We start from the raw sequence: 115,343 nt of genomic DNA on the forward strand, positions 1-115,343 counted from the left end.
ACCACCTGATCCCATCCCGAACTCAGCAGTGAAACGATGCATCGCCGATGGTAGTGTGGGGTTTCCCCATGTGAGAGTAGGTCATCGTCAAGATTAAATTCCGAAACCCCTATCTGCGCATGCAGGTAGGGGTTTTGTTTTTGTCCTCAGGAAATCCACTGTAGGAGCGAGCTTGCTCGCGAAGGACGTCAACGATGACGCTGGCCTCCTAACACCCCGCGGTGTCCTCTAGTTCTTCGCGAGCAAGCTCGCTCCTACACACATCGCCTTCAATGCTAAAGTCCATTCCTCGATTTTGCTTTCCCCAAGGAAGCCTTTATGCCGGACGCGACGTCCCTCACTGCTGGTTTTATGGTGGTTCACGGCAACCGCCTGGACGAGTTGCGCAGCCTTGTAGTCAGCTGGATGCGGCGCTACCCGCTGGCGCCCCTGGAAAATGAAATCGCCCTGGTACAGAGCAACGGCATTGCCCAATGGCTGAAGCTGGCACTGGCCGAAGACCCGGAAGATGACGACATGGGTGGCTGTGGCATCGCTGCGGCCATCGACGTGCAGTTACCAGGCAGTTTCATGTGGCAGCTTTATCGCATGGTCCTTGGTCGTGACGAGATCCCGGTCAAGTCCCTGCTCGATAAAGCCCCGCTGACCTGGCGCCTGATGCGCCTGCTGCCGCAGTTGATCGACCAACCGCATTTCGAGCCCCTGCAGCGCTTCCTGGCCAATGACAGTGATTTACGCAAGCGCTACCAGCTGGCCGAGCGACTGGCGGATCTGTTCGACCAGTACCAGGTATACCGGGCCGACTGGCTCGAAGACTGGGCCGAAGGCCGCCATCAATTACGCAGCGCCAGAGGCGAAACCAAACCCCTGACCCCGGCCAACTGCTGGCAGGCAGAATTGTGGCGTGCATTGTTGCTGGATGTAGGTGAGCAAGGCATGGCGCAAAGCCGTGCCGGTGTCCATCAGCGGTTCATCGAACGCATCAACAACCTCGAAGTGGCACCCGGCGGATTGCCTTCCCGGGTGATCGTTTTCGGGATTTCCTCGCTGCCGGCTCAAGCCCTGGAAGCCCTGGCCGGACTGTCTCGTTTCAGCCAGGTTTTGCTGTGCGTGCACAACCCCTGTCGTCACCATTGGGCAGACATCGTCGCCGATAAAGACCTGTTGCGGCATCAATACAAGCGGCAGGCTCGCAAGCACGGCATGCCGGTGGTGCTCGATCCGCAAACCCTGCATCAACATGCCCACCCGCTGCTGGCGGCATGGGGCAAGCAGGGGCGGGACTACATCAACCTGCTCGACAGCTACGATGACCCCAACAGCTATCGTTCGGCATTTCGCGACGGGCGCATTGACCTGTTCAGCGACAGCCAACCGCAGAACATGCTCAATCAGCTGCAGGACGACATTCTTGAATTACGTCCCCTGAACGAGACTCGCGAGCGCTGGCCGGCGGTGGACCTGGAGCAGGACGAATCGATCCGTTTTCACATTGCCCACAGCGCTCAGCGCGAAGTGGAAATCCTCCACGATCAATTGCTCGCGCGCTTCAGTGCCGACCCGCAATTGAGACCCCGCGACGTGATCGTGATGGTCCCGGATATCGACAGCTACGCTCCGCATATCCGGGCGGTATTTGGCCAGCTTGAACGTCATGATCCGCGCTTCATTCCTTTTACCCTGGCAGACCAGGGCCAACGTGGCCGTGATCCGCTACTGATCGCTGTCGAACACTTGCTCAAACTGCCTGACAGTCGGTTCCCGGTGAGCGAAATCCTCGACTTGCTGGACGTTCCGGCACTGCGCGCACGCTTCGCGGTGGAGGAGCGTGACCTGCCAACCCTGCACCGCTGGATCGAAGGTGCGGGCATTCGCTGGGGCATGAACGCACAGCAGCGTGCGGGTCTCGGTCTGCCCGCGGAGCTGGAGCAGAACAGTTGGCGCTTCGGCCTGCGTCGGATGCTGCTCGGTTATGCCGTGGGCAGCGCCGGTGCCTGCGAGGGCATCGAGCCCTACGATGAGATCGGTGGCCTGGATGCCGCGCTCATCGGTCCATTGGTCGCGCTGCTGGATGCGCTGGAGATCGCCCACCAGGAACTCTCTCGGCCTGCTCCCCCCCAGCAGTGGGGTACGCGCCTGCAAGCTTTGGTGCAGTTGTTCTTCCTGGCGAGCAACGAGCATGACGACTACGTGCTGTCCCAGCTCGAAGCCTTGCGTGAAACCTGGCTCGAGACCTGTGAATCAGTCGGCTTGCACGACGCTTTACCCCTGACCGTCGTCCGTGAAGCCTGGTTGGCCGGGCTGGATCAAGGGCGCTTGTCCCAGCGGTTCCTGGCCGGTGCTGTCAATTTTTGCACCTTGATGCCCATGCGAGCGATCCCGTTCAAGCTGGTCTGCCTGCTGGGCATGAATGACGGCGATTACCCGCGGGCGCAACCACCGCTGGACTTCGACCTGATGGGCAGTGATTACCGCCCCGGCGATCGCTCCCGGCGTGAAGATGATCGCTACCTGCTGCTGGAGGCCCTGCTGTCGGCGCGTGAGCAACTGTATATCAGCTGGGTCGGCCGCAGCATTCGCGATAACAGCGAGCGACCCGCATCGGTGTTGATTGGCCAGTTGCGTGACCATCTGGGCAGCGGCTGGCGGTTGCACGCAGCGGACGAAGACCTGCTGGAGGCCATGACTCAGGAGCACCCGTTGCAACCCTTCAGCGCCCGTTATTTCCACGAAGGTGATGAGCTGTTCAGCTATGCCAACGAATGGCAGGTGCTGCATCAAGCGAGCGAACCCGAGTCGCAGATCGAAGTCCTCGATGCCTACCTTCAGGAAGAACCACTGAGCCTCGGTCAATTGCAGGATTTCCTTCGCAATCCGGTACGGCATTTCTTTAGCCAGCGCCTGAAGGTGTTCTTCGAAGCGGCAGACATCCCCCTGGCCGATGAAGAGCCCTTTGTACTCGACGCGCTGCAACGCTACAGCCTCAGCGACAGGCTGCTTGAAGCGGCGTTGGGACAGCCCGAACACACTGATCAGGCGCTGGAGGCGCAAGCCAGGCGTCTGCAACACAGCGGGTTGCTGCCCATGGCCGGTTTTGGCGAATGCCTGCAGCGAGAATTGATCGAGCCATTGCCGGATCTGCTGCAGCGCTACCGGCAACTGCTGGCGTTATGGCCGACACCGCTCACCAGCGCGCTGCCGGTGAGCCTGGAGCTGCAAGGCCTGCGACTGGAAGGTTGGCTCAGCGGCCTGCATCAGCGTGCCGACGGAGGTGTGCTGTCGGTCACGACGATCCCCAACAGCATCGGTTCGATCAAGTCGCGCAAATGGCATCGCCTGACGCGGCCATGGGTCAACCATCTGGTGGCCTGCGCCAGTGGCATGGCGTTGACCACGGCGTTGGTGGCCAGCGATGACAGTCTGCTGCTCGCGCCGATGGAGCAGGGCGCGGCCTCGCGGATTCTGGGCAACCTGTTGCTGGCCTGGCAAACCGGGATGCGTCAACCGCTGCCCATCGCGGTGAAGACCGCCTTCGCCTGGCTGGGCCAGACCGATCCGGTCAAGGCTCAGGCCGCTGCGCGCAAGGCCTATGAAGGCGATGGCCTGACCACCGATGGCGAGCGTCGTGAAAGCCCGGCGCTGGGCCGTCAATTCGCCGATTTCGACGTGCTGATGGCCGACGAGACATTTCCCGATTGGTGCGACGCCTTGTATCGGCCACTGTTTGAAGCGCCCTGGCGTTCACTGACCAGCGAGGAAGCGCGCCCATGACCACGAAAACACCGCTGGCCCTGGCCTTCCCGCTGCGTGGCAGTCAACTGATCGAAGCCAGCGCCGGGACTGGCAAGACCTTCACCATTTCCGCCCTTTATCTGCGCCTGGTCCTGGGTCACGGTGGGGAGCCCAGCGGGTTCGGACGCGAGCTGTTACCCCCGCAAATCCTGGTCGTGACCTTCACCGATGCGGCCACCAAAGAGCTGCGCGAACGTATTCGCACACGTCTGGCCGAGGCGGCACGGTATTTCCGCGAGGAAACCCCGGCGCCTGACGCGCTGATTGCCCAGCTGCGTGACCAGTACCTGCCCGAGCAATGGTCCGGCTGCGCAAACCGCCTGGATATCGCCGCCCAGTGGATGGACGAAGCCGCCGTCTCGACCATCCACAGTTGGTGCCAGCGCATGTTGCGCGAACACGCGTTCGACAGCGGCAGCCTGTTCACCCAGACCCTGGAAACCGATCACAGCGATTTGCTCGGAGAGGTCCTGCGCGATTACTGGCGAATGTTCTGCTACCCGATGCAAGGCGATGCGCTGAATTGGGTGCGCAGCAACTGGGGCGGCCCGGCGGCCTTGTTGCCGCGAGTACGTGGGTTGTTTGCCAGCGAGCGTGACAATGTCGCGGGTCAAGCGCCCGCCGAATTGATCGCGCAATGCCTGTTGGAACGCCGGGCTGCCTTGCTCGAGCTCAAGATGCCTTGGCGCCAGTGGGCGGATGAGCTGCTTGCCCTGTGTCATCAGGGCGTTGCGAGCAAGAGCGTCGATGGGCGCAAGATGCAGGCGCGTTACTTCGAGCCCTGGTTCGAAAAAATAAAAACCTGGGCCGAGGACGAATCCCTCGAACAATTGGATATCGGCACCGGCTTTACCCGCCTCACCCCGGATGGCATGGCTGAAGCCTGGAAAGGCGAGTCGCCCCGTCATCCCGGCCTGGATGCGATGCCAGGCTTGAAACTCAGCCTCGATGGATTGCCGACGCCCGATGCGGCAGTGCTGCAACATGCCGCCCAATGGGTGGGTGCACGGTTCGAGGAAGAGAAACGCCGACGCGCGGAAATGGGCTTCGACGACATGCTGCTGCGGCTCGATGCAGCCTTGCAAGCCGAGGGCGGCGAACGTCTGGCCACCTTGATCCGCGAGCAGTTCCCGGTGGCCTTGATCGACGAATTCCAGGACACCGACCCGGTGCAATACCGGATCTTCGAAAGCATCTATCGCATCGAAGACAACAACCCGGAAAGCGGCCTGTTCCTGATCGGCGACCCGAAGCAGGCGATCTATGCCTTCCGCGGCGCCGACATCTATACCTACCTGCGCGCCCGCCAGGCCACCGCTGGCCGCCTGCATACCCTGGGCACCAACTTCCGCTCCAGTCACGGCATGGTCAGTGCGGTCAACCATGTGTTCGAGCGTGCCGAGTCCCGGGAGGCAGGGCGGGGCGCTTTTCTGTTTCGTGAAAAGAACGGCGAGAACCCGGTGCCGTTCCTGCCCGTCGAATCCCAGGGCCGCAAAGAAGTGCTGCACATTGAAGGCCGGGCTGTCCCCGCCCTGAATGTCTGGCACCTGGCTGCCGATCAACCACTCTCCGGCGCGGTCTACCGGCAACAGCTGGCCGCCGCGTGCGCCAGCGAAATCACGGCGTTGCTCAATGGTGGGCAACATGGTCGCGCCGGCTTCATCCAGGAAGGCAGAGATTTTCGCGGCCTGTTGCCGGCGGATATCGCGATCCTGGTGCGCGACGGCAAGGAAGCCCAGGCCGTGCGCGCCGAACTCTCGGTCCGGGGTGTGCGCAGCGTTTACCTGTCGGACAAGGACTCGGTGTTCGCCGCCCAGGAAGCCCACGACGTATTGACCTGGCTCAAGGCGTGCGCCGAGCCGGATGTCGAGCGTCCACTGCGGGCTGCCCTGGCTTGCATCACGCTGAACCTGTCGCTGGCCGAACTGGAACGATTAAATCAGGACGAACTGGCCTGGGAAGCCCGGGTCATGCAGTTCCGCGGTTATCGCGAATTGTGGCGCAAGCAAGGTGTATTGCCCATGCTGCGGCGCTTGCTGCATGACTTCCGCTTGCCCCAGGCATTGATCGCGCGCAGCGATGGCGAGCGCGTGCTGACCAACCTGCTGCACCTGTCCGAGTTACTGCAACAGGCGGCAGCCGAACTCGATGGCGAGCAGGCGCTGATCCGGCATCTGTCCGAGCACCTGGCGTTGTCCGGGCAGGCGGGCGAAGAGCAGATCCTGCGCCTGGAGAGCGATGAACAACTGGTCAAGGTGGTGACCATTCACAAGTCCAAGGGGCTTGAGTACCCCTTGGTGTTCCTGCCGTTCATTTGCTCGGCGAAGCCGGTGGATGGCAGTCGTCTGCCGCTGCATTACCACGATGCCAGCGGCAAGGCCCAAGTGACTTTGAAACCCACGGCCGAGTTGATTGCCCTGGCCGACGATGAGCGTCTGGCCGAGGATCTGCGCTTGCTCTATGTGGCCCTGACCCGGGCCCAGCATGCTTGCTGGCTCGGGGTGACCGATCTCAAGCGCGGCAATAACAACAGCTCGGTGCTGCACCTGTCGGCGTTGGGCTATTTGCTGGGGGGCGGTGCGCCATTGGCTGAGTCGGCCGGGTTGCAGCGTTGGCTGCAAGACCTGCAGCAGGATTGCCCGGCACTGAGCTACGGCGACATGCCTGAAGCGAGCGCCGAGCATTACCATCCGCCCCACAACGAAGCGGCACTGCTCGCTGCGCGGATCCCCCAGCGCAAGGCCAGTGAAAACTGGTGGATCGCCTCTTACAGTGCCTTGCGCATTGGCGAGAGACTGAGCGAGGGCAGTGACGAAGCCCCCGAGAGCCCGCAGGCGCAAAAACTCTTCGACGACGAACGCCTCGATCCGCAAGCACCACGAGAGGTGGTAGCCGGCGGCGCGGACATCCATCGATTCCCCCGTGGCCCGGGTCCCGGTACGTTTCTGCATGGCTTGCTGGAGTGGGCCGGCGACGAAGGTTTTGCCGCCACACCGCAAGCGGTGGAAGACGCCATTGCGCGGCGCTGTAACCGTCGCGGCTGGGAAGGCTGGATTACTGCCCTGAGTGACTGGCTGCAGCATCTGCTCAAATCGCCGCTGCCTGTCGGTGCCGGACAGGCGCCAGTGGTTTTCGGCCAACTGAGCCAATACCGCGTCGAAATGGAATTCTGGTTCGCCAGCCACAAGGTCGATGTGCTCAAGCTCGATGAGCTCGTGCGCCAATACACCCACAACGGCGTGGCGCGGGTGGCCGCCGAACCGGTGATGCTCAACGGCATGTTCAAGGGCTTCATCGACCTGACATTCGAGCATGACGGCCGCTACTACGTCGCCGACTACAAATCCAACTGGCTGGGTGTCGATGACATGGCCTACACCCAGCAGGCCATGGAACAGTCGATCCTCGACAACCGTTACGACCTGCAATACGTGCTCTACCTGCTGGCCCTGCACCGTCAGCTCAAGGCGCGGCTTGCCGATTACGATTACGACCGGCATGTCGGCGGTGCGTTGTACCTGTTCCTGCGGGGAACGCGCGCACCCAGCCAGGGCGTGTACTTCACCCGTCCGCCAAGAGAACTGATCGAGCGCCTGGACCGGATGTTCCAGGGCAAGCCAGAGCCCAAGGCAGAACCGGCCTGGGTACAGGGAGAACTGTTATGAGCCGCACCTTCGCCGATTTGCTGCCCACGCCATTGGCCGCCGACAGCCTGGCGGACCTGGCCCCCTTGATTCGCGCCGATGACTTGTTGCTGTTGCTCACGCGCTGGGTCGAACGCGGTTGGTTGCGGGCGCTGGACAAGGCCTTCGTCGCCTTTCTGCATGAGCTCGCGCCCGATGATGATCCCCTGGTGCTGCTGGCCGCGGCACTGACCAGTCACCAACTGGGCCACGGGCATGTCTGCCTGGATCTGTTCGAGACCCTCAAAGAGCCGGACTTCGCCCTGTCGTTGCCGCCCGAAGGGGATCTGCACAGTGACGCGATGCTGTTGCCGTCGCAATTGCTCCAGGCGCTGGACGGCGCTCACTGGTGCAAGGTGCTGGCCGCCAGCAACCTGGTCGCATTGGCGGTCGATGCTCGGGAAGCCGCGCAGCAGCGGCCATTGGTGCTATCGGGCAAACGCCTGTACTTGCGTCGCTACTGGGCTTACGAACGGCGTATCGATCACTCGCTGCGCCAACGCCTGGCGGAACACGAAACCACCCCGGACGACTTGTCCCAACGCCTGACCGGCCTGTTCGGCCCCGCCCGGCCCGGCGAAGTGATCGACTGGCAGAAACTCGCCTGCGCCCTGGCGACCCGCAGCGCTTTCAGCATCGTCACCGGCGGCCCGGGCACGGGTAAAACCACCACCGTCGTGCGCTTGCTGGCGCTGCTCCAGGCGCCAGCGGTGGAGGCGGGCAAACCCTTGCGCATCCGTCTCGCCGCCCCCACCGGCAAAGCCGCGGCGCGGCTGACCGAGTCCATCAGTGCCCAGGTCCGCACCCTGGAAGTTGACGAAGGGGTACGGGCCAAGATCCCGTCGGACGTCACCACCGTGCACCGCCTGCTCGGCAGCCGTCCCGGTACCCGCCACTTCCGGCATCACGCGGGCAATCGCCTGCCGCTGGATGTGCTGGTGGTGGACGAAGCCTCGATGATCGACCTGGAGATGATGGCCAACCTGCTCGACGCCATGCCGACCCATGCCCGCCTGGTGCTGCTGGGTGACAAGGACCAGTTGGCATCGGTGGAGGCCGGCGCCGTGCTCGGCGATCTGTGTCGCGATGCCGAGGCCGGTTGGTACAGCCCGCAGACCCGGCAGTGGCTGGAGTCGGTCAGTGGTGAAGATCTGGGCGCCAGTGGTTTGCACGAAGACATCGACGGGACTCATCCACTCGCTCAGCAAGTGGTGATGCTGCGCCACTCCCGACGGTTCGGCGAGGGCAGCGGCATTGGGCAACTGGCGCGCTGGGTCAACCAGCAGCACCCTGAGCAAGCGCGCAAGCTCCTGGCGACACGCAGTCACGACGACGTGTTTAGCCTGTCCCTCAAGGGGGAGCAGGATCGGGCGCTGGAACGCCTGCTGCTCGAGGGGCATGGCGACGGGCCGCAAGGTTATCGGCATTACCTGACCTTGTTGCGCAGTCAGCGGCCAGCGATCGACAGCCCCCTGCATGATCAATCCTGGGTCGACTGGGCTCGTGGCGTGTTGCAAGCCTTCGACGCGTTCCAGTTGTTGTGCGCCGTGCGCAAAGGCCCGTGGGGGGTGGAAGGCTTGAATCAGCGGGTCACCGCTGCACTGCTCAAGGCGCGGCTGATCGACAGCGACCACCAATGGTACGAAGGCCGCCCGGTGCTGATGACCCGTAACGACTATGGCCTGGGCCTGATGAACGGCGATATCGGTATCGCGCTCAAGTTGCCGGAACGTGACGGCCCCGAGGCCGGGAAGCGGGTGCTGCGTGTGGCGTTCCCGCGCAATGACGGGCAGGGCGGCGTGCGGTTTGTCCTGCCAAGCCGGCTCAATGATGTCGAAACCGTGTACGCCATGACCGTGCACAAATCCCAGGGTTCGGAATTCGCCCATACGGCGTTGATCCTGCCGGACGCCCTCAACCCGGTCCTCACCAAAGAGCTGATCTATACCGGGATCACCCGGGCCAAGCACTGGTTCACCTTGATCGAACCCCGTGCCGGCGTGTTCGAAGAGGCGGTGCGGCGCAAGGTCAAGCGCTTGAGCGGGCTGATGCTGCACCTGGAAGAGACGCCCTTGGCGGGTGATTGAAAGGGCGCGGGGACACTGTGCGAACGCCGACTAGTCGGCGAACAACATGTCCCGGCTCTCCCCCATCAACAGGCGCTGATTCTGCTCGGTCACCGTGCGGATGTAATCCCACAGCAAGGTGATCCGCTTGAGCTTGCGCAGGTCTTCTCGGCAGTACATCCAGAATTGCCGCGTGATCGTGATCTCTTGCGGCAATACCGCCAGCAAGCGCGAATCCTGGGCGGCCAGGAAGCACGGCAGAATCGCCAGCGACCGTCCTTGCTGGGCCGCGACGAATTGCGCGATCACACTGGTGCTGCGCAAGTTGGCGCTGGCGCCCGGCAGCACGTTGGCCAGGTACAACAGCTCCGAGCTGAACGCCAGATCGTCGACATAACTGATGAATGAATGTTTACCCAGGTCTGCCGGGCTGCGGATCGGTGGGTGCTTGTCCAGATAATCCTGGGTCGCATAAAGCTGCAATCGATAGTCGCAGAGTTTGCAGCAGACGTAGGGACCGTGTTCCGGTCGCTCCAGGGCGATAACGATGTCTGCCTCGCGCTTGGACAGGCTGATGAAGTGCGGCAGCGGCAGGATGTCGACCGAGATCGCCGGGTAGGCGTCGACGAAATGGCTCAGCTGCGGGGTGATGAAAAAGCTGCCGAAACCTTCGGTGCAGCCCATGCGCACATGGCCGGATAACGCCACTCCAGACCCCGAGACCTGCTCGCAGGCCATGTGCAGGGTGCTTTCGATCGACTCGGCGTAACCGAGCAGCCGCTGACCTTCGGCGGTCAGGACGAACCCGCTGGTGCGGGATTTCTCGAACAGCAGGGTACCCAGTGCCGCTTCCAGCGAGCTGATGCGCCGCGACACGGTGGTGTAGTCCACCGCCAGGCGCTTGGCCGCGGTGCTGGCCTTGCGGGTGCGGGCGACTTCGAGGAAAAACTTGAGGTCATCCCAGTTCAGCGAACCTAGGGAGGTGATGTTTTTTTGCATGATGGACCGGCTTTTATGTGCGTTCTTATTAGAAGTTTGCACATCTATACTCCAAAAACAGTCCGACAACCAAATCGCGACACACGTCTCATCGCAAGGCGTAATGATGTTGTAGGAGCGAGCTTGCTCGCGATGGACTCAAGTGCGCCGCGTTTAGCCAATAAACACGCGTTATCGTTAACGACCATCGCGAGCAAGCTCGCTCCCACAGAACGGCTTTTTCGCCTTGGCTTACTAACAGTTCTCTCGATAACAACAACGTCCAGGAGACCAGCATGAACGCATCGCTCACGCCAAACGACACTACCGTTCAAAAGGTCAAGCTGTTGATCGACGGCCAGTGGGTTGAGTCCCAGACCACCGAATGGCACGACATCATCAATCCGGCCACCCAGCAAGTGCTGGCCAAGGTTCCGTTCGCCACCGCGCAGGAAGTGGACGCCGCGATCAGCGCCGCCCACCGCGCCTTCCAGACCTGGAAACTGACGCCGATCGGCGCGCGGATGCGCATCATGCTCAAGCTCCAGGCACTGATTCGCGAGCACTCCAAGCGCATCGCCGTGGTGCTCAGCAATGAACAGGGTAAAACCATCGCCGACGCTGAAGGCGATATCTTCCGCGGCCTGGAAGTGGTGGAGCACGCCTGCTCCATCGGCAGCCTGCAAATGGGCGAATTCGCCGAGAACGTCGCTGGCGGCGTCGATACTTACACCCTGCGCCAGCCGATCGGCGTGTGCGCCGGCATCACCCCGTTCAACTTCCCGGCGATGATTCCGCTGTGGATGTTCCCGATGGCCATCGCCTGCGGCAACACCTTCGTGCTCAAGCCGTCCGAACAGGACCCGATGTCGACCATGCTGCTGGTAGAGCTGGCGATCGAAGCCGGCGTGCCAGCGGGCGTGCTCAACGTCGTTCATGGCGGCAAGGACGTGGTGGATGCGCTCTGCACCCACAAGGACATCAAGGCGGTGTCCTTCGTCGGTTCGACTGCAGTCGGTACGCACGTCTACGACCTGGCCGGCAAACACGGCAAGCGCGTGCAATCAATGATGGGCGCGAAGAACCACGCCGTGGTGCTGCCGGATGCCAACCGCGAACAAGCGCTCAATGCGCTGGTGGGTGCCGGTTTCGGTGCTGCCGGTCAACGTTGCATGGCCACGTCTGTGGTGGTGCTGGTGGGCGCGGCCAGGCAATGGCTGCCCGACCTGAAGGCGCTGGCGCAGAAACTCAAGGTCAATGCCGGCAGCGAACCGGGCACCGATGTCGGCCCGGTGATTTCGAAAAAAGCCAAGGCGCGGATTCTCGACCTGATCGAAAGCGGCATCAAGGAAGGCGCCAAGCTGGAACTGGACGGTCGCGACATCACTGTCCCAGGTTTCGAGAAGGGCAACTTTGTCGGCCCGACCCTGTTCTCCGGCGTGACGCCCGAGATGCAGATCTACACCCAGGAAATCTTCGGCCCGGTGCTGGTGGTGCTGGAAGTCGATACCCTCGATGAGGCCATCGCGCTGGTCAACGCCAACCCGTTCGGCAACGGCACGGGATTGTTCACCCAGAGCGGTGCGGCGGCGCGCAAATTCCAGAGCGAAATCGACGTCGGCCAGGTCGGTATCAACATCCCGATTCCGGTGCCGGTGCCGTTCTTCAGCTTCACCGGTTCGCGCGGTTCCAAACTCGGCGACCTCGGCCCGTATGGCAAGCAAGTGGTGCAGTTCTACACTCAAACCAAGACTGTCACCAGTCGCTGGTTCGATGACAACAGCGTCAACGACGGTGTGAATACCACTATCAACCTGCGTTAAGGAGCCGGACATGAAAATCGCTTTTATCGGTCTCGGCAACATGGGCGCGCCGATGGCGCGCAACCTGATCAAGGCCGGCCATTCGCTGCGTTTGGTCGACCTGAATAAAACCGTGCTGGCGGAGCTGGAGCAACTGGGCGGCAGCATCAGCGCTTCGGCCCGTGAAGCCGCTCAAGACGCCGAAATGGTGATCACCATGCTGCCTGCCGCGGTGCATGTGCGTAGCGTCTGGCTGGGTGAAGACGGCGTGCTGGCGGGTATCGCCAAGGGTGTGCCGGCCGTGGATTGCAGCACCATCGATCCGCAGACCGCCCGTGATGTCGCAGCAGCTGCGGCCAAACAGGGCGTGGTCATGGCCGATGCGCCGGTTTCCGGTGGTACCGGCGGTGCGGCGGCGGGGACCCTGACCTTCATGGTGGGCGCCACGCCCGAGCTGTTCGCCACCCTGCAGCCGGTGTTGGCGCAGATGGGCCGTAACATCGTCCGTTGCGGCGAAGTCGGCACCGGGCAAATCGCCAAGATCTGCAACAACCTGCTGCTGGGGATTTCCATGGTCGGCGTCAGCGAAGCCATGGCGTTGGGTGAGGCCCTGGGGATCGACAGCGCCGTGCTGGCGGGCGTCATCAACAGTTCCACCGGGCGTTGCTGGAGTTCGGAGATGTACAACCCGTGGCCGGGCATCGTCGAAACGGCGCCGGCTTCGCGCGGCTATACCGGCGGTTTCGGTGCCGAACTGATGCTCAAGGATCTGGGACTGGCCACGGAAGCGGCCCGTCAGGCCCACCAACCGGTGGTGCTCGGCGCGGTGGCGCAGCAGTTGTATCAGGCGATGAGTCAGCGTGGGGAGGGTGGCAAGGACTTCTCGGCGATCATCAACAGCTATCGCAAACCCCTGTAGGAGCCGGCTTGCTGGCGAAGCTCTTTAGCTGCTTTTGCGGCGAAGGACTTGCCCTCCTGCCAGGCAGTCAAGTTGAACAACCTGTGGGAGCGAGCCTGCTCGCGAAAGCGGTAGATCAATCACCACTGGTGGTGAATGTGCTGGCCCTTTCGCGAGCAGGCTCGCTCCCACAGGTATTGCATCTATACATCGATATTCACCGGGAGATCACGTCGGGTGACCTCCCGGTTTTTTATATCAGGCAAACACGAAATACTTGCGCACGGTCTCAACCACTTCCCACGTGCCTTTCATGCCCGGCTCGACGACGAAAATATCACCGGCGCGCAGATGGATCGGCTCCTTGCCCTCTGGGGTGATGATGCAGTACCCCTCGCGGAAGTCGCAGTATTCCCACTTCACGTATTCCACATACCACTTGCCCGGCGTGCAGATCCAGGTGCCCATGATCTTGCTGCCGTCTTCGCTGGTGTAGGCGTTGAGGTTGACGGTGTGCGGGTCGCCTTCGAGTTTTTCCCACTTGCAGGCGTCGAGTACCGGCAGCGGGTGAGTGTCGCGAAGAACGGTAATAGGTGCGGTCATGTGGACTCCGGCCTTGAGCTAATAAGAAGTAGCGTTCGAGAACTGAAGACGCACCCTATAGCGTCGGCTCGCCGGTCAGTTGTCTGGGGTCGACATCGAACTGTCCAGAAACGCGCCATGCCCTCAGAGACTGTCCAGCGAACAATCGATCCGGGCTTGCAGGAGACTGCCCTCGAACTCGACCAATTGCTCGTGCTGGTGCGCGAGCGTGGCAATCCGCTCGCTTATTTCGCGCTTCTTGGCCTCGATGGCCTGCTGCGCCAGTGCCCAAGGCATTGCCTGGCCTTGACGACCGGCAAAGATCGTCTGCAACTCCTTGAGCCGGAACCCCAGTTGCTGAGCGCACTTGATGAAGATCAGCAGATCGACGCTTTGCTGATCGTAGAGGCGGTATTTTCCCAGTCTCCGGGCAACCGGCAACAAGCCGATCGACTCGTAATGGCGGATGCTCTTGATCGTGGTTCCGGAGCGTTGCGCGGCTTGGCCGATGTACATGAAAAGTCCCTTTTTACCTTGATACAGCCCGGCGCATTATTGGCACACTCAGCGGCTGGCGATAGCCTGGGCTTGCAACAGCCAGGCTTCACGCTGTCGTTGGCTTGCGCCGAGTATCGGGCCAAACGTCAGTGTGCGTTGTGGCTTGATGCCGCAAAAGGCGAGGGTGGTTTTACGTATCTGGTGCAGCCCGGGCATTCGATAGACCCAGCGGTAGTACCAGGGTGGCGTGTCCATGGTCACCAGCAGATGCGCGCTGCGACCGTGCAGCAACTTCTCGGGAAAGGCGTTGCCTTCGCGATACTTGAAAGCGAAACCGGGCAGGAACACTCGGTCGAAAAAACCTTTGAGCAAGGCCGGCGCTCCGCCCCACCAGATCGGATAAATCAACGTCAGATGTTCGGACCACAGGATGTCGGACTGGGCGCGGCGCAAGTCGGCTTCCAGTGGCTGAACCTGTTGATAGCCTTCACGCAGCACCGGATCAAAGTCCATGCTGCCCAGAAATAATTGACGCACCTCGTGCCCGGCGTGCAACGCAGCTTGTATGTAACGCTCGGCGAGCGCAGCGCAGAAGCTGTTGCTCGACGGATGACCAAGAATCACCAGAATTCGCTTGCCCATCGTTTCTGTCCTTGAAGCGCAAATGCCGAGGGTAAAGCCTGCCCCTCAGGGGAGAGTCAAGGCGAGCAGCAAGGCCCTGGCGTAACCGGGCAATGTCGTGAAGTCCCTGGCGCAGAGCAGGAGCTTGCGCAGGGCCCAGGATTCTTGCAGGGCAAGGGTCTTGAAGGGCGTATCGCCGGGCCAGCGTTCGACCGCCGCCAGGGGCACGATGGCCAACCCCGCGCCACGAGCGACCATGCGCATCACCCCGTCGAAGCCGTCGGCGCGAATGCGGATCAGCAGGCGTGCTCCTGCGTGCAGCGCTTGTTCTTCAAGGTAGACAGCCAAGGCGTTATTGGCATTCAGGCCGACGTAGTCGTGGTGCAATGTGTCGCTGAAGCGCACGGGGCCGGCGTCTGCCAAAGGATGATCGCGGGGCAGGATCAGCACCAGCGGATCGTCACGAAACGGGCGCGTCTGCAAGTTTTCGGTGTCTACGGCGTCGGACACGATTCCGAGGTCTGCCGCACCCTGGTGCAAGGCGTGGGTGATGCGAGTGCTGGGCAGTTCCTGGAGGTCGATGTCGAGGTTGGGGTGGCCGCGCAGGAAATCCGCGAGCAGCTCTGGCAGGTATTCGGTGATCGCCGTGGTGTTGCACAGCAGACGCACCTGGCCTTTGACGCCTTTGGCGTAGTCGGCCAGGTCCTGCTGCATGCGTTCTGCCTGTTGCAATAAAACGCGAGCGTGTTGCGCCAAGGCCTTGCCAACGGGAGTGGGGGTGATGCCACGACGACCTCGCTCCAGGAACGCGATTCCCAACGAAGCTTCCATGGCGCGGATGCGTGCACTCGCCGCTGCCAGGGACAGATGACTGCGGGCGGCGCCGGCGGTGATGTTGCCGCTGTCGAGGATGTTGAGGTAGAGGCGCAGGTCGGTGAAGTCGAAGTGCATGGGTACAGCCTCTGGATGTTTGTCGTCTGGGCGGGCGCCTTCGCGAGCAAGCCCGCTCCCACAGGGATCTTCAGTGGACGCTCGATTGCGGCAAACGGTGAACTCTGTGGGAGCGGGCTTGCTCGCGAAGGCGTCAGCAGCCACGGCGCAATCCTTAAGCCTCTTCCAAATCAAGAGGCACCCTCAGTATATGACAGATTCCCAAGCGCCCAATCCAGGCTCAGGATTACCCCATGAACACACTCGCCGCGTTCTACCAAAACCTCGGACTGGCCCTTTCTTTAATGGTCATCGCCACCTTCCTCCTGGCCGGCATGATCAAGGGTGTCATCGGTCTCGGCCTGCCCACCATCGCCATGGGCCTGCTGGGTCTGGCTATGGCGCCGTCACAGGCTGCCGCATTATTGATCATCCCCGCAACCCTTACCAACGTCTGGCAGCTGGCCTTCGGTGGGCATTTGCTGAAGTTGGTCAAACGGCTGTGGCCGATGTTGCTGGCGATCTTCATCGGCACCGCTGCCGGTACGGTGTGGATCGGCATGGTGGATAGTCACTGGGTCGTGCGCGGACTGGGGGCGGCATTGTTGCTGTACGCGTTGAGCGGTCTGTTGCTGCCGACCTTGCGTATCGGCGCTGGCAGCGAGCACTGGCTCGCTCCGCTTTGCGGCCTGGTCACGGGCGTTATCACCTCGGCCACCGGCGTCTTCGTGATTCCGGCGGTACCGTATCTGCAAGCGCTGGGCTTGAGCAGGGATGAACTGGTGCAGGCCCTGGGCCTGTCATTCACCGTCTCGACCCTGGCCTTGGCCGCCGGCCTGGCATGGCGCGGGGCCCTCGGCGGTGGCGAGTTGAGTGCATCGTTGCTGGCGCTGATCCCGGCGGTGCTCGGCATGTTGCTGGGCCAATGGCTGCGTCAGCGGATTAGCGCCGTGCTGTTCAAGCGCGTGTTCTTCATCGGCCTCGGCGTACTCGGCGGCCACCTGCTGATCAGCGGATAGCGGACGACGGGCTGAGCATGTCGATGTCGCGGATCTCGAAATCCCGTTCCAGATACTCCATGCGTTGGTCGAGAAACTGTTTCATGTGCGGCAGGTTCGAGTGCACGTCCAGGTGGGCCTGGGACTGCCAGATCTCGTAAAAGATAAACAGCGTCGGGTCCTGTTTGTCGCGCAGCATGTGGTATTCGATGCAGCCGGGCTCGGCGCGACTCGCTTGTACATAGCCGCTGAAAAGCGCTTCGAAGGCGGCGGATTTTTCCGGGCGGGTCTTGGCGTGCAGGATGAAGCCTTGAATTTCACTCATCAGAACAATGTCCTCAAGTTAAGAATCGGCCGTAGTTTATGGCAACAATCGCCTGTCGATTCGTGCGTGTAGGTCAAATGATTTTTGTGAATTCAGCGCTTATTCCCCGCGAAGCAGTTCGATACGCTGCCGCCATCGAATTCCAACCTTGCGAGACCCCCCATGAAAAAAGTGCTGTTGCTCAATGGTGGCAAAAAATTTGCCCACTCCGATGGCCGCTACAACGCCACCCTGCATGAGGCTGCGCTGAGCGTGCTGGATCGCGGCGGCGTGGATGTGAAGGCCACCTTCATCGACGCGGGCTACGACGTCGCCGAAGAAGTTGCCAAGTTCCTCTGGGCCGACGTGATCATTTACCAGATGCCCGGCTGGTGGATGGGCGCGCCCTGGACCGTGAAAAAATACATCGACGAAGTCTTCACCGAAGGCCATGGCAGCCTCTACGCCAGCGACGGCCGCACCCGGTCCGATGCCTCGCAAAAGTACGGCAGCGGCGGTCTGCTGCAGGGTAAGCAGTACATGCTGTCGCTGACCTGGAACGCGCCGCAGCAAGCGTTCGATGACCCGACCGACTTTTTCGAAGCCAAGGGTGTGGACGCGGTGTACTTCCCGTTCCACAAGGCCAACGAATTCCTCGGCATGACCGGCTTGCCGACCTTCCTGAGCGTTGACGTGATGAAGCGCCCCAATATCGAAGCCGACGTGGCGCGTTACGAGCAGCATTTGGCTGAGGTGTTTGGCCTGCCGGCTTGAGGTTCCTTTTGCCCCGCATCCAGCTACTATCAAGCCAGTTTTGAATGAGGGGCATTCGTGAAAGCCAGATCCGATGAAATGCAGATTTTCGTCTGCGTGATTGAGTGCGGGTCGATTTCCGCTGCGGCCGAGCAGGTCGGGCAAACGCCTTCGGCGGTCAGTCGGACCTTGTCGCGTCTGGAGGCGAAGCTCGATACCACCCTGATCAACCGCACCACGCGGCGCATGGATCTGACCGAGGAGGGCAAGTACTTCTTCGAGCACGCCAAGCTGATTCTCGATCAGATGGATGAACTTGAAGAGCGCCTGACCTCACGCCAGCAAACCCCGTCCGGGCGGCTGCGGATCAACGCCGCCTCGCCGTTCATGCTGCACGCCATCGTGCCGTACATCGACGAGTTCCGCCGGCTCTATCCAGACATTCAGCTGGAACTCAACAGCAACGACCTGATCATCGATTTGCTCGAGCAAAGCACCGACATCGCCATCCGCATCGGCACGCTGGCCGACTCGACCTTGCACGCCCGCTCCCTCGGATGCAGCCCGCTGCACATCGTCGCCAGCCCGGCCTACCTGGAAAAACACGGCGTGCCGGTTGCAGTGGCGGATTTGTCCGGACACACGATGCTGGGCTTTACCCAGAACGAAGGCCTGAATCAATGGCCGCTGCGCTATGTGCACGGTGATCGCTGGCCGATCCAGGCGTCGATCAGCGCCTCAAGCGGCGAGACGATCCGGCACCTGGCACTGGCAGGCCAGGGCATCGCCAGCCTGTCCCATTTCATGACCATCGATGACATCCGCGCCGGGCGCCTGCAGGTGCTGCTGGCGGAGTTCAACAGCGGCTATCGTCAGCCGATCAACGCGGTGTACTACCGCAACTCGCAACTGGCCCTGCGCATCCAGTGTTTCCTGGACTTCATCCAGGGCAAATTGGCGGATTACGCGATAGCGGACTTCAAGGGCTGATTCGTGATCCCTGCGCAAGAGTGAATTGGGCAGCACCGCCTGTTTCCCCAGGCGTCGCTCCTCGATACTGGTGACATCACTTACCGACGCAGGGAGTTTCTCCATGAACGTATTCATCACCGGCGCCGCCGGCTTTATTGGCGGCTCCATCGCCACCGGCCTGGTTCGGGCTGGTCACAAGGTTACCGGCCTGGTGCGCAGCGCCGAACAAGCCAATGAACTGAGCGCACTGGGCATCGCCCCGATAATCGGCACGCTGGATGACAGCGCGCTCCTGGCCGAACAGGCCCGGGCTGCCGATGCCGTGATCAATGCCGCCAGCAGCGACCATCGCGGCGCAGTGCAAGCTTTGCTCGATGCGCTGCGCGGTTCCAACAAAGTGTTCTTGCATACCAGCGGTTCGAGCATCGTCGGCGATGCGTCGGGCGGCAAATCCAGCGACGTCGTCTATTACGAAGACAACCTGCCGGAGCCGACGGTCGACAAGGCTGCCCGCGTGGCCATCGATAACCTGATCCTCGCCGCCGCCAAAGACGGGGTGAACTCGGCAGTAATCTGCAACACCCTGATCTACGGTCACAGCCTGGGTGTCGATCGCGACAGCGTGCAGTTGCCGCGCTTGCTCAAACAGGCACGCAAAACGGGTGTAGTCCGGCATGTCGGCCCGGGTCGGAACATTTGGTCCAACGTGCACATCGAGGACGTGGTGACCCTGTACCTGCTGGCGCTGACCAAAAACATTCCGGGTACCTTCTACTTCGTCGAAAGCAGTGAGGCGTCGTTCATCGACATGACCACTGCGATTGCCCAAGCGCTGAATCTGGGGGAGCCACAGGACTGGCCGCTGAAAGAGGCCGAAGCCGAATGGGGTTATGAAATGGCCAACTATGGCCTGGGCTCCAACAGCCGGGTCCGCGGCAAGCATGCGCGTGAACTGCTGGGCTGGGCGCCGAAGCGCACTTCGGTGGTTGAGTGGATTCGGGACGAGATGGTGTGAGTTCGCTTTAGACCGCGTCGCTGCCTTCGCGAGCAGGCTCGCTCCCACAGTTTGATCTGCATAGGACACAGATTTTGCGTCCGACATAGATCCCCTGTGGGAGCGAGCCTGTTCGCGAAGGCGTATTCAGCAGCCCGACAACTGGCCGCGCTGCCCCCAATTCCGTAACATCCGCACCCTCTTTGCTGGCCATTCCCTGCGGCCAAAATTTTTGGGTAAACCATGAAACCAAAACGTCTGCGCGCCGATGTCCTGGCCGGGCTCACCACCTCTTTTGCCTTGCTGCCCGAATGCATCGCCTTTGCACTGGTGGCCCACCTCAATCCATTGATGGGCCTGTACGGCGCGTTCATCATTTGCACCCTGACCGCGCTCTTCGGCGGGCGACCGGGCATGGTGTCCGGCGCCGCCGGATCGATGGCCGTAGTGATCGTCGCGCTGGTGGTGCAGCACGGCGTACAGTATCTGCTGGCCACGGTGCTGCTGGGTGGGCTGATCATGCTGGCGTTCGGGCTGCTGAAGCTGGGCAAGCTGGTGCGCATGGTGCCGCACCCGGTGATGCTCGGCTTCGTCAATGGCCTGGCGATCATCATCGCCCTGGCCCAATTGGAGCACTTCAAGCGTGGTGATACCTGGCTGAGCGGGCAGCCGCTGTACCTGATGGCGGGGCTGGTAGCGGTGACCATGGCCATCGTCTATCTGCTGCCGCGCCTGACCCGCGCCGTACCGCCAGCATTGGTGGCGATCCTCAGCGTTGGCCTCGCGGTCCATCTGCTCGGCCTGCCGACCCGCACCTTGGGCGACATGGCGCACATTGCCGGTGGCTTGCCAACCTTGGCGCTGCCGGACATCCCCTGGAATCTGCAAACCCTGCACATCATCGCCCCTTACGCGATTCTGATGGCGCTGGTCGGCCTGCTGGAAACCCTGTTGACCCTGAACCTCACCGACGAGATCACCGAAAGCCGTGGCTACCCGGATCGCGAATGCGTGGCGCTGGGCGCGGCCAACATGGTCTCCGGTGTGTTCGGCGGCATGGGCGGCTGCGCCATGATCGGCCAGACAGTGATCAACCTCAGCTCCGGTGGTCGTGGCCGGCTGTCCGGGATAGTGGCCGGAGTCCTGATTCTGTTGTTCATCCTGTTTTTGTCGCCGCTGATCGAGCGCATCCCGCTGGCGGCACTGGTCGGGGTGATGTTCGTAGTGTCGCAGCAGACGTTTGCCTGGGCTTCGTTGCGAGTGGTGAACAAAGTGCCGCTGAACGACGTGTTGGTGATCATCGCCGTCACGGTGATTACGGTGTTCACCGACCTGGCCACCGCAGTACTGTGCGGGATCATCATTGCCGCGCTGAACTTCGCCTGGCAACAGGCTCGCGAGCTCTACGCCGACGCTCATATCGAAGCCGACGGCAGCAAGCTGTATCACCTGCATGGCACGCTGTTCTTCGCCTCGACCGCACCTTTCCTCAATCAGTTCGACCCTGCCAGCGACCCTGCGCACGTGACCCTGGACTGTCGTCACCTGAGGTTCGTCGACTACTCGGCGATCGCCGCGCTGAAAACCCTGCGTGAGCGATACGCCAAGGCGGGCAAACAGTTGCACGTGTTTCACTTGTCGGAGCGCTGTAAACAAATGCTCAAGCGGGCAGGGGGCGAGCTCGCTTGATTCGGACGGCTACAGGGCGTCTGATGCGTTGCACAATCGGGCCGGTTCCAGCGCCACTGGCGATGGGGTGCCGGTGGTGTCCAGACGTTGCAGCGACATCAGGCATTGGCCGCTTTCGAGCATGATCAACTCATAGTCCTGGCCGGCCTGCGGGGTGAAACGCAAGCTTTGCTGGCAGCTGTAGGAATAGCCGTTGGACACGCTTCCCTGGCTCTGGAAGTTCACCGTGAACCGCTGATTGGCCGGTACCTTGAGTTCCGTGCGCACCAGATCCGCGGCTTGCACCCGGGTCAGGCTGACCGGCATGCCCAGGTTTTGTCCGTTGCGACTGGCGAACCCCGACTGCGCCACTGCCATGATCCCGGCACCGGGACTGTTCCAGTCGATGCAGCCCCGCGCCGGCACTCCGCGCGCCATGCCGTTGGTGATCACTCGCATGCGCGCGGTGTCACCGGACGTCGGCTCCGCGTAAGGCGTGGAATAGGAGCGCACGTTGGCCAGGTTACCGCAGCCGCTCAACGTCAACGCAATGGCCGCAACCAGTAGTGTTCTCATGGAAAGATCCCTTGCTCCAGACGAAAAGCCAATCGCTTCAGCGGCACTGATAAGGGCTCTCGCCGCTCAGTTCCTTGCCTGTCGCGTTGTCACGAATGATCACGGTCGCACCGGGTGACGCCTGGCACAGGGCATTGCGCACGGTGTAGATGCCGCGACCCTGAGTGGTTATTGTGCCCATCTTCAATGGCGCTCCCGAAGCATCCTGGCCACTGACCTGATACTCACCCGACATCGTCACACAGCCGCTTAACGTCAGCAGCAAACCTGCACCGATAGCAAATTTCATGGCATTGTTTTCCTTGTTAGATTGATCACCGCTGGCATCAGGCACAGCGGGAGTTTTGTCACTTCAGTGGGCAGGCGCGCACGCCTTCAGTGTGCGAAAACTAGGCTGGGTACACAGATCCAGATTGTCGCGACGGCTGTAACCTGCGCGTTTCATGCACTGGAAACGCTCGGCCCTTTGTTCTGTCGTGGCCTTGGCGTCAGAGCCAGAGCCATTGATGTAACCGCACGCCAGCATCGACTGAAACGCGTCGTTCTCGCTGGCACCGGCTTTCAGCCACTGGCTCGACTCCGCGGGCGGTGGCTGAAAGGGTCTGGCGTGGCAGGCGCTGATGACCGGGAGCAGGCACACCGCGAATGCAATATTTTTCCAGCGCATATCGAGCATTCCTTATTTTTTTGGAGTGACCGGAACAAACGTCGGTCGAGAACCCGGTGAGTTGGTCCAGTAGCGAGTACAGGATTCTGCAGCACCATCGCCATAGCAGCTATGGACGGTGGTGTCGCCACTGAAGACATTGATAAATTCCTTCAGTTTGCTGCTCTCCGGCGGGATCACCCCACCAGTGCCTGGGTTGTTGCCGACGAATATCGACACGCCGACCGGGTCGTTCTGATGGATCTGGTATTGCAGGACCATCTTGTCGCGTGTTGCCGGATCGCTGACGGCGTCCCGGTTCTGCAATTTGCCCAGCAGTTCATCGGCCTTGTAGACGCTATAGGCCGCACCGAAGAAATTGACGCTGGTGTTGCTCAGGCTGCCTGTGGCGTCCGGCGTGTTCATCATCGATTCCATGGCATTACCCACGGTCATGGTGCCTCGACTATGGCCATCGAAGTGCAAACCTTTATCGCCATAGGCGAGCATGACCTCGCGCGTTGCCTGGGTCGAATTGGTCAGGCCCCAGAAGTCGGTGTCCAGGTACTTCTGGTAACCGGCCACCATCAGCTCGGATGCAAAATTGCCCGCCTCCGGAAACCAGATGAAGTATTGCGGACCTTCGGTGTCGGCGCTGCGATGCTGGTTGGCGTATTTGGCCGCACCATTCTCGTCGTTGAAGATGCCGTTGTCGGCCACATGGACTTTGCCATCGGTGCCAGGCTTGAGGTTGAGCTTTTCTTCGTTGGTCAATTCCCGGCGCAGAGGGATTTTGTTTTCATCTTCAAGCACCTTGCCATTCGCATCGGTCAGCAAGACAAACATGCGCGCCTCTTGCAGGAACATCGTGCGATAGGCCTCGTCGGTAAACATCACCGCCTGATGGAAGGTTTCGTTCTTGATGGCCTGTTCGGCTTCAGCCGTTCGGGCCATTTTCCCCACGTCCTGGAGTTCGGCGCTGGTGTGGGCGCCGGCGGTGTCGCGGTTGAGGGTGGCGACCGTTTGACTGGCATCCTGCCCGGTCAGTTGCTGCTGGCGGTAGGCATCGGTGATCAGGATATTGCCCAGACTCACTGCGCTGCGGGTGTCGCCGTCAGAGGAACCGTCGGCATGCCCGGAGTTCAACGCGTTGCCCACCAAGGCCTTGCCAGCGCCGTACTTGCCCTGCGTGAACATGTCGGTGCCCAGGGAAACGCCGCTGCTGTCAGCACTCGCGCTGGAGCTGTTGTGCAGGTCCGAGGTGGTCAGTGAGCCGGTGCCGAGGCTGTTTTTTCCATCGGCAATCGCTTTGTCGTTGCTGGCAATCAAGCCCCCCACCAGGTCGGTATTGCCCTTGACTCGAATGTCGAAACCACCGTCGCCCGCACGAATGCCGCTTTGCTCGATGACACTGGCGAAATTCGACTCCTGTTTGCTGCCACCAACGCTCACGCTGGCGCTGGACGCGCCATAGCAAAACGGCGGAATGCACAAGCTGACGCCGACGCCGGTGTTGCTTTGTTTGGAGTCGAAAGTGCTGGTGTCCTGAAGGCTCTCGATACTGAGATTGCCGCCGATGTCGGCGGTGACCTGGTTGCCGGAGACCACTGCGCCCTTGAGCCGGGTATCGCCACCAGACTGGATCAACACCTTGTTACCGGCATCGACATGGGTATTGCTCCACACCAGGTCACTGCCATCCGCGTTGCCGCGGCTCATCGACGCGCCGGCGTTGAGGCTGAAGCCGTTCTGCGACCCACCGACGGCAAAGCCGATGCCGATACTGGCGTTGCTGCCCTCGTTGGTGCTGTGCTGTTCGACTGTATTGCGCGCCGCGAGTAACGAAATATCGCCGTCGGCCTTGAGGTTGGCATCATGCCCGGCGGTGATCTGGCTGCCTTGCACAGTCAGGTCACTGTCTTTGCCCGCACCGCTCGCGGTGATGTTGACATCGCCCCCCGCCAGCACCGATGAGCCTGCCGCGATGGTGCCGGTCTGCTCGCTTTTGCTTTCGTTCTTGCTGCCGCCGATGGAAATACTGACGTTGATGCCGCCCGCTTGTGCCGGGTTCTGCTGCACCATGGTTGTTGCATTGCCGGCCTCAAGCAGAACGTTGGCGGCGGCGAGGGTTTTCATCCGCCCATCGTCAGTGCGCTCGGACGCTTTTTTCATCTGCTGAGCGTTCTGCACGGCAGTGACCACCGGGTTAGTGATCGTCACCGTCAGCCCGCCTTGCTTGAACTTGCTTTCCTGGGTCGAATGCTGCTGGTTCTGAGCCTCGAGGATGTCGACGTGCTTCGCCGCAATATCGACATTGCCTTCAGGTGCCGAGACTTTGCTGCCGACCTGGCGATAGGCATTACCGGCTTGAATGCTGACATTACCGTTGGTGGAACCGATGGTGCTGGCGGATGCACTGTCGAGGTCGTTGGTGTTTTTATCATTCTTTTGTTGAATGCCCATGGTCACGGCGACGCCGCCACCGCTGAACAGTCCGCTCTGCTTGACGTCCCTGGAGTGCTGCTCGCTGACGTGATCGGTGGCCGACAGGACGTTGACATCGTTCCCGGCCGCCAGCGTCGTGCCGCTGGTCGAGACCACGTTACTGCCCTGGACCGTCAGGTCGTTACCGGCCTTGAGCCAGGCCGTTTCCCCGCTCAGGGTGCTGGCCAGGGCACGGGTTTCGTGAAGCGTGTCGCGGGTGCTGGTGGTCTTGCTGGAGAACAGGCTGTTACTGCCTTTGACCTTATGCGCCTCGTCGACAAAGTTGTAGCTCTGACCGGTGCTCAAGTTGATGTCGCGGTCGGCGGACACCAGCACACCACCTTGCGCGCTGGTGATGGTGGCGCCGCGCGCGTTCACGTCCTGGCCAGCGATCAGTCGGACTTCGCCTTCGCCTTGAATCGTGCTGCCCGCATCGACGCGACTGGCCTCCTTGCGCGAATTGCTCGAATCCCAGCGCACAGTCTGCTCGCGTTTTTCGGTGATCGTGCCCAGGTTGATGTCGTTGCCGGCACCCAGGGTTGTCCTGCCGTCCTTGCCGGCGCTGACGATCTGCGCTGCTTGAAGGTTGATGTCACGACCGGCTGTTGCCACCAGTTCGCCCTGAGGGCTGGAGACAAATAGCCCGGCAACCCTCGCCACCTGGGTCGCGGTGCCTTGGGCGCTTTGGGTGTCGCGGGTACTGGAGATCAGATTGATATCGCGACCTGCCACCGCATTCAGACGGCTGTTGGCATCGATCAGGCCGCCGAGGTTGTTCAGGTCGGTGCGGGCTTTTATACCCACGTCTGCCCCGGAAAGGCGCCCGCCAAGGTTGTGGATGTTTTCGGCTGAAATCGCCAGCACGCTGCGCCCGGCGATCGTGCCGCTGTTGATCAGGTCACCTTGCAATTTGAGGTCCACGACATTGCCCGCCATCAACGCACCGGAGCCGTCCAGGTCGCCGTTACGTACCCGCACATAAACCTGCGGGACCAGCGCCTGGGTCACGCTGCCATCGGCCAGGGTGATGTCCTTTTTCACCAGCCAGACAATGTCGCTGGTCAGTTGTGCCATTTGATCGGAGGTCAATTCGACACCGGGCACCAGGCTCCATTTGCCGGCGTAGGTCAGTGCGCTGTCGAGCAACGAACGGTATTGAGTCTCGTCGTTGGCGTAGCCGTCGAGGAAGCGCCTGCCGGTGAGTTGGGCGATCTGTTCGCGGATCAGTTTCTGTTCGTAGAAACCATCGCCCAGACGCGTCAGGGTCAACGCCGGATCGAGCTGGAGGCGTTCGAGCATGTAGTTGGACGACAGCCAGCTTCGATAGCTGGTAAACCGCGGGTCGCTCTCTACCAGGTAGCCTGGATTGGCCTGGGTGTTGACGTGGAACAGGCTATTGTCTGGCACCTGCGCGTTGATACCGCCGGTGCGGATCGATTCACCGACACCTGCCGCGTTGGTGCTTTGCAGCGCCGAGACCTCCAGCACCGGGCCCGGCGCGCGACCATTGCCCACGTTGACCTCGGCCCCATGGGCGCCTACGGCTTGCTGGTTGACACTGGACGTCAGCCGATCGCCAACCTGTAACCCGCTGCCGCTGTGGGCGGCGTTCTGTTGATACTGGCTCGGGTGCAGGAAAATATCGGTGACGCTGGCTGCGGGGTTGTAAGCCGCCACGGCGGTGCCTTGACGGTCACGGCCCTTTCTCTGGATACGATAAAAGTTGCTGACGGTGCCGCTGTCGGTGACCGTTTGCTGACCGGAGACTTCGGTGTTTTCCAGATGCCCGATGTTCCCGGTCAGGGTGCCGCCGGCGATGATCCGACTCTTGTCGTTCAGCACGGTATCGGCGTTGAGCAACATCGAACCACCGGACAGAATCTCTCCTGGGTCCGAGGTCAGGATCTGGGTTTGTGTGGTGATACGCGTGTAGTCATAACGGTTGTATTTATCCGACGTGCCGTCGGGGCTCACCAGATGATTGACCTCATCCCGGTAGATCGAGACCTGGTCGGGACGATAGCGGGAGGCGTAGCCGGTGCGCTGGAATTCTTGCAATGCCTGGCGGCTGATCTCCACGACCTGGGTGCTGAAGTGTTCATTGGTGTTGAGCAACACGGCGCTGGCCAGGCTTAAATCGCCGAGGGCCTCGATCGTCGCGCTGGCGTTGTGCACCAGGTCAGCCCGGCCGGTGGCTTGGCCGTTTGCGTCCAGCGCTGCGCCGATTGCCAGGTCGCCGGCACTGAAGAGCATCGCGTGTTCACGGTTCAGGATCGAGCTGGCGCCGATGTCCAGGCGGTTGCGTGCGGCAATGACTGCTGCCTGGCCGTTCTCCACATTGTTGGTCAGGTCCCGGGTGGCAATGGATACTTGATCACCATATATCCTGCCGCTGCCCAGATTGTTCAGCACGCGGGCGTTGATGCGGGTGATCTGCGCGTCGATCAGGCCACGGTTGGTCAGGGTATCGCCCACATTGAGCGTGACCTGTGCAGCGCTGATCTCGCCGTTAACCTGATTTTCGACAACGCCACTCGACACCTGTAACAGCTTGCCGGCTTGCAAGGCGCCCTGATTGTCGAGGCGACCTTGCAGATTCAAATCGAGATTGCCGTTGGCTTGCAGCTTGCCGGTGTTGATCAAGCTTGAACCCAGCGTCAGGTCGATGTCACCCAGGCTCAAAACGTTGCCGTCGCCGCTCAGGCTGGCGCTGGTGATGCCCAGGTTTTCCCCGGCAATCAGGGTGCCTCCGGTGTTGAGCAGATTGAGGCTCTGCCCCGATAGCCCGTCGCTGATCGACAGTCGTTTGCTCGACGAGATCAGCCCCGAACTGTTATCCAGTTGACTCCCGCTGGTAATCGTCAGCGTCTGGTCCGCACGGATCGCGCCGGATCGATTGAGCACTTGCGCCACGTCGAGCGCCAGCGACTGGCCCTCGACGCCCTGATTCAAGCCTTGGGTTTGCTGGTTATCCAGCACTGCGGCGCCAACGGACAGCGTGCCGCCGGCACGTAACAAGCCGCCGATGTTATCGATGCGTCCGCTGCCCAGGTCCAGCCTGGCATCGCCCAATGTTTGAACCTGGCCGCCACCGTTGTACAGGCCAGTGCCGGACAGGTGCAGTGACTTCTCGCTGGTCAGGATCCCGCCCGTCCGGTTGTCGAATTGCCTGGCATCAACAGTGATATCGCCCTTGCCGCCGATGAAGCCGGCGCTGTTGATCAGATCGCCAGTGCTCAGCTTGACCCCGGCTTGTCCGAGAATACCGTTGGTCTTGCCCGAGTCCGTGTTGATCAGCGACTGACCCTGGGTGTCGACCGTCAATGCCGCGGCGGCCTGGATCAAGCCGGCCTGGTTATTCAGCTCGCCGCTGGACACGTTGACCGTGCCGGTGCCGATGATCGCCCCGCGCTGGTTGGACAGCAGCTTCCCGGTGCTGTCCAGGTGCACAGCCGAACCGTTGATGAGGCCGTCGTCGTTCAGCAGCCCCTGACTCGTCAGGTTCAATGCCTGTTGCGCCTGAAAGACACCGCCGCTGTTATCGATGGTGCCTTCGGTCGCGGTGATATCAACCTGTCCCTTGACCGAGCCAAGGGTCCCTTGGCGGTTGCTCACTTGAAATCCGCTAACGGTGATCGCGCCGTTCGCCGCCAGGGTGCCCTGGTCATTGTTCAATTGCCCGCCGGACAGCAGCAGGCTGTCGCCGGACGTGATCTTGCCGTTGGCATTGACCAGCTGTCCTGCACTTAATTGAGTCCCCTTGGCCGATGCGAGGGTCCCGGTGCTGTTGTCCAGTCGCGTCCTGGCGGTGACATTCAACTTGCCATTGGCCGTGGCCTGAACCGTCCCGGCCTGATTGAGCAGTTGATCGCTGGTCAGGACCACATCACCATCACTGGCCACGGTCCCGCCGCTGTTGTCGAGCAATCCGCTGGCGCTGATGCTCAAGGTCTCCCTGCCGCTTTGCAGAATTTGCCCCTGACGATTGGACAGGCTAATGCCATCGATCCGGATCTGCCGCGCAATGGTGCTGGCCCCATCCAGTACAGCGTGGGCGACATCAAGCTGTAGCAGGCCGTTGCTGTGCAGGGAACCGTGGTTGCCACTCAGCGCCTGGCCCTGAATATTCAGACTGCCGGTGCCGGCGTGCTCGACCCTGCCTTTGCGGTTGGACAGGGTCGCGGCAGACAAACGGACATTGGCGCCATTACTGGCGATGCGTCCGTTGTCGTTATCCAGATCACCGGAGACTTCAATCAGCGTATCGCCCTTGCCAACCTGAACGATTTCGCCCTTGTGGTTCGACAGGCTGCCAGCCGCCAGTTGCATGCGCTCGGCATTTACCCGGGCATTGTCGGTCTTCAGCGTTTTGGCCACTGCGGTTTTGAGGATTGCTGTCGCGTCCACGGCAGCGCCGCTCAAGTCTGCGTCGCCATTGCGAGCGGTCAGGTTGATGTTGCGAGCGCTGGTTTCACTGCCCGTCATGTTCAGACTCGCGCCGTCAAAAGCGATGTCGCCCGCGGCAATGGCCGATCCCTGATGGTTGATGGTCTGGGTGGCGGTGACCTGCAGCGAGCCGTTGCCACGTGTAGTACCGTCACCGGCGACACCGGCACCCAGTACCGACTTGCTGGCGTTGTCGATGCGACTTGCGCTCAGTGTCAGGTCCTGTTGCGCAGCGATGACCCCTTGATTGCGAATATCACCCCGACTGGACAACGATGTGTTGCCCTGACTGTAGAGCGAGCCGCTGTTGTCGATACCGACTTGGCTGTCTACCTGCAGACCTTGACTGCTGCTGATCTGACCGCTGTTGTCTAGACGACCGTCGGCACTGATGACCACCTCACCGGCGCTGGAGCCGATCTGTCCGGCATTGCGCACACCCAGCCCGGCTTCGGTGCCCACCAGCTTGATCTTGCCGGCGTACATGCCACCCAATTGCGCCACGTCGATGGCGATTGCCGGTTGCTCGCCGGTGGCGGCAATCGCGGTGGCCCGGGAATTGTCGGCGTCGACCTGGTTGGCACCGGTGGTCACGCGCAAATCCTTGGCCCAGAGGCCGGCATTGACCTCCACGGAACGGGCGATGACGTCGGTATAGTCGGTCTGCGAGGCGTCCAGGCCCTTGCCGGAAATCACCACCTTGCCACCTTCGACCCGGTAACCCTGCAGCTGTCCTTCCTGCATCTGCACCGTGCCGGTGGTCAGGGTGGCCCGGTTTGAGTTGATGAAGCCACAGCCGTCGCACGCGATGCCTGCCGGGTTGGCGATGACTACCTGGGCACGGTCGCCGCCGACTTCGACGTAACCGCGCAATTGGCTCGGGTTACTGCTGTTGACTTCGTTCAGGATCACTCGCGCCGAGCCGTTGCCCAGGGCGCTGTTGCCTTCGATCCAGCCGCCCAACTGAGTCTGCACGCTGGTGCGCGAGTTATTCAGGATCGCCCCTTGGGCATTGACGTCGAATTGGCTGTAGGTGTTACGCGAAACTCCTGCGGCGCTTGGCGTCTGGATATTGACCTGGGGTACGCCATTGGCAGCGTTGATGATCACGGGTTGTTGGCCGGCCGGAGCCCCGTGGTCGGCGACAATATCGCCCCAGGCGAGCGGTGACGCCAGGGTGATCAACCCAAGGGCCGCCATCAGCGAAAACCGCAGGGGGCGCAGGGTGACCAGCAGCGCTGGGGTGGAGATAGCAGATTGCGCGCCCGTACGATTGGAGGACTTCTTGCTGCCCAGCACGTTTTCAGCCACGACCATCAGCAAGCCACGGGCTTTGTTGAAGACGATGCGATAGAGGTTTTTGTTCATGACGATCCCTGTGTCCTGTATTGCCCTGGAGAGCGACGCGCGTTACGAGTGAGTGACACGCGTGTTCTGGTGAATCCCGGCAGGTGCCGGGTCGGGCCTGCTCGCAATCCCTTGAAAATGTTTGATCCGCAGACCGCGTTCATCGCCGCGGTGGTACAAGGCGCGGGCACTGCAATCGGCAAACAGGTGTCGTTGCAGCAACCGCGCAAGCCGGGCGCTATGGCCAAAAGGCGTCACCCAGTCCTGAAACCACAACCGGTCTCCGCTGTTCCAGTCTTCAGCCGACAGGGTGACTGCCGGGTTATCCAGGTAGCGCTGTTCGGCCTCTTCGTTGAACCAGCACCAGGACGCATAAAACACCGGCCGACCCTGTTCATTACCGATGATGAACTGGCGATGGCGGATCGCCGGCAGCAACAATGTGTTGAGGGTGTGCAGCGGCGCATCGCGATGCGCCGCCGAGTGCATCCACAGCCAAACGGCAGCACCCAGCGCCTGGGTTTCGCTCCAGGGTTCTTCGCTGAGGGCCGGTGCGATCAGATCAAGATTATCGAGCTGCATGGCGACGCCTCACATGGACCAGGTCAGGCTGAAACCTGCCGTGGTACTGGCGGTGTCGAAGCCCCTGGGTTTGCTGATCGGCTGGCCGACGAATACGTCGTAGGACACCTGCCGATATCCGCCGCGCAAGCCCACCACGTAACCGGCCAGATGATCGCCAATGAGGTACTGACTTGAAGGGCCGCCGACCTTGCCGTAATCCACGCCAAGGTAGGTTTCCTGCCCGGTGCTGCCCAGCGCCAGGCCGAGATCGTTGCGCACCAGCCAGCCACGGTCGGCGGACAGGATGTTTTCACCGTCAAAACCCCGCACGGTGTAGCGCCCGCCAATGGAGAAGCGGTCCTGAGGCACCAGCGAGGTTCGATTCCATTGCGCTCGCCAATTGGTGGTGTAGCGCAGGTGTTGATCGCCGAGGTTGAACGGCACGGTGAACTGCGCATCGGCGGTGATGATCTGCGACCGTGAGGTGCCCTCGTCAAAAGCCTCCTCGGGGGCCGTCAAGGCATTGCGCGCGCCAGTGCCACGTCGATAGCTGGCGCCCAGGTCGAGGGTCGAAGCGCCAATGAACTCGCGGTGAGTCAGCCCCAATGCCCAGCCCGCCATGCGACGACGCTGGATCTCGATTTCGGTGTCGTCAATGAAGTTTTGCGAGGTACGCGTCCAGCCACTTAACCGGGCGCTGGTTTTGCGTACGGCATCACGGTAGAGCAAGCGCGAGGCACTGATTTCATTGTTCTTGCTCTCGCCGGTGTAGGTGTAAGTCTGGTTGGCGCCCGCGATCGACTGGTGATAGTCGTATTCGCTGGACGTGATGCCGAACAGCCAATAGCCGTAAGGTACCGAGTAGTGCAACGTATGACCTTTGGAACCGCGATCGCCGGAGTCGCCGCCACCCATGTCATGGTTGTAGCTGGCGTAAAACAAGTCATTGAGACTCAGCACATTGTCCAGGGATACCGAGGTCGACCCCAGGTATTTGCCGGTGGCATCGGTCCCGGAGTCGTCGACCGAAAGGCTCAGGCGCACAGGCAAAGCCTGCTTCCAGGCAATCACCAGATCGCTGTCGCCAGGCTTGGCATCCACTCCCTGGGCGGGGGTGATCTGAATGTCGGCGTCGGCGGTCGGCACACGCTTGAAGTTCTCCAGCGCCTGTTCGAGATCACGCAGGTTCAGCAACTCCCCCGGCTTGGCCGGCACCGCATTCCAGGCGTTGGCTCGGGTCGAGGTGCCTGGCGCAAAGCGGATCGAGCGGATGCGCCCCGGAATCAAGGTCAGTTGCAGCACACCGCTGTTCAGGTCCTGGGGCGGCGCCAGCACCCGGGTGGTGACAAATCCGCGCTCGATAATCGCGTTCTGGATGCGCTTCATCGTCAGGTTGATGCCCTGAGCCCCCAGGCATTGACCGGTGGCGGGATCATTCTTTGGATCGGCATGGCGCAACGCCCATTGAAAACGCTGGGCCTGTTCGCCATCAAGGACAATCTGTCGAATCGGAAAGCAGGGTGCTTCGTTTTTCTCTAGTACGCTGCCTTTGGACGACGCGGGTGGCAATTCCAGACGCACGTCGGGCTTGGGTTCCAGTTGTTCACGCAGCGTTCGCTCACGCTCTTGCTGCAACAGCAACTGTTGGGCAGGCGCCGGCGGATCAGCGGCCAGGGCGGAAAAACTGCCGCACAGTCCTAGCAACAACCCCATCACCGCAATGCAATTGGCAGATGGCGAGGCTGTGAACATTGGGCGCATTGAGTCGTGATCGGCCAGGTAATCCCGTGGCCAAGAGAGAAAAATCATTTCGCATCCCTGTGAAATTCAGCTGACTGCCTTGTGTGGGATCAGGTCCGCGCCTGACGCGACAGCTCAGCCTGCCGTCTCCGGCAACGTGGCTAGGAGTACGAAATCAGAAGAAGGTTCATACCGAACAAAAAGAAATATCCTACATGCTGCCGAATCGCGCACGCGGGCAATCCGGTCATCGTGTGTGCGGCGGTGTGGAGTGGAAACAGTCGCTCATCGCGACTGACCCCATTACAAGCTTCATTAAACATTTATGTGTTAGCATGCAATCAATGATATCGTTGATTGCATGAGGTGGCGTCATGGCCAGTATCACTATTCGTAATCTGGACGACTCAATTAAAGAACAGCTGCGCATCGCCGCCGCTCACAATGGACACTCCATGGAAGAAGAGGTCCGCCTGATTCTTGGGAGAGCGCTGGCTACCGTTGACCAGGCTGGAGGGCTTGGCAGCCGAATCCGCAATAGATTCAGCGACGTCGGGGGCGTGGACCTCGATTTGCCCATACGTTCGGAGAAAGCGACAGCGGTGGATTTCTCTGAATGATAGTGCTCGATACCAATGTTCTTTCCGAGTTTATGCGGGCTGAGCCTGAGGCTCGAGTAGTGGCCTGGATTGATCGGCAGCCAGCGATGGATCTGGCGATCAGCGCAGTGACAGTGGCAGAAATACTTCATGGCATTGCCCGATTGCCGTACGGAAAGCGCAAGCAAAAACTTGAAGCTCATGCGATGGAGATGTTTGAAGAGGATTTCGCCGGAAGGATATTGCCTTTTGATGTTCACGCCGCCGTTGAATACGCAACGCTGGTAGCGGGTTGTGAAGCACAGGGGCGAGCGGCGTCCATGGCTGATGCGCAAATTGCTGCAATTTGCCGGACTCACGGCGCACCGATCGCCACCCGCAATGTTCGGGACTTCGAGTTTCCCGGGATCGAGGTGATCAATCCGTGGGATACCTGACACTAAGATGATCGCTCCCACCAGATCGTGGGAACAATCAGGTGTGTTCAAACCCGGAAGTGACTCACCATCATCTGCAACTGATTACCCAACCGCGCCAGCTCAACACTGGACGCAGCCGTTTCATCGCTGGCGGCGGCCGTCTGTTCGGACACGTCGCGTACGTTGACGATGCTGCGGCTGATCTCTTCGGCCACGGCACTTTGCTGCTCGGCGGCGGCAGCGATCTGCTGGTTCATCGACTGGATGTTGGACACCGTGCGGGTGATGTTTTCCAGTGACACGCCGGCCTTGCGGGTCAGCGCCACGCTGCTGTCGGTCAGGGTGCGGCTGTTGTTCATCACCGCCGACACCTGTTGGGTGCCGTTCTGCAGACCGGCGACCAGGCCTTCGATTTCTTCGGTGGATTTCTGCGTGCGTTGGGCCAGGCCTCGGACTTCGTCGGCCACCACGGCAAACCCACGACCGGCTTCACCGGCACGGGCGGCTTCGATGGCGGCGTTGAGCGCCAGCAGGTTGGTCTGATCGGCGACCGCCTTGATCACGTCCATGACGCTGCCGATCTTGTCACTTTCCTGCTGCAGCACATTCATGGCTTCGGTTGAACGCGCCACCTCGCTGGCCAGGCGTTCGATCTGGGCGATGGCTTCATTGACCACCTTGTCGCCTTCGCGCGCTTCGCCGTCAGCGGCAGCCGCGGCCTGGGACGCTTGCTCTGCATTGCGCGCGACTTCCTGCACCGTGGCCGTCATCTCGTGCATGGCCGTGGCCACCTGATCGGTTTCGATTTTCTGGCTGTTGACCCCGGCGCTGGTTTGCTCGGTCACGGCCGACAACTCTTCGGCGGCGCTGGCAATCTGGGTGACGCCATCGCGAATGCCGCTGATCAAATCGCGCAGGGTAACGCCCATGCGCGCAATGCCTTGCTGCAACACGCCGAGTTCATCGCGGCGAGTCACCTTGACGTCGTGGGACAGGTCGCCGCCGGCAATGCGCTCGACCACGGCGAGGGTGTCGCGCAACGGGCCGGTGATCTGGCGGGTAATGATAACGGCAGCAATGATGCCCACCAACAATGCCAGCAGGGTGCTGATCAGTTGCAGCGTACGAGCCTGGGCGCTTTCGACGTCACGGCGGTCGAGCTGGATCTGATACAGCTGATCGCTCAGTGACACGATGGCGGCGCCCTGTTCGGTCATTTCCTTGCGCGCCTGGACGGCGTCGTTGCTGGCGTTTTTATAAGCCTGCAAGGCACTGCGGTAGTTGCTCAGCGCGGTTTCCAGCTGGCGCAGGGCGTCTGGCTGAGTCTCGGTAAAGTGCACGCTCATGGACTTCAGGCCGGCTATTGCCGTGTCCAGTTGGCCGACGGCTTTTTGCTCGGTCTCGGCATTGGTGGTGGCGGTGTAGCCACGCACTTCGTAGCGGGCCAACATAAACGCTTCCTTGGCGGCAGTGATGGCCTGGAATTGTTCGAAGCGTTGATCACCCAAGGGCAGCTGCAGCACGCCAGTCTTGATGGCATCGATCAGCTTGCTGGCGATTTCAGCGTTGCTGCCCATGACGTCGCGGGCGCTGTTGCCGGTACGGTAGGCGCCGCGCATTTTGTTCAGGGACGTCTTGTAAGCCTCAATGACGGCACCCTGTTCCCTGAGCAGCTTGAGGTTTTCCAGACTCTTGAACTTCGCCAGCAGCGCCTGTTGCTGGGCGGAGAACGCGTCCAGGGTGGTCAGTACGTTTTGCGCCGCGGTTTCGTCGCCATTGGTCAGCATGTATTGCAGGCGAACCACGCGCAATTTGGTCAGGCCGGCATTGAGCTGAGTGATATCGCTCATCCAGTTGCTGCGGTCAATCAAACCGCCCAGGCTCGTCCAGCCGGTCAGGGCGAGGACGCAGGTCAATGCCAGGACCAGGCCGAACCCCAGGCCCAGTTTCAGGTTCACGCTGATGTTGCCGAACCAGCTATTCATCAAATTCCTCCAGGAACGTTGTGTTTCTTGATCGTCGGTGGCTGGAAGATTGTTGTTTTTGGGAGCCAGCAAGGTGGGTAGCAGGTGTGTATCGGCAGCATGCGAAGTAACTGAAGATCATCTTTTGTTGTTGTTCTTAAGCTTTTTTTCACAACCTTTTCACTTCCAGCCAACGCGCGCCTTTCTACCCTCGCGGCATCGAATGACAGTGATGCATGCCGACGGGGCGGCTTGATGTGGAATTGAGACTGAGCCTGTTGGGAATTAAACGCTCCCTCGATCTGAGCCGTTTGGCCCGCTATCGCAACGCGCTTGTGGTGCTGTCCTCGGCGCTGTTGGTGGTCCCGTTGACAGTATTTCTGCTGCGACCCGCCGCCCTGCCGGACCTGGCCGACGGCAATGTGGTCGGCGCCCGCGCGTTGAAGGCCGGCTGGGCCAAAGGTGACATGATCGTGCTGGTGCGCCACGTCGAGCGTTGCGATCACTCCTCGGCAGCCTGCCTGAGCGGCAATGACGGCATCACCGAGCGTTCCCGTAGCGTGGCAGTGGCCGTTGGTGCGCAGTTCGAACAACTGGGCTTGAACAAGGCCGACATCTACAACAGCCCGGTCATGCGGACTGCGCAGACCGCCGGCTATATGTTCAACAAGATCAGTTTCGATGAAGACTGGTTGATCAACTGCAAGGGCACCATGTTGCGTGACGCCCTGACGCACAAAGTGGCCGGCCGCAATCTGATTCTGGTCACCCACAGCGAATGCATGTCGCAACTCATGAAAGACCTCAAGTTGCCAAGCTCGACCCTGGGTTATGGCGCTTCCTTGTTTATTTCCGCCGAATCGTTACAGGCACCGCGCATGCTCGGCTTCATCGAAGCCTCGGCCTGGCGCTCGGTGACCGGCGAATGACTGCACTTTCTCGATCAGGGCGCTCAATGCCGACTTCCTCCCGCTTGCGTTTTTACGGGTTCAACTTCGGCATACCGCTGGCCTGTGCGGTCGTGGTTTTCCTGATGTTCGACCTGACCAGAATCGACATCGCCTTCAACGATCTTTTTTATGATCCGGTCTCGCAGACATTCCCGTTGGACCATGTGCATTTGTTCGAAAAGATCACCCATAAGTGGGCGCGGATCATCCCGAACTGGACCGGCGAGATAGCCATCGTCGGCGCCTTGCTATCGTTTCTCTGGCCGCGTCTGAAGGCGGAAAAGCATTCGAAAATCATCACGTTTCTGGAAAAGGTCAAGATCGCGCCGGTGCTGCGGTTTGCCAGCCGGCACCGTCGTGATTTTCTGTATGTGGTGTTCGCGTTTTCCATCAGCACGGGCGTCATCCACTACCTCAAGGGCCATACCAGTGTGTATTGCCCGATCGAAACGACCCAGTACGGTGGGAAAATTGAACACAAGGAGTGGTACCAGAATTTCGATCTACTGAAAGTTGCAGGCAGTGGGCGCTGCTGGCCGGGCGGTCACGCTTCGGGTGGCTTTACCCTGCTGGCCTTGTACTTCGTCGCGCGCCGCTACCGCTGGCGCCATGCCAAAGCGGTGATGTACGGCTCGCTGGCGCTCGGTTTCGTCTACGGCACGACGCGGGTTCTGCAGGGCTGGCACTACATGTCCCATACCTTTTGGGCCGGGATCTTCGTGTGGCTGGCGTGTTTGCTGACGGCGCTGGCGTTTTATGGGCGAGCGCGGCTGGCGTTGCCGGTTTTGCAACAGCATGAAGAACCGGCGTCAGTGGCTCAGCCTCAGCCTGTCAATTGAGGTAGGTTTTTTGTTGTCGCCGATCAAATGTGGGAGCGAGCCTGCTCGCGAAAGCGGCGGGGCACGTAGGGCTTGTCACGCAAGACGCCGGGACCAGCGCTGCTCAGGTGCTTCATAGCGATCATTGACCAGTGCCGTCAGCACATGGTCCTGCCAGCGTCAGGCGTTCGCAGGGCAGGGTCAGCAACGTCATGGGGGGGCTCCGGGTGCGGTTTCGGAGCGCAAGAATCGCTTGGCCTGCGGGAAAGTTCAAACCGCCAAGGGCAACGTCACAATAAAAGTACTGCCCTTGCCGTCGCCGTCGCTCATGCCGATGACCGTGCCGCCATGGGCCTCGACCAGCTCGCGAACCACTGTCAGGCCAATGCCCAGGCCTGCGCGGTTGAAGCCGACGGCGTGAACATCCTGCACGAAGGGCTCGAAGATAAAGGGCAGCGCCTTGGCAGAAATGCCGATGCCGTTATCGCCAATGCTGATCTGCAGCAGATTGTCTTCGGTGGTCACCGACAGTGTGACGGTGCCACCCGCCGGTGTGTACTTGGCGGCATTGCCCAGCAGGTTGCCGAGGATCTGCGTGAGGCGTACCGGATCGCCGCTCACTGCGAGCGCACTGTCGGGCAGTTCAGCCGTGAAGTGCAGATGCTGGCCGGCCATTACCGGGCTGCACACGGTGATGGCCTCCTGAATGATTTGCACCATGTCGACGATACGACGATCCAGGCGCAACTTGCCGGTGCTGACGCGGGAGACGTCGAGCAAATCGTCCACCAGCCGCGACATGTGTTGCACCTGGCTTTCGATCAGCGCCTGCATTCGGGGAAGCTCTTCACTCGGCACCCGCACCAGTCGGCCAGCGATTATGCTGATGGGCGTCAGCGGATTGCGCAGTTCGTGAGCCACCAGGGTGAGAATGTTTCGTTGCTGGGCCAGACTGTGCTCGGCCGACGCTTGCAAGTGCTGCGCACTGAGGACGGCACGCACCAGTTGTTCGTTGGTTTCGCGCATTTCCAGGTAACGCTGGTGTTCTTCGGCTGAGCGTTGGGGTTTTTCCGCATCCGACTGCAATGACAGAATCGCCAGGACCAATTGCTGATTGGCCTCGATCAGTTGCTCGACCTGTTGGCTATCGACGAGCTGGGTGTTGGCCTCGCTCAGCTCCTTTTGCAGCGCCGCCAGTGCTGCTCGCGCCTCGACGGTTTTCTGGCCGAGCAGGAACAGTTCGCGAGCGGCGGTGGCCATTGCTTGTTCGTTCTTGCTGTTAGCCTCGTTCATGACGGTTCGCTCATCCGTGGTCTTTGTCAGAACGCTGCCGGGTTGGCCTACCCCCAAGCAAACCTTCCTGGTCGGGCAACATCTCGCCGATCTGTAACCCGTTGTCGTCGATGCGATACAGGCGCAACTCATCGGAGTGGGCGCTGGCCCGGACCTTGACCACGGCCATGATGCGCAGCAAACGGCTCTGCACTTCAATGTAGCGCTGAACGATGATGGCGTCGGTGAGAAATGCTGTGCCGTAAGGACTGAAACGCAGATCGGTGTAGCGGTCCTCCAGCTCGGAGGTCATCAACACGCTGACGCCGACCCTGGTCAGCGCGGTGACCATGCGCGACAGCGACTCGCGGAAGTCTTCGCGGAAGGTCGGCGCCAGCGCCAGTTCGAAACCCGACAGCGAATCGATCACGACGCGGGTGGCTTTCAGCCGTGTGATCTCGCTCAACAACAACTGCACGATTTCGTCGATGGACAGGTCCGGGGCACGGCTGTCCACCAGACCGACTTGACCACTCTGGATCAGGCTGGCGAGGGTGGCGTTCTGGGAGTGATTAGGTCGTTGCTCGAACACTGCAATCACGCCGGTTTCGCCATTGCGCGCGCCTTCAGCGAGGAATGTCGAGGCCAGAATGCTTTTGCCCGAGCCCGACGGCCCGGCCACCAGTAAGGAGTAACCGCGAGGAAGGCCGCCGCCGAGCATCTCGTCGAGCTGCGGCACGCCCATTTTCAACCGCTTGATCGGGAACTGTTGCGGCGCTTCATCCGGGTTGAGTGACGCAGGCGCAAAGACTTTGATACCCGACGTGGCGATGCGAAAGGTATGCAGCCCCGGGAGTGTCGGCTGGCCGCGCATCTTCATGATTTCCATCTTGCGCACCATGGAATTGCGCTGAACGCTCTGGCGCAACCAGATCAGCCCGTCGGCGACGGTGAAAATCGGGTTGGTGTCGGTTTCGGTGAAGTATTCGCCAATCAGGAAGGTCGTCGCCTGCCAGGTGGTCATCAACATGCCCAATTGCTGAACGAACTGCGGCAGGTTGTTGTTCGGATTGTCCTGAGTCTGGCTGGCCAGCACCACCGAACGGAACGAGTCGACAAACACCAGTGCCGGTGAATGCGCCTCCACCTCGCTGACAATGCGCCGCAACACTTCGTCCAGATCCCCGGCCAGGGTGTCGTCGGCCAGGTTGACGTAGCGGATCGACCGGTTGATCGCTTCGCTGTCGAAAAAGTCGAATTGCTGCTGATAACGCAGCATCTTCAGCGGCGGCTCGCCGAGTACGGTAAAGAACAACGCCGGGCGTTCAGGCGTCGCCAGGGCGAACATCATTTGATGCGCCAGGGTGGTTTTGCCACAGCCAGGAGGGCCGGCGATCAGGTTGAACGAAAACTCCGGCAAACCTCCGCCCAGCACCTCGTCCAGTCCTGGCACGCCGGTGGCCAGACGGTTGATAGTCACTTTGGTGCTCATGGCGAAGTTTCCTGCGAAAGGGTGTCGCTCAAAGAAGGTTCCCACACGCCACGAAGCAAACGTGCGGTGAGCGAGGGCCCGATCAGCGTGGTCAGCAGCTGGTAGAAAGTGCTTAGCAACACTTCACCGAAAAACAGGGCATCGGCTGCGCTTTGCTCAACGAGTACGGACGTGAGGGCAGTCAGGTCCAGGGAGGCCTGCCCACTGTCGTAGGTGCCGGCCAGGCGCGGATGGTTGGCGGCGCACAGGTGCAGGCTGCGGCGATAAAGCGCGGCTACCCCTTGCTGGCCAAGGATAGGCGTGAGGGCCGCGTCCATACCCTGCAAAATTGAAGCGATCGCTTGTGCGATGGTTGCAATGTCAGCGTTGGGGCCAACGCGGTGCGTCAGAGAAGCTACGATCTGACGGCTCTCTTCGCTTTGCGTGGACATGGCTAACTGATATCTGATGGACAGTCTTTGATGGTACACCCTCTAGGGCTATAGGGAGTGAAATGCGTCAGAGGAGGGCGGTTATTGGATGACCGAATGAAGCGAACCATTCAACAGGCAAAAAAAAGCCCGCGGGAGGGCGGGCAAACCGTAGTTTCTTGAAGAGCGAGTGCAATGTACCGGTTGGGGAGGGGCGGTGGGGTGAAGAAAAATTCATTTGCATGGCGCATCTGCTGCAATAGGAGAGTGATTTGGTGATCGCTTCAATGTTACGTATGCGCCACACTTGGTCGTAAATGTCACGGTAACTGAACATGGACTACACTCTGTTAGCCTCGCGGCTTGGCAAACAAATACGTGTAAAGCGTATGAATCGTGGCCACACGCAAGCACAGCTAGCCGACCTGGCCGGGCTGACGCGGCAGAAAGTCATTGCTGTGGAAAAGGGGGCTCTATCTGTGAGCATGGTGGCCTATGCGCGTGTATTAGGCGCTTTGGATTGTGAGATCACCGTTGTTCCAGCGGCCATGCCGACCCTTGAAGAACTTGATGAGCTGTTCTGAATGAAAATGACCTCACTTTTCGTCAGCACTCCTGAAGGGCGCAGCGGCCGGATCTTCACCAGCGCGGCGGATTTCATTTTCCGCTACGACGAAGATGCGTTGCCGGACATGGCAATCAGCTTGTCGATGCCCGTACGACCTGATGAGTTCCGTCGACGAGACCTGCACCCAATCTTTCAGATGAATCTGCCGGAAGGGTACGTACCGGAACAATTACGTAATCGCCTGGCCAAGAAATACTCAACTCAACCCGGTTGGCTTCGAAGATATGGCGGCACCCGATTCGCCCAAAAGCAGTGTCCACCACTGGCGGCTGCGCGCTTCCGGCGCTGAAAATCGCGTTTTCCGCGCCCCAGAGATGAGCCTTCCGGTAAACCGCGCGCAATCCCTGGGCATCGATCATTGCCGCACTGTTGGCCACCCTGTCGCCCTCACAATCCATAGGAGCCGGCCTTGCCGGCGAACGGCCGTCCAGCCGCCCTCAGTCAGCGCGGCGCAATAGCGATGAACTCGCCCGCACCTGCAACTGCGGGGCAAGGATGATCGACTCGGCGGCCTCGCCTTTGATGCGCTTGAGCAATAGCTCCACCGCATGCCGGCCCATCTGCGCCAGCGGCAGGCGTACACTGGTCAGCGGCACGATCAGTTCGTTGGCCAGCGGGATGTCGTTGAAGCCGACGACGGCAATGTCCCTGCCCGGCTGCAACCCTTTGTCGCGGGCAGCGCCCATCAGGCCAATGGCAAGGAAGTCGTTGACCGCGAAAAATGTCTGTGGGCGTGGGTTGAGCCCCAACAGATACTCGCCTTGCTGGTGTCCGGTGTGGCTGTCGAAAGGACCATTGAGGATCCACTCCGGGCGCAGGGCGACGCCTTGCTCACGGTAATAGCGGATGAACCCGCGGGTACGATCAGCCCCGGTGGACGCATGCCGTTCACCCGCCAGGATCGCGACATCGCGACAGCCCAGCCGATACAAATGTTCGGCCGCCAACCAGCCGCCCAATTCGTCGTCGCTGGCCGCCGTGAGGTGTCCTGCAATCTGCCGGCTGACCAGCACGTAGGGAATGTGCTTGCGTGCGAGCAGATCGAGTAAGGGCTGGCTTTCACCCACGTGCGAGTCACCCACGATCAGCCCGGCCACCGAGCGGCGCAAGGCGTGCTCGGCACGTGCCAGTTGGCGCGGCTGCAGGTCGTCGGTATTGGAGACGAAAGTGAGGTAGCCGGCCTCCTCGGCGGCGCTGTCGATGCTGTCATAAATGGTCGCCATCACCAGGTCGGTGAGGCGCGGCATGAGTACGCAGATCTCCTGACTTTTGCGCAATTTCAGGTTGGATGCCTGCGTGTTCGGTCGATAATCCAGCTCCTTGGCCAGCCTGCGGATACGCGCCACTACCTCAGCCGACGCCGCTCGCTCGACCCCGTTCGGGTCGCCATTGAGCACCCGCGACACCGTGGAGACGTGCAACCCGAGTGCAGTCGCCATGGACTTCAGGGTGGCGGGGCGAGATTGATCCGGCATGTTTGAGAGTCTTCCAACCGTACATTATTCAGCGCGCGATTCTACCTCAACCGGGACCTCTTTCCGGGAAGAAAACCTTTACCCAAACGATTGACTAAAGTTTTTTCTGTATCTACATTTCGTTTACCCAAACGTTTGGGTCAAAAATAAAAATACGCCGGACGCGGCCGACTTTTTGACTTCTGCCATCATTTTGAAGAGTCAGATCCCTATGAAGAGCGCAGCTATTCCGTCTTTCCGTTACCAGATTTTCTTCCTGATCATGCTGATGGCACTGCTCAACTACATTGACCGCGGCGCGATTGCCTATGCCTCGGCGAGCATTCTTCCGGAGTACGGCTTCGACAAGGCCGACTGGGGCAAAGTCCTGGGTTACTTCGGTTACGGCTATATCCTCGGGGCGTTGATCGGCGGCATCCTGGCCGATCACTTTGGCGCCAAGCGCATCTGGCTGATTGCGGGTGCCACCTGGTCGATTTTCGAGATCGCTACCGCATTTGCCGGTGATCTCGGGCTGGCATTCATGGGCGGCTCGGCCATGGCCGGTTTCGCCACGATCCGTGTGCTGTTCGGCTTTGCCGAAGGCCCGGCCTACTCAGTGATCAACAAGAGCGTGGCCAACTGGGCCACGCCCAAGGAACGCGGTTTCGTGGTCTCGGTTGGACTGCTCAGCACACCACTGGGCGCGCTGCTGACCGCCCCGGTGGCGGTGGGCCTGCAAACTCTGACTGGCGGCTGGCGCAGCATGTTCGTGGTGCTTGGCGTGGTCAGCCTGGCGCTGCTGATCTTCTTCATGACGCGCTTCACCAACACCCCCGACGAGAACCCGCGGGTGTCCAAGGCCGAACGCGACTTCCTTCGTCGGGAACGCGCCGCGGCAGCCAATGCCTCGACCCCGACCACCAGCGTTGCGCCGGTATGGCATTTCTTCAAGAACAAGGACCTGATACTCAATGCGGTCGGTTACTTCTCGTTCGTGTACGTGACGTTCCTGCTGCTGACCTGGACCCCCAAATACCTGCAGGACGAGTTCCACTACAACCTGTCGTCGCTGTGGTACATGGGCATGATTCCGTGGACCGGCGCCTGCTTCACCGTGCTACTGGGCGGCAAGATCTCCGACCTGCTGTTGCGCCGCACCGGCAACCTGAAGGTGGCACGCAGCTGGCTGGCCGCGACCTGCCTGTTGTTGACCACGCTCTGCTTCATATTGGTATCGCAGGCCCAGACCGTGTGGGGTGTGATTGCCCTGATGACCCTGGCCAACGCCCTCAACGCGCTGCCGAACTCGGTTTACTGGGCCGTGGTGATCGACACCGCACCGTCCAACCGGGTCGGTGCCTACAGCGGCATGACCCATTTCATCGCCAACACCGCTTCGTTCATCGCGCCAATGCTGACCGGCTACCTGACCGTGCGCTATGGCTACTCGTCGATGTTCGTGGCAGCGGCGGTGGCTACTGCACTGGGCATGAGCGCGATGCTGATGGTGCGTCCCGGCAGTCGGCAGCCCAGCCCTTCCCCTTTACCCGCAGCAGTTTGATGGAGTTGTTTGTATGAGCTTGGTGAAGCCTCCTCACGTTGGATATTTTTTTGGTCAATCGGTCATCGCGCTGGCCGAGCGTCTGCGCGCGGGTAGCCTGACGAGCGTCGAGCTGACTCAAGCAGCCCTGGATAGCATCGAACGGCTGAATCCGATTTTGAACGCCTTCGTTCATGTCGATGCACCCGTGGCGCTGGCCCAGGCGCGCAAGGCCGACGAGCTGTTTGCCCAGGGCCTGGACCTGGGCCCGCTGCACGGCATACCGGTGGCGGTCAAAGACAATATCGACACGTTCGACCACGTCACCACCTACGGTTCGGCGCATTTCGCAGGCTTCAAGCCGAACCGCGATGCGCTGTGCGTGCAGCGCCTGCGCGAGGTGGCTGCGGTCATTGTCGGCAAGACCTTGACCCACGAATTCGCCTACGGCCCGACCGGTGACCGTTCGCTGCACGGCGCGGCACGCAACCCGTGGGATGCCAGCCGCATCACTGGCGGTTCCAGCGCCGGCAGTACCGCTGCGGTGGCCAGCGGCATGGTGCCGCTGGCGCTGGGCACCGACACCGGCGGGTCGATCCGGATTCCGGCGGCGTTGTGCGGAACTGTCGGCTTCAAGCCATCGTTTGCCTGTGTGCCGCTGGACGGGGTGTTCCCGCTGTCGTCGAGCCTCGACCACGTGGGCCCGATCGCCAACCACATCGAGGATGCGCGACTGCTGTTCGAAGTGGTGGCTGGACGGGTTTGTGCGCCGGTGGCCAACCTTCGGCCGTTGCGGGTTGGCTGGATCACCAGCGGCAGCTTCGGCCCGGTCGACGCCGAGCTGGATCGGCAGGTATACCAGGCGGCGCAGCAGCTGTTTGGCGAGGCGCTGCAGGATACTGCCGAACTGGAGCCGCTCGCGGCCGCAATGAAAGACACCTTGCTGGTAGTGCAACGCGCCGAGGCTTTCGATGTGCATGCCGAGCGCATGCAGGATGCGCCGCACAAGTTCGAGCAGGAGGTACGCGAACGCCTCGAACTGTCGCGTGAAGTCAGGGGCTGGCAATACATCCGCGCAAAAGCCAGCCAGGCACGGCTCAAGGCGGCGATGGCGCGTTTGTTCGAGCGCTATGACTTCCTTGTCTCGCCCAGCGTGCCGATTACTGCGACAGCGGTTGATGCGCGCGAGGTCCGGGTCGGTGAGCAGGACATCGATGTACGCGCCGCGGTGCTCAGCTACACCAGTGCCTGGAATCTCACCGGGCTGCCTGCGATCAGCCTGCCGGTGGGGCAGGTGAGGGGACTGCCGGTGGGGCTACAGGTGATTGGCGCCGCGGGAGAGGATGATCGTTTGTTGCGGGTTATGGCGCAGCGATTCGTGCGGGACTAGTGGGCCGGCGAATCGTTTGATCAATACAAGCCACCACCGTCACCCACCACCCAGCGCGGCTTGCGCTACAGCTGTTTTTTATGGGAGCAAGGTGCAGCATTACACCGGGGTGTCTTCGCGGCCAGCGATCATCTCGCTCAACCGCAGGGCGCAGGCACAGGCAAGGGTGAAGCCCAATGCCCCGTGGCCCAGGTTCAGCCATAGATTGCGGTACGGCGTGGCGCCGACCATGGGCACGCCGCTGGGTGTTGCCGGGCGCATACCGGCCCATTCCAGTGCCTGCGGGTAATCGCCGCCGAGGGGAAAGAGTGCTAAAGCGGCCTGGCGAATGCTGTCGATTCGTCTGCGGTCGATGGAGGGATCGAAACCAACGATGTCGACCATGGCGGCGACGCGCAGCTGTTGGCCGAGCCGCGCATAAACGACTTTGCGGTCATAGTCGGTGACGCTCACCTCAGGCGCTTGATGCTGAGTCAGAATGGGTACACTCAGGCTGTATCCCTTCAGCGGATAAACCGGAATCCGCATGCCTGGCAGCGCCAGTGCCGCGCTGCGATAACCCGCGCTCAACACCAGTTGTTGCACCGGCAGCACCTGATCGCCTAGCTCCACCGCCTGCACCGTGCCCCCGACTTCGCGGATGCGCGTTACCGCTTGGCCGAGGATAAAGTGGCAGAGCCCCGAAGCTCGCAACCGCTGTGCCAGCAACAGGCAGAACTGATGACAATCGCCGACTTCTTCATCCGGCGTAAAAATGCCGCCCACAAACGGCGAGTTTGCTAGCGTCGGCTCGAGGGCGAACAGTTCGTCCGGGCCTAGCACCTGCTGGGTCTGAGGTTCGCAAAGCCGCGTGCGGGCATGGGAAAAACTGGTCCGGGAGCGGAACGTCACCAGCTTGCCGTTGCGTCGCCAGGCGAACTCTCCCAGCGCGTCTTCTTCGCGCCAGGTATTCAGCACCTGCTGGCTTTGCAGTGCCAGACGGTAAAGCTGTTCCGCATTACGACGGTTGACCGAACCTCGGCAGGCGCCGAGGAAAGCCATCATCCAGCGCCACTGGCGCACATCCAGGCGCGGGCGCAGCCTGAGCGGTGAGTCACCTTGCAACATCCAGCCCAGGGCCTGCAGCGGCACACCGGCATCGGCCAGCGGCGCCACGTAGCGATAGGACAACTGCCCGCCGTTGGCAAAGCTGGCCTGGCGGGCGAGGTCCGGTTGCGCATCGATCAGGTCGACCTGCAGTCCTTGACGCACCAGGGCATAAGCCGTCGTCAGGCCAATTACGCCACCACCGATGATGCACACACGCTGAGTCATGATTCCGTTCCCGTTCTGCAAGCAGGCTTCACAGTAATAGGCATGACAGCGGGCCGATAATGAATAAAGATAAGCCGGGTATAGATAAAGGTTATGGGTTAGACCATGCGGCTCAGACATATTGAGGTGTTCCAGGCGATTCGCCAGGCGGGGTCCGTCAGTGGGGCAGCACAACTCCTGCATATCAGCCAGCCAGCGGTGACCAAAACCCTGCAGCACGCCGAATCGCAACTGGGTTTTGCCCTGTTTTTGCGGGTCAAGGGCAAGCTTCTGGTGACGCCCGAAGCGCTGGAACTGGAGCGTGAAGTGAACAAGGTGACGGCCAGTGTCGACGGTGTGCGGCGGCTGGCCCAAAACCTGCGCCACCAACCCGGGCAGACCTTGCGCATCGGCGCCACTCCGGCGCTTGCGTTTTCGTTGCTGCCGACCTTGATCGGCGAATGGACTCGGCGCTACCCCGGCACTTCGTGCGAGCTGGCCAGCCTGCACAGTCAGGAGCTGGTACAGAACCTGTTCATGCGCGAAATCGATATCGGTTTGACCCTGCACTGCCTCGATCACCCAGGCCTGAATGTGCAGCCCCTGGCCGAGAGCTATCTCGTGGCGTTGGCGCCACGGAATTACTGGACGCCGGAGCAGCGAGCGTTGCCGTTGCCGGTCGAGGAACTCAGTGATGCGCCGCTGATCGGGTTGTCTCATGCCGATCCCCTGTTCGCTCAGTTGGGGCTGTACCTGAGCACCATCGACCCGCCACCTCGGACGGCCATTCGCGTCCAGACCTACTCGTTAGCGAGCGCCCTGGTGGCATCCGGCACGGGGCTCGCGGTCGTAGACCCGTTCACCGCCCTCAGCGCGCCGCCCGAGCGAACGGCGATACGCACCCTCACGCCTTCATGGCCAGTGACGCTTTTCGCCATGACCCGGGCCAATGAACCGCATCCTCATATCCTCGACAGCCTGATCGCGCTGTTGGGCGAACAGGCCCGGCACCTCTTGGTGTCGATCCGGCAGTGAGCCGGGATCATCCTGGTTGAGCAGGCGCTCCACTCGACGGGCCTGGCGCAACAAGATCTGATCGTCGTCATTGCGGCCGGCCAGCATGAAACCGGTCGGCGCATGGCAACAAGGGTGAGTGCGCAATCCATTTTCGCGACCGGGCGATCTCCACAGGCTCATTGAGGATTTCTGCTTCCATCGTTTTCTGGGGGAAACGGTGTCCTGTCTTTCATGGGCTCGTTCAGGTACTCACTGAGCGTAGAGTGCAGAGGGTTTTATATTCAGGCCGTAGTATCGATCATTGAACTAGTGATCGAGTCCTTGCTTAATGCTTCCGCTAAAGCTGACGCAACTTGTTGGAGCGCACCAACAGTGCCTGCGATTTGCCCTTGAACCCCCATTACGGATGCCGTTTTAGCTTCAGCACTCGGATAATTAGCTGCTTGAACCGCCGCCAACTGCTGCTGTTGTTGCCTCAGCAGTTGCTGCAGTTCCTTCATTCGCTTAAGCAATTCCTGCACAGCGATATCGACGCCCTTCCCCTTGGCTCCCGTTGATTCCTGATTCGCATCAGTGGAAAGCTTAACTTCAACATCTGCCTCTGGTTCCAGACCCACCCGTTTCGCTGCCGTTTCTGCAGACGTCTTGCTGAGCGTTTCAATAGACGTTGCTGCAGGGGTGCTGATGACTACCTTGAAACCTGATATGCCAGAAGAGAGAGACACATGCAGCTCCATAAAAATTGTTATCGAAATTTCATCGGCAGCATGCGAATTCTCTTTAATGATTTTCCCTGGAGGAAAAACAGATTTACTTCTGCAAAAAAAATGGACGACCTCAGTGAGGTCGCCCATTGTCTTTTCTACGTCTAAATCTGCGTTTGCAATTGCCATTCAACAAATCGCAGTCGTCGCGCAGTGAAGTGACCAACACCCGCGCCAGTTCACTGTGAACATTTTACGTATACGGCAACAGCTCTCCAGCAATTGGGGTTGCCGTACGGATGCGGCAGGCCGCAGTTTCGTGCAAAACGTCCATCGGCGCTTTGGTGTCGATCAACAGTGACGCACTGCTGCAATCGATGCCGGTAACCGGCATGTATCGATCCATGACAAAAACCTCCAGTCGGTAACAAAGGTACGTCGCCACTCAGGGTTGGCTGGTGGACGGGATCTCTGGCAATCCATCGGGTGGGTCCAGGTTGTCCAGCGCTCGGTTTACCAACAGTTCGGCCACCACCGCCAGTTGCTGGATCGCCAGCGCTACGTTGCGGCGAGAGCTTTCCAGTTCGCAGGCAAGGTCCGTGCTCATGACGTTGAGCGAGGCCAGGGTTTCGCAGGCGTGGGCGAGCAGGGAGGGGGTGTCGATGTCGGGGAGGATGGTGAAGACGTGGCTGACGGGGTCGGGGAGACGTGGGTTGCGCAGTCGGGCGCTCACGAGGGGTTCGGTGACGTCGGAGAGCCTGGATAACTCGGGGGTATCAGGTGCCAAATCTGGCGAGGCGTCCGGTGGATTGGGGGTTATTTTTTTCACGATGAAGTTCCTCACACTGTTTAGAAAAACTGCCAGGCCCCTGCTGTCAAACAGGATTGGGTGGCAGCTGTACGCGGGTTGACAGACCGGAAGTGTGAGAACCCGGTGCACCCGAAGATGCCCCGCGCACAGCTGCCATAAACGAAGCGATATGCGCTAAAGCATGCCGCCCGATCAGGAGAGTGGAAGGTTACACTTTTCAGCCTGTCAAAGCCGATCGCTGATTTGCAGCGACACCGGAAGGCTATCTATGAAGAGCAGAGTTCGCTAGTTCATGGAAGGCGACGCGTCTTGCAGGAAATTTCCTAGGATGGGGAGCGAGTGGCACTACGATTTTGAGGGGGACCTTCTGGGGGCAGCGCGTCCTTTGCACAGAGCAACTTTCATCCTCCCAAAAAACTTCTCAGTATTTCGTCACCTCAAAAACCCTCAATAACGGCAGATCAGCCAGGATCGCCTCGCGCAGGCGTATTTCGGTTACTCGCGCTAACCAGACAATCCCGGCCAGCCGCTCGTGTTGCTGTTCGCCAAGCGGCTCAAATACTCGCTGCACCTATTGGCGGTCTTGGTCATCTGGCGCGCGGGTGCATACGCTCGAGCAGTTCTGTCCCAACGCCTGACTCGGGCTGGCGATTCTCACGTCCTGATCACCGCGCAGCGCAGCGACGATGCGGTTAACGCTGCTCAGGCGGTTTTGCGCGGTAGCGATGCAGCATGTGCAACCGGCAAGTCGACCTGCGTCAAACGTTTTTTGCATCAGCTAGCAGCGCTCAAGCACTGCTGCCAAATGCCCGGACCACGGTATCATAATGCCACTAACGACAAAGGGATCTTGTACATGACTGATCGAGCTAGAGACGACTCCCCTCGCATTACTGGTTTCGTTCGCAGCTTCATGCCTGAAAAGGGATTTGGTTTTATCCGCGGAAACGATGGTCGCGACTACTTTGTGCACAGAAAAAGTGTTGTCGGAGGTGAGCTTGTCGATGGCCAGCAGGTAGAGTTCGAAGGAATGCCCGGTCCGAAAGGCTATAAAGCGGTGAGGGTGATTCCCGGTGATCTGCCGCTCGAGCCTGGACAGGCCTACGAATCGCCAAAGCGTTTCATATGGACCCAGGATGCCGAGCCTCGTGGATTTCAGGTCATCTTTACCCTGGGAACCGGGTGGTCCGAATCAAACAACCCACACGTAGCAAGGGCCGGTCTGGAAAGAATTTGTCAAGAACGCGGCGGAAATGCCGTTCTCAACGTGCGGTTGGAGAAATCCAGCCGCCAGCAAGGCTGCTCGAACTATTACTGCACGATGCACCGCTACACCGGGGATTTCGTCAATGTTCAGCGGATTATCCAAACGTCTAACCAGGAGCTGATTGCTAGCTCCGTGCAGTGGCAACAGGAGTTCAATGCATGGATCGACAAGTTGAACGAGGCGCCGACATCAACGATAACCAAGCTGATACCTCCAGGCGCTTTGAAGCACGTGTTGAAACTAGCCTTCAGCTGGTCGGTCACCCTGGCGAAGATTCTCTGGGTGAGCATTCTGGTCAGCCTGCCGGGTAGGCGTACAAAACGCTTTTAGCTCGGGCGATTGATTTAGGGGCAACGAAAAGCGGGCAGATTTTGCTTGTCATGGCAGCATCCCACTCAAACGTTGACGCAGTTCTACCAACGTCACCGGGCTAGCGACTTCGCTGGCAAGCCAGCTCCTACGGGGGGCGTGTTAGCCGTTGGAGTACTGAACTCCAGATGCAACGAAGCCCGCATGTGGCGGGCTTCGTTGGCTTCGATTGGTGGGCCGGGGTAATCTGAACCTGTGTTCTATCTCCTTGATTTTTATAACTAATATCTGATTTTGTTTTTAACTGGAATACCAACTGGAATACCGTGCGCAATTACATTTCGCTTGACCGCCTACTTGTATTCGACCTGACAACCGTGCACATCCGCTCTGACGCACCTCGTATCTATGATGTGTGGTGAACTTCCTCCCGCTGTCGGGACAACATGCAACAATTAGTTGTTAACTTGTAAATGCTTTTCTTTGATGATTAAAAGTGCGAGTCATTGAGTTTTCGATTTTGACTATAGGGGGGTTATCGTTCGAGACTGGTTCGTGTGTTTAAATGGAAAAAGCATCATCTCTTTTTTTATGGGTTTAAATTCATATTCATAGTGTTGAAATGAAAGAAGCGAATCAATTTAAGCAGAGGTAAAAGCAATAAAAAAATCGGCAGACCCAAAGGTCTGCCTAGTACAGAAGTTATTGCATTAGAAGTTATAGCGCTTCAAGTGTTCAAGAGCTAATTACGATCAGCAAATGATTTGGAAGTCATGAGTTTTCGTAAAGTTGGTTAAATGAATTCATAAGTTTATCTCCAAAATTCGCGCCACTTAAGTATACGCCAAGCTCACTAAAATCATGCCCTTTTGAAGATGCAGACAACCAATTCAGGCTGCTTACTATTAGGTTAGTATCATCCCAAATTACGAATTTCGCATGTATTTGTGGATCGTCCGCCTTTGTTATCTTAAATCCTAAACTTTGCAATTCATCATTTACAGACTTAGCGTCCTTGTTTTTCATTGCACCACTAGAGCGTCCGTAAGCAACCCTAATAGATAAGTCAGGATTTGCTTTTCTTGCCGCAATTAGCGGGGTCAAAATAGGGCGTTCCGCAGCGAAGCTAAATCTGTGGCTGCATATGAAAAAACTATCAACAACTGATTCGCTTGCTTGCTTTATTGCTGCGTGATGTTCTGCAGAGGTCAGGATTTGAGCCTCAACGGTATTCCCTCCGGAAGGCGGGATGCTCTCAGCGGTTTTGTAAATACGCGATGCCTCCATGGCAAGATCTCGACTTAACATGTTAGCAACCCCATATCGCCCAGTCGCTAAGTCCGATGCAATATTTAGGCAATCCGAAACTAAAATGGAATCTCTAATTTGTACGGAAGCTTCAAACCTATTAAATCCACTCGATAGCCAGTTACATGATCCCACTGTTAAGCTCCACGAACCATCTGCGCTATCGGTTACGATGAATTTTGAGTGCGAGCCAGTTGGAGTCGTGTGAAAATTGATCTGTGTTGAAAGTCCTTCTGAGTTTATCCGCTGCTGAAATTTTTCAATTGCATGTACTAACTCATTGTATTGCTGAACTTTGTTTGCTTCGCCTGGTTCTGTCTGTCCCCATAAAATGTCTACTTTTACTCGTTTTTTACCCGACTCAAGAAGCTCGACAAAGATTTCTTCAGCAGTAGATGGGTTTATAAATGTTGTATGTATGATTAGTCGAGTATGTGCGTTTTTAATGCTGTCAAATAGGTGCTGCCGATGTTGTTCGCCGCCTGATATAATGTTTACTCTTCCTACTTCTACCTCGCGTGCTTTAAAGTGACGTTCCAGAGAGTCTACTTCGAAAACCTTTCCCTTGTGACGCAGGGGAATTGTGGTGCTAGCACTTTCAGCTAGTACTTTTCTTTGATTTTTAGCTGCATCAATAATAGCCCCTTTTAACTCCATCGAGATGTCAGGGATACCTGATACCTGATCTTCGTTATCTACGCATGCGAGCATGTATCTGAGGGAGTCGCTAAAGTTTTCTTTAATATATTCATCTTCAATTCCAACTATCTCCTCATTCTCATTAGGCAGGCAGTTAAGTATTTCAGTGAGCTTTGGCGAAAACTTAGGATACTTTACTTTCAACTCCACGCAGTGACTTCCATACTGCTTGGCCAAGCTGGTCGCCTTGCCAGCTTTGTATATCAGATAGTTTTGTTTTCTTTTTTTCTTTTCAAATCTATAGCAGTCTCCGGTTAATGGGTCAATTAAAAAGCTCCTAACCACACTCATAGGTACCTGATTTGAAGGGAGCTCTTCATTTCCCGAGACGGCCATTCCACGCTCTGTAAGTGCGAATAAAAATTCACTATCAGAGTTTATTATCTCTATCCACCCTGCTTTCATCAGCGGAATTAAAATCTCAACTATAAGCTGCCTTGGTAAGCATGACTCACTGGACAGTGTTTGAGAGGTTTTTGGACTTTCAATTAATGATATTAGTATCATTAGGTCTATGGCGCCCCATTTCTGAGAGCGCGAAATTTTTAATCGAAAAGTTCCAAAACCGAAAGGGACTTTGACAAATATTTTTTGACGATTCTCAGTTTTGGTCATGATCTCTTCCTAGCTCTTTTAGGCTCAAGCGGGGCTGGGTCAGCTTTAAATTTATCTGAACTTATAAATACGGCATGCTTGGATGACTTGAGGCTTTCAAGCTTAGCAATCAGTGAGACAAGAAATTCGTTTCTCGTGTTCCCTTTACTCACCTCTTCTCGTTGAATCTTTTTTGCCCAATGTTTTAAAAATTCATATGACCCGACTATAACTAGTTGATGCTTTGCACGGCTGAGTAAAACATTCATGCGTCTGCTGTCTAGCAAAATTCCCAAGGCACTTAGAGGATAAGAGTCACTATTATTTCGGACCAATGAAATAATAGTTAAGTCTGCTTCCGCTCCCTGAAAGGCGTCGACTGTACTGCAGAATGAGGACGAATCGTCAGGTTTTGAAAAATCGCGGAGATTTAAAATTGTCTGGCTTTCTCTATCAAGCATTGTTGATATTCGTTCAATCTGCTTGTTGTACGGAGACAGTAAGGCTAACTTCGGTAGTTTTTGAATTCCCGGTTTCCTACGCAGGAGCTTCAGTAAATTTACTACGGCTTCAACTTCAAATGGATTGTTCCATTGTGGCTTTCTATCGCCCGACTTTACCCCCTGATTGGCCTGTACATCGGGAGTTTCAATCCATATAATGGGGGCGCTGTTTATCTCCTCAAAATCCGCCGTTTCAAAGTAGAATGGCTTGTTATGCTCTGTATAAAATTCTTTTTTCTCATCTGAGGTGTCCAATTTGCGTTTGTAGAATACATCAGATACAACCTCCGCAATTATTGGATGCATCCTGTGCTGTATCTCTAACATACTCGCGATGGGTTTATGTCGACCCTCATGACCATAATGATCTTTCGATCTCTTTAGCGCGATTTCTTCTTCGTTTATTAGGCTTTCGAATAGCAAGTGGAGACGTAGAGCTTCCCTGCAAATATCTTCAAGATCTTGCTCGGAAAAGTTATCAATAGACTCTTGATTTAATTTATTTTTTACAAACTCACCTTTTATATTGTTGTTGTAGATTTCCTGCGAAAATTGCAGGGCCTTTTTAAGGCTGCTCACATCTCCTAATGCCTTTCTCATAACTTCTGAAGCATATGGTGGGAGTTGCTTGTGATCGCCAATCATCAATCGCCTGTGCGATAGCAACATGGGGCTTAATAGTTCTAGTCCGGTAACTTTTCCAGTTTCCTCCATGATCGACCAATCGAATTGAGAGTTGGATTTTATAAGGTCTTCAACTTGTTTTGAGTTGGTAGTGGCGAATACCAAGTTTGCTGATTTCAGAAGCTGATTGACCAGTGTGCTACGGCCTGATCGATTTCCTGGGGTGCTGAGTGCAATTACTCCATTTTTTGTGCTCTCTGAAGGGCAACTCTTGAAAAGAGGGCTTGAGAGAAGATTGTTGATTTGTTCCTTCGCTAGTTCATCTACTTTAAGGTTCGGATCTGCATCATCTTCCGGAGAACCATTTTTAACGCAGCTTATAACCAAGAGAGGGTTCTGGGTACTGTCTCTTTCTAGCGCTTTATTAACTTCATTAAAAAGGTGATGAACTGTGGAGTGGCTTTGTGCCGTAAGAAGTAACCGACTGTTAGCCTCGCTCGAAAAAACTTGCTGCACCAACGTGGTGACTAAGTAAGTTTTACCCACCCCGGGTGGGCCTTGGACTAGATATAGAGGTAAAGTACTTAGTACTTTTTGAAAAACGTCTCTTTTTGAGCTGTCTAACTCATTGAACGAATCATGTAAAGTAACGTTTTCGTTAGAGCTCATAATCCTTCTGTGGGGGGATTTTAGTAACTCTATCAATTCGTCATGCTGGCTTAAGGCATCAATTGCTGCAGCCCGTCTACTGAGTTGGCTAATGGTTCCTTGAGTGGAGCTTGTGATTATGAAAGGAGTTTTATGGTCTGGATTTGACGTATTTGTTGTGAACTCATAAATGATTTCACCATTGTTTTGTTGGCTAGATAAATAGTCGAGTACAATTTCGTGATCTTCGTCGTTAAAATTAGAATTGCTTAGGAAAAACCATCGTGAATACTCGCCACTGTTCGTAAAAATTTGTTTTAGCCTTACAGCTGGGCTTTTTATTGATAAGCTTTGAGATACGGTTTCTGCTTCCGGATCAATTCTAGTACGTAGCTTTACGTTGTACAGAGAGGGGTCGTCAGAATCTATCGTGTATGATATGACCTCAATTGGATAAATTTCGGCTTTGGCAAACGCTATTTCAGTAAGGTGATACGCAGCAAAACCTGTTGTTAGATCTTTTGCGACCTCATCCTTAGTAGCTGGAAGATCCAAATTATCAATATACTCGCTCCATGGGTAGGGATTAAGTCGTTCCAGCTCAACTCTATTTGTATGCACAACACATTTAATGTGCCTATTGATCTGTACCTTTTGATTTCGCTGCCCAAGCTTGATAGGTGGAGTTAAGTATGCTGAATGGCAGAATGCTGTATTCCAGCTTCCCTCTGGGTCCAACCGGTTACTTTTGTTTTTTCCAATGATGTAGGAAAGCTGAGAACCGATAAGCAGATATTCAAACTCACCGTTATTTTGAAATATCTTTGTTATGCTCGAGGTCGCGAGATCTTGATTAATAAAATCTAGTAGTTCGGATATGTCTGCTTCTGAGAGAGAAATGGAGTGATTTTCAAAAAATATATGCTGTACGGCATTAAATACTGACGTTTTTCCAGAGCTATGCTGCCCTTTGGTAGATGATGTGTTAAATAGAAAGGCTAGCGCCAGTGGGTCAGGGCTTTTTTCGAGGAGGCTGTTCAGCTCTGTAGTTATATCCTTTATTTTCTTTAGTGCTATGTCAGAGTTTATTACCTTGCTTGAAGCGCTTTTATCAATATCGATAGAGCCGATTAGGCCCCGTATGAGGACTAACTCATTTATTGTTAGGTCGGTTTTTTCGATGAGTTTGTCAATTGGGTAATAGGTGCTTGATATTTCTTCCTGATCAATTTTCAGTATTTTGGCGATCAAAAAACCAAGGTCCATCCAATCAGTTAGGAATGAAAAGTGCTTCCTATTAACATCAGTGGATGCATTTCTGGTTTTATTCGATTCTGACATCCGCTGAACACGGATTGACCACTCAAAGCCTGTAAGTTGAAAATCTAAATCACTAGTTGGGTCGGTAAGTATCGAATCAATATTTAGATGCCTGTGTAGAAGGCCTTGAGAATGCAAGATATTAATTGCCGATATTATCCGACTGATATTTCTCCAAAATTTCAATCGATTTGATATCGGTCTCAGGTTGAATATCCAAGGGCGCTGTAAATACAGAGTCCTCGATGTAGATCCGTAGTACATCGAAAGGGGTAGTCGTGACCCACTATCTAGAACTAAATAAAATCCATGTTCGTCCGCGTGTGATTCATATATTGGAGAAATATAATCTCCCACTCCTGGGCAACCTTTGAGCCTTTGAAGTTGCCTTTTTTCGTACAGCCATATTTCTTTTAGTATTTCGGTTTTATCGTGATGGCGGTTGAGCCAGTATTTGACTATTACTTGTTTTCCTTCTACCTCCGCTCCTAGAAGGCCTGGGTTCCCATGTTCAAAGTCATATTCTCTTATGGGTATTAAATCTGTGAATTTTGCGAAAAATGGTATTGAGGAAATGTTTTGCATTACCAGCCCCTATATTCCATGGCTTAAAGATTTGATCTTATATCGAAATGCTAGCTTTGTGCTACTAGGTGCTGAGATGAGTGGTCGGGCCTACTCAAGATTAAGATGCGTCTAATTACAGCCCTCCACCGGAGAGGCCTTCGTAAGCGCTCCACAAACCTTACCTAGTCAAAAGTGGGCGGCGCGTTTAGCTGTGGGGTCGAGGCTTGCAGTTCCATGGCAACAGGGCTTCGTAATCTTCGGCCGAGGGCGCCTGTGGCAGGCGCTCCAGTGCGTGGCGCAGCCACGCATAAGGCTCTTGGCCGTTGGCTTTGGCGGTCTCGACCAGGCTGTAGAGTTGAGCACTCGCCGTCGCGCCTTTGGGCGTATCGCTGAACAACCAGTTCTTCCTTCCGATGACGAAGGGCCGGATCGCACGCTCGGCGGTGTTGTTGTCGATGGGCAGGTAGCCTTGCTCGACGTACCGTTCCAGTTTGCACCAGTTGTTTGCCAGGGAGGTAACAGCCTTGCCAAGTGCATTCTGCGTGGTCATGTATGGGAGCGTTTTTTCCATCCAGGCCTTCAGCTCACTCATTACCTTGAGACTTAAATCCTGACGTCCTTTTTTCCGACCCTCATCGCTACTCTCTTTGTAGGCGATCTCGATGCCGTATAGCTTGCTGATCAGCTTCAGCGCGATATCGGCGCGCCCCGTCTTGCCTTTGGGCTGCACTTTTTGTGCTTCAACAAACTTGCGCCGAGCATGAGCCCAGCACCCTAAACGCTCGACTCCGGCCTGTGCGCCGAGCGCGTTGTAACCGGCGTAATCATCGGTCATGAGATAGCCGCAGTAGCCATCGAGCAGGCGCGTCGGTACCTCCTGCGCCCGGCTGGTGGAGTAATCGAAAAGGATCACGGGTTTGTCTGGCCCGCCGCCGGTTTGCACCCACATCCAGGACTGACTGCTCGGCTCTCGATCAGGCTCTTTCAACACCTGCACGCGTGTTTCATCGCAGTGGATGACCCGGCTGGCCAACAGGCTATCGCGCATTAAATTCAGCAGCGGCTGGAAGTGCTCACCGCACTGGATAACCCAGCGAGCCAGGGTCTGACGTGGAATATCGATGCCATGGCGGCTTAGTACTTTTTCAAAGCGGTGAAGCGGCAAACCGTCCACGTACTTGGTGGTTAGCAGCATCGCCAGAACACTTGGGCTGGCCATGCTTTTTTCAATCAATTGAGCCGGCTTGTCCGCAGTGACCGGTGCTGTCTCGCAGTCGCGGCAACCGTAAACTTTACGAACGTGTTTGATCACACGGATCTGCATCGGCACGATTTCAAGCTGCTCGCTAACTTCCTCGCCAATGGCGTGTTTGCGGCAGCCGCAGGCACACGTCAGTTCATGCTCGAGAAGTTCGTGGATGACTTCGATACGTGGCAGGTCGGCAGGCAGCGGCTTGCGTTTGCCGCGACGCTTGGCCGGAGCGACAACCTCTTCTTCCGTGTCTTCGTCGACAGGTTCGGCGATGCTTTCCGCTTCGTTGAAAAGGGCAAGTTGTGGTGTTGCCGGATCGGCTGTCTGCTCGGACTTACGCCCGAACAGGCGCTGGCGCAGCAGCGCGTTTTCTTCTTCAAGATGAACGATGCGGCCCTTGTTGGACTCGCGCTCAAGCAGCATCTGCTCTAGCAATTGCTTGAGCAGCGCGGGTCGTCAGGAAGGTCTTTGGGCATCGAAATCATGCCCTGGATTATACCGAATCAGGCCACGAATCGTGGCGTCAAAACTTGATGGGGGCGGTTACGCCAGAGGTCGAAACCGTCGAGCAGCCAGTTGAGCTCCTGAACGGTCAGGAGAATTGCCTCATCGGTGACATCGGGCGAGGTTTTGAATCGCTCGGACTCCAGCCGCTTGAGCCCATAAGCAGATGCCGTTACGCTCCCAATACAAAATCTTCACCCGGTTGCGGGGCTTGTTGAGGAAGACGAAAAGTACGGGGTCAAAAACCGCGACCTTGATGTCCAGTTCGACTAGCGCAGCCAGGCCGTCGATGGATTTTCGGAAGTCGACAGGCTTGGGGTAGAGATACACTTTTTCGACTTTGGCATCAGGTCGCATCATGGTGAACGAGCTCCAGAAAGAATTCGGGAGCACAAGCATCCGGGATCACTTGGTGGCTTCGAATGTGTAGTTCATGGAACGGTTACATTAAATCCGTACCCGTGTGCGGCCTCGATCAGTGCCGGTTTGTTGTACAGGTACAGCCGCTTCCCCATAGATAACTCCCAGACCCCGGCCCGGTTATGTACCTTGGTGTCGGGCGTCTGGTCGTTCACGTTGGAGAATCGGCTATCACCGTGCTTGGCAATGAAATCGCTTACGCTAGATAGTATTTGCCGGTCTTCGGCATTGCCACTTCCCACACGACTCAACCCCAAGGTAGGAGCCGTATGCGGTAGTTACGCACGTACGGATCTGTGCGGGCGGGCGGGAGGCAACTGCCGTTCCTACCGCGACCGAACAGGATTGTTTACTGTCCGTTGAAGGAGGGCGCCGCTGGCTGAGCAGGCAGTGGATTGGATATGTGAAAAGTTGATGGCGGGCTGTAGCCATCTGCGGAGAGCTGATGGCTTCGCTGGAGTGTTCAGTCTTCTATGACGTAGTCGCCGACTCTTGGGCTGATGAGCGGCTTCGTCCGATCCAGGCCCATTCTTACTGATTCAGTGGTTGGACCAAAAGAGTACAGTGCTGCGTGGCCCGATCGCTTGATTTCCTTAATATCCGGATCCCGTTGAACATCGATGGACGTCAATGTGGATATTTTTTGCTGAACGTGAGTTGCTTCGACCCTGCCGCGCACAAGTTCAAGTTGCTCCAAAACCTCACCCGTGTCTGGGTCGGTAATTGTTTCGCCCAGGCCGATCACCACAAAGGTCTGACCGGTACGGATGCTGTGATCTGCTCCAATGTTAACAACTACTGTTGTGTCATTGACAACGCTTACCACTTTTCCAAGGTAGCGAGGATTCATTTTAGTTTCCTTGGCGAATTAATTGCTGCACAGCAGTGAAAGGCACTACTGGTCGTATTTCCAGCATTTTCAGCTCCTCGGGTCCGACTGGCACAGTGGCTAGTATCTGTAGATCGAGCTGAATGCGGATTTGAATGAGCGTCGGCTGTACATGATCAACGACGCCAATATAAGCAAGGCGTTCCAGGCCATCCTGTTGCGAATAGCATCCAACCAGAATGTTGGATAAGAAATGCTCATTTTTTCTTATCACGAAGATGCCAGACTCGACAACAAACCGGATCGGATTTTCGAACGGGGGCGATGGCCGACCTCTCTCAATCGAGTCATGTGCGATCTTGAGGAGGATGACCATGGCATAAAGGCCCAGCGTGATGCTGAGTAATAGCCATTTCACGGAAACGTCTGCTGACGTATTGACAAAAATTGTCACAATGGAGGATAGGACCCCTATCACCGCGATGAAGATGGCCGTGCCGTTTATGCTGAATACCGCTTTGCGAACATCCTCAAGCACAGCCTTCATCCCTTATTCAATCGCGAGCTACCAGGGCGGCTCTAAGGCTTCCATTAAGCTGTCATTACGAAGCTAAAACAAGCCCATGAGACACAAAAAAGGCACTCGCGATAAACGCTAAGTGCCTGATTTGTAACGCTTATTTGGTGGAGCCGGGGGGATTTGAACCCCCGTCCGCCAGTACTCCGCTGTCGGTACTACATGCGTAGCCGTGTCTATTAAGTTAACCCTCAGCGACCCGACGGGCAGGGTGCATTGGGCGAGTTGTGTAAGTTTTAGCCGCTTCGTCCACAACGTACTGCACGGCGATTCTGTTCTATATGACAATCACTTTGGGTTTACAGACATCCCCTGATGATTGCTGGACCCGAAGGTACCAGGAGGGAAGGGCTAAGGCTGCTTACGCAGCGAGAGCGTATTCCCCGTAGGTTTCGTCATTGGCAACTATAGAAAGTTGCAACAGTGGATTTACGAGTTCTGTTACCAACTCGGCATGCACCTAAAGTTTCGCAACCGGCGTCGAATCCTAAACGGCCCCGAGCCTGTTGCTCTGTGAATCATGGTGAGCAACAAGCCTGCGTAGTGTACGCCAACACGCGCGAGAAGGCCAACCCGAAGGTTGGTCACCACAGATTATGGGGTGGGTTGGTTGCGCTGTTGGTCGGCGAGTGCCGAAGCCTGGGTGGCCTCGGTGACGCATTTATTGTCGTCCCCGGCGGCTTTGGACGCCTCGGCGCTGGACATCAGTCGCTTGATCTCCATGGCGGTGTTGCTGGAGCTCGCCGGCAGTGAAGTTACTTTGTTTTTGAGCTCTTGGAGCTTGCTCGTACAAAGGTCGTTGTCCGCAGCAAATACGGGAGAGGCCAACATTGCAGCAGAAATGAACAGACCAGCGAATGCGGTACGTTTCATGGGTATCTCCTTGAGCTGATGGTCTCGCGGTGCTGCCGTATGAGCAGGCGGCCCGGCCGAGGTCGGAAAACCGGCCACGATTGATGGGGCCTACTTAAAAGACTACGGCGCTGCGAAGGAATTCGTTTCTTGCAAAAAATGCTATGAAAAAACGGTTTGATAGAAGCATTGGCATTATAGAGGATTAGCCGAGCCTCAGATGCAACAAAACCCGCACTTGGCGGGTTTTGGTTTGCTTCGTATTTGGGGTGAGCCAATACGCCAACAATCCCATAAGGCCAACCCGAAGGCTGGCGCTTTGCTGGGGCTATTGTGTTTTGCCACCGTCACTGGATTTCTGGATATCCTGAATGGTCTGAGTCGTCTCGGCGATGCAATCTTCAGTGCCTTTTTTAGTGCCCAATGCGTGAGAGGCTTTGGCTTTCTCGACGGAGGCCGCCACCTGATCACTCATCTCTGGAGAAATCTGTGCTTTGGCATTTTCGATGGTTTTCAGATTGGTCGTGCAGAGGTCGTCTGTGGCGGCAAACGAGGTGGAGGCCATCATGGAAGCAGTAACGAACAGACCTAACAGTACAGAACGTTTCATGTGTATCTCCTTGAGCTGAGGGTCCAGGCTTCGCTGGCCATCAGGACGGGCTGCCGAGTGTGGGGAAGACCCGCGTTTTGCGGGGCTTGAACAGTGGACTGCGGCGGCGCGTCAGGGTTCTGTTTTTTTTAGATCGCCTTCGCCCGGGTGACCCGATCCACTAGATACACCAGGCCGTGGTAGTCGATTCCGCCATGTTGCGTCAGGCCTATTTCACAGGTGCGGCTGGTGGAAATCCCTTCGCTGCATTGCTGCACGGCATCCTTGAGCGTACGCAAGGCATGGGCGTTCAACTCCGGTGTGCTGAAGCCCTTGTCGCCGGCAAATCCGCAGCAGTGAATGCCTTCGGGAATGACCACGTTCTTGCTGCATTTACGCGCCAGATCGATCAGTGCCTGGCTTTCGCCCAGGTGCTGGGTGCTGCAGGTGACATGTACCGCGATCGGCGCTTCCTGGGGGGTGAAGTCCAGGCGATCCATCAGGTGCGTGCGGATGAAACGCACCGGGTCGTACAGGTCCAGCCGAACCTGGCCAAGGTCCTGAACCAGGCGCAAGGTGCAGGGGCTGGTGTCGCAGTAGATCGGGTCGAGCCCGCCACGACTGGCGTGCAGCAACGCGCCGATCAGTTCCTGGCGTTTGTGTTCGGCCTGCTCGGCGTAGCCTTTGGAGGCGAAGGGCTGACCGCAGCAGAGGCTGTCCTGGTTGTCTGGAAACACCACCTGGTAACCGGCTTTTTCCAGTAGCCCACGGGTTTTGTGGTAGAGCGACATCTGCTCTTTATCACCGGCCGCGGGCCCCATGACCCGTGACACGCAGGCCGCGAGGTACACGACTCGAGGACGCTGGTCCGACACGCTTGGGCTGAAGCGAATGGCCTTTTCCGGTTGCGGCATGGCGTTGGTCCATTGCGGGACCTGGCCTTTGGATAATCGCGTCAGCGTGGCCGAGAGTTTTGCCAGTCGCGGCGCGCCCAACAGCATCCGCGCGCCGTTGGCCACGTGCAGGGTGAAGCGTGCGCCTTGCAACGCGGTGGCGAAATTGCCTTCGAGCCAGTTGGCGGTTTTCGTATGGGTCGCGTTACGGCTGCGAAGCTTTTTCACCAGGTCGCCGGTATTGATGCCTACAGGGCAACGTTGGGCGCAGAGGCCGGTCGCGGCGCAGGTGTCGATGCCCTGGTATTCGTAGGCTGCTTCAAGTTCAGTGGTATCCACTCCGGCACGTTTCTTCGCCTGGATGTCGCGCCAGATCACGATGCGCTGGCGCGGGCTCAGTGTCAGGCCTTTTGACGGGCAGACCGGCTCGCAGAAGCCGCACTCGATGCACTTGTCCACAATCTCGTCGGCGGCCGGCAGTGGCTTGAGGTGCTTGAGGTGGATCTGCGGATCTTCGCTGAGCACCACGTCCGGGTTGAGAATGCCGTTGGGATCGAGCAGGCGTTTGAGCTGCCACATCAGTTGGTACGCGTCGCTGCCCCACTCCAGTTCGACGAAGGGCGCCATGTTGCGGCCGGTGCCGTGTTCGGCTTTCAGCGAACCGCCGAATTCCACCGCCACCAACTGTGCGACGTCGTCCATGAACGCCTGGTAGCGTGCGACTTCTTCCGGGTTGTTGAAGCCCTGGGTGAAGACGAAGTGCAGGTTGCCTTCCAGCGCATGTCCGAACAGGATCGCTTCGTCGTAGTGATGTTTGTCGAACAGTTCGATCAAGCGGTTTACACCGGCGGCCAACTTTTCCACCGGAAAGGTCACGTCTTCGATGATCACCGTGGTCCCGGTTTTGCGCACCGCGCCGACGGCGGGGAAGGTGTCCTTGCGGATCGCCCAGAGCCGGGCGTTTTCCACCGGGTCTTCGGTGAAGTCGACTTGTTTTTCCACAGGGAACGAGGTCAGCGACGCCATGATTTGCGTCAGTTGTTCCTGCAGCAAAGTAGACGATGCGGCGCGGGATTCGATCAGCAGGGCGCAGGCATTGTTCGACAGGTGCTGTACGAAAGACGGCATGCCGGGTTTGTCCTGCACCGAACGCAGGCTGCGGCGGTCGAGCAGTTCCACGGCCGATACCGGCTGACTTTTCAGCACAGTGACTGCGTTACAGCAGGTTTCCACATCTGGAAACACAATCAGTGCCGACGCCTTGTTCGGGTGATCGATCACCGTGTCGTAGGTCACTGCGCTGATGAAGCCGAGGGTGCCTTCGGAACCCACCAGCAAGTGGCTCAAGATATCCACAGGCTCGTCGTAATCCACCAGGGCGTTGAGTGACAGGCCGGTGGTATTTTTCAGACGGTATTTGTGGCGGATTCTCGCAGCCAGTTCGGCATTGGCGCGGGTCTCGCGGCCCAAAGCCCCCAGACGTTCAAGCAGTGCAGCGTGGCTGTCGCGAAACGCCGCGACACTGGCTGCATCTTCGGTGTCGAGACGACTGCCGTCGGCCAGCACCAGGCGAATGCCGGCCAAGGTGTGATAGGTGTTTTGCGCGGTGCCGCAGCACATGCCGCTGGCATTGTTGGCGACGATGCCACCGATCTTGCAGGCGTTGATCGAGGCCGGGTCCGGGCCGATCTTGCGCCCGAACGGTGCCAGCCAGGCATTGGCCTGTGCGCCGATCACGCCTGGTTGCAGGCGGATTTGCAGGCCCTGATCACGGATTTCGCGACCGTTCCAGTTATCCCCCAGCACGATCAGCACCGAATCGCTGATCGCCTGGCCGGAGAGGCTGGTGCCGGCAGCGCGGAAGGTTACCGGGACCTGATCCCGTTGTGCGAGTTTGAGCAGCGCCACCACTTCATCTTCGGACTCGACACGAATCACCAGTTGCGGAATCAACCGGTAGAAACTGGCGTCGGTGCCGAAGGCCAGGGTCGACAGCGGATCGTCGAAACGTCGCTCCTGGGGAATCAGTTGCTGCGCATCTCGCAGGAAAGCTGTCGGTAGACTCATTGGTCCTCCAGGATCAGGACCACCAGGTCTTTCGGACCGTGAGCCCCGTAAGCCAGAACCTGCTCGATGTCGGCGGTTTTCGAAGGGCCGGACACCAGTAGGGCGTTGGTTGGCATGCCTTGGGCCCATTCGAATTCCTGCTGCACCTGATAGAAGTTGTCGCGGATTTCACTGGCCTTTAGCAGGGCGAAATGTACCGGCGGCACCAGGCTCATCAGGCGCGGTTCTTCCCGCGTCGGCCAGAGAATCAGGCTGCCTGTCGCGGCGATGGCGCCGAGGGTGGTCGTGAGACTGGCCGGGGTGTCGTTGAACAGCTCGGCTTTCCATTCTTCAACGGGGCGGTCGTAGGTTTTGAGTGTCGGCAGCCCGGGATTTTTCGCCCAGTGTTGAGTGACGCGTTGACCGTGTGGCGTAGTCGGCGCAATCAGCACACTCGGCAGCTGGCGATCGCTGAGCAATTGGGCCAGCAACCCGGGCCAACTGGCGCCGGACGTCAGATGGATTTCCGTGTGCACCGCTTCCATCAGTTTGCGCAGTTGCGGGATGCGTTGTTCGGGCGCGTAAGTGTAGGGCTGGGTCACCAGTTCGACGTCGAACTCGTCAGGCACCGGCGTGGTGCCTGTCAGACTTTTGCGCAGCTTGGCGAGGATATTTTGCTTGGCGCTCATCAACGGTCTCCCTGTTTGGCCAGATGCTCGCGGGCCATGTCATGCAGTGAGCGGGCAGCCGGTTTCGGTGCGCTGTGATTTTGCGTCCACGGCCCGACTTTGCTCGGCGCGAGAGCGCGCAAGCGGGTGGCAAAGAAGCCGAACAGGCGATAGAGCGTCGGCGAACTGTTGAGCCTGGCCCAGGCGTTCCAGATAAAGCGTTCCTTGCGCGAATATTTACTGCCTTGGCCGCGCATGACTTGATGCGGGCTGTCCGGTGCTTTGACGTTTTCTTCCCGCAGGCGCCGCAGCAAGGCGGGGATCGGGATTTTTACCGGGCACACTTCACCACAGGCACCGCACAGTGACGAAGCACTGGGGTGATCCGGGACTTTCGCCAGGCCGACCATGTGCGGGGTGATGATTTTTCCGATGGGCCCAGGGTAAACCTCGCCATAGGCGTGACCGCCGATTCGAGTGTAGACCGGGCAATGATTCATGCAGGCGCCGCAACGGATGCAGTTCAGGGTCTGGCGCAATTCACTGTCGGCAAACGCCTGGCTGCGACCGTTGTCCAGCAGTACCAGGTGCACTTCCTGCGGGCCGTCGAGTTCATGTTCCTTGCGCGGGCCGGAGATCATGTTGACGTAGGTGGTGATCGGCTGGCCCAGCGCAGAGCGGGTCAGTAGCGACAAGAGCGGCACGACATCGCGCAAATTTTCCACGACTTTTTCGATGCCGGTGACGGCAATGTGCACCGGCGGCACGGTAGTGGTCATGCGCCCGTTGCCTTCGTTTTCCACCAGCAGCAGGGTGCCGGTTTCGGCCACGGCGAAGTTGACGCCGGAGACGCCGATGTCCGCTTCGAAGAATTTCTGCCGCAAGACTTTGCGACCGATCTGAATGAGTTGGTCAACGTCCTTGGTGTATTCCACGCCAAGTTTGTCGTGGAACAAGGACGCGACCTGACCGGCATTCTTGTGGATCGCCGGCATAATAATGTGTGAAGGCTTCTCGTGGTCGAGCTGGACGATGTACTCGCCCATGTCCGATTCCAGGCATTCAATGCCCTGTTCAGCGAGGACGTGGTTCATCTCCATCTCTTCGCTGACCATCGATTTACCCTTGATCACTTGCCGCCCCTCGTGAGCGCGGATGATCGACAGGACGATGCCATTGGCCTCGTCCACCGTTTCCGCCCAGTGCACTGTCACACCGTTGCGGGTCAGGTTCTGTTCAAGCTGCTCGAGCAGGTCGGGCAACCTGGATAACGCACGGGCGCGGACAGCATTGCCCAGCACTCGCAGATGTTCTCTTTCATGGGCATCGCTGAAGGACGCTGCCCGTTTGCTCATCAGTGAATCCATCGCAGTGCGAAAGTTGTTTCGCAGTTGCTTGTCACCCAAAGCCCCGTGAGCCCTGGCGCGGAAGTCTTCTTCTACGGCGACTGTAGGAATAATCGCGGAAGCGTTCATCGGGCGCCTCCGGTTCGCTGCCAGAGGAAGCTGGCCAGGTGTTGGCCGCGCAACGCTTCTCGCTGTTTTTCCAGCGCGCCGTTGATGTTCATCAGGCAACCGCAGTCGGCACTGAGTACCTGGTGCGCGCCGGACTCCTTCAGCGATCGGGTCTTGTCAGCCACCATCGCGCCGGAAATGTCTGGCATACGGACGCTGAAAGTCCCACCGAAGCCACAGCATTCACTTTCGTGGCTGTGGTCGACTCGCTCCACGTTGGCCAGCTGCGCCAACAGTTCGCGGCCGTGCAGGTGAGTGTTCATTTCTCGCCGCGCCGAACACGAAGTGTGCAACGCCACTTTTACCTGTGGGCCGCTGTCCTTGAGCTGCACCTTGCAGACGAACAACAGAAACTCGGCCAACTCGTAAGTTCGGGCGGCCAGGGCCTGAACCTGTTTCAACGTCTGCGGCTCGTCCTTGAACAAGTCGGCGTAATGTTCGCGCAACATGCCCGCACAAGAACCCGACGGCACCACCACCGGATAATCCCCGGCGAACAACGCCAGTTGCGAGCGCGCCACGGTCCGGGCCTGTTCGGTGTAACCCGAGGTGTAGGCCGGTTGCCCGCAGCAGCTTTGCCCTTGCGGGTAGTCGACCCGGATGCCTTCGCGTTCCAGCAGGTGAATCGCGTCCATCCCGGCTTCGGGGTAGAACAAGTCCACCACGCAGGTGCCGAACAGGTAGACCCGTGACGGTTTTTCGCTGGGGTATTGCCGTGGCTCGGGCAGTGGCGGGGCGACGCGGGTCGCGTTCGGCACCGCATTATAAAAAAGCTCGCTCATCAGGCGTGTCTCCGGGTGGGCCCGGTTATCCGTCCGCTGAGGCTGCTGAATATAGAGAGGGAAGCTTTCAGCAGCCTTGCAGACCGGGTGGTGAATAGCTGACGCCGGAATCGTGGTCCGGCGTCGGTTGTTCTTATCGTTCTCAGTGCACCAGCATGCCGGTGAACCAGTAGGCCTGGGCGTAGGTGATCAGGCCGACAATCGTTGCGAAGAACAGGCTGTGCTTGAGGGTGAAACGGAACAGATCCGATTCCTTGCCCACCAGGCCGGTCGCGGCGCAGGCCACGGCGATCGATTGTGGCGAGATCATCTTGCCGGTCACGCCGCCACTGGTGTTAGCCGCTACCAGCAAGGTGTCGCTGACGCCGATCTGATGCGCGGTGGTCGCCTGCAGCGAACTGAACAGAGCGTTGGACGAGGTATCGGAACCGGTCAGGAACACACCCAGCCAGCCGAGGAACGGCGAGAAGAACGGGAACGCTGCACCGGTGCCGGCCAGTACCAGGGCCATGGTCGAGGACATGCCCGAGTAGTTGGTGACGAAGGCAAACGCCAGCACCATGCCGATGGACAGGATCGGCCAGCGCAGCTCGTAGAAGGTCTCTTTCAAAGTGGTCAGACCAGTTCTTGGATTGATCTTCAGCACCAGCATCGAGATCAGCGCGGAGAAGAAAATCGCGGTACCGGTCGCGGAAACCGGGTCGAGCTTGAACACCGCCGGCAGGGCAGTCGGGGCGGTCACGATCGGTGCGACCTTGATCACCAACTGATCCAAATGCGGGATCGCGAAGTTGAACACCCAGCTGTACATCGAGCCGCCGGCTGCGAACATCGCCTTGAACGGTTTCAGGGTCCAGATGGTGACCAGCACGGTGAGGATCAGGAACGGCGACCAGGCCTTGAGGATTTCGCCGAAGCTGTAGGGCGACGCCACGGTGCTGCGCGGCAGGCCGAAACCGCCGGCGCTGGCGCTGACCACGGACGCCGAGACGGCGCCGACGATGTGTTGGCCTGCGGCACGTTTCGGCTGCCAGACTTTCAGGAACAGGGTCAGGGAAATCAGGCTGGCCAGGGCCGAGGTGATGTCCGGCAGTTCCGGGCCGATGAAGTTGGAGGTGAAATACTGGGTGACGGCAAAGCTCAGGCCCGCCACCAGCGCTGCCGGCCAGGTTTCCCGTACGCCGCGCAGGCCGTCCATCATGAACACCAGCCAGAACGGCACGAACAGCGACAGCAGCGGCAACTGACGGCCGGTCATGGCGCCGATCTTGAACGCGTCGATGCCGGTCACTTGCCCGGCAACGATGATCGGGATCCCCAGGGCACCGAAGGCGACCGGTGCGGTGTTGGCGATCAGGCACAGGCCCGCGGCGTACAACGGGTTGAAGCCCAGTCCCACCAGCAGTGCGGCGGTAATCGCAACCGGCGCACCGAAACCGGCGGCACCCTCCAGGAACGCACCGAAGCAGAAGCCGATCAACAGCACTTGCAGGCGCTGGTCATCGGTAATCGACAGCACCGAGCTGCGGATCACTTCGAACTGGCCGCTCTTGACCGTCAGTTTGTAGAGGAATACCGCCGCGACGATGATCCAGGCGATCGGCCACAGGCCATAGGCGAATCCGTAGCCGGCGGCAGCGAACGCCATGTCGACCGGCATCTGGAACGCGAAGATGGCCACCGCGATGGACAAAGCCAGTGTGATGCTGCCAGCCACATGGCCCTTGAGGCGGAACACGGCCAAGGCGAGGAAGAAAAACACGATGGGAATGACGGCCGCGAGCGCGGAAAAACCGAGACTGCCGAGCGGACTATAGAGCTGTTGCCAGGTTTGCATATGGGGTGGCCCCTAATTGTTGTTGGTCAGGCACTGGTCAGCGTGCTTGGTTAATTGGTAATACCAATTTACAATCGCTGTTGGCTAGGGTAAAAGCCTTATGGGCGACGTGTCAATTTGTCACCCTGCAACTTTTGTCGAATAGGCGGTGCGTGGGTCATCTGATGCGGTCGATTCAATGCAATCTGCCAGGGTGCCGGCGCAACGCGGATCGGCCAGAATAGAGGGCCCGGCGAGCTGCCGGGACCGTGGAGAAGTGAGTTATGGGGTTTGATCAGATACGTCAGCGCCGTTTGTCTGACGATATAGTCGAGCGGCTCGAGGGAATGATCCTCGAGGGCACGCTGAAGGCCGGCGAACGGTTGCCGGCCGAACGTGCGTTGGCCGAGCAGTTTGGTGTGTCACGCCCTTCATTGCGTGAAGCGATTCAGAAACTGGCGGCCAAGGGCTTGCTGGTCAGTCGCCAGGGTGGCGGCAATTATGTGGTGGAGTCGCTGGGAACGACGTTCAGCGATCCGCTGCTGCATCTGCTGGAAAGCAACCCTGAAGCCCAGCGCGACCTGCTGGAGTTTCGCCACACCCTGGAAGCGTCTTGCGCCTATTACGCGGCGATGCGGGCGACGGATGTCGATCGCGAACGGCTGACCACCGCTTTCAACGAATTGCAGGACTGCTACACGCGCCACGATGAGGTGAGCCGTGCGGAGGAGGGCGCTGCGGATGCGAAATTCCACCTGGCGATCGCTGAAGCCAGTCACAACGCGGTGTTGCTGCACACCATTCGCGGGCTGTTCGATCTGCTCAAGCGCAATGTGGTGACCAACATCGGCGGCATGTACAAGCAACGCACCGAAACCCGCGACATGCTGATTTCGCAGCATCGGGAGTTATACCTGGCGATTATCGAAGGCAGGGCGGAGCAGGCGCGGGAAGTCTCCAGCCGACATATTTTGTATGTGCAGGAGGTGCTGGAGGAGGTGCGTCAGGAAGTGCAGCGGGTGGCTCGGGCGGAGCGGCGCAAAGGAATGTAGTCAGTGAGATTTGTAGTGAGTGTGCTATCGCCATCGCGAGCAGGCTCGCTCCCACATTTGTTTTGTGTCGTTCACAAATCCAGTGTGGGAGCGAGCCTGCTCGCGATGGCGGTCTCGGGCGAAAAGAGAGTTAGTCTTCCTTGCCCTTGTTCCGCACCGCACGCTGCAACTCGCGACCGGCGTCGCGTTCGCGTTCGGTATCGCGCTTGTCGTATTCCTTCTTGCCCTTACCCAGAGCGATCTCACACTTGACCATGTGCTTGCTCCAGTACCAGGACAGGCACACGCAGGCGTAGCCTTTTTGCTGCACCGCAGCCGCCAGCTTTTCCAGCTCGCGTCGGTTGAGCAGCAATTTACGGGTGCGGGTCGGATCGGCGATGACGTGGGTGCTCGCGGTCATCAGCGGCGTAATGTGGCTGCCGAGCAACCATGCTTCGCCATCCTTGAGCAGCACATAACTGTCAACCAGTTGCAGCTTGCTTGCCCGCAGACTTTTTACTTCCCAGCCGGCCAGGACCAGACCAGCCTCGAACTTGTGCTCGATGAAGTAATCGTGTCGCGCCTTTTTATTTTGCGCGATGGTCCCTGTTGGGTGTTTCTTCTGTTTAGCCATAGGGGCGGCATTATAGGGAGTTACAAGCTAGTCGGCTACGGTCTCGCTACGTGCTTGAGCAGGTTGATTGAATCCCGGACAATGCGGCCTCTTTTTCGAACGCTTGGGCGTGATAACGATGTCGACAGACAAGGTTTCTGTCCACGGCAGTTGGGCTAGCCGCTGGGTCTTCATACTCGCCGCGACCGGTTCGGCCGTGGGCCTGGGTAGTATCTGGAAATTCCCGTACATGGTCGGCGTCTACGGCGGGGGCGCCTTCGTGCTGATGTTCCTGGCCTGTATCGCGTTGATCGGGGTGCCGGTCATGCTGGCGGAAACCTTGATCGGCCGTCGCGCCCGGCAGAGCCCGGCCAATGCCTTGAAGGTATTGGCGCTGGAGGCGGGGCATTCGGCGAAGTGGTCCTGGGGGGCATTCGCCGGGATGATCACGGCGCTGCTGATCCTGTCTTTCTATAGTGTGGTCGGCGGCTGGTCGCTGGATTACATCATCGACATGGGGCGAGGTGATTTCCAGGGGGTGACGGCAGACCAGGTGGGCGCGTATTTCGGCAACGTGATCGCCGATCCATGGCGCCTGACACTTTGGCACACGATTTTCATGCTGCTGTCCGCCATCGTGATCGCCAAGGGCGTGGTTGCCGGCCTTGAGCGCAGCCTGCGCATCATGATGCCGCTGCTGTTCGTGATGATCCTGGTGTTGCTGGGCTACAGCATGACCACCGGCCATTTCATGCAAGGCGTGCATTTCATGTTCGACTTCCACCCGGAAAAAGTCCTGGACGGCTTGCTGCCGGCCATGGGACATGCGTTCTTTTCCCTGAGCGTAGGTGTTGGTTCGATCATGATCTACGGCGCCTATATGCCCAAGGATTCATCGATTTCCGGCACCATCGTCGGCGTGGCGCTGCTTGATACGTTCGTTTCCCTGGTTGCTGGCCTGGCATTGTTTCCGATTGTGTTTGCCGCGGGCCTGAACCCGAGCGAGGGCCCGGGCCTGATGTTCGTCAGCCTGCCATTTGCCTTTGGCAACGTAGCGTTCGGCCAGTTGATGGGCGTAGTGTTCTTCGTACTGGTGGCGATTGCGGCCTGGAGTTCGGCGATTTCCCTGCTCGAGCCTATGGTGGCTTACCTGGTTGAACGCACTAAAGTCAGTCGCGCCTGGGTGACGTTCTGGCTGGCCTTCACCTGCTGGTTTGTCGGGCTGGGTACGGTCTTTTCCTTCAATATCTGGAAGCAAGCCAAGTTTTTCGTGAACGAAGGCGGGATGTTCCATCTCTACCAATGGGGTGCGGCCGGTGGCCTGGACTTCTTCGGAGTGATCGATTTCTTCACCTCGCGAATCATGTTGCCACTCGGTGGTTTATGTTTCGTGGTGTTTGCGGGATGGGTAATGGGTCGGGAAGCGGTGCGCGACGAACTGTCGATCCGCAGCCCGATGTTGTTCGCCCTGTCCCTGTTCTTGATGCGCTATGTGGCGCCCATCGGCATTCTCGTAGTGTTTGCCGCCCAGCTGTGGAAGTGACGCTGACATGACGACACACATTCAACGTTCGGCCCTGCTGCCGTACCCCGCGCAAGCGCTGTATGACCTGGTCAACGACGTAGCGAGTTATCCGCAATTTCTGCCCTGGTGCTCCTCGGCCGAAGTCCTTGAAAGCTCCCCCGAGCACATGCGCGCCAGCGTGGGCGTAGCCAAGGGTGGACTGAGTCAGCATTTCGTGACGCGCAATACCCTGGTGCCTGGACAGTCGATCGAAATGAACCTTGAAAAAGGTCCGTTCACTCAGCTGCATGGCGTGTGGGTGTTCAAGCCGCTGGGCGAGAAGGCGTGCAAGATCAGCCTGGACCTGTCGTTCGATTACGCCGGGCCGATTATTCGCGCCACTCTGGGGCCATTGTTCAATCAGGCGGCCAATACGTTGGTGGATGCGTTTTGCCAGCGGGCCAGGCAGATGCATGGTTGAGGCAATGATTAAGGTCGAGGTGGTGTATGCCGCCGTCGATCGTCAGGTGCTGCTCACTGTGGCAGTGCCTGCGGGGACTACAGTGCGAGCAGCTTTGCAGAAGTCAGGCATCAGTCTGGAGTTTCCGGAGCTGGACCTGGCCGATTGTCCTGTGGGGATCTTCGCCAAGCAGATCCTCGATCCGGACAGTCGTGCGGTTCAGGCGGAGGATCGCATCGAGATTTACCGGCCGCTGCTGGCCGATCCGAAAGAGGTCCGGCGGCTGCGCGCCGCCAAGGCCGCCGAGGCCAAGGCGCGCAACCAGTGAGGCGGATAAACGCCAGGCAATAAAAAACCCGGACAGGCCGGGTTTTTTGTTGCGCCGTCTATTATTGCGGCGAGGTGTCCAGAGGTTCTGGGCTCGGGACCGGAACGGTTTCTACACCGTCGACGTCTTTCTGGATCTGATCCAGCAACGAACCTGGCTTGACCGGTTTTTCCGGTTTCGGCTTCTCGACGTTTTCTGCCGGGGCGGTCACGCTGGTGCCGCTGTCCTTGCCGAGAATGGCCTCGTCTCGGCTAACGCCTGGCATGAAATCACCAGAGAGGCTGACAAGTTGGTCATTTGGGTTGAAGATAACGCTAATGCGTTCCTGTTGGCGTTCACCGCCACCGGGTTGCAGGCTGTACAAATAATCCCAGCGATCGGCATGGAACGTGTCAGTCAGCAGAGGGTTGCCCATGATAAACCGTACTTGCCGACGGGTCATTCCCGGGCGTAACTGGTCTATCATGTCCTGCGTGACGACATTGCCCTGCTGGATGTCGATTTTGTAAACCCCGGGGAATGAACAACCGGCGAGTGCGAGCAGTCCCACAAAGGTGAAACTGGTTAGCAAGAGCTTGGTGTTTTGCATCGGTGGGCGACTTCCACTATCTTGGCTGGGACAACGTAAACGCCGATCATACCCGCATTAAGAGAAGCTGCGAAGCAGCATCGCGAGAAAGCTGACCATGGTTGAAAATAGCGAACTACGCAAAGCCGGCCTCAAAGTGACCCTTCCACGGGTCAAGATTCTGCAAATGCTCGATTCCGCCGAGCAACGCCACATGAGTGCCGAGGACGTCTACAAGGCGCTGATGGAAGCTGGTGAGGACGTCGGTCTGGCCACGGTTTATCGTGTCCTGACCCAGTTCGAGGCAGCTGGCCTTGTGGTGCGGCACAACTTCGACGGAGGCCATGCGGTCTTCGAGCTGGATGACGGCAAGCATCACGACCATATGGTCAATGTCGAGACCAGCGAAGTAATCGAATTCTTCGATGAGGAAATCGAGCGGCTGCAGAAGGCAATCGTCGACAAGTATGGCTTCGAGATGGTTGATCACAACCTTGTACTGTACGTGCGCAAGAAAAAGTAAGCATGTCGCGCGAACCTGAGGTTCGCGAAACGAACGAAGGCGACCCCAGGGTCGCCTTCGTGCTGTCTGCCGTTAAATCTTTGCGGTGACCACCATCTTTTTCGCGTGAGCCAGGGATTCCTTGGTCAGATCGATACCACCCAGCATTCGCGCCACTTCCTCGACACGATCATTCTTGTTCAGCTTGGAAACGGCCGTACGGGTCGCGTCCTCGCCGCGCACTTTGTGCACAAATAGATGCTGATGACCTTGCGCCGCTACCTGCGGCAAGTGGGTCACTGTCAGCACCTGCCCGCGCTCACCGAGGCGACGCAGCAACTGGCCGACAATCTCGGCAGTCGGGCCGCCAATCCCCACGTCCACTTCGTCGAAGACCAGGGTCGGTACGCGCGAGGTTTGCGCGGTGATGACCTGGATCGCCAGGCTGATTCGTGACAGCTCACCACCGGACGCCACTTTTGCCAGGGCCTTGAGCGGCTGCCCCGGGTTGGCGCTCACCAGCAGTTCGACCTGTTCGAGTCCATTGGGCAGCAATTCATCGCTGCTGTTGGGGCGCAGTTCGATGGTGAAGCGCCCGCCCGGCATGCCCAGTCGCTGGATTTCCTGCTCCACGGCGCTCGCCAGGCTGCTTGAGGCTTGATGGCGCAGGTCGCTCAGTTCCCGGGCTTTCTCCTGATAATGACGGGCGTAGGAGGCCAGCTCATCGCCCAGTCGTTCGATGGATTCGTCGTTGGCATTCAGGGTCTCGATTTCATCCAGCAGGCGCTGTTGCATCTCGGCGACTTCGGTCGGTTGAATGCGGTGTTTGCGCGCCATGGTGTAAATCGCGTCCAGGCGTTCTTCCAGGTATTGAAGACGCGCCGGGTCGGCGTCGAAATTATCGAGGAAGCGGTTCAGTTCGCCCACGGCTTCCTCGACCTGGATTTGCGCACTGGTCAGCAGGCTGCTGGCTTCACCCAGGGCGCCGACCGAGTTGTTCACGCTCGACAGCCGGTTGAGGCTGGCGGTAAGCGCATTCAGGACATTGCCGGAATCACTTTCGCTGCATTGTTCGACCACTTGCCGGCAGATGCCCAGCAGGGTTTCGGCGTTGGTCAGGTTCTTGTGCTCATGCTCGAGCTGCTCCAGCTCGTTTTCACCGAGGCCGAGGTTTTCCAGCTCTTCGAGTTGATAGCTGAGCAACTGATGGCGGGCACGCTGCTCGTCGCCGGAGTTGGAGAGGCGATCCAGTTCCTGGCGGGTCTGGCGCCAGCGTTGGGCGGCCAGTTGCACCTGGCGGGCCAGGTCCGTCGCGCCGGCGTATTCGTCCAGCAGGCGGCGGTGGGTGTCGGTCTTGAGCAGGGACTGGTGTTCGTGCTGGCTGTGGATATCGATCAGCAGTTCGCCCAGGGCCTTGAGGTCGCCAAGCGGGCAGGGGGTGCCATTGATATAGCCGCGCGAGCGCCCTTCGGCAGTGATCACACGGCGCAGGATGCACGGGCCGTCGCTCTCCAGGTCACGCTCGGCCAGCCAGGCGCTGGCTTCCGGGATGGCGACCAGATCGAAAGTGGCCAGGATATCGGCCTTGTCGGCACCGGGGCGGACCACGCCGCTGTCGGCGCGATCGCCCAGGGTCAGGCCCAGGGCGTCGAGCATGATCGACTTGCCGGCGCCGGTTTCTCCTGTGATCACGCTCATCCCGCGATCGAGTTCGAGATCGAGATGTTCAACGATGGCGTAGTTGTGTACGGACAGGTGCACCAGCATAAAGGCCGCTCCCAGGCTTTAGGTCTGGTTATTTATACAGTGTTTTTATTCAGGCTGACAATGCCCCTGCTTAGCTCGATTTGCTTGATCCGACGAAACCCTTAGTGCGCCGGGGAATGACAATGCAGCTGTTTTTTGTAGGGTTAATCAATGAGCGGCCCTTGAAGCACGATTTTGCGGCCCCATATACCGGGACAGAAGCGCGAGTTGAGCTCGCGGACGATATTGAAAGGAGAAATCTATGGCTGACGAACAGACAGTGGATACGCAAAATCTTGACGCCGACCAGGCTGCCCAGGAGGGTGATGAGCTGGCGGCTCGTGTGCAAGTGCTCGAAGAGCAATTGGCTGGCGCCCATGATCAGGCTTTGCGTGTAGCGGCTGATCTGCAGAACGTCCGCCGTCGTGCCGAGCAGGATGTCGAGAAGGCTCACAAGTTCGCCCTGGAGAAATTCGCCGGCGACCTGCTGCCGATCATCGACAGCCTCGAGCGTGGCCTGGAGTTGTCCAGCCCCGACGACGAAAACATTCGTCCGATGCGTGAAGGGATCGAACTGACCCTGAAAATGTTCCAGGACACCCTGAAGCGTTATCAGCTGGAAGTGATCGACCCTGAAGGCGAGCCCTTCAATGCATCGCAGCATCAGGCGATGGCCATGCAGGAAAGCGCCGACGTCGAGCCGAACAGCGTGCTCAAGGTGTTTCAGAAGGGTTATCAGCTCAATGGTCGCCTGCTACGCCCGGCCATGGTCGTGGTCAGCAAGGCCAGTGCGCCAGTTGCGCCTTCGATTGACGAGCAGGCTTGAAATTAGCCGCAAGGCCCCCATTTAGAAGTCAAGCGTTTAAGTGCTACCGCAGTTAGCCACCACTGCTGCGGCATCCAAATCCAAAGTTTCGGGAGAGTGAACATGGGCAAAATTATCGGTATCGACCTGGGGACTACCAACTCCTGCGTCTCCATTCTTGAAAACGGCAAAGCCAAAGTCATCGAAAACGCCGAAGGCGCGCGTACCACGCCTTCGATCGTGGCGTATGCCAACGATGGCGAAATCCTGGTTGGCCAATCGGCCAAGCGTCAGGCAGTGACCAATCCGCACAACACCCTGTACGCGGTGAAGCGTCTGATCGGTCGTCGCTTCGACGAAGAAGTCGTGCAGAAAGACATCCAGATGGTCCCTTACAAGATCGTCAAGGCTGACAACAGCGACGCCTGGGTTGAAGTGAACGGCCAGAAAATGGCACCGCCACAAATCTCGGCTGAAATTCTGAAGAAAATGAAGAAGACCGCCGAAGACTACCTCGGCGAGCCAGTGACCGAAGCGGTGATCACCGTTCCGGCCTACTTCAACGACAGCCAGCGTCAAGCCACCAAGGACGCCGGCCGCATCGCGGGCCTGGACGTCAAACGTATCATCAACGAACCGACCGCAGCTGCGCTGGCTTACGGTATGGACAAGGCCAAGGGCGATCACACTGTGATCGTTTATGACCTGGGCGGCGGTACTTTCGACGTTTCCGTGATCGAAATCGCTGAAGTCGATGGCGAGCACCAGTTCGAAGTATTGGCCACCAACGGCGACACTTTCCTGGGCGGTGAAGACTTTGACATTCGTCTGATCGACTACCTCGTCGACGAATTCAAGAAAGAAAGCGGCATGAACCTCAAAGGTGATCCGCTGGCGATGCAGCGCCTGAAAGAAGCGGCTGAAAAAGCCAAGATCGAACTGTCCTCGAGCCAGTCGACCGACGTGAACCTGCCGTACATCACCGCAGACGCTACCGGTCCGAAACACTTGAACGTGAAGATCTCGCGCTCCAAGCTGGAATCGCTGGTGGAAGACCTGGTTCAACGCACCATCGAACCTTGCCGCATTGCGATGAAAGACGCCGGTATCGACATTGGCGCGATCAACGACGTGATCCTGGTCGGCGGTCAGACCCGTATGCCACTGGTTCAGAAGCTGGTCACCGATTTCTTCGGTAAAGAAGCCCGTAAAGACGTCAACCCTGACGAAGCGGTTGCCATGGGTGCTGCGATCCAGGGCGCGGTATTGGCCGGCGACGTGAAAGACGTCCTGCTGCTCGACGTCAGCCCGCTGACCCTGGGTATCGAAACCATGGGCGGCGTGATGACTGCGCTGATCGAGAAAAACACCACGATTCCTACAAAGAAATCGCAAGTGTTCTCGACGGCCGACGACAACCAGGGCGCAGTGACCATTCACGTGCTGCAAGGCGAGCGCAAGCAAGCCGCACAGAACAAGTCCCTGGGCAAATTCGACCTGGCCGAGATTCCACCAGCACCACGTGGCGTGCCACAAATCGAAGTGACCTTCGACATCGACGCCAACGGCATCCTGCACGTCGGCGCGAAAGACAAGGCCACCGGCAAGACTCAGTCGATCGTGATCAAGGCCAACTCCGGTCTGTCCGAAGACGAAATTCAGCAGATGGTTCGTGATGCTGAAGTGAACGCCGAGGAAGACCGCAAGTTCGAAGAGCTGGCCAGCGCCCGTAACCAGGGCGACGCGCTGGTTCACTCGACGCGCAAAATGGTCGCTGATGCCGGCGACAAAGTGAGTGCTGAAGAGAAGACTGCAATCGAAGCTGCAGTAGTAGCCCTGGAAGCCGCCATCAAGGGCGACGACAAGGCTGCTATCGATGCCAAGGTTGAAGAGCTGTCCAAAGTCTCCGCGCCAGTGGCTCAGAAAATGTACGCCGAACAGGCCCAGCCTGCTGAAGGCGCTGCACCACACGACGAAAAAGCTGAAAAAGCCGACGACGTCGTGGACGCTGAGTTCGAAGAAGTCAAAGACCACAAGTAAGTTGTTGGTCGCCCGGTTGACTGCCTTCTGGCGGTGACTGGTAGGATGTCGCCGCGCGGGAGCTTGCTCCCGCGTTGGCGTGTCTGGAGTTAGCGAATTTTTACAGCATGCGACATCGCTCGTGTGTTGGTGGCATGGCCGGAAATGCTCCTGCTTTCCGAGTCGAAAGTGCCGCATCGAATCAAGACCAGGATCGTTGAATTGACGTGAGTTGGGTCCGGGCCTGTATTGGGGCTCAACGAGTTTGGCGAGGCTCAGGAGGGGTTTGCCGAACGTCCTTAAGAGTGCAAAGACTTATGGCAAAGCGTGACTATTACGAAGTATTGGGTGTTGAGCGCGGCTCAAGCGAAGCGGATCTGAAAAAGGCCTACCGTCGCCTGGCGATGAAGCACCACCCGGACCGTAATCCCGATGACAAAGCGTCGGAAGAGATGTTCAAGGAGGCCAACGAGGCCTACGAAGTGCTGTCCGATTCCAGCAAGCGCGCGGCGTACGACCAGTACGGTCATGCCGGCGTCGACCCGAGCATGGGCGGCGGCGGTGCCGGGTTTGGCGGTCAGAACTTCTCCGACATCTTTGGTGATGTCTTCAGTGACTTCTTCGGTGGCGGTCGCGGCGGCTCCCGTGGCGGCGCTCAGCGCGGCAGCGACCTGCGCTACACCCTGGAGCTGAACCTGGAAGAAGCGGTGCGCGGTACCACCGTGAATATCCGCGTTCCGACACTGGTCAATTGCAAACCGTGCGACGGATCGGGGGCAAAGAAAGGCTCTTCGCCTGTCACTTGCCCGACCTGCGGCGGTATCGGCCAGGTCCGCATGCAGCAGGGCTTCTTCTCGGTGCAGCAGACCTGCCCGCGCTGCCATGGCCAAGGCAAGATCATTTCCGATCCGTGCGATTCCTGCCGCGGCGAAGGCCGAGTCGAAGAGTACAAGACGCTCTCGGTGAAAGTGCCGGCCGGCGTCGATACCGGTGACCGTATTCGCCTGTCCGGCGAAGGCGAGGCGGGTGCGCAGGGTGGCCCGACCGGCGACCTGTACGTGGTGATCAATGTGCGCGAGCACGCTATCTTTCAGCGTGACGGCAAACACCTGTTCTGCGAAGTGCCGATCAGCTTTGTCGACGCGGCGCTGGGTGGCGAGCTGGAGATTCCGACCCTCGATGGTCGGGTCAAGCTGAGAATCCCCGAGGGGACTCAAACCGGCAAGCAGTTCCGTGTCCGCGGCAAAGGCGTTGCACCAGTACGTGGTGGCGGTGCCGGAGACCTGATGTGTCGTGTGGCGGTCGAAACCCCGGTCAACCTGGGGCGCCGTCAGCGCGAATTGCTGGAAGAATTCCGTAACTCGCTGGCGGACGACAACAGTCATTCGCCGAAAACCACCGGTTGGTTCGAAGGCGTAAAGCGCTTCTTCGGCGATTTGTAAGGAGACAGGCATGCGACGTATTGCAGTGATGGGCGCCGCCGGGCGCATGGGCAAAACCCTGATCGAGGCCGTGCAGCAAACGCCAGGCGCCGGTCTGACGGCTGCGATTGATCGCCCTGACAGCTCGCTGGTCGGCGCGGATGCCGGTGAGTTGGCGGCGCTGGGTCGTATCGGCGTGCCATTGTCCGGTGATCTGGATCGGGTAGCTGACGAGTTCGATGTGCTGATCGACTTCACGCACCCGACGGTGACCCTGAAGAATCTCGCGTTCTGCCGCAAGCATCGCAAGGCGATGATCATCGGCACCACCGGTTTCAGCGTAGAAGAGAAGCAGTTGCTGGCGGAGGCGGGCAAGGATATTCCGATCGTCTTCGCGGCCAACTTCAGCGTCGGCGTCAATCTGTGCCTGAAGCTGCTCGACACCGCGGCCCGGGTGCTGGGTGACGATGTCGACATCGAGATCACTGAAGCCCACCATCGGCATAAAGTCGATGCGCCGTCCGGTACCGCCGTGCGCATGGGTGAAGTGATTGCCGATGCGCTGGGTCGTGACTTGAAGAAGGTGGCGGTTTACGGTCGAGAAGGCCAGACCGGTGCCCGTGCCCGCGACACCATCGGCTTCGCGACCGTGCGTGCCGGTGACATCGTGGGCGATCACACCGTGCTCTTCGCCGCCGACGGTGAGCGTGTCGAGATCACGCACAAGGCGTCCAGTCGCATGACCTTCGCCAAGGGCGCGGTCCGTGCGGCATTGTGGCTGGACAAGCGTGGGCCAGGCCTTTACGACATGCAAGACGTGCTCGATCTGCGTTAAGATGCACCCGAAATCGGGTTCAAGCCTGGGGTTTGGACCCGTTTTTATCCCGCCAAGCGACGTCCTGTCGCATTCTCCGGCCTTTAGGGCTCATTGGCGGTAGACCAAAAATGCCTTTTTCTGTAAGCTACAGCTTTAGTGTGTCCACTAAAAGCGCGCAGAATTATTCGGTGAAGAAGCGGGGTGACGTGTCCATACGTCACTCCGCTTTTTTACAACCTGCGATCGCCCTTTCAGGCTTTATTTACGGGAGGTCTTCTTGACTAAGCCAGCCATACTCGCCCTTGCTGATGGCAGCATTTTTCGCGGCGAAGCCATTGGAACCGACGGTCAAACCGTTGGTGAGGTGGTGTTCAACACCGCCATGACCGGCTATCAGGAAATCCTTACCGATCCTTCCTACGCCCAACAGATCGTTACCCTGACTTACCCGCACATCGGCAATACCGGTACCACACCGGAAGACGCCGAGTCCGATCGCGTCTGGTCCGCTGGCCTGGTTATCCGGGACCTGCCGCTGGTCGCGAGCAACTGGCGTAACAAGCTGTCGCTGTCCGATTACCTGAAAGCCAACAACGTGGTGGCAATCGCCGGTATCGACACCCGCCGCCTGACGCGCATCCTGCGTGAGAAAGGCGCGCAGAACGGCTGCATCATGGCCGGTGACAACATCTCCGAAGAAGCGGCCATTGCTGCAGCGCGAGAGTTCCCTGGCCTGAAAGGCATGGACCTGGCGAAAGTCGTCAGCACCCAGAAGCAATATGAATGGCGCTCGACTGTCTGGGATCTGAAAACCGACAGCCACGCGACCATTGAAGCATCCGAGCTGCCTTACCACGTGGTTGCCTACGACTACGGCGTCAAGCTGAACATCCTGCGCATGCTGGTCGAGCGCGGTTGCCGCGTGACCGTGGTGCCGGCGCAAACGCCCGCCGCTGAAGCCTTGGCGCTCAACCCCGATGGCGTGTTCCTGTCCAACGGCCCGGGTGACCCCGAGCCATGCGACTACGCGATCCAGGCGATCAAGGACGTGCTGCAGACCGACATCCCGGTCTTCGGTATCTGCCTCGGTCACCAGCTGCTGGCCCTGGCCGCCGGCGCCAAGACCCTGAAAATGGGCCACGGCCACCACGGCGCCAACCACCCGGTCCAGGACCTGGACAGCGGTGTGGTGATGATCACCAGTCAGAACCACGGCTTCGCGGTAGATGAGACTACCCTGCCAGGCAATGTCCGGGCGATCCACAAATCGCTGTTCGACGGCACCCTGCAAGGCATCGAGCTTACCGACAAGAGCGCCTTCAGCTTCCAGGGTCACCCTGAAGCCAGCCCTGGCCCGAACGACGTAGCGCCATTGTTCGATCGCTTCATCAACGAAATGGCCAAGCGACGCTGATCGCTCGCCTAGATGCAGCAAAGCTCGAGGGCGGTCCCGACACCGGTGGCCCCCTCGAGCCTTCACAGATTGAACAAGACGGCTTGCCGACTGACCTGCGGATTTGAGTGACAACCCATGCCAAAACGTACAGACATTAAAAGCATCCTGATTCTCGGCGCTGGCCCGATCGTGATCGGCCAGGCCTGCGAATTCGACTACTCCGGCGCCCAGGCCTGCAAAGCCCTGCGCGAGGAGGGTTACCGCGTCATCCTGGTGAACTCCAACCCAGCGACCATCATGACCGACCCGGACATGGCCGACGCCACCTACATCGAGCCGATCAAGTGGCAGACCGTGGCCAAGATCATCGAGAAAGAGCGTCCGGACGCGCTGCTGCCGACCATGGGCGGCCAGACCGCTCTGAACTGCGCCCTGGACCTGGAGCGCGAAGGCGTCCTGGAAAAGTTCGGCGTAGAAATGATCGGCGCCAACGCTGACACCATCGACAAGGCCGAAGACCGTTCGCGCTTCGACAAGGCGATGAAATCCATCGGCCTGGACTGCCCGCGCTCGGGTATCGCCCACAGCATGGAAGAGGCCAACGCGGTGCTTGAGCGCCTGGGCTTCCCGTGCATCATTCGTCCGTCCTTCACCATGGGCGGCACCGGTGGCGGCATCGCGTACAACCGCGAAGAGTTCGAAGAAATCTGCGCCCGCGGCCTGGATTTGTCGCCGACCAAAGAGCTGCTGATCGACGAATCGCTGATCGGCTGGAAAGAGTACGAGATGGAGGTTGTCCGCGATAAGAAGGACAACTGCATCATCGTCTGCTCCATCGAAAACTTCGACCCGATGGGTGTGCACACCGGTGACTCGATCACCGTTGCTCCGGCACAAACCCTGACGGACAAGGAATACCAGATCATGCGTAACGCCTCCCTGGCGGTACTGCGCGAGATCGGCGTCGAGACTGGCGGTTCCAACGTCCAGTTCGGGATCTGCCCGGACACTGGCCGCATGGTCGTGATCGAGATGAACCCGCGGGTGTCCCGCTCTTCGGCCCTGGCCTCGAAAGCCACCGGCTTCCCGATCGCGCGTATTGCTGCCAAGCTGGCGATCGGCTACACCCTGGACGAGTTGCAGAACGAAATCACCGGCGGCGCTACGCCTGCGTCCTTCGAACCGTCCATCGACTACGTCGTCACCAAGCTGCCACGTTTCGCCTTCGAGAAATTCCCGAAAGCCGACGCACGCCTGACCACGCAAATGAAGTCGGTCGGTGAAGTCATGGCTATCGGCCGGACCTTCCAGGAATCCCTGCAGAAAGCCCTGCGCGGCCTGGAAGTGGGCGTTTGCGGCCTGGACGAGAAGCTCGACCTGAGCAACCCGGAAAGCATGAGCATCCTCAAGCGCGAACTGACCGTGCCGGGTGCCGAGCGTATCTGGTACGTGGCGGACGCGTTCCGCGCCGGCCTGTCGGTCGAAGATATCTTCGGCATGAACATGATCGACCCATGGTTCCTGGTGCAGATCGAAGATCTGATCAAGGAAGAAGAGAAGGTCAAGACCCTGGGTCTGGCCAGCATCGACCGCGACTTGATGTTCAAGCTCAAGCGCAAGGGTTTCTCCGACATGCGTCTGGCCAAATTGCTGGGCGTGACCGAGAAGGCACTGCGTCGCCACCGCCACAAGCTCGAGGTGTACCCGGTCTACAAGCGCGTTGACACCTGCGCGGCCGAGTTCGCCACCGACACCGCTTACATGTACTCGACTTACGAGGAAGAGTGCGAAGCCGCGCCGTCGGGCCGCGACAAGATCATGATCCTCGGCGGCGGTCCAAACCGTATCGGCCAGGGCATCGAGTTCGACTACTGCTGCGTACACGCGGCGCTGGCCCTGCGCGAAGACGGTTACGAGACCATCATGGTCAACTGCAACCCGGAAACCGTTTCCACCGACTACGACACCTCCGATCGCCTGTACTTCGAACCAGTGACCCTGGAAGACGTGCTGGAAATCTGCCGCGTCGAGAAGCCAAAAGGCGTGATCGTCCAGTACGGCGGCCAAACCCCGCTGAAACTGGCTCGCGCCCTGGAAGAAGCCGGCGTGCCGATCATCGGCACCAGCCCTGACGCCATCGACCGTGCCGAAGACCGTGAGCGCTTCCAGCAGATGGTCGAGCGCCTGAACCTGCGTCAGCCGCCAAACGCCACCGTGCGCAGCGAAGACGAAGCGATTCGTGCCGCCAGCAAGATCGGTTACCCGCTGGTGGTTCGTCCGTCCTACGTACTGGGCGGCCGTGCGATGGAAATCGTCTACGAAGAAGAAGAGCTCAAGCGTTACCTGCGCGATGCGGTGAAAGTGTCCAACGACAGCCCGGTGCTGCTGGATCACTTCCTCAACTGCGCCATCGAAATGGACGTGGATGCGGTCTGCGACGGTACCGACGTGGTGATCGGCGCGATCATGCAGCACATTGAGCAAGCCGGTGTTCACTCCGGTGACTCCGCGTGCTCCCTGCCGCCGTACTCGCTGCCTGCGCACATCCAGGACGAAATGCGCGAACAGGTCAAGAAAATGGCCCTGGAGCTGGGCGTGGTCGGCCTGATGAACGTGCAGTTGGCGCTGCAAGGCGAAGACATCTACGTCATCGAAGTCAACCCGCGCGCTTCCCGGACCGTACCGTTCGTGTCCAAGTGCATCGGTGTTTCCCTGGCCATGATCGCGGCTCGCGTGATGGCAGGGAAAACCCTGAAGGAAATCGGCTTCACCAAGGAAATCATTCCGAACTTCTACAGCGTGAAAGAGGCGGTGTTCCCATTCGCCAAGTTCCCTGGCGTGGACCCGATCCTGGGCCCTGAGATGAAGTCCACCGGTGAAGTGATGGGCGTGGGCGACACCTTCGGTGAAGCATTCGCCAAAGCCCAGATGGGCGCCAGCGAAGTGCTGCCGACCGGCGGTACCGCATTCATCAGCGTACGTGATGACGATAAGCCACTGGTTGCGGGCGTGGCCCGTGATCTGATCAACTTGGGCTTCGACGTGGTCGCCACTGCCGGCACTGCCAGGCTGATCGAAGCCGCAGGGCTGAAAGTGCGTCGCGTGAACAAGGTGACCGAAGGTCGTCCGCACGTGGTCGACATGATCAAGAACGACGAAGTCACCTTGATCATCAACACCACCGAAGGCCGTCAGTCGATCGCCGATTCGTACTCCATTCGTCGTAATGCCTTGCAGCACAAGATCTATTGCACCACTACCATTGCTGCTGGCGAAGCTATCTGCGAAGCGCTGAAGTTCGGTCCCGAGAAGACCGTGCGCCGCTTGCAGGATCTACACGCAGGATTGAAGGCATGATCAAATACCCAATGACCGTCCAGGGCGCCAAGGCCCTGGAAGAAGAACACGCCCACCTGACCAAGGTCGTCCGTCCGAAGCTCAGCCAGGACATCGGCACAGCGCGGGAACTGGGTGACTTGAAGGAGAACGCCGAATACCATGCCGCCCGCGAGCAGCAGGGTATGGTTGAGGCGCGGATTCGTGACATCGAAGGCCGGATTCAGAACCAGGTCATCATCGACGTCACGACCATTCCTCACACCGGCAAAGTGATCTTCGGCACCACCGTTGAAATCGCCAACGTCGAGACGGATGAAAGCGTCACTTACCACATCGTGGGTGAGGATGAGGCCGACTTCAAACTCGGCAAGATATCGGTGGGCTCGCCACTGGCCCGGGCCTTGATTGCCAAGGAAGAGGGCGACGTAGTTGCCGTGAAAACGCCTGGCGGCGTTATCGAGTATGAGATTGTCGAAGTTCGCCACATCTGAAAGAAGGCGCCCGCTGCATGCGGGCGCCATGCTTTGGCAACTGACCCAGATGTTATGGGTGGGTGGGCTGTGGCTGTTGCATATCGGTCTGCTGCCGGTGCTGGGCCATATCGGCCTGGCGCCGCTGCTGATCGACGAAATCGTGGACGTGCTCAATACACTGATGGTGGGATTCGCCGCAGTGTGTGTGATTTTTCAGGCTTTGGTGCTGATTCAGGCCGAGGGCCTTGCCCGTCTATGGCGCGATATTCGCGGGCAACTGCTGATGACGGCGCTGTATGCGTGTGCGATGTACTTCGCGGTGCGCTTCGGCTGGCCCGATGCGGTGCGCTGGCACGTGTTCAGCTTTCTTGTCCTGGGGTTTTCCGGGTTGGTGCTGGTGTTGCAACCGGTGCCGGGATGGAGTGGCAGGGTGCGCGAAGCACACCCTTGACCCTTGCCATCACTTGAAGCGATGAACGTTCGACAGCTGCTTGTTGACGCTGAAGTTCTTGCGGTAAATCAGTGCCATCTTGCCGATGACCTGAACCAGGTCCGCTTTGCCGACTTTGCACAGTTCTGCAATGTTCGCCAGGCGCGACTCGCGATCGAGGATGTTGAGCTTGATTTTGATCAGCTCGTGATCCGCCAAAGCGCGTTCAAGTTCGGCTAACACACCTTCAGTCAAACCGTTGTCAGCCACGATCAAAACCGGTTTCAGATGGTGGCCAATGGATTTGTACTGTTTCTTCTGCTCTTGAGTGAGCGGCATAATCTGACCCCTGCGTCTGATCTTGTAAAAAGCGGCGGCCAGTTTACCCGAGCGAGTCCGGGACCGCCCAGTTAATCACGACCCGTTTTATTTTTGAGGTGGCCCGTGGCCCGTTCCAAGACAAGCCTTAAGTGGCTGCAAAGACATGTCAATGATCCCTATGTGAAGCAGGCGCAGAAGGATGGTTACCGCTCGCGTGCGAGTTACAAGCTTCTGGAGGTCCAGGAGAAATACAAGCTGATCCGTCCGGGTATGAGCGTTGTCGACCTGGGTGCGGCGCCCGGCGGCTGGTCGCAGGTCACTAGTCGGCTGATCGGTGGCCAGGGGCGTCTGATCGCCTCGGACATCCTGGAAATGGACAGCATTCCGGACGTGACTTTCATCCAGGGTGACTTCACCCAGGACGAAGTGCTCGCTCAGATCCTTGAGGCCGTGGGTAATTCGCAGGTGGACCTTGTGATTTCCGATATGGCCCCCAATATGAGTGGTACGCCTGAGGTGGACATGCCCAAAGCCATGTTTCTATGTGAGCTGGCTCTTGATCTGGCGGCTCGGATACTCAAGCCGGGTGGTAATTTCGTGATCAAGGTGTTTCAGGGCGAAGGGTTTGATGCTTACGTGAAGGACGCTCGTCAGAAATTCGACAAGGTCCAGATGATCAAGCCGGACTCTTCCCGTGGCAGTTCCCGCGAGCAATACATGCTGGCTTGGGGCTACCGCGGCAGTAGTGAGTAAATCGAGGTTTTTTTGCGGGGCGATAGGATTTTCGTATTTCGCCTTGTAGGAATTAGCGAATATTGTGTAGGAAGTGTTTCACAAAGGGTTACAGACGGCGCCTGCCAGAGTCGTAGGTAATGTAGTAAGTTAGGCCGGTGAATATCATGCGAAGCGCGCGCCTATCAGCGGCGCTTGCTTCAGAGGGTAGTTAATTGAACGATATGGCAAAGAATCTGATCCTGTGGTTGATCATCGCGGCAGTCCTGGTGACGGTGATGAACAACTTCTCCAGCCCTAACGAGCCGCAGACCCTCAACTATTCCGACTTCATCCAGCAGGTCAAGGATGGCAAGGTCGAGCGCGTAGCCGTCGATGGCTATGTGATTACCGGCAAGCGCAACGATGGCGACAGCTTCAAGACCATCCGTCCGGCAATCCAGGATAATGGTCTGATCGGCGACCTCGTGGACAACCACGTCGTGGTCGAAGGCAAGCAGCCTGAACAGCAAAGCATCTGGACTCAGCTCCTGGTGGCGAGCTTCCCGATCCTGGTGATCATCGCCGTGTTCATGTTCTTCATGCGGCAGATGCAGGGCGGTGCCGGTGGCAAGGGCGGGCCGATGAGCTTCGGCAAGAGCAAGGCGCGCCTGCTCTCCGAAGACCAGGTGAAAACCACCCTGAATGACGTTGCCGGTTGCGACGAAGCCAAGGAAGAAGTCGGCGAGCTGGTCGAGTTCCTGCGTGACCCGGGCAAGTTCCAGCGCCTGGGCGGTCGCATTCCTCGCGGTGTGCTGATGGTCGGCCCTCCGGGTACGGGTAAAACCTTGCTCGCCAAGGCGATTGCCGGCGAAGCCAAAGTGCCGTTCTTCACCATTTCCGGTTCCGATTTCGTCGAAATGTTCGTCGGCGTCGGTGCCAGCCGTGTTCGCGACATGTTCGAGCAGGCGAAGAAACACGCGCCATGCATCATCTTCATCGATGAAATCGACGCCGTCGGTCGCCACCGTGGCGCCGGCATGGGTGGCGGTCACGACGAACGCGAACAGACGCTCAACCAGTTGCTGGTAGAGATGGACGGCTTCGAAATGAATGACGGCATCATCGTCATCGCCGCCACCAACCGTCCGGACGTACTGGACCCTGCGCTGCTGCGTCCAGGCCGTTTCGACCGTCAGGTCGTCGTTGGTCTGCCGGATATCCGTGGCCGTGAGCAGATTCTCAAGGTCCACATGCGCAAAGTGCCGATGGGTGACGACGTCGCTCCGGCCGTGATCGCCCGTGGTACCCCTGGTTTCTCCGGCGCTGACCTGGCGAACCTGGTGAACGAAGCGTCGCTGTTCGCCGCCCGTGCCGGCAAGCGCATCGTTGAAATGAAAGAGTTCGAGCTGGCCAAAGACAAGATCATGATGGGTGCCGAGCGCAAATCCATGGTCATGTCCGAGAAAGAGAAGCAGAACACCGCTTATCACGAAGCCGGCCATGCCATTGTCGGTCGCGTCGTGCCCGAGCATGACCCGGTCTACAAGGTGTCGATCATCCCGCGCGGTCGTGCGCTGGGTGTGACCATGTTCCTGCCGGAAGAAGATCGCTACAGCCTGTCCAAACGTGCGCTGATCAGCCAGATCTGCTCGCTGTACGGCGGCCGTATCGCTGAAGAAATGACCCTTGGCTTCGACGGTGTCACCACCGGTGCCTCCAACGACATCATGCGTGCCAGCCAGATTGCACGGAACATGGTGACCAAGTGGGGCCTGTCGGAAAAGCTCGGTCCGTTGATGTATGCCGAAGAAGAGGGTGAAGTGTTCCTCGGTCGTGGTGGCGGCGGTCAAGGCGCAAGCTTCTCCGGTGAGACAGCGAAGCTGATCGACTCCGAAGTGCGCAGCATCATCGACCAGTGCTACGGCACCGCCAAGCAGATCCTCACGGACAACCGTGACAAGCTCGACGCCATGGCCGATGCCTTGATGAAGTACGAAACGATCGATGCCGATCAGATCGATGACATCATGGCCGGTCGTACGCCTCGCGAACCTCGCGACTGGTCCGGTGGCACTGGTACTTCCGGAACACCTCCGGTCGTGCAGGGCGAGCGTCCGGAAACACCTATCGGCGGTCCGGCTGCTGACGTATAAGGTTTGAAATGACTTCTGTTCAGTCCTCGACCCGGTTGCCTTGCGGCAACCGGGTTCTTGATTTGGCCCTGACGCATGTCATGGGCATTCTCAATGTCACTCCCGATTCCTTTTCCGATGGTGGCCAATACAGCCAGCTCGATGCGGCCATGCGTCACGCCGAAGCCATGGTGGCGGCCGGCGCAACCCTTATCGATGTCGGTGGCGAATCGACCCGGCCGGGTGCCAGGGCGGTTTCACCGCTGGAAGAGCTCGAGCGCGTAGCGCCCATCGTCGAGCGAATTCATCGCGAGCTGGATGTGATCATCTCGGTGGATACCTCTACCCCGTCCGTCATGCGCGAAAGCGCCCGGCTTGGGGCAGGGTTGATCAATGACGTGCGGTCGCTGCAGCGCGATGGCGCGCTGGATGCGGCCGCGGCTACCGGCTTGCCGGTCTGCCTGATGCATATGCTCGGTGAGCCGGGTGACATGCAGGACAATCCGCACTATCAGGACGTGACCCGGGAAGTGGGCGAGTTTCTTGCCGGGCGCATGGCGCAATGTGCAGCGGCAGGGATTCCCGCCGAGCGGATCATTCTGGATCCGGGTTTCGGTTTCGCCAAAAACCTGCAACACAATCTAAGCTTGTTCAAGCATATGGAAGCCTTGCATGCCTTGGGGCGGCCCCTGCTGGTCGGGGTTTCGCGAAAAAGCATGATAGGTCAGGCCTTGAATCGCCCGGTCGGAGAACGCCTGCATGGCAGTCTCGCGCTCGCGGCGCTGGCCTCATTCAAGGGAGCGCGTATATTGCGCGTCCATGATGTGGCCGAAACAGTCGATGTACTGCGGATGATCGCCGCTGTGGAATCAGCCGAATAAGAATGATGGAGCGCTTATGACTAAAAAATACTTTGGTACCGACGGCATTCGTGGTCGCGTCGGCGAATACCCGATCACGCCTGATTTCATGCTCAAGCTCGGTTGGGCTGCGGGTATGGCGTTCCGCAAAATGGGCGCCTGCAAAGTGTTGGTGGGTAAGGACACCCGGATCTCCGGCTACATGTTCGAATCGGCACTCGAGGCCGGACTGACGTCGGCGGGTGCCGATGTCTTGCTCCTGGGCCCGATGCCGACACCGGCCATCGCCTACCTGACGCGCACCTTCCATGCCGAAGCGGGCATCGTGATCAGCGCCTCGCACAATCCCCACGACGACAACGGCATCAAGTTTTTCTCCGGAAGCGGCACCAAGCTGCCGGACGAAGTCGAACATATGATCGAAGAGTTGCTCGACACCCCGATGACCGTGGTCGAGTCGAGCAAGATCGGCAAGGTCTCGCGCGTCAACGATGCGTCCGGCCGCTACATCGAGTTTTGCAAGAGCAGCGTTCCGACCGGCACCAGCTTCGCGGGCCTGAAGATCGTGCTCGACTGCGCTCACGGTGCGACCTACAAGGTGGCGCCGAGTGTGTTCCGTGAGCTGGGCGCCGAAGTCGTTGTGCTGTCTGCCCATCCCAATGGCTTGAACATCAATGACAATTGCGGTTCGACCCATATGGAGCCGCTGCAGGCTGCCGTATTGGCCGAGCATGCCGATCTTGGCATTGCCTTTGATGGTGATGGCGATCGGGTGCAGATGGTCGATCACACCGGTGCTGTCGTCGACGGTGACGAATTGCTGTTCATCATCGCTCGCGATCTGCAGGAGCGTGGCAAGTTGCAGGGCGGTGTCGTCGGTACGCTGATGAGTAACCTGGGGCTGGAACTGGCCCTGGCGGACCTGGGCATTCCTTTTGTGCGGGCCAATGTCGGCGACCGTTACGTCATCTCCGAGTTGCAAGAGCGCGACTGGCTGGTGGGTGGTGAAAACTCGGGGCACATTGTCTGCTTCAGTCACACCACCACCGGTGACGCGATCATTGCCGCGTTGCAGGTACTGATGGCGCTGAAGAGGCGCACCGAAGGGCTGGCGCAATCGCGTCAGGCGCTGCGCAAGTGTCCTCAGGTGCTGATCAACGTGCGTTTCGGCGGTGGTGCAAGCCCCCTCGATCATCCGGCGGTCAAGGCGGCCAGCGAGCGCGTGACCCAGGCCATGGCCGGGCGCGGGCGCGTGCTGTTGCGCAAATCCGGGACGGAGCCGTTGGTGCGGGTAATGGTCGAAGGCGAGGACGAAACACAGGTTCGCGGCCACGCCGAAGAGCTGGCAAACCTGGTTACTGAAGTTTCTGCCTGAATTCGGCTTGCCAGCCATGATTGTGTTGGGTAACATCTGCGCCCACTTTGACCGACGAGGTACAGCATGCGTCGCCCTATGGTAGCTGGTAACTGGAAGATGCACGGTACCCGCACCAGCGTCGCTGAGCTGATTGACGGCCTCCGCCGTCTGGACTTGCCGAGCGATGTTGACGTTGCGGTATTCCCGCCTTGCCTGCATATCAATCAAGTGATTGATGGCTTGAAAGGCCAGCCGATTTCGATCGGTGCGCAGAACTCTGCGGTGGAATCCATGCAAGGCGCATTGACCGGTGAAGTTGCACCGAGTCAGTTGGTGGATGCAGGTTGTTCCCTGGTGCTTGTCGGGCACTCCGAACGCCGCCAGATCATGGGCGAGCAGGACGGAATGCTGATCCGCAAGTTCGCAGCGGCGCAGGCATGTGGCTTGATTCCGGTGTTGTGCATAGGGGAAACCCTTGAGCAGCGCGAAGCCGGGAAAACTCTTGAGGTTGTCGGGCGTCAGCTGGACAGTATCATCGAGGAGCTGGGTGTCGGCGTCTTTGCCAAGGCAGTCATCGCTTACGAGCCGGTCTGGGCCATTGGCACCGGGCTGACGGCTTCACCGCAACAGGCGCAGGATGTGCACGCAGCCATTCGCGCCCAGTTGGCGGCAAAGAATTCTGAAGTCGCGCAAGGTGTGCGGCTTCTATACGGCGGCAGCGTGAAGGCGGCCAATGCGGTCGAACTGTTCGGCATGCCGGATATCGATGGGGGGCTCATTGGTGGAGCGTCCCTGAATGCAGATGAGTTCGGTGCGATCTGTCGCGCCGCGGGAAACTGAAAAAATGCTGGAAACAGTCGTAGTCGTTTTTCATCTGCTGGGTGCATTGGGCGTAGTTGCTCTGGTTTTGCTGCAGCAGGGTAAAGGTGCGGATGCTGGCGCGTCTTTCGGAGCAGGTGCTTCAAATACTGTGTTCGGAAGCCAAGGTTCCTCTACCTTTCTTAGTAAGTTTACTGCTATACTTGCCGCAGGTTTCTTCATAACCAGCTTAGGGTTAGGTTACTTTGCTAAAGAGAAAGCTCACCAGCTGACTCAAGTAGGTTTGCCAAACCCGGCAGTGTTGGAAGTTCCAAAGCAACAACCGGCTTCTGATGATGTCCCGGTGCTTCAAGAGCAAAAGTCGGCTACTCCAGCGACTGACGTGCCTCCAGCTCAAGAGCAGAAGTAAGAAGGTTTCAAACGCAGTATTGCCGAGGTGGTGGAATTGGTAGACACGCAACCTTGAGGTGGTTGTGCCCATAGGGTGTAGGGGTTCGAGTCCCCTTCTCGGTACCAATTATCAGGAGAGCCCGCTGTTGCGGGCTTTCTTGTAGGTGGAAGGTACATTGACCCTGTGAGGGATCGGTCGTATACTTCCGCCCCAGCTTTGTCGCGGGGTGGAGCAGTCTGGTAGCTCGTCGGGCTCATAACCCGAAGGTCGTCGGTTCAAATCCGGCCCCCGCAACCAGTTTCAGGAGCCCCTTTTCAGGGGCTTTTTGTTAGCTGGACACTTTCTACGCCGCTGTTCGACGGCGTTTCAAGGATGGGCGTTTCGCCCATTTTTTTATTTTGCATAGCATGCACATACATGCACGAGGGGGTTCAGGTGTCGAGCAAGCTAGAAGAGTTGCAGGCCTTGTTGGCCCCGGTGGTCGTGGCCCTGGGCTATGAATGCTGGGGTATTGAGTTTTCGGCTCAGGGTCGCCACTCAATGTTGCGCGTTTATATTGATAAAGAGGGCGGTGTGCTGGTGGACGATTGCGCCATCGTCAGCCGTCAGATCAGCGGTGTACTGGATGTTGAAGATCCTATCGCCGTTGAATACACCCTTGAAGTTTCCTCGCCTGGCATGGAACGCCCGCTGTTCACTATTGAGCAGTTTGCAAAATTTGCCGGTGAACAAGTGAAGATCAAGCTGCGCTCGCCTTTCGAAGGGCGACGCAACTTTCAGGGCCTTCTGCGCGGTGTAGAAGAGCAGGACGTCGTGGTGCAGGTAGAAGACCATGAGTTCCTGTTGCCGATCGATATGATCGACAAGGCCAACATTATTCCCAGTTTTGACTGAGACGCGGATCCCGCGGATCCAATGGCTTGCGAAAGGCGAGGCGTACGATGAGCAAAGAAGTACTGCTGGTTGTTGAGTCGGTATCCAATGAAAAGGGCGTACCGGCAAACGTAATTTTTGAAGCGCTGGAGCTGGCTCTGGCCACTGCCACCAAGAAACGTTTCGAGGACGAAGTCGATCTGCGTGTGGAAATCAATCGCCACACCGGTGCTTACGAGACCTTCCGTCGCTGGACGGTCGTCGAAGAAGCAGACCTGGACGATCCGGCCATCGAAACCTGGCCGAGCAAGGTTGCAGAAACGCATCCTGGCGCCAAGGTTGGCGACGTAGTCGAAGAAAAGATCGAATCCATCGAATTCGGCCGCATCGCTGCACAGACTGCCAAGCAAGTCATCGTGCAGAAAGTTCGCGAAGCCGAACGTGCTCAAGTCGTTGATGCCTATCGCGAGCGCCTGGGGGAAATCATCTCCGGCACCGTGAAGAAAGTGACCCGCGACAACGTGATCGTCGACCTGGGTAACAACGCCGAAGCGTTGCTGGCCCGCGAAGACATCATTTCTCGCGAAACCTTCCGGGTTGGCGTGCGCCTGCGTGCGCTGCTCAAGGAAATCCGCACCGAGAACCGCGGCCCGCAGCTGATCCTGTCGCGTACCGCGCCGGAAATGCTGATTGAGTTGTTCCGCATCGAAGTGCCGGAAATCGCTGAAGGCCTGATCGAAGTAATGGCTGCCTCCCGTGACCCGGGTTCGCGTGCCAAGATCGCAGTCCGCTCCAAGGACAAACGCATTGACCCGCAAGGCGCTTGCATCGGTATGCGCGGTTCGCGCGTCCAGGCAGTGTCGGGCGAGTTGGGCGGCGAGCGTGTGGACATCGTCCTGTGGGACGATAACCCGGCTCAGTTCGTGATCAATGCAATGTCGCCGGCTGAAGTGGCGGCAATTATCGTTGACGAAGATGCCCATGCCATGGACATCGCCGTTGGCGCAGACAATCTGGCTCAGGCCATCGGTCGCGGAGGTCAGAACGTGCGTCTGGCCAGCCAGTTGACTGGCTGGACCCTGAACGTGATGACCGAATCGGACATCCAGGCTAAGCAGCAAGCAGAAACCGGCGACATCCTGCGCAATTTCATCGACGAGCTGGAAGTCGACGAAGACCTCGCGCAGGTGCTGGTAGATGAAGGTTTCACCAGCCTGGAAGAGATTGCCTACGTACCGTTGGAAGAAATGCTCAACATCGACGGCTTTGACGAAGAAACCGTCAACGAGCTTCGCGCTCGTGCCAAGGATCGTTTGTTGACCAAAGCCATCGCTACTGAGGAAAAGCTGGCAGACGCCCATCCGGCCGAAGACCTGCTCTCGCTTGAGGGTATGGACAAGGATTTGGCGATGGAACTGGCGGTGCGCGGCGTAATTACCCGCGAAGACCTGGCCGAGCAGTCTATTGACGATCTGCTCGACATCGACGGCATTGACGATGATCGTGCCGGCAAGTTGATCATGGCCGCCCGAGCCCACTGGTTCGAGTAATTAGGCGCGGCCTGAGGAGAGAAGTGCATGACGCAAGTCACGGTGAAACAACTGGCCGATGAGGTCAAAACACCGGTAGAGCGCCTGTTGCAGCAGATGCGTGAGGCAGGTCTGCCGCACACCGCCGCCGATGAAGGTGTGAGCGATAGTGAGAAGCAGTCTTTGCTGACTCACTTGAAGAGCAGCCACAAGGCGAAAGTGGAAGAACCGCGCAAGATTACATTGCAGCGCAAAACCACCAGCACCCTGCGTGTTGCTGGCAGCAAAAGCATCAGCGTTGAAGTACGCAAGAAGAAAGTCTTCGTACAGCGCAGCCCGGAAGAAATCGAAGCCGAGCGCAAACGCGAACTGGATGAACGTCGTGCAGTAGAAAATGCTGCACGCCAGAAGGCTGAAGAAGAAGCCAAGCGTCGCGCCGAAGAAGAAGCGCGTCGCCAGCCTGCTGCTGCGCAAACCGCTACCAACGACGCCGTTGCAGCACCTGCTGCAGTTGCCCAACCCGTACGCGAAAGCGCACCGGTCGTGGCCGCTGCACCAGCGCCGTCTGCAGACGTTCGCAACAAGCAGAACGAACAGCGCCGTCCGGACAAACCACGTGCCGACGATAACAGTCGTCGTGGCAGTGGCGATGGCGAGCGCAAAAACGCTCCGCATCGTGCGTCGGTCAAGGAAAAAGCGCCTGCTCCACGGGTTGCTCCACGTACGACCGACGAAGAAAGCGATGGCTTCCGTCGCGGTGGTCGCGGCAAGGCCAAGCTGAAGAAGCGCAACGCTCACGGTTTCCAGAGCCCAACAGGCCCTGTCGTGCGTGATGTGCAGATTGGCGAGACCATCACTGTTGGCGATCTCGCCCAGCAGATGTCGGTCAAAGCTGCTGAAATCATCAAGTTCATGTTCAAACTGGGTACTCCAGCGACCATCAACCAGGTGCTTGATCAGGAAACTGCTCAGCTTGTGGCTGAGGAGTTGGGCCACAAAGTGACCCTGGTCAGCGACACCGCCCTGGAAGATTCCCTGGCCGAGTCCCTGAAGTTTGAAGGTGAGACGTTCTCCCGTGCACCGGTTGTGACCGTAATGGGCCACGTCGACCACGGTAAGACCTCGCTGCTCGACTACATCCGTCGTGCCAAGGTAGCTGCTGGCGAAGCCGGCGGGATCACCCAGCACATCGGTGCGTACCACGTTGAAACCGAGCGCGGCATGGTCACCTTCCTCGACACCCCGGGTCACGCTGCGTTTACCGCAATGCGTGCCCGTGGTGCCAAGGCGACCGACATCGTGATCCTGGTGGTTGCAGCGGACGACGGCGTGATGCCGCAGACCATTGAAGCTGTCCAGCACGCCAAGGCTGCCGGTGTTCCACTGGTTGTTGCTGTGAACAAGATCGACAAGCCGGGCGCCGATCTCGATCGCATCCGTAGCGAACTGTCGGTTCACGGCGTGACCTCGGAAGAGTGGGGCGGCGATACCCCGTTCGTATCGGTTTCGGCGAAAGTCGGTACCGGCGTGGACGAGTTGCTCGAAGCTGTTCTGCTGCAAGCCGAAGTTCTGGAACTGAAAGCAACGCCTTCGGCTCCAGGCCGTGGCGTCGTGGTTGAATCGCGTCTCGACAAGGGCCGTGGCCCGGTTGCGACCGTTCTGGTTCAAGACGGTACCCTGCGCCAAGGCGACATGGTCCTGGTCGGTTCGAACTACGGCCGTGTACGTGCCATGCTCGACGAGAACGGCAAGCCAATCAAGGAAGCCGGTCCATCCATCCCTGTCGAGATCCTCGGCCTGGACGGTACTCCGGACGCTGGCGACGAGATGAGCGTGCTGTCGGATGAGAAGAAAGCCCGTGAAGTGGCTCTGTTCCGTCAAGGCAAGTTCCGCGAAGTCAAACTGGCTCGCGCTCACGCCGGCAAGCTTGAAAACATCTTCGAAAACATGGGCCAGGCAGAGAAGAAGACGCTTAACATCGTCCTCAAATCTGACGTCCGTGGTTCGCTGGAAGCGTTGAACGGCGCCTTGAACGGCCTGGGTAACGACGAAGTGCAAGTGCGTGTTGTCGGTGGCGGTGTCGGTGGTATCACCGAATCCGACGCCAACCTGGCACTGGCCTCCAACGCTGTACTGTTCGGCTTCAACGTGCGTGCCGATGCCGGCGCTCGCAAGATCGTCGAGCAGGAAGGCCTGGATATGCGTTACTACAACGTGATCTACGACATCATCGAAGACGTCAAGAAAGCCCTCACCGGTATGTTGGGCAGCGATGTTCGCGAGAACATCCTGGGTATCGCTGAAGTGCGTGACGTGTTCCGTTCGCCGAAGTTTGGCGCGATCGCCGGTTGCATGGTTATCGAAGGTGTTGTTCACCGTAACCGTCCAATCCGTGTACTGCGTGAAGACATCGTTATCTTCGAAGGCGAGCTGGAATCCCTGCGCCGCTTCAAGGATGACGCTTCCGAAGTACGTGCCGGCATGGAATGCGGTATTGGCGTCAAGAGCTACAACGACGTCAAGCCTGGCGACAAGATCGAAGTTTACGAGAAGGTTCAGGTTGCTCGCAGCCTCTGACTCGCGCACTTCAAGGGCCACGATGAGCCGCCGCATGCAGATGCGCGGCACAGCGTCAGGACTCTAAACGCAACGCCCGGTCTGGCTTTTGTCAGGCCGGGCGTTTGCCGCTTTCAGACCCCGCGGGTTTCACCGTGAGGCAGTAACAGGTAACAAGACATGGCAAAAGAATACAGCCGTACCCAACGTATCGGCGATCAGATGCAGCGTGAGCTGGCACAGCTGATCCGTCGTGAAGTCAAAGACCCCCGCGTCGGCCTGGTCACCATTACCGCTGTTGAAGTCAGCCGTGACGTCGGTCACGCCAAGATCTTCATCACCGTGATGGGTCAGGATAATGCCGAAGACATCGCGCAGAGCATCAAGGTGCTCAACTCCGCCGCCGGTTTCCTGCGCATGCAGTTGGCCCGTGAAATGAAGTTGCGCAGCGTTCCGCAGTTGCACTTCCACTACGACGAAAGCGTCGTGCGTGGCGCGCACCTGTCGGCCCTGATCGAGCGCGCGGTCGCTGAAGACAGTCAGCGCCCGGTTGCGGCTGAAGCCGAAGACACCAAGGAGTAATCGGTGGCTCAGGTCAAACGTATCCGTCGTAACGTCAGTGGCATCATTCTGCTCGACAAACCGCTGGGGTTTACCTCCAACGCGGCGTTGCAGAAGGTTCGCTGGCTGCTGAACGCCGAGAAAGCCGGGCACACCGGCAGTCTCGATCCGCTGGCCACCGGCGTGCTGCCGTTGTGCTTCGGCGAGGCCACCAAGTTCTCGCAATACCTGCTTGATTCCGACAAAGCCTATGAAACCCTGGCGCAATTGGGCAAGACCACCACCACGGCCGATGCCGAAGGTGAAGTTTTGCTTGAGCGGCCGGTGACCGTTGGTCGCGCCGATGTCGAAGCGGTGCTGCCCGGTTTTCGCGGGCAAATCAGTCAGATACCGCCGATGTACTCGGCACTCAAGCGTGATGGCCAGCCTCTGTACAAGCTGGCCCGTGCAGGCGAAGTAGTGGAGCGCGAACCGCGTTCTGTTACTATTGCGCGCTTGGAATTGCTGGCTTTTGAAGGTGATACTGCGCGGCTGGCGGTGGATTGCAGCAAAGGCACCTATATCCGCACCCTGGTGGAGGATATCGGTGAGCAACTCGGTTGTGGCGCCTACGTTGCTGAACTGCGACGTACCCAGGCCGGGCCTTTCACCCTGGCGCAGACTGTCACGCTTGAGGAGCTGGAAGCGGTACATGCCGAAGGCGGCAACGAAGCGGTCGATCGCTTCCTGATGCCATCGGACAGCGGCCTGCTGGATTGGCCGCTGTTGCAGTTCTCGGAGCACAGCTCGTTCTACTGGCTCAACGGCCAGCCGGTACGCGCCCCGGATGCACCGAAGTTCGGCATGGTACGGGTGCAGGATCACAACGGTCGCTTCATCGGTATCGGTGAAGTGAGCGAAGACGGGCGCATCGCGCCACGTCGACTGATTCGGTCAGAATGACCGGAAACCGGTCCGTGTAACAGCGGGCCGGCGAGGGTGGCTGTCAACAGGCACGGTCACTACTCATTTTTAGATACAGGGATTTGTCCCTGGCCTGTTGAAACTGTTTTTCTGAAACAGTTTCCTGATAAAAGGATTGCCTCATGGCTCTCGACGTTCAAGAAAAAGCTCAAATCGTATCTGACTACCAGCAAGCTGTTGGTGACACTGGTTCGCCAGAAGTGCAAGTTGCACTGCTGACCCACAACATCAACAAACTGCAAGGTCACTTCAAGGCCAACGGTAAAGATCACCACTCCCGTCGTGGTCTGATCCGCATGGTAAACCAGCGCCGTAAGCTGCTGGACTACCTGAAAGGCAAGGATCTGGGTCGCTATCAGACTCTGATCGGTCGCCTGGGTCTGCGTCGCTAATCAGCGATTGCGCTAGAGGTTGGTTGTCTGTCGTGCGTCAGCGGATTTCCCGCTGGCGCAGGGCAGGCTCCCAGCCTCAAGTTTTATCTGGATACAACGTTTTACCCTGGACAGGCGTTGGGCCGATTCCCGACATTGCCCAAGAATTTCGCAAGAAGACAAGTTCCCCAAGAGCCACAAAAGAAGGTAGGACACCGTGAACCCGGTTATCAAAAAATTCCAGTTCGGTCAGTCGACCGTTACCCTCGAGACTGGCCGTATCGCCCGTCAGGCCTCCGGCGCAGTATTGGTCACCGTTGACGACGACGTCAGCGTGTTGGTGACTGTGGTCGGCGCCAAGCAAGCCGATCCAGGCAAGGGCTTCTTCCCCCTGTCCGTTCACTACCAGGAAAAGACTTACGCTGCCGGTAAGATCCCTGGCGGTTTCTTCAAGCGTGAAGGCCGTCCTTCCGAGAAAGAAACCCTGACTTCCCGACTGATCGACCGTCCGATCCGTCCGCTGTTCCCAGAAGGCTTCATGAACGAAGTGCAGGTTGTCTGCACCGTCGTTTCCACCAGCAAGAAGACCGATCCGGACATCGCTGCGATGATCGGTACCTCGGCAGCCCTGGCCATCTCCGGCATTCCTTTCGATGGCCCTATCGGCTGTGCACGCGTTGCGTTCCACGAAAGCACCGGCTACCTGCTGAACCCGACTTACGAACAACAGAAAGCTTCGAGCCTGGACATGGTCGTTGCCGGTACTTCGGAAGCTGTGTTGATGGTTGAATCGGAAGCCAAAGAGCTGACCGAAGACCAGATGCTGGGCGCGGTACTGTTTGCTCACGACGAGTTCCAGGTTGTGATCAACGCCGTTAAAGAACTGGCCGCTGAAGCTGCCAAGCCAACCTGGACCTGGACTCCACAGCCAGAAGCCACCGCTCTGCTGGGCGCTATCCGTGCCGAGTTCGGCGACGCGATCTCCCAGGCTTACACCATCACCATCAAGGCCGACCGTTACGCTCGCCTGGGTGAGCTGAAGGACCAGGTTGTTGCCAAGCTGTCCGGTGAAGAAGGCCAGCCTTCTTCCAGCGAAGTGAAAGCAGCGTTTGGCGAAATCGAATACCGCACCGTTCGCGAAAACATCGTAAACGGCAAGCCACGTATCGACGGCCGCGACACCAAGACCGTACGTCCTTTGAACATCGAAGTCGGTGTTCTGCCAAAGACCCACGGTTCGGCTCTGTTCACCCGTGGCGAAACCCAGGCCCTGGTTGTTGCAACTCTGGGCACCGCCCGTGACGCACAGCTGCTGGACACCCTGGAAGGCGAGAAAAAAGACCCGTTCATGCTGCACTACAACTTCCCTCCGTTCTCGGTAGGTGAGTGTGGCCGCATGGGTGGCGCCGGTCGTCGCGAAATCGGTCACGGCCGTCTGGCCCGTCGTTCGATTGCAGCCATGCTGCCGGCTGCCGACGTGTTCCCGTACACCATCCGTGTCGTGTCGGAAATCACCGAGTCCAACGGTTCGAGCTCCATGGCTTCGGTCTGCGGCGCTTCCCTGGCCCTGATGGATGCCGGTGTTCCAATGAAGGCTCCGGTTGCCGGTATCGCCATGGGTCTGGTCAAGGAAGGCGAGAAGTTCGCCGTACTGACCGACATCCTGGGTGACGAAGACCACCTGGGCGACATGGACTTCAAAGTAGCCGGTACCGCCAAAGGCGTGACCGCGCTGCAGATGGACATCAAGATCAAGGGCATCACCGAAGAAATCATGGAGATCGCTCTGGGCCAAGCCCTGGAAGCGCGCCTGAACATCCTCGGTCAGATGAACCAGATCATTGGCCAGTCGCGTACCGAACTGTCGGAAAACGCTCCGACCATGATCGCGATGAAAATCGACACCGACAAAATCCGTGATGTCATCGGTAAAGGCGGCGCGACCATTCGTGCGATCTGTGAAGAAACCAAGGCTTCGATCGATATCGAAGACGACGGTTCGATCAAGATCTTCGGCGAAACCAAGGAAGCGGCTGAAGCGGCACGTCAGCGCGTTCTGGGCATCACCGCTGAAGCCGAGATCGGCAAGATCTACGTGGGCAAGGTTGAGCGCATCGTCGACTTCGGCGCATTCGTCAACATCCTGCCTGGCAAGGACGGTCTGGTTCACATCTCGATGCTGAGCGACGCTCGCGTAGAGAAAGTGACCGACATCCTGAAAGAAGGCCAGGAAGTGGAAGTACTGGTACTGGACGTGGACAACCGCGGCCGTATCAAGCTGTCCATCAAAGACGTAGCAGCGGCCAAGGCTTCGGGCGTTTAATCACCCCCAACGCCTGACCGTTTCAACGTTGTAGAAATGCCCCGCAGTGAAAGCTGCGGGGCATTTTTTTTACTCTGTACGCAAAGATCAAAAGATCGCAGCCTGCGGCAGCTCCTGCGTACGTTCGATGCAGGAGCTGGCGCAGGCTGCGATCTTTTGCTTTTAACGTTGTGTGAAGTTGCCTGACTCCATGGTCAGTGCTAGGTTTAGCCCACCGCCCGTGTAGCTCAGCCGGTAGAGCAGCGCACTCGTAACGCGAAGGTCGCAGGTTCGATTCCTGTCTCGGGCACCAGCGACACTTTGTTTTCAGATGATCCCGAATGGTTCTGAAGGCCAGATAAACCAGGTTTACGCGGTTTTTTTGCGTCAGAGAGATCCTTGATGATCCAGATCCATCTTCCATTCCCCAAGATCAGAGAGAACGACATGACCGTTAAAGAATTGACTCAAGAAGCCCGTCACGAAGAAGCGCTGAAAAAATATTTGCTGGAATCCCCCCAGCTCGCTGAAGAGATCAAGGACTTGCCAGCCGATGATCAGAAAGACCAGATCCAGTGGGCGTTCGAGGATGAAGCGGAATCCCAGGGCTTGCAGCCGTGGGAGCTGACGCTCAAGTACACCTCATCCCCTGAAGAGTTCGAGGCGGCGCGCCTGGTGCTGCACAAGGAGGCGGCCGAGGTGTTGGGCGTCGAGTGGGAAGAGTACTGCGAGATGAATAACCTGGTGGTTTGACAGATAACCACGCAAAACCTGTGGGAGCGAGCTTGCTCGCGATGAACTCAAGAGCGACGCGTTCATTCAGACAGCACGCATCATCGTTGTCGTCCATCGCGAGCAAGCTCGCTCCTACAGTTTTAAATCAGAGGCTCAGCCGCATCGACAGATCGACAGCCTTCACATCCTTGGTCATCGCACCGATCGAAATGTAATCCACCCCGGTCTGCGCAATCGGCAGCAGCGTACTTTCGTTGATCCCGCCGCTGGCCTCCAGCTTGGCCTTGCCGCCATTCAGGCGCACCGCTTCGCGCATGTCTTCCAGGCTCAATTCATCGAGCATGATGATGTCGGCACCGGCCGCCAGCGCTTCTTTGAGCTCACTCAAGCTTTCCACCTCGATCTCCACCGGTTTGCCCGGGGCAATCTTGTGCGCGGCGTTGATGGCTTCGGGAATGCCACCGCAAGCGGCGATATGGTTTTCCTTGATGAGGAAGGCGTCATACAGGCCAATACGATGATTGTGGCACCCGCCGCAGGTCACGGCGTACTTCTGGGCCAGGCGCAGCCCGGGCAGGGTCTTGCGTGTGTCCAGCAGCTTCACTTGGGTCTGGGCAACGAAATCCGCCAGATCCTGGGCACGGGTGGCAACCCCCGACAGCAACTGCAGGAAGTTCAACGCGCTGCGTTCGCCGGTCAGCAGCGAGCGTGCCGGGCCTTCGAGGTGGAACAGCGCCTGATTGGGTTTCACCCGTTCGCCATCGCGCACTTGCCAATGCACGGCGACCCGCGGGTCCACTTGCCGGAAAACCGCATCGACCCACGCGGTGCCGGCAATGACGGCGGCGTCGCGAGTGATGATGGTGGCTTTGGCCAGACGTTCGGCCGGGATCAGCTGCGCAGTGATGTCGCCGCTGCCGATGTCTTCGAGCAACGCACGGCGCACGTTGGCTTCGATTTCGGCGGTCAGATCGGCGAGACGTAGATTCGGCATAACGGACTCCACAAACAAAGTGGTTCGATTATAGGGCCATGGCGGGGAGCAACCCAAGGCATCAGCGTCTGCCATCGTTGTGAAAGCTGCATTTGATCGATTCACCGGATCGTCCGTGGCCGGGAGTCAGTGATCGACCCTGCAACGATTCAATCGCGGCAAGTGATCGCGCGCCGAGGGTCTATCGCGGCATACTGGGCGCCAACACAGTCGTCGTTGAAGGAATCTGTATGCAGTTGGACCCCGCGAGCGGTTGGTGTGAGGGTGTGCGTTTATGCCCATCGCCCAACTTCAATGCGCGCCCCCTGGGCGAAATTTCCCTGTTGGTGATCCATAACATCAGCCTGCCGCCGGCACAATTTGCCACGGGCAAGGTGCAGGCGTTTTTTCAGAATCGTCTGGATGTCACGGAGCATCCCTATTTCGAGGGGATTGCCGACCTGCGTGTGTCGGCGCACTTCTTGATCGAACGTGATGGCACTGTCACTCAGTTTGTCTCTTGTCTCGAGCGCGCCTGGCATGCCGGAGTTTCAAGTTTTGAAGGTCGGGAAACCTGTAACGATTTTTCCGTGGGCATCGAGCTCGAAGGCACGGATGATCTGCCATTCACCGACGAGCAATATGACGCGTTGACGGCCCTGACCCGGCAGCTGCAAAGCACCTTCACGGCCATCACCGCACAGCGTATATGCGGGCACAGCGACATAGCCCCCGGTCGAAAAACCGATCCGGGGCCAGCATTCGACTGGGCACGCTATCGCGCCGCTCTGGAAAAAGAGGAACGACAATGAGTTTTCTGGTGTTGCTGCTGGCGGTCTGGATCGAGAAATTCTCGGCCCTGCGCCACCGGGTCCAGCGCGATGAGGGTTGGGTACGCGAGCTGCACAAGCTTGAGGCCAGCCCGCGCCTGGTCAAACGGCCATGGCTGATCCTGGTGTTACTGGTGTTGTTGCCCGTGGCGTTGCTGGGTTTGCTGTTGCTGGTGCTGGAACCGGTGGCTTACGGCCTTCTGGCGTTGCCGGTTCATTTGCTGGTGGTGATTTACAGCCTGGGTCGCGGCGATCTGCTGGCGGGCCTTGGTCCGTTTCGCGATGCCTGGCGCCGGGAAGACCTGCAAGCCGCCGCCCACGTGGCGGAACGTGACCTGGGTATCTGCGCCGACAGCGCTGACCAGCTGCTGGAGCGGGTCCAGGGTCATCTGCTGTGGGAGGCTTACCAGAGTTTCTTTGCGGTGATTTTCTGGTATTTCCTGCTGGGACCGGTTGCCGCGTTGAGCTATCGACTGCTGGCGCTGGCCGAAGCGCACGGGCAGAACCCGGCCGTGGTCGAGCGTGCGGCACAACTGCGGCACGCATTCGATTGGGTGCCGGTGCGGTTGCTGGCGGCGAGTTTTGCGTTGGTCGGCAACTTTGTCGCGGTCGGCCGGGTGATGTTGCACGAGCTGCTGAACTGGAACATCAGCGCCGCCCGGTTGATAGAGAAAGTCGGATTGGTGGCGGGTGAAATTCCGGCGCCGGTGGTCGGACCGGATGGCATCAACAGCCTCGACCGGATCTGGGAACTGCTGCTGCGCGCGGCGGTGCTCTGGTATGCGGGGTTTGCGTTGTGGACTGTGCTGTCGTAGCGTTGTAGGAGCGAGCTTGCTCCGGGCGGCTTTCCGACGATGGTCGTTAACGATTACGCGTTTCTACTGAATAAACGCGTCGCCCTAAAGTCCATCGTCGGAACGCCGCCCGGAGCAAGCTCGCTCCTCCAGTAAGCCGGACTGAATGTCATTGGGGCGAGCCCCCTCACCCGAAAGGTATCGATCGTCCGAAGACATCACCTGTTCGATGAACAGCCCCGCCGTTAACCTTAAGTTACAAAACCTCCCGCCGATTTAAGTTATACAGAGACAGCGCCCGAATAGTGGCAATCTGCTCTCGACCCGCGCCTTAATAAAAATAAAAATCCAAGGGAGACCACCAGTGAAGAGCTTGCTCTATCCCGCCGTCGCGCTGATGAACCGCCTGAGTTTCGGCATGAAATTCAGTCTGATCAGCGTGCTGTTCCTCGTGCCGATGCTGGTGACCAACTTCTATCTGGTACGCGATTCCTATCGCGAATTCCAGGGCACCCGGGTCGAACTGCAAAGCCTCGACCTGCTGGGCAGCAGCCTGACGTTGCGGCGCGATATGGAGACCCTGAACAACCTGGTGCAGATCTACGTCACCCTGGGCCAATCCGGCAAGGCCAGCAATGTCGAAGGCAAAATCGTTGCCTTGGAGCAAAGCGTCCTCGCGCGTTTGCAGGGGTTCGTGGCGATGGCCACCGATCCGGAGCAAATCAGCGTATTCGACGCCAAGCGCGATGAAATGCTTGCTGCGTTCAAGGCCCAACAGACGGAAACCTCGATGCAGAGCAAAAGTGCGCTGATCGGCAAGTTGCTGGGCAACGCGCAGATTTTCAGCCAGATCATCGCCAGTCAGGCCGGACTCAGCCGTGACAACCAAAGCGACATGCGTCAGCTGAGCGAACTCATCACCAACGTCACCCCCCTCATCACCCAGACCCTGGGCGATGGACGGGCCATGGGCGCTTACTCCCTGGGGCAGGGCTTTCTCAATTCTTCCTCCAGCACCCGTTTCGACGAGCTACTGGCACAGATCGAAAAACTGCACGCCGAATACGGCCTGAAGTTGCAGGATGCGCTGGGTTCAAGCAACGCGGCAAAACAAACCCTGGCCGGCCAGGCGGAGAGCAGTAGAGCGTCGCTGAAAAAAGCCATCGAGCTGTTCGAAGAACAGGTGGTGATGGCCGACACCCTGGATACGCCGTGGCAGGCCTTTTATGATCAGGTCACCGGCCTGGTGGATCAGACCTATCAACTCAACGAAGCCACCTTGACGTTTCTGGGCGCTCAACTGCAGCAGCGGCTCGATCAGAACCGCACTCACATGGTGTTGCAGGCCGTGGCGTTATCGGTGGTGTTTGTATTGATTTTTTACCTTTACGGCGGCTTCTACGCATCGACCCGCACCACGCTCAAACGCCTTGGCGCGATGATGGACAAGGTGGCGGCCGGCGACATGACAGTGACCTTCAACGCCAACAGCCGCGATGAACTGGGCGAGTTGGGCGAGGTGTTCAACGGCACCGTGAAGAAAATCCATGACTTGATCGAGCGGGTGGGGCAAACCGTCGGCGAGGTCGAGCGCCAGGCCGGCCAGGTCGAAAACGTCTCCACCCAGAGTAGTCACGCGGTGGCAGGGCAACGTTCGCAGATCGAGCAGGTCGCCACGGCCATGAATCAGATGTCGGCTACCTCACTGGAGGTGGCGCGCAGTGCCGCCGCGGCGGTCAGCAGCGCCCACAGCGTCAACGACGAGACCATCAGCGGTCGCGGGCTGGTGGAGTCCCAACAGGGCAGCATCGCTGCTCTGGCTAACGAGATCGATCAGTCGGTGCGGGTAATCAATCAACTGGCCAGCGACAGTCAATCCATCAGTCGCGTACTGGAAGTGATCAAAAGCATCGCCGAGCAGACCAATCTGCTGGCCCTCAACGCCGCCATCGAAGCCGCTCGGGCCGGTGAACAGGGCCGGGGATTTGCGGTGGTGGCGGATGAGGTCCGGACCCTGGCCAAGCGTACCCAGCAATCGACCGGAGAAATCGAGCAGATGATCGCCCGTCTGCACAGCGGTGTCGGCGCTGCGGTGAAGGCCATGGGCGCCAGCCATCAGATGGCCAGCGGCACTGTGGGGCAATCGGAAAAGGTCCAGCGGGCGCTGGACAACATACTCGGCGCCGTCGGCATGATCGTCGACCAGAACCAGCAGATCGCTGCTGCGGTGGAGCAGCAAACCGCGGTGGCGCACGATATCGACCAGAACATCGTCGAGATCAACCGCGCCGGAGAGCGGACCGCCGACGGTGCGCACCGGACTGAGCATGCCAGTCGTGCGTTGTCGGCTCAGGTGGTGGAACTCAAACAGCTGATCAGCGCGTTCCGGGTGTGATGCCACACCGCGGACAATTGTGGGAGCGGGCTTGCTCGCGAAAGCGGTCTGTCAGTCACGGCGATGCTGGATGTGCCGCCGCCTTCGCCAGCAAGCCGGCTCCTACAGGGGGGTTGTGTGCATCAATGGGCTACCAGTTGAACAACTCACAGGCATTGGTGGTGCTGGCAGCCGCCAGTTGTTCGGGACTGACCGCCATAATCCCCGCCAGTGCCTCGCAGATCGCCGGCAAATGCGCCGGGCTGTTGCGTTGACCGGGAAACATGGCGGGCGCCATGTCCGGCGAATCGGTTTCCAGTACCACTGAATCCAGCGGCAGCTCGGCAAGGACACGGTGCATGCGCAGCGCCTGGGGCCAGGTCGCGGCGCCGCCGAGACCGAGCTTGAAACCCAGCTTGATGTACTCGCGGGCTTCTTCCTTGCTGCCAGCGAAAGCGTGGATGATCCCCGCGCGTTGCAGCTTGAACCGTTTGAGGGTGGCAATCACCGCCGCATGGCTGCGCCGCACATGGATCAGCGCCGGCAGATCGAAGTCCTTCGCCAGCCCAAGCTGCGCCTCGAACAGCACTTGCTGACGTTCGCGATCGAGGCTCTCGATGAAGTAATCCAGGCCGATCTCGCCCACCGCGCACAACTGTCGATGACCGGTTAACCGAGTCAGCCAGTTGCCGAGTTCCTTCAGGTCTTCAGGGCGGTGATCATCCAGAAACACCGGGTGCAAACCGAACGCCCCATGCAGGTCGGGATCGCTTTGCACCAGATCCCAGACCCGCTGCCAGTTGCCCTGATACACCCCCAGCACCACGATGCGCCGCACACCCAGGGCGCGGCTTTCGGCCAGCAGTGCCTGACGGTCCTCGTCGAAGTCCGGGAAATCCAGATGAGTGTGGCTATCGATCAGCTCCACGATTCAGTCCTGACGAATACGCTGCTTGAAGGTCCGCGCGATGGCCTGCACGCCGGGTTGGTAATCGGACTGCTCGATGGCGGCCAGCGCCAGCGCCAGCGCCTTGTCGGCAATCAGTTGATGCTGTTGGGCCATGGCATTGACCGGCAGTGGCAAGAAGTCCAGCAACTGCGTATCGCCAAAGGTGCCAAGGCGCAGCGGGCGACTCTTCAGAGGGAAATCGTGCAAGGCATCGAACACCCCCTGCAGCAGCACATAGGACGTGGTCACCAGCGCATCGGGCAAATGGCCCAGGCGCTGGAGCAATTCTTCCATCAACTGTTTGCCGCACTCACGGCTGAACGATTCGCCGTGTTTGATCATGATTTCGCCGTCAAACCCGGCCAACGCCTCTTTGAAACCGGCCGCACGCTCCTGGCTGATGCTCAGTTCCGGACGGGCACCGATCAGCGCGATCTGCTTGGGCAACGGCTCAAGCAGACTGCGCGTAAGCTGCAGGCTGGCCTCGCGATCGTCGCTGATCACCGAGCAGAAATGTTCAGGCTCCATCACCCGGTCGATGGCGATGATCGGAATGCCCTTTGCTTGCAACTGACGGTAACTGTCATCACCCGCCGGCAGGCAACTGGCGACAATCAGCGCGTCGCAGCGCCGGGCGCGGAACAGTTGCAATAACTGCCGTTCGCTGTCAGGCGCATCGTCGGAGCTGGCGATCAACAACTGATAGCCACGCGCCCGGGCGCCTTGTTCCAGCAGTTTGGCGATCCGCGCGTAACTGGGGTTTTCCAGGTCCGGCAGAATGAAGCCCAGGGTGCGCGTGTGTCGACTGCGCAATCCGGCGGCCTGGGGATTGGGCGTGAAGCCATGTTGTTTGACGACCGCCCGCACGCGTTCGACGGTGGCACTGCTGATGCGTTGCTGTTCGGCCTTGCCGTTGATGACATAACTGGCGGTGGTAACGGACACACCGGCCAACTGTGCAATATCACTGAGTTTCAACCCGGGATTTCCTTGTTTTTTCGAGCTTGCCGCGACATTTACGCCAATCCTAACCGATTCGGTCAGATGACCCTTGTCTCAACGCATCCGACAAGTTGGGCTTCAAGGATGAGACATTATCGAGTAACGTGCCAACCATTCTAGATTAAACGTTTCAGCAAGCGTATTTTCTACGTCATGACGCCTTTGGCTGGTGCTGCCGCAAAACTGCCAAAACTGCCTGCCAAGCGCCTAAGCTGGAATCATCTAAAACAATACCTGGTGCCCAGGCACCAAAAAGGAGAAAGCATGCTCGAGCTCACCATAGAGCAGATTTCCATGGGCCAGTCGGCTGTGGATAAGTCCACGGCGTTGCACCTTCTGGCCCAGCACCTGGTCGCCGATGGGTTGGTGGCCGAGGGTTATCTCGCCGGTTTGCAAGCCCGCGAAGCCCAGGGCTCGACCTTTCTCGGTCAAGGTATTGCCATCCCCCACGGTACTCCGGAAACCCGCGATCAGGTGTTTTCCACCGGCGTGCGGCTGATGCAATTTCCCGAGGGCGTGGATTGGGGCGACGGTCAGATCGTCTACCTGGCGATCGGGATTGCGGCCAAATCCGACGAACACCTGCGCCTGCTGCAATTGCTGACCCGTGCCCTCGGCGAGACCGATCTGGGTCAGGCCCTGCGTCGCGCCAGTTCCGCCGAAGCCTTGTTGAAATTGCTGCAAGGCGCGCCGCAAGAGCTGGCGCTGGATGCACAGATGATCGGCCTCGGTGTGTCTGCCGATGATTTCGAAGAGCTGGTCTGGCGTGGTGCGCGTTTACTGCGTCAGGCCGACTGCGTGAGCAACGGTTTCTCCGCAGTATTGCAACAGGTCGAAGCGCTGCCGCTGGGCGATGGCCTGTGGTGGCTGCACAGTGAGCAAACGGTCAAGCGTCCGGGCCTGGCCTTCGTCACCCCGGACAAGCCGATGCGCTACCTCGGTCAGCCATTGAGCGGTCTGTTCTGCCTGGCCAGTCTCGGTGAAGCCCATCAGGCGTTGCTGGAGCGGCTCTGTGCATTATTGATCGAAGGTCGGGGCCATGAATTGGGCCGCGCCACCAGTAGCCGCAAAGTCCTCGAAGTGCTCGGTGGTGAACTGCCGGCGGACTGGCCGAGCGCGCGCATCGCCCTGGCGAACGCCCACGGACTGCATGCGCGGCCAGCGAAAATCCTCGCGCAACTGGCAAAAAGTTTCGAAGGCGAAATTCGCGTGCGCATCGTCGATGGCCAGGACAGCGCGGTGTCGGTGAAGAGCTTGAGCAAGCTGCTCAGCCTCGGTGCCCGGCGCGGTCAGGTGCTGGAGTTGATTGCCGAGCCGAGCATTGCCGCCGATGCCTTGCCGGCGTTGCTGGCGGCTATTGAAGAAGGCCTCGGTGAAGAGGTCGAGCCGCTGCCGGCCGTGAGCCAGCAGCGCGAAGTCCTCACCGAGATCGCCGAAGTATTGCTCGCGCCAGCCTCCGGCAGCCTGGTTCAGGCCATCGCGGCGGCACCGGGCATCGCCATCGGCCCGGCGCATATTCAAGTGCTGCAAACCATCGATTACCCGCTGCGCGGAGAATCCGCCGCCATCGAGCGCGAGCGGCTCCAGCAGGCGCTGACGCAGGTGCGTCGCGACATCGAAGGCTTGATCGAGCGCAGCAAATCCAAGGCGATTCGCGAGATTTTCATCACCCACCAGGAAATGCTCGACGACCCGGAATTGACCGATGAAGTCGACACCCGTCTCAAGCAGGGCGAAAGCGCCGAAGCGGCGTGGATGGCGGTGATTGAAGCAGCGGCCAAACAGCAGGAATCGTTGCAGGACGCCTTGCTCGCCGAACGTGCCGCCGACTTGCGCGACATCGGTCGTCGGGTGCTGGCGCAACTCTGTGGCGTCGAAACCCCGAGCGAGCCCGAGCAACCGTACATTCTGGTGATGGATGAAGTCGGTCCGTCGGACGTGGCCCGTCTCGACCCGACCCGCGTCGCCGGCATCCTCACCGCCCGTGGCGGTGCCACCGCCCACAGCGCCATCGTCGCCAGGGCGCTGGGTATTCCGGCGTTGGTGGGCGCGGGTGCGGCGGTATTGCTGCTGGCGCCGGGCACGCCGTTGCTGATCGATGGCCAGCGCGGTCGCCTGCACGTGGATGCCGATGCTGCAACCCTGCAGCGCGCCACCGAAGAACGTGACACCCGCGAGCAACGCCTGAAGGCCGCCGCCGAACAACGCCATCAACCGGCATTGACCACCGACGGCCACGCCGTGGAAGTGTTCGCCAACATCGGTGAAAGCGCCGGCGTCACCAGCGCGGTGGAGCAGGGCGCCGAAGGCATCGGCCTGCTGCGCACCGAGCTGATCTTCATGGCTCATTCGCAAGCGCCGGATGAGGCCACGCAGGAAGTCGAATACCGGCGCGTGCTCGATGGCCTGGCCGGTCGGCCGCTGGTGGTGCGCACCCTCGATGTCGGTGGCGACAAGCCGCTGCCGTATTGGCCGATCGCCAAAGAGGAAAACCCGTTCCTGGGCGTGCGCGGTATTCGCCTGACCCTGCAACGTCCGCTCATCATGGAAGCGCAATTGCGCGCCTTGCTCCGCGCCGCCGATAACCGTCCGCTGCGCATCATGTTTCCCATGGTCGGCAGCGTCGATGAGTGGCGCCAGGCCCGGGACATGACCGAACGCCTGCGCCTGGAAATCCCCGTGGCCGATCTGCAATTGGGGATTATGATCGAAGTGCCCTCGGCGGCCTTGTTGGCGCCGGTGCTGGCCAGGGAAGTCGACTTCTTCAGCGTCGGCACCAACGACCTGACTCAGTACACCCTGGCCATCGACCGTGGCCATCCAACCTTGTCGGCCCAGGCTGACGGCTTGCACCCGGCGGTGCTGCAACTGATCGACATCACCGTGCGGGCGGCCCATGCCCATGGCAAGTGGGTCGGCGTGTGCGGCGAGCTGGCGGCCGACCCGCTGGCAGTGCCGGTGCTGGTCGGGCTGGGCGTGGATGAGCTCAGCGTGTCGGGCCGCAGCATTGCCGAGGTCAAGGCACGCATCCGCGAGCTCAGCCTGACCCAGACTCAAACCCTTGCCCAGCAGGCCCTGGCCGTGGGCAGCGCGAATGAAGTGCGCGCATTAGTGGAGGCCCTGTAATGGCCAAGATCTTGACCCTGACCCTCAATCCGGCGCTGGACCTCACCGTCCAGTTGCCGCGCCTGGAACCCGGCCAGGTGAACCGTAGCGACGAGATGCACACCCACGCCGCCGGCAAGGGGGTGAACGTGGCGCAGGTGCTGGCAGACCTCGGGCATCAGCTCACGGTCAGCGGTTTTCTCGGCGAAGACAATCCCCAGGCATTCGAAACCCTGTTCGCCAGGCGCGGTTTTGTCGACGCCTTCATTCGTGTCCCCGGCGAAACCCGCAGCAACATCAAGTTGGCGGAAAGCGATGGGCGCATCACCGATATCAATGGTCCCGGTCCCTTGGTCAGTGCAGCGGCGCAACAGGCGCTGCTCGATCGACTGGAGCAACTGGCGCCCGGTCATGATGCGGTTGTGGTTGCTGGCAGTCTGCCCAAAGGCATCAGCCCCGAGTGGCTGCAGGCATTGATAGTGCGCTTGAACAACCTCGGGCTGAACGTGGCACTGGACTCCAGCGGTGAAGCCCTGCGTGCCGGGCTCAAGGCAGCGCCGTGGCTGATCAAGCCCAACACCGAAGAGCTGGCCGACGTACTGGGTTGCGAAGTGGTTTCGGTCGCTGCCCAGGCCGAAGCCGCGAGCCGCTTGCACGCTCAGGGCATCGAACACGTGGTGATTTCTCACGGGG

Annotated in this window: 92 protein-coding genes, 3 tRNA genes, 1 rRNA gene, 1 other RNA gene and 7 pseudogenes (1 of these 104 running past the window's edge); 56 read left to right on the forward strand and 48 right to left on the reverse strand. The window is 58.9% G+C overall.

Features of this window, described 5'->3' with window-relative positions; all coding sequences use genetic code 11:
* The 4 genes from rrf to recD form a co-directional block, all read left to right on the forward strand.
* A 5S ribosomal RNA gene (gene rrf, locus J2W17_RS21970) occupies positions 1-93 on the forward strand; the annotation flags it as partial.
* 225 nt (positions 94-318) lie between these two features.
* A complete protein-coding gene (gene recC / locus J2W17_RS21975; protein ID WP_307339312.1) occupies positions 319-3,771 on the forward strand; it encodes an exodeoxyribonuclease V subunit gamma in 3,453 nt (1,150 codons plus the stop codon).
* Positions 3,768-7,457, forward strand: a complete 3,690-nt coding sequence (gene recB / locus J2W17_RS21980; protein ID WP_307339315.1) for an exodeoxyribonuclease V subunit beta — start codon at positions 3,768-3,770, stop codon at positions 7,455-7,457. Before recC ends, recB begins: the two co-directional genes overlap by 4 nt.
* Positions 7,454-9,562 carry an exodeoxyribonuclease V subunit alpha gene (gene recD, locus J2W17_RS21985; protein ID WP_307339319.1) on the forward strand — a complete coding sequence of 703 codons (2,109 nt, stop codon included), beginning with the start codon at positions 7,454-7,456 and terminating at the stop codon, positions 9,560-9,562. The genes recB and recD overlap by 4 nt, the downstream gene beginning before the upstream one ends.
* A 30-nt stretch (positions 9,563-9,592) precedes the next feature.
* Here recD and J2W17_RS21990 read toward each other — a convergent pair whose 3' ends face one another.
* On the reverse strand, positions 9,593-10,540 hold the full coding sequence (locus J2W17_RS21990) for a LysR family transcriptional regulator (RefSeq protein WP_307339322.1): 948 nt from the start codon (positions 10,538-10,540) through the stop codon (positions 9,593-9,595).
* A gap of 275 nt (positions 10,541-10,815) precedes the next feature.
* Between J2W17_RS21990 and J2W17_RS21995 the strand changes: the two genes are divergently transcribed.
* Together J2W17_RS21995 and mmsB are read left to right on the forward strand one after the other, a co-directional pair.
* On the forward strand, positions 10,816-12,342 hold the full coding sequence (locus tag J2W17_RS21995) for a CoA-acylating methylmalonate-semialdehyde dehydrogenase (protein ID WP_307339325.1): 1,527 nt from the start codon (positions 10,816-10,818) through the stop codon (positions 12,340-12,342).
* 10 nt (positions 12,343-12,352) lie between these two features.
* Positions 12,353-13,240, forward strand: coding sequence for a 3-hydroxyisobutyrate dehydrogenase (gene mmsB / locus J2W17_RS22000; protein ID WP_307339328.1), 888 nt, complete (start codon positions 12,353-12,355; stop codon positions 13,238-13,240).
* Positions 13,241-13,477: 237 nt separating this feature from the next.
* On the opposite strand, the gene J2W17_RS22005 is transcribed toward mmsB, so the two are convergent.
* From J2W17_RS22005 to J2W17_RS22020, 4 genes are all read right to left on the reverse strand, one after another.
* Positions 13,478-13,822, reverse strand: a complete 345-nt coding sequence (locus J2W17_RS22005; protein ID WP_274074128.1) for a cupin domain-containing protein — start codon at positions 13,820-13,822, stop codon at positions 13,478-13,480.
* A gap of 123 nt (positions 13,823-13,945) precedes the next feature.
* Positions 13,946-14,317, reverse strand: a complete 372-nt coding sequence (locus J2W17_RS22010) for a MerR family transcriptional regulator (protein WP_307339335.1) — start codon at positions 14,315-14,317, stop codon at positions 13,946-13,948.
* Between the two features lie 48 nt (positions 14,318-14,365).
* Positions 14,366-14,941 (reverse strand): NAD(P)H-dependent oxidoreductase, encoded by a 576-nt coding sequence (locus J2W17_RS22015; RefSeq protein WP_307339338.1) that lies wholly within the window; start codon positions 14,939-14,941, stop codon positions 14,366-14,368.
* A 45-nt stretch (positions 14,942-14,986) separates the two neighbouring features.
* The gene (locus J2W17_RS22020; protein ID WP_307339340.1) at positions 14,987-15,871 is read right to left on the reverse strand and encodes a LysR substrate-binding domain-containing protein; all 885 of its coding nucleotides are present in this window, start codon (positions 15,869-15,871) and stop codon (positions 14,987-14,989) included.
* Positions 15,872-16,104: 233 nt separating this feature from the next.
* On the opposite strand from J2W17_RS22020, the gene J2W17_RS22025 reads away from it, so the two are divergent.
* Positions 16,105-16,869 carry a sulfite exporter TauE/SafE family protein gene (locus J2W17_RS22025; RefSeq protein ID WP_307339343.1) on the forward strand — a complete coding sequence of 255 codons (765 nt, stop codon included), beginning with the start codon at positions 16,105-16,107 and terminating at the stop codon, positions 16,867-16,869.
* Here J2W17_RS22025 and J2W17_RS22030 read toward each other — a convergent pair.
* Positions 16,859-17,173: a putative quinol monooxygenase gene (locus J2W17_RS22030; RefSeq protein ID WP_307339346.1), complete on the reverse strand. Its 315-nt coding sequence runs from the start codon at positions 17,171-17,173 to the stop codon at positions 16,859-16,861. The genes J2W17_RS22025 and J2W17_RS22030 overlap by 11 nt on opposite strands.
* A 162-nt stretch (positions 17,174-17,335) precedes the next feature.
* Here J2W17_RS22030 and J2W17_RS22035 point away from each other — a divergent pair, with 162 nt between their 5' ends.
* From J2W17_RS22035 to J2W17_RS22050, 4 genes are all read left to right on the forward strand, one after another.
* The gene (locus tag J2W17_RS22035; RefSeq protein WP_307339349.1) at positions 17,336-17,926 is read left to right on the forward strand and encodes an NAD(P)H-dependent oxidoreductase; all 591 of its coding nucleotides are present in this window, start codon (positions 17,336-17,338) and stop codon (positions 17,924-17,926) included.
* A 57-nt stretch (positions 17,927-17,983) separates the two neighbouring features.
* Positions 17,984-18,895, forward strand: a complete 912-nt coding sequence (locus J2W17_RS22040) for a LysR family transcriptional regulator (RefSeq protein ID WP_307339351.1) — start codon at positions 17,984-17,986, stop codon at positions 18,893-18,895.
* A gap of 103 nt (positions 18,896-18,998) precedes the next feature.
* Positions 18,999-19,892 carry an NAD-dependent epimerase/dehydratase family protein gene (locus J2W17_RS22045; RefSeq protein WP_307339355.1) on the forward strand — a complete coding sequence of 298 codons (894 nt, stop codon included), beginning with the start codon at positions 18,999-19,001 and terminating at the stop codon, positions 19,890-19,892.
* A gap of 222 nt (positions 19,893-20,114) precedes the next feature.
* Positions 20,115-21,560, forward strand: a complete 1,446-nt coding sequence (locus J2W17_RS22050; protein ID WP_307339358.1) for a SulP family inorganic anion transporter — start codon at positions 20,115-20,117, stop codon at positions 21,558-21,560.
* Positions 21,561-21,569: 9 nt separating this feature from the next.
* On the opposite strand, the gene J2W17_RS22055 is transcribed toward J2W17_RS22050, so the two are convergent.
* The 6 genes from J2W17_RS22055 to J2W17_RS22080 all read right to left on the reverse strand — a co-directional run bounded on the left by J2W17_RS22055 (position 21,570) and on the right by J2W17_RS22080 (position 33,411).
* Positions 21,570-22,115, reverse strand: a complete 546-nt coding sequence (locus J2W17_RS22055) for a hypothetical protein (protein WP_307339361.1) — start codon at positions 22,113-22,115, stop codon at positions 21,570-21,572.
* Between the two features lie 37 nt (positions 22,116-22,152).
* Positions 22,153-22,404, reverse strand: a complete 252-nt coding sequence (locus tag J2W17_RS22060) for a hypothetical protein (protein WP_307339366.1) — start codon at positions 22,402-22,404, stop codon at positions 22,153-22,155.
* Positions 22,405-22,467: 63 nt separating this feature from the next.
* Complete coding sequence (locus J2W17_RS22065) at positions 22,468-22,782, reverse strand: hypothetical protein (RefSeq protein WP_307339369.1); 315 nt, start codon at positions 22,780-22,782, stop codon at positions 22,468-22,470.
* Between the two features lie 12 nt (positions 22,783-22,794).
* Positions 22,795-31,059, reverse strand: coding sequence for a two-partner secretion domain-containing protein (locus J2W17_RS22070; protein ID WP_307339372.1), 8,265 nt, complete (start codon positions 31,057-31,059; stop codon positions 22,795-22,797).
* A 42-nt stretch (positions 31,060-31,101) separates the two neighbouring features.
* Entirely contained in the window at positions 31,102-31,620 is a 519-nt protein-coding gene (locus tag J2W17_RS22075; protein ID WP_307339374.1) for a toxin-activating lysine-acyltransferase, read from the reverse strand.
* Positions 31,621-31,629: 9 nt separating this feature from the next.
* Positions 31,630-33,411: a ShlB/FhaC/HecB family hemolysin secretion/activation protein gene (locus tag J2W17_RS22080; protein WP_307339378.1), complete on the reverse strand. Its 1,782-nt coding sequence runs from the start codon at positions 33,409-33,411 to the stop codon at positions 31,630-31,632.
* 305 nt (positions 33,412-33,716) lie between these two features.
* On the opposite strand from J2W17_RS22080, the gene J2W17_RS22085 reads away from it, so the two are divergent.
* Both J2W17_RS22085 and J2W17_RS22090 read left to right on the forward strand, forming a co-directional pair.
* The gene (locus tag J2W17_RS22085) at positions 33,717-33,962 is read left to right on the forward strand and encodes a FitA-like ribbon-helix-helix domain-containing protein (protein WP_307339381.1); all 246 of its coding nucleotides are present in this window, start codon (positions 33,717-33,719) and stop codon (positions 33,960-33,962) included.
* Positions 33,959-34,378 (forward strand): type II toxin-antitoxin system VapC family toxin, encoded by a 420-nt coding sequence (locus tag J2W17_RS22090; RefSeq protein WP_307339383.1) that lies wholly within the window; start codon positions 33,959-33,961, stop codon positions 34,376-34,378. The genes J2W17_RS22085 and J2W17_RS22090 overlap by 4 nt, the downstream gene beginning before the upstream one ends.
* A 47-nt stretch (positions 34,379-34,425) precedes the next feature.
* On the opposite strand, the gene J2W17_RS31270 is transcribed toward J2W17_RS22090, so the two are convergent.
* Both J2W17_RS31270 and J2W17_RS31275 read right to left on the reverse strand, forming a co-directional pair.
* A complete protein-coding gene (locus J2W17_RS31270; RefSeq protein ID WP_444965463.1) occupies positions 34,426-35,289 on the reverse strand; it encodes a methyl-accepting chemotaxis protein in 864 nt (287 codons plus the stop codon).
* A pseudogene (locus tag J2W17_RS31275) lies at positions 35,284-36,345 on the reverse strand (methyl-accepting chemotaxis protein); the annotation flags it as partial. The gene J2W17_RS31270 and the pseudogene J2W17_RS31275, both read right to left, overlap by 6 nt.
* A 236-nt stretch (positions 36,346-36,581) precedes the next feature.
* Between J2W17_RS31275 and J2W17_RS22100 the strand changes: the two are divergent.
* Positions 36,582-37,253 (forward strand): histidine phosphatase family protein, encoded by a 672-nt coding sequence (locus J2W17_RS22100; RefSeq protein WP_307339389.1) that lies wholly within the window; start codon positions 36,582-36,584, stop codon positions 37,251-37,253.
* Positions 37,254-37,279: 26 nt separating this feature from the next.
* Positions 37,280-38,113 carry a phosphatase PAP2 family protein gene (locus J2W17_RS22105; protein ID WP_307339392.1) on the forward strand — a complete coding sequence of 278 codons (834 nt, stop codon included), beginning with the start codon at positions 37,280-37,282 and terminating at the stop codon, positions 38,111-38,113.
* Between the two features lie 75 nt (positions 38,114-38,188).
* Here the strand turns inward: J2W17_RS22105 and J2W17_RS22110 are convergent.
* The 4 genes and pseudogenes from J2W17_RS22110 to J2W17_RS22125 form a co-directional block, all read right to left on the reverse strand.
* A pseudogene (locus tag J2W17_RS22110) lies at positions 38,189-38,272 on the reverse strand (30S ribosomal protein S5 alanine N-acetyltransferase); the annotation flags it as partial.
* Between the two features lie 90 nt (positions 38,273-38,362).
* Positions 38,363-39,385: a sensor histidine kinase gene (locus J2W17_RS22115; protein WP_307339394.1), complete on the reverse strand. Its 1,023-nt coding sequence runs from the start codon at positions 39,383-39,385 to the stop codon at positions 38,363-38,365.
* Positions 39,386-39,395: 10 nt separating this feature from the next.
* The gene (locus J2W17_RS22120) at positions 39,396-40,856 is read right to left on the reverse strand and encodes an ATPase domain-containing protein (RefSeq protein WP_307339397.1); all 1,461 of its coding nucleotides are present in this window, start codon (positions 40,854-40,856) and stop codon (positions 39,396-39,398) included.
* Positions 40,853-41,287 carry a hypothetical protein gene (locus tag J2W17_RS22125; protein ID WP_307339400.1) on the reverse strand — a complete coding sequence of 145 codons (435 nt, stop codon included), beginning with the start codon at positions 41,285-41,287 and terminating at the stop codon, positions 40,853-40,855. Before J2W17_RS22125 ends, J2W17_RS22120 begins: the two co-directional genes overlap by 4 nt.
* Positions 41,288-41,601: 314 nt before the next feature.
* On the opposite strand from J2W17_RS22125, the gene J2W17_RS22130 reads away from it, so the two are divergent.
* Complete coding sequence (locus J2W17_RS22130) at positions 41,602-41,850, forward strand: helix-turn-helix transcriptional regulator (RefSeq protein ID WP_307339403.1); 249 nt, start codon at positions 41,602-41,604, stop codon at positions 41,848-41,850.
* Positions 41,851-42,129, forward strand: a pseudogene (locus J2W17_RS22135) (HipA N-terminal domain-containing protein); the annotation flags it as partial.
* Here J2W17_RS22135 and J2W17_RS22140 read toward each other — a convergent pair.
* Positions 42,128-42,280, reverse strand: a pseudogene (locus tag J2W17_RS22140) (carbon-nitrogen hydrolase); the annotation flags it as partial. The pseudogenes J2W17_RS22135 and J2W17_RS22140 overlap by 2 nt on opposite strands.
* A gap of 51 nt (positions 42,281-42,331) precedes the next feature.
* Positions 42,332-43,369: a LacI family DNA-binding transcriptional regulator gene (locus J2W17_RS22145; protein WP_307339408.1), complete on the reverse strand. Its 1,038-nt coding sequence runs from the start codon at positions 43,367-43,369 to the stop codon at positions 42,332-42,334.
* 211 nt (positions 43,370-43,580) lie between these two features.
* Between J2W17_RS22145 and J2W17_RS22150 the strand changes: the two genes are divergently transcribed.
* The gene (locus J2W17_RS22150; protein WP_307339411.1) at positions 43,581-44,912 is read left to right on the forward strand and encodes an MFS transporter; all 1,332 of its coding nucleotides are present in this window, start codon (positions 43,581-43,583) and stop codon (positions 44,910-44,912) included.
* Between the two features lie 13 nt (positions 44,913-44,925).
* Positions 44,926-46,281, forward strand: a complete 1,356-nt coding sequence (locus J2W17_RS22155; protein ID WP_307339414.1) for an amidase — start codon at positions 44,926-44,928, stop codon at positions 46,279-46,281.
* 99 nt (positions 46,282-46,380) lie between these two features.
* Here J2W17_RS22155 and J2W17_RS22160 read toward each other — a convergent pair whose 3' ends face one another.
* A complete protein-coding gene (locus J2W17_RS22160; RefSeq protein WP_307339417.1) occupies positions 46,381-47,595 on the reverse strand; it encodes a D-amino acid dehydrogenase in 1,215 nt (404 codons plus the stop codon).
* A 105-nt stretch (positions 47,596-47,700) separates the two neighbouring features.
* Here J2W17_RS22160 and J2W17_RS22165 point away from each other — a divergent pair, with 105 nt between their 5' ends.
* Positions 47,701-48,609: a LysR family transcriptional regulator gene (locus J2W17_RS22165; RefSeq protein ID WP_307339421.1), complete on the forward strand. Its 909-nt coding sequence runs from the start codon at positions 47,701-47,703 to the stop codon at positions 48,607-48,609.
* 263 nt (positions 48,610-48,872) lie between these two features.
* On the opposite strand, the gene J2W17_RS22170 is transcribed toward J2W17_RS22165, so the two are convergent.
* The 4 genes and pseudogenes from J2W17_RS22170 to J2W17_RS22185 form a co-directional block, all read right to left on the reverse strand.
* Positions 48,873-49,484 carry a hypothetical protein gene (locus J2W17_RS22170; RefSeq protein ID WP_307339424.1) on the reverse strand — a complete coding sequence of 204 codons (612 nt, stop codon included), beginning with the start codon at positions 49,482-49,484 and terminating at the stop codon, positions 48,873-48,875.
* Between the two features lie 64 nt (positions 49,485-49,548).
* Positions 49,549-49,701 (reverse strand): hypothetical protein, encoded by a 153-nt coding sequence (locus J2W17_RS31155; protein WP_373460016.1) that lies wholly within the window; start codon positions 49,699-49,701, stop codon positions 49,549-49,551.
* Positions 49,702-49,740: 39 nt separating this feature from the next.
* Complete coding sequence (locus J2W17_RS22180; RefSeq protein ID WP_307339426.1) at positions 49,741-50,124, reverse strand: DUF6124 family protein; 384 nt, start codon at positions 50,122-50,124, stop codon at positions 49,741-49,743.
* Between the two features lie 430 nt (positions 50,125-50,554).
* Positions 50,555-50,836, reverse strand: a pseudogene (locus J2W17_RS22185) (integrase domain-containing protein); the annotation flags it as partial.
* Positions 50,837-50,962: 126 nt separating this feature from the next.
* Between J2W17_RS22185 and J2W17_RS22190 the strand changes: the two are divergent.
* Positions 50,963-51,703: a cold shock domain-containing protein gene (locus J2W17_RS22190; RefSeq protein WP_307339429.1), complete on the forward strand. Its 741-nt coding sequence runs from the start codon at positions 50,963-50,965 to the stop codon at positions 51,701-51,703.
* Between the two features lie 750 nt (positions 51,704-52,453).
* On the opposite strand, the gene J2W17_RS22195 is transcribed toward J2W17_RS22190, so the two are convergent.
* From J2W17_RS22195 to J2W17_RS22265, 16 genes and pseudogenes are all read right to left on the reverse strand, one after another.
* Positions 52,454-54,304: a phospholipase D-like domain-containing protein gene (locus J2W17_RS22195; protein WP_307339432.1), complete on the reverse strand. Its 1,851-nt coding sequence runs from the start codon at positions 54,302-54,304 to the stop codon at positions 52,454-52,456.
* Positions 54,301-57,963: an AAA domain-containing protein gene (locus J2W17_RS22200; protein ID WP_307339435.1), complete on the reverse strand. Its 3,663-nt coding sequence runs from the start codon at positions 57,961-57,963 to the stop codon at positions 54,301-54,303. The genes J2W17_RS22195 and J2W17_RS22200 overlap by 4 nt, the downstream gene beginning before the upstream one ends.
* 187 nt (positions 57,964-58,150) lie before the next feature.
* A pseudogene (gene tnpC, locus J2W17_RS22205) lies at positions 58,151-59,682 on the reverse strand (IS66 family transposase).
* An 18-nt stretch (positions 59,683-59,700) separates the two neighbouring features.
* The gene (gene tnpB, locus J2W17_RS31160) at positions 59,701-59,886 is read right to left on the reverse strand and encodes an IS66 family insertion sequence element accessory protein TnpB (RefSeq protein WP_373460018.1); all 186 of its coding nucleotides are present in this window, start codon (positions 59,884-59,886) and stop codon (positions 59,701-59,703) included.
* Positions 59,804-60,061, reverse strand: a complete 258-nt coding sequence (tnpB, locus tag J2W17_RS22210; protein ID WP_307339438.1) for an IS66 family insertion sequence element accessory protein TnpB — start codon at positions 60,059-60,061, stop codon at positions 59,804-59,806. Before tnpB (J2W17_RS22210) ends, tnpB (J2W17_RS31160) begins: the two co-directional genes overlap by 83 nt.
* 86 nt (positions 60,062-60,147) lie before the next feature.
* Positions 60,148-60,372, reverse strand: a pseudogene (locus tag J2W17_RS22215) (DUF927 domain-containing protein); the annotation flags it as partial.
* A gap of 212 nt (positions 60,373-60,584) precedes the next feature.
* On the reverse strand, positions 60,585-60,971 hold the full coding sequence (locus J2W17_RS22220; RefSeq protein WP_307339441.1) for a hypothetical protein: 387 nt from the start codon (positions 60,969-60,971) through the stop codon (positions 60,585-60,587).
* A 1-nt stretch (position 60,972) separates the two neighbouring features.
* Positions 60,973-61,497, reverse strand: coding sequence for a hypothetical protein (locus J2W17_RS22225; RefSeq protein WP_307339445.1), 525 nt, complete (start codon positions 61,495-61,497; stop codon positions 60,973-60,975).
* 135 nt (positions 61,498-61,632) lie between these two features.
* Positions 61,633-62,026: a transfer-messenger RNA gene (gene ssrA, locus J2W17_RS22230) on the reverse strand.
* Between the two features lie 95 nt (positions 62,027-62,121).
* Complete coding sequence (locus tag J2W17_RS22235; RefSeq protein ID WP_307339448.1) at positions 62,122-62,400, reverse strand: hypothetical protein; 279 nt, start codon at positions 62,398-62,400, stop codon at positions 62,122-62,124.
* 307 nt (positions 62,401-62,707) lie between these two features.
* The gene (locus J2W17_RS22240) at positions 62,708-62,989 is read right to left on the reverse strand and encodes a hypothetical protein (RefSeq protein ID WP_307339451.1); all 282 of its coding nucleotides are present in this window, start codon (positions 62,987-62,989) and stop codon (positions 62,708-62,710) included.
* Between the two features lie 128 nt (positions 62,990-63,117).
* Positions 63,118-65,928 carry an FAD-binding and (Fe-S)-binding domain-containing protein gene (locus tag J2W17_RS22245; protein ID WP_307339454.1) on the reverse strand — a complete coding sequence of 937 codons (2,811 nt, stop codon included), beginning with the start codon at positions 65,926-65,928 and terminating at the stop codon, positions 63,118-63,120.
* The gene (locus J2W17_RS22250; RefSeq protein WP_307339457.1) at positions 65,925-66,596 is read right to left on the reverse strand and encodes a LutC/YkgG family protein; all 672 of its coding nucleotides are present in this window, start codon (positions 66,594-66,596) and stop codon (positions 65,925-65,927) included. Before J2W17_RS22250 ends, J2W17_RS22245 begins: the two co-directional genes overlap by 4 nt.
* A complete protein-coding gene (locus J2W17_RS22255; protein WP_307339460.1) occupies positions 66,596-68,050 on the reverse strand; it encodes a LutB/LldF family L-lactate oxidation iron-sulfur protein in 1,455 nt (484 codons plus the stop codon). Before J2W17_RS22255 ends, J2W17_RS22250 begins: the two co-directional genes overlap by 1 nt.
* Positions 68,047-68,871, reverse strand: coding sequence for a (Fe-S)-binding protein (locus J2W17_RS22260; RefSeq protein WP_307339464.1), 825 nt, complete (start codon positions 68,869-68,871; stop codon positions 68,047-68,049). Before J2W17_RS22260 ends, J2W17_RS22255 begins: the two co-directional genes overlap by 4 nt.
* 142 nt (positions 68,872-69,013) lie before the next feature.
* Entirely contained in the window at positions 69,014-70,708 is a 1,695-nt protein-coding gene (locus tag J2W17_RS22265) for a lactate permease LctP family transporter (protein ID WP_307339468.1), read from the reverse strand.
* A 263-nt stretch (positions 70,709-70,971) separates the two neighbouring features.
* Between J2W17_RS22265 and J2W17_RS22270 the strand changes: the two genes are divergently transcribed.
* Positions 70,972-71,739 (forward strand): GntR family transcriptional regulator, encoded by a 768-nt coding sequence (locus J2W17_RS22270; RefSeq protein ID WP_307339471.1) that lies wholly within the window; start codon positions 70,972-70,974, stop codon positions 71,737-71,739.
* 130 nt (positions 71,740-71,869) lie between these two features.
* Here the strand turns inward: J2W17_RS22270 and smpB are convergent, their stop codons facing one another.
* The gene (smpB, locus tag J2W17_RS22275; protein WP_007900551.1) at positions 71,870-72,352 is read right to left on the reverse strand and encodes an SsrA-binding protein SmpB; all 483 of its coding nucleotides are present in this window, start codon (positions 72,350-72,352) and stop codon (positions 71,870-71,872) included.
* Positions 72,353-72,470: 118 nt separating this feature from the next.
* Between smpB and J2W17_RS22280 the strand changes: the two genes are divergently transcribed.
* From J2W17_RS22280 to J2W17_RS22290, 3 genes are read left to right on the forward strand one after another with little or no spacing between them, the layout of a single operon-like run.
* Positions 72,471-73,874, forward strand: coding sequence for a sodium-dependent transporter (locus J2W17_RS22280; RefSeq protein WP_307339476.1), 1,404 nt, complete (start codon positions 72,471-72,473; stop codon positions 73,872-73,874).
* Between the two features lie 7 nt (positions 73,875-73,881).
* Positions 73,882-74,316, forward strand: a complete 435-nt coding sequence (locus J2W17_RS22285; protein WP_307339479.1) for a type II toxin-antitoxin system RatA family toxin — start codon at positions 73,882-73,884, stop codon at positions 74,314-74,316.
* On the forward strand, positions 74,309-74,623 hold the full coding sequence (locus J2W17_RS22290; protein ID WP_307339482.1) for an RnfH family protein: 315 nt from the start codon (positions 74,309-74,311) through the stop codon (positions 74,621-74,623). Before J2W17_RS22285 ends, J2W17_RS22290 begins: the two co-directional genes overlap by 8 nt.
* 61 nt (positions 74,624-74,684) lie before the next feature.
* On the opposite strand, the gene J2W17_RS22295 is transcribed toward J2W17_RS22290, so the two are convergent.
* A complete protein-coding gene (locus J2W17_RS22295; protein WP_154851126.1) occupies positions 74,685-75,212 on the reverse strand; it encodes an outer membrane protein assembly factor BamE in 528 nt (175 codons plus the stop codon).
* Positions 75,213-75,309: 97 nt separating this feature from the next.
* On the opposite strand from J2W17_RS22295, the gene fur reads away from it, so the two are divergent.
* Positions 75,310-75,714: a ferric iron uptake transcriptional regulator gene (gene fur, locus J2W17_RS22300; protein ID WP_003197684.1), complete on the forward strand. Its 405-nt coding sequence runs from the start codon at positions 75,310-75,312 to the stop codon at positions 75,712-75,714.
* A gap of 72 nt (positions 75,715-75,786) precedes the next feature.
* Here fur and recN read toward each other — a convergent pair whose 3' ends face one another.
* Positions 75,787-77,460, reverse strand: a complete 1,674-nt coding sequence (gene recN, locus J2W17_RS22305) for a DNA repair protein RecN (protein WP_307339489.1) — start codon at positions 77,458-77,460, stop codon at positions 75,787-75,789.
* Between the two features lie 241 nt (positions 77,461-77,701).
* On the opposite strand from recN, the gene grpE reads away from it, so the two are divergent.
* The 8 genes from grpE (at position 77,702) to J2W17_RS22345 (ending at position 88,160) form a co-directional block, all read left to right on the forward strand.
* Positions 77,702-78,265, forward strand: a complete 564-nt coding sequence (gene grpE / locus J2W17_RS22310) for a nucleotide exchange factor GrpE (RefSeq protein WP_064679798.1) — start codon at positions 77,702-77,704, stop codon at positions 78,263-78,265.
* Between the two features lie 102 nt (positions 78,266-78,367).
* Positions 78,368-80,284: a molecular chaperone DnaK gene (gene dnaK / locus J2W17_RS22315; protein ID WP_307339495.1), complete on the forward strand. Its 1,917-nt coding sequence runs from the start codon at positions 78,368-78,370 to the stop codon at positions 80,282-80,284.
* A 296-nt stretch (positions 80,285-80,580) separates the two neighbouring features.
* On the forward strand, positions 80,581-81,705 hold the full coding sequence (gene dnaJ / locus J2W17_RS22320) for a molecular chaperone DnaJ (protein WP_307339498.1): 1,125 nt from the start codon (positions 80,581-80,583) through the stop codon (positions 81,703-81,705).
* A gap of 10 nt (positions 81,706-81,715) precedes the next feature.
* Positions 81,716-82,519 carry a 4-hydroxy-tetrahydrodipicolinate reductase gene (gene dapB / locus J2W17_RS22325; RefSeq protein WP_307339503.1) on the forward strand — a complete coding sequence of 268 codons (804 nt, stop codon included), beginning with the start codon at positions 81,716-81,718 and terminating at the stop codon, positions 82,517-82,519.
* Between the two features lie 259 nt (positions 82,520-82,778).
* Positions 82,779-83,915, forward strand: a complete 1,137-nt coding sequence (gene carA, locus J2W17_RS22330) for a glutamine-hydrolyzing carbamoyl-phosphate synthase small subunit (protein WP_307339506.1) — start codon at positions 82,779-82,781, stop codon at positions 83,913-83,915.
* Positions 83,916-84,032: 117 nt separating this feature from the next.
* Positions 84,033-87,254, forward strand: a complete 3,222-nt coding sequence (gene carB / locus J2W17_RS22335) for a carbamoyl-phosphate synthase large subunit (protein WP_307339509.1) — start codon at positions 84,033-84,035, stop codon at positions 87,252-87,254.
* A complete protein-coding gene (gene greA / locus J2W17_RS22340) occupies positions 87,251-87,727 on the forward strand; it encodes a transcription elongation factor GreA (RefSeq protein WP_010463507.1) in 477 nt (158 codons plus the stop codon). The genes carB and greA overlap by 4 nt, the downstream gene beginning before the upstream one ends.
* Before the next feature lie 28 nt (positions 87,728-87,755).
* Positions 87,756-88,160 (forward strand): MFS transporter, encoded by a 405-nt coding sequence (locus tag J2W17_RS22345; protein WP_307339515.1) that lies wholly within the window; start codon positions 87,756-87,758, stop codon positions 88,158-88,160.
* A 9-nt stretch (positions 88,161-88,169) separates the two neighbouring features.
* Here J2W17_RS22345 and J2W17_RS22350 read toward each other — a convergent pair whose 3' ends face one another.
* The gene (locus tag J2W17_RS22350) at positions 88,170-88,478 is read right to left on the reverse strand and encodes a YhbY family RNA-binding protein (protein ID WP_008057408.1); all 309 of its coding nucleotides are present in this window, start codon (positions 88,476-88,478) and stop codon (positions 88,170-88,172) included.
* Positions 88,479-88,583: 105 nt separating this feature from the next.
* On the opposite strand from J2W17_RS22350, the gene rlmE reads away from it, so the two are divergent.
* The 17 genes from rlmE (at position 88,584) to J2W17_RS22435 (ending at position 104,641) form a co-directional block, all read left to right on the forward strand.
* Entirely contained in the window at positions 88,584-89,213 is a 630-nt protein-coding gene (rlmE, locus tag J2W17_RS22355; protein ID WP_307339519.1) for a 23S rRNA (uridine(2552)-2'-O)-methyltransferase RlmE, read from the forward strand.
* Positions 89,214-89,416: 203 nt separating this feature from the next.
* Positions 89,417-91,327, forward strand: coding sequence for an ATP-dependent zinc metalloprotease FtsH (ftsH, locus tag J2W17_RS22360; protein ID WP_307339522.1), 1,911 nt, complete (start codon positions 89,417-89,419; stop codon positions 91,325-91,327).
* Between the two features lie 8 nt (positions 91,328-91,335).
* Positions 91,336-92,187 (forward strand): dihydropteroate synthase, encoded by an 852-nt coding sequence (gene folP / locus J2W17_RS22365; RefSeq protein ID WP_307339525.1) that lies wholly within the window; start codon positions 91,336-91,338, stop codon positions 92,185-92,187.
* 16 nt (positions 92,188-92,203) lie between these two features.
* Positions 92,204-93,541, forward strand: a complete 1,338-nt coding sequence (gene glmM / locus J2W17_RS22370; RefSeq protein WP_307339529.1) for a phosphoglucosamine mutase — start codon at positions 92,204-92,206, stop codon at positions 93,539-93,541.
* Positions 93,542-93,607: 66 nt separating this feature from the next.
* Entirely contained in the window at positions 93,608-94,363 is a 756-nt protein-coding gene (gene tpiA / locus J2W17_RS22375) for a triose-phosphate isomerase (RefSeq protein WP_307339532.1), read from the forward strand.
* Positions 94,364-94,367: 4 nt separating this feature from the next.
* Entirely contained in the window at positions 94,368-94,751 is a 384-nt protein-coding gene (gene secG, locus J2W17_RS22380; protein ID WP_017336473.1) for a preprotein translocase subunit SecG, read from the forward strand.
* Positions 94,752-94,772: 21 nt separating this feature from the next.
* Positions 94,773-94,858 (forward strand) — tRNA-Leu (locus tag J2W17_RS22385).
* A 95-nt stretch (positions 94,859-94,953) separates the two neighbouring features.
* Positions 94,954-95,030: transfer RNA gene (locus tag J2W17_RS22390), tRNA-Met, on the forward strand.
* A 138-nt stretch (positions 95,031-95,168) separates the two neighbouring features.
* Complete coding sequence (rimP, locus tag J2W17_RS22395; protein WP_010463487.1) at positions 95,169-95,627, forward strand: ribosome maturation factor RimP; 459 nt, start codon at positions 95,169-95,171, stop codon at positions 95,625-95,627.
* A 47-nt stretch (positions 95,628-95,674) separates the two neighbouring features.
* A complete protein-coding gene (gene nusA / locus J2W17_RS22400; RefSeq protein WP_007900474.1) occupies positions 95,675-97,156 on the forward strand; it encodes a transcription termination factor NusA in 1,482 nt (493 codons plus the stop codon).
* A gap of 27 nt (positions 97,157-97,183) precedes the next feature.
* Positions 97,184-99,712 carry a translation initiation factor IF-2 gene (gene infB, locus J2W17_RS22405; RefSeq protein WP_307339539.1) on the forward strand — a complete coding sequence of 843 codons (2,529 nt, stop codon included), beginning with the start codon at positions 97,184-97,186 and terminating at the stop codon, positions 99,710-99,712.
* A 159-nt stretch (positions 99,713-99,871) separates the two neighbouring features.
* The gene (gene rbfA / locus J2W17_RS22410) at positions 99,872-100,273 is read left to right on the forward strand and encodes a 30S ribosome-binding factor RbfA (protein ID WP_064679785.1); all 402 of its coding nucleotides are present in this window, start codon (positions 99,872-99,874) and stop codon (positions 100,271-100,273) included.
* 3 nt (positions 100,274-100,276) lie between these two features.
* Complete coding sequence (gene truB, locus J2W17_RS22415; protein WP_064679784.1) at positions 100,277-101,194, forward strand: tRNA pseudouridine(55) synthase TruB; 918 nt, start codon at positions 100,277-100,279, stop codon at positions 101,192-101,194.
* A 143-nt stretch (positions 101,195-101,337) separates the two neighbouring features.
* Complete coding sequence (gene rpsO, locus J2W17_RS22420) at positions 101,338-101,607, forward strand: 30S ribosomal protein S15 (protein WP_307339546.1); 270 nt, start codon at positions 101,338-101,340, stop codon at positions 101,605-101,607.
* A gap of 196 nt (positions 101,608-101,803) precedes the next feature.
* Entirely contained in the window at positions 101,804-103,909 is a 2,106-nt protein-coding gene (gene pnp / locus J2W17_RS22425) for a polyribonucleotide nucleotidyltransferase (protein ID WP_259155419.1), read from the forward strand.
* A 216-nt stretch (positions 103,910-104,125) separates the two neighbouring features.
* A tRNA-Thr gene (locus tag J2W17_RS22430) sits at positions 104,126-104,201 on the forward strand.
* Positions 104,202-104,335: 134 nt separating this feature from the next.
* Entirely contained in the window at positions 104,336-104,641 is a 306-nt protein-coding gene (locus J2W17_RS22435) for a DUF6388 family protein (RefSeq protein WP_128871926.1), read from the forward strand.
* A 127-nt stretch (positions 104,642-104,768) separates the two neighbouring features.
* On the opposite strand, the gene nadC is transcribed toward J2W17_RS22435, so the two are convergent.
* Positions 104,769-105,617: a carboxylating nicotinate-nucleotide diphosphorylase gene (gene nadC / locus J2W17_RS22440; protein WP_307339553.1), complete on the reverse strand. Its 849-nt coding sequence runs from the start codon at positions 105,615-105,617 to the stop codon at positions 104,769-104,771.
* A gap of 230 nt (positions 105,618-105,847) precedes the next feature.
* On the opposite strand from nadC, the gene ampD reads away from it, so the two are divergent.
* The 3 genes from ampD to J2W17_RS31165 all read left to right on the forward strand — a co-directional run bounded on the left by ampD (position 105,848) and on the right by J2W17_RS31165 (position 109,615).
* Positions 105,848-106,408, forward strand: a complete 561-nt coding sequence (ampD, locus tag J2W17_RS22445) for a 1,6-anhydro-N-acetylmuramyl-L-alanine amidase AmpD (RefSeq protein ID WP_307339836.1) — start codon at positions 105,848-105,850, stop codon at positions 106,406-106,408.
* A complete protein-coding gene (ampE, locus tag J2W17_RS22450) occupies positions 106,405-107,241 on the forward strand; it encodes a regulatory signaling modulator protein AmpE (protein ID WP_307339557.1) in 837 nt (278 codons plus the stop codon). Before ampD ends, ampE begins: the two co-directional genes overlap by 4 nt.
* Positions 107,242-108,910: 1,669 nt before the next feature.
* Positions 108,911-109,615 (forward strand): methyl-accepting chemotaxis protein, encoded by a 705-nt coding sequence (locus J2W17_RS31165; RefSeq protein ID WP_373460019.1) that lies wholly within the window; start codon positions 108,911-108,913, stop codon positions 109,613-109,615.
* Positions 109,616-109,745: 130 nt separating this feature from the next.
* On the opposite strand, the gene J2W17_RS22460 is transcribed toward J2W17_RS31165, so the two are convergent.
* Positions 109,746-110,522, reverse strand: coding sequence for a TatD family hydrolase (locus J2W17_RS22460; RefSeq protein WP_307339563.1), 777 nt, complete (start codon positions 110,520-110,522; stop codon positions 109,746-109,748).
* A 3-nt stretch (positions 110,523-110,525) separates the two neighbouring features.
* A complete protein-coding gene (gene cra, locus J2W17_RS22465) occupies positions 110,526-111,521 on the reverse strand; it encodes a catabolite repressor/activator (protein ID WP_307339566.1) in 996 nt (331 codons plus the stop codon).
* A gap of 288 nt (positions 111,522-111,809) precedes the next feature.
* Here cra and ptsP point away from each other — a divergent pair, with 288 nt between their 5' ends.
* Positions 111,810-114,671 carry a phosphoenolpyruvate--protein phosphotransferase gene (gene ptsP / locus J2W17_RS22470; protein ID WP_307339569.1) on the forward strand — a complete coding sequence of 954 codons (2,862 nt, stop codon included), beginning with the start codon at positions 111,810-111,812 and terminating at the stop codon, positions 114,669-114,671.
* Positions 114,671-115,343: the 5' portion of a 1-phosphofructokinase gene (pfkB, locus tag J2W17_RS22475; RefSeq protein ID WP_307339572.1), read on the forward strand. It continues 269 nt past the right edge of the window; the window shows 673 of its 942 coding nt (coding positions 1-673); it begins with the start codon at positions 114,671-114,673; its stop codon lies off the right edge, out of view. Before ptsP ends, pfkB begins: the two co-directional genes overlap by 1 nt.

The sequence above is a fragment of the Pseudomonas lini genome (assembly GCF_030812475.1).
Taxonomy (GTDB): Bacteria; Pseudomonadota; Gammaproteobacteria; order Pseudomonadales; family Pseudomonadaceae; genus Aquipseudomonas; species Aquipseudomonas lini_A.

Bases quoted from the DNA above. Each gene is read 5' to 3' on its own strand.
- J2W17_RS22280 (WP_307339476.1), top strand. From the start codon at position 72,471: ATGTCGACAGACAAGGTTTCTGTCCACGGCAGTTGGGCTAGCCGCTGG.
- J2W17_RS22220 (WP_307339441.1), bottom strand. From the start codon at position 60,971: ATGAATCCTCGCTACCTTGGAAAAGTGGTAAGCGTTGTCAATGACACA.
- J2W17_RS22030 (WP_307339346.1), bottom strand. From the start codon at position 17,173: ATGAGTGAAATTCAAGGCTTCATCCTGCACGCCAAGACCCGCCCGGAA.
- J2W17_RS22050 (WP_307339358.1), top strand. From the start codon at position 20,115: ATGAAACCAAAACGTCTGCGCGCCGATGTCCTGGCCGGGCTCACCACC.
- recD (WP_307339319.1), top strand. From the start codon at position 7,454: ATGAGCCGCACCTTCGCCGATTTGCTGCCCACGCCATTGGCCGCCGAC.
- J2W17_RS22055 (WP_307339361.1), bottom strand. From the start codon at position 22,115: ATGAGAACACTACTGGTTGCGGCCATTGCGTTGACGTTGAGCGGCTGC.
- tpiA (WP_307339532.1), top strand. From the start codon at position 93,608: ATGCGTCGCCCTATGGTAGCTGGTAACTGGAAGATGCACGGTACCCGC.
- J2W17_RS22295 (WP_154851126.1), bottom strand. From the start codon at position 75,212: ATGCAAAACACCAAGCTCTTGCTAACCAGTTTCACCTTTGTGGGACTG.
- J2W17_RS22060 (WP_307339366.1), bottom strand. From the start codon at position 22,404: ATGAAATTTGCTATCGGTGCAGGTTTGCTGCTGACGTTAAGCGGCTGT.
- grpE (WP_064679798.1), top strand. From the start codon at position 77,702: ATGGCTGACGAACAGACAGTGGATACGCAAAATCTTGACGCCGACCAG.
- glmM (WP_307339529.1), top strand. From the start codon at position 92,204: ATGACTAAAAAATACTTTGGTACCGACGGCATTCGTGGTCGCGTCGGC.
- J2W17_RS31165 (WP_373460019.1), top strand. From the start codon at position 108,911: ATGTCGGCTACCTCACTGGAGGTGGCGCGCAGTGCCGCCGCGGCGGTC.
- recC (WP_307339312.1), top strand. From the start codon at position 319: ATGCCGGACGCGACGTCCCTCACTGCTGGTTTTATGGTGGTTCACGGC.
- J2W17_RS22145 (WP_307339408.1), bottom strand. From the start codon at position 43,369: ATGCCGGATCAATCTCGCCCCGCCACCCTGAAGTCCATGGCGACTGCA.
- J2W17_RS22240 (WP_307339451.1), bottom strand. From the start codon at position 62,989: ATGAAACGTTCTGTACTGTTAGGTCTGTTCGTTACTGCTTCCATGATG.
- ptsP (WP_307339569.1), top strand. From the start codon at position 111,810: ATGCTCGAGCTCACCATAGAGCAGATTTCCATGGGCCAGTCGGCTGTG.
- J2W17_RS22155 (WP_307339414.1), top strand. From the start codon at position 44,926: ATGAGCTTGGTGAAGCCTCCTCACGTTGGATATTTTTTTGGTCAATCG.
- rpsO (WP_307339546.1), top strand. From the start codon at position 101,338: ATGGCTCTCGACGTTCAAGAAAAAGCTCAAATCGTATCTGACTACCAG.
- J2W17_RS22235 (WP_307339448.1), bottom strand. From the start codon at position 62,400: ATGAAACGTACCGCATTCGCTGGTCTGTTCATTTCTGCTGCAATGTTG.
- J2W17_RS22250 (WP_307339457.1), bottom strand. From the start codon at position 66,596: ATGAGCGCCAAGCAAAATATCCTCGCCAAGCTGCGCAAAAGTCTGACA.
- infB (WP_307339539.1), top strand. From the start codon at position 97,184: ATGACGCAAGTCACGGTGAAACAACTGGCCGATGAGGTCAAAACACCG.
- J2W17_RS31270 (WP_444965463.1), bottom strand. From the start codon at position 35,289: ATGGGCGTTACCCTGCGCGATTTGATCAGCGGCATTCGCGATGGCGTC.
- tnpB (WP_307339438.1), bottom strand. From the start codon at position 60,061: ATGATGCGACCTGATGCCAAAGTCGAAAAAGTGTATCTCTACCCCAAG.
- J2W17_RS22150 (WP_307339411.1), top strand. From the start codon at position 43,581: ATGAAGAGCGCAGCTATTCCGTCTTTCCGTTACCAGATTTTCTTCCTG.
- ftsH (WP_307339522.1), top strand. From the start codon at position 89,417: ATGGCAAAGAATCTGATCCTGTGGTTGATCATCGCGGCAGTCCTGGTG.
- J2W17_RS22015 (WP_307339338.1), bottom strand. From the start codon at position 14,941: ATGGGCAAGCGAATTCTGGTGATTCTTGGTCATCCGTCGAGCAACAGC.
- J2W17_RS22090 (WP_307339383.1), top strand. From the start codon at position 33,959: ATGATAGTGCTCGATACCAATGTTCTTTCCGAGTTTATGCGGGCTGAG.
- carB (WP_307339509.1), top strand. From the start codon at position 84,033: ATGCCAAAACGTACAGACATTAAAAGCATCCTGATTCTCGGCGCTGGC.
- nusA (WP_007900474.1), top strand. From the start codon at position 95,675: ATGAGCAAAGAAGTACTGCTGGTTGTTGAGTCGGTATCCAATGAAAAG.
- J2W17_RS22190 (WP_307339429.1), top strand. From the start codon at position 50,963: ATGACTGATCGAGCTAGAGACGACTCCCCTCGCATTACTGGTTTCGTT.
- J2W17_RS22075 (WP_307339374.1), bottom strand. From the start codon at position 31,620: ATGCAGCTCGATAATCTTGATCTGATCGCACCGGCCCTCAGCGAAGAA.
- mmsB (WP_307339328.1), top strand. From the start codon at position 12,353: ATGAAAATCGCTTTTATCGGTCTCGGCAACATGGGCGCGCCGATGGCG.
- J2W17_RS22020 (WP_307339340.1), bottom strand. From the start codon at position 15,871: ATGCACTTCGACTTCACCGACCTGCGCCTCTACCTCAACATCCTCGAC.
- J2W17_RS22270 (WP_307339471.1), top strand. From the start codon at position 70,972: ATGGGGTTTGATCAGATACGTCAGCGCCGTTTGTCTGACGATATAGTC.
- secG (WP_017336473.1), top strand. From the start codon at position 94,368: ATGCTGGAAACAGTCGTAGTCGTTTTTCATCTGCTGGGTGCATTGGGC.
- J2W17_RS22345 (WP_307339515.1), top strand. From the start codon at position 87,756: ATGCTTTGGCAACTGACCCAGATGTTATGGGTGGGTGGGCTGTGGCTG.
- J2W17_RS22070 (WP_307339372.1), bottom strand. From the start codon at position 31,059: ATGAACAAAAACCTCTATCGCATCGTCTTCAACAAAGCCCGTGGCTTG.
- J2W17_RS22130 (WP_307339403.1), top strand. From the start codon at position 41,602: ATGGACTACACTCTGTTAGCCTCGCGGCTTGGCAAACAAATACGTGTA.
- J2W17_RS22035 (WP_307339349.1), top strand. From the start codon at position 17,336: ATGAAAAAAGTGCTGTTGCTCAATGGTGGCAAAAAATTTGCCCACTCC.
- J2W17_RS22025 (WP_307339343.1), top strand. From the start codon at position 16,105: ATGAACACACTCGCCGCGTTCTACCAAAACCTCGGACTGGCCCTTTCT.
- greA (WP_010463507.1), top strand. From the start codon at position 87,251: ATGATCAAATACCCAATGACCGTCCAGGGCGCCAAGGCCCTGGAAGAA.
- J2W17_RS21995 (WP_307339325.1), top strand. From the start codon at position 10,816: ATGAACGCATCGCTCACGCCAAACGACACTACCGTTCAAAAGGTCAAG.
- fur (WP_003197684.1), top strand. From the start codon at position 75,310: ATGGTTGAAAATAGCGAACTACGCAAAGCCGGCCTCAAAGTGACCCTT.
- recN (WP_307339489.1), bottom strand. From the start codon at position 77,460: ATGCTGGTGCACCTGTCCGTACACAACTACGCCATCGTTGAACATCTC.
- J2W17_RS21990 (WP_307339322.1), bottom strand. From the start codon at position 10,540: ATGCAAAAAAACATCACCTCCCTAGGTTCGCTGAACTGGGATGACCTC.
- smpB (WP_007900551.1), bottom strand. From the start codon at position 72,352: ATGGCTAAACAGAAGAAACACCCAACAGGGACCATCGCGCAAAATAAA.
- J2W17_RS22115 (WP_307339394.1), bottom strand. From the start codon at position 39,385: ATGAACGAGGCTAACAGCAAGAACGAACAAGCAATGGCCACCGCCGCT.
- J2W17_RS22245 (WP_307339454.1), bottom strand. From the start codon at position 65,928: ATGAGTCTACCGACAGCTTTCCTGCGAGATGCGCAGCAACTGATTCCC.
- J2W17_RS22045 (WP_307339355.1), top strand. From the start codon at position 18,999: ATGAACGTATTCATCACCGGCGCCGCCGGCTTTATTGGCGGCTCCATC.
- J2W17_RS22255 (WP_307339460.1), bottom strand. From the start codon at position 68,050: ATGAACGCTTCCGCGATTATTCCTACAGTCGCCGTAGAAGAAGACTTC.
- J2W17_RS22290 (WP_307339482.1), top strand. From the start codon at position 74,309: ATGGTTGAGGCAATGATTAAGGTCGAGGTGGTGTATGCCGCCGTCGAT.
- dapB (WP_307339503.1), top strand. From the start codon at position 81,716: ATGCGACGTATTGCAGTGATGGGCGCCGCCGGGCGCATGGGCAAAACC.
- J2W17_RS22435 (WP_128871926.1), top strand. From the start codon at position 104,336: ATGACCGTTAAAGAATTGACTCAAGAAGCCCGTCACGAAGAAGCGCTG.
- folP (WP_307339525.1), top strand. From the start codon at position 91,336: ATGACTTCTGTTCAGTCCTCGACCCGGTTGCCTTGCGGCAACCGGGTT.
- J2W17_RS22350 (WP_008057408.1), bottom strand. From the start codon at position 88,478: ATGCCGCTCACTCAAGAGCAGAAGAAACAGTACAAATCCATTGGCCAC.
- J2W17_RS22165 (WP_307339421.1), top strand. From the start codon at position 47,701: ATGCGGCTCAGACATATTGAGGTGTTCCAGGCGATTCGCCAGGCGGGG.
- J2W17_RS22085 (WP_307339381.1), top strand. From the start codon at position 33,717: ATGGCCAGTATCACTATTCGTAATCTGGACGACTCAATTAAAGAACAG.
- J2W17_RS22120 (WP_307339397.1), bottom strand. From the start codon at position 40,856: ATGAGCACCAAAGTGACTATCAACCGTCTGGCCACCGGCGTGCCAGGA.
- J2W17_RS22285 (WP_307339479.1), top strand. From the start codon at position 73,882: ATGACGACACACATTCAACGTTCGGCCCTGCTGCCGTACCCCGCGCAA.
- dnaJ (WP_307339498.1), top strand. From the start codon at position 80,581: ATGGCAAAGCGTGACTATTACGAAGTATTGGGTGTTGAGCGCGGCTCA.
- ampE (WP_307339557.1), top strand. From the start codon at position 106,405: ATGAGTTTTCTGGTGTTGCTGCTGGCGGTCTGGATCGAGAAATTCTCG.
- J2W17_RS22160 (WP_307339417.1), bottom strand. From the start codon at position 47,595: ATGACTCAGCGTGTGTGCATCATCGGTGGTGGCGTAATTGGCCTGACG.
- J2W17_RS31155 (WP_373460016.1), bottom strand. From the start codon at position 49,701: ATGGATCGATACATGCCGGTTACCGGCATCGATTGCAGCAGTGCGTCA.
- J2W17_RS22010 (WP_307339335.1), bottom strand. From the start codon at position 14,317: ATGTACATCGGCCAAGCCGCGCAACGCTCCGGAACCACGATCAAGAGC.
- J2W17_RS22225 (WP_307339445.1), bottom strand. From the start codon at position 61,497: ATGAAGGCTGTGCTTGAGGATGTTCGCAAAGCGGTATTCAGCATAAAC.
- rbfA (WP_064679785.1), top strand. From the start codon at position 99,872: ATGGCAAAAGAATACAGCCGTACCCAACGTATCGGCGATCAGATGCAG.
- J2W17_RS22195 (WP_307339432.1), bottom strand. From the start codon at position 54,304: ATGACCAAAACTGAGAATCGTCAAAAAATATTTGTCAAAGTCCCTTTC.
- J2W17_RS22080 (WP_307339378.1), bottom strand. From the start codon at position 33,411: ATGATTTTTCTCTCTTGGCCACGGGATTACCTGGCCGATCACGACTCA.
- J2W17_RS22265 (WP_307339468.1), bottom strand. From the start codon at position 70,708: ATGCAAACCTGGCAACAGCTCTATAGTCCGCTCGGCAGTCTCGGTTTT.
- J2W17_RS22105 (WP_307339392.1), top strand. From the start codon at position 37,280: ATGCCGACTTCCTCCCGCTTGCGTTTTTACGGGTTCAACTTCGGCATA.
- J2W17_RS22170 (WP_307339424.1), bottom strand. From the start codon at position 49,484: ATGGCAATTGCAAACGCAGATTTAGACGTAGAAAAGACAATGGGCGAC.
- ampD (WP_307339836.1), top strand. From the start codon at position 105,848: ATGCAGTTGGACCCCGCGAGCGGTTGGTGTGAGGGTGTGCGTTTATGC.
- J2W17_RS22260 (WP_307339464.1), bottom strand. From the start codon at position 68,871: ATGAGCGAGCTTTTTTATAATGCGGTGCCGAACGCGACCCGCGTCGCC.
- recB (WP_307339315.1), top strand. From the start codon at position 3,768: ATGACCACGAAAACACCGCTGGCCCTGGCCTTCCCGCTGCGTGGCAGT.
- J2W17_RS22065 (WP_307339369.1), bottom strand. From the start codon at position 22,782: ATGCGCTGGAAAAATATTGCATTCGCGGTGTGCCTGCTCCCGGTCATC.
- dnaK (WP_307339495.1), top strand. From the start codon at position 78,368: ATGGGCAAAATTATCGGTATCGACCTGGGGACTACCAACTCCTGCGTC.
- J2W17_RS22125 (WP_307339400.1), bottom strand. From the start codon at position 41,287: ATGTCCACGCAAAGCGAAGAGAGCCGTCAGATCGTAGCTTCTCTGACG.
- J2W17_RS22200 (WP_307339435.1), bottom strand. From the start codon at position 57,963: ATGCAAAACATTTCCTCAATACCATTTTTCGCAAAATTCACAGATTTA.
- nadC (WP_307339553.1), bottom strand. From the start codon at position 105,617: ATGCCGAATCTACGTCTCGCCGATCTGACCGCCGAAATCGAAGCCAAC.
- J2W17_RS22005 (WP_274074128.1), bottom strand. From the start codon at position 13,822: ATGACCGCACCTATTACCGTTCTTCGCGACACTCACCCGCTGCCGGTA.